Genomic DNA, 115,343 nt, shown 5'->3' with positions numbered 1-115,343 from the left:
AACGACAGTGATCGGGGTGGCAATGCGCGCGAGGTCGGGGCGAAGGTCGGTGGTCATGTCTTCGTAGATAGCCTGGCCGGCAACGCGGGCGTCGGCGGCGGTCGCCCAGCCGCGCATCTTCACGCGGGCGGGCTCGGTCAGGGCGAGGCTGTCGACCCCGGCGGCGATGGCTTCGGGAGTCATCGGCTTGCCATAGCGGGCGGCGGTGGCGGTGCGCATCATTGCGGCCGCGCCCTCGACCTGGGCGGGGGTCGGCATGGCCCCGCCGCGCGCGAGGAGCACCGCGAAATCGGGCAGCGCGTCGACGATCATCAGCCGCGCAAGCTGGGCCGGGTGGGCTTTCGCGAACTTGAGCCCGAGCAGCCCGCCCATCGAGTGGCCGACGAAACGGACGGGTTTGGCATGATCCTTCGCCAGCGCGGCAGACAGGTCGGCGACGATGCCGTCGAGCAGGCCGGGAGCGAGGTTGGCGCCGGGGGCGTCGCCGCCGAAGCCGTTGACCTGGACGAGGTAGACCCGGTGCGAGCGGGAGAGGTTGGTGGCAACCCCGTCCCAGACGCCGCGCGGGCTGGCGAGGCCGGGGACGAGGACGACGGGGCTGCCCTTGCCCAGCGAGACGATCGAGATGTGGGCGAGGCGGGTTTCGGTGGCTGGCCTGGCCAGCACGGGGGTCGCGGTCGCCAGCGCGGCGATGAGGGCGCCGATGACGCAAGGGATACGGATCATTTCGCGGATTCCTTCGACGGCGAGTGGAAGATGGCTTCGATAGAGAGATCGAACAGTTCGGCGATGCGGAAGGCGAGCGGAAGCGAGGGGTCGTATTTGCCGGTCTCGATCGCGTTGACGCTCTGGCGCGAGACGGCGAGGCGGTCGGCAAGGTCGGACTGGCTCCAGTCGCGTTCGGCGCGGAGCACCTTGAGGCGGTTGTTCATCGACAATCCCACCCGGTCGTGCCCAGCGTCAGGCGGTTGACGAGGCCGCCTACGCCAAGGCCGATGAACCACAGTACCGCGACGTAGAAGGCATCGATATGACCGACGAGTCCGAAATTTTCGAGGAAGCCGTAGATGGTGACGATGGCGAGCGTGAAGCCGGTGGCAATGAGCGATTGGCGGACGTGGAGCATCCGCTGATATTCGTCGCTTTCTTCAAGCAACATCTTGCCATAGGCCCAGAACACCCCGGAAACCGCGATGCCCGGGATCAATGCGAGCAACCAGGCGAGCGGGCTATCGTGGGGGACGTGACCCTTGCCGACGAATTGGACGGCGGCGGGGAGAGAAACAAGATAGACCCCCATCGCGAGGCCGACGCGCCATGTGTAGGCGCGCTGAGCGGGGGAGCGGAAACGGATCGACATGACAATGTTCCTTTTCAGTTTGTATATGAGGCTTTACATTTGAGTCGCCCGTAATGTCAAGTATCATTTACATTATGACAAGGATGCTCGCTCACGCCCCGATAATGGGAGGGTCAGGGGCGGGTTGAGGGGGACGCCTCCTCCCGCTAGAGGCTTTCCCCATGTCCAAAATGTACAAGATCGCCCTTCCCGACGGCTCAGTTCGCGAAATGCCCGAAGGGTCGACCCCGGGGGATGTCGCCGCCGCGATCGGGCCGGGGTTGGCGAAAGCGGCGCTGGCGGCGCGGGTAGATGGCGAATTGCGCGATCTCAATCGGCCGTTTGACGGCGATGCCAGCCTGGCGCTGATTACCGCGCGCGACGAGAAGGACGCGCTTGAGCTGTTCCGCCATGATTATGCGCATGTGCTGGCCGAGGCTGCGCAAAATCTGTTCCCGGGGACGCAGATCACCTTCGGGCCGGCGACCGATGACGGTTTCTATTATGACTTCGCTCCCGCGCCGGGGCGGGGGATGTTCACCGAGGAAGAGCTGCCGCTGATCGAGGCCGAGATGCGTCGGGTGATCGCGCGCGACGAGCCGCTGGTGCGCGAGGAATGGGCCCGCGAGGATGTGCGGGCGTTCTTCGTCAAGCAGGGCGAGACGTACAAGGCCGACTGGGTGATGGAGCTGCCCGAGGGCGAGGCGATCACCATGTACCGGTCGGGACAGGGCGACGGCAAGTGGATGGACCTGTGCCGCGGGCCGCATCTGCCGTCGACCGGCAAGCTGGATCCGGCGGCGTTCAAGTTGACGCGCGTGTCGGGGGCCTATTGGCGCGGCGACCAGGCGAATACGATGCTGAGCCGGATTTACGGTACGGCGTGGCTCAACAAGAAGCAGCTCGAGGCGCACCTCGTGCGGCTGGAGGAAGCGGCCAAGCGCGACCATCGGCGGATCGGGCAGGAGATGGACCTGTTCCATTTGCAGGCCGAAGCGCATGGGTCGGTCTTCTGGCACCCCAAGGGGTTCATCCTGTGGCGCGCGCTGGAGGCCTATATGCGGCGGCGGCTGGATGCGGCGGGCTATGACGAGGTCAAGACGCCCCAGCTGATGGATGCGCGCCAGTGGGAGAAATCGGGCCACTGGGGCAAGTATCGCGAGAATATGTTCGTGGTGCCCGACGAGATTCCTAACATCGACGATGACGCGCAGGTGCTGAGCGGCACGGGCGACCTGATGGCCCTGAAGCCGATGAATTGCCCGGCGCATGTGCTGATCTTCAAGCAGGGCATCACTTCGTATCGCGACCTGCCGATCCGCATGGCCGAGTTCGGCTGCTGCCACCGCAACGAGCCGCATGGCGCGCTGCATGGAATCATGCGGGTGCGGCAGTTCACGCAGGACGATGCGCATATTTTCGTGCGCGAGGACCAGCTGATCGACGAAGTGCGCGATTTCTGTGATCTGCTCGACAGCGTATACCAGGACTTGGGGTTCGACAGCTATGCGATCAAGCTGGCGCTGCGGCCCGACAAGAGGTTCGGGTCGGACGCGATGTGGGACTGGTCCGAGCAATCGCTGCGCGACGCGGTGAAGGCGAGCGGGCGCGACACCGAGGCGTATGGCTGGGAGGAATTGCCCGGCGAGGGGGCGTTCTATGCGCCCAAGCTTGAGTTCCACCTGACCGACGCGATCGGGCGGACGTGGCAGGTGGGGACGATCCAGACCGACACGGTGCTGCCCGAGCGGCTGGACGCTAGCTACATCGGCGAGGATGGCGCGCGGCATCGGCCGGTGATGTTGCACCGGGCCATATTGGGGACGTTTGAGCGGTTTATCGGCATTTTGATCGAGCATCACGCCGGGCGCTTCCCGCTGTGGCTGTCGCCGGTCCAGGCGGTGGTTGCGACGATCGTGTCGGATGCCGACGACTATGCCCATGACGTGGTGGCGAAGCTGAAGGCGGCGGGGCTTCGGGTCGAGGGCGACCTGCGCAACGAGAAGATCAACTACAAGGTGCGCGAGCATAGCCTGGCCAAGGTGCCGTTGCTGCTGGTGGTGGGCAAGCGCGAGGCCGAGGAGGGAACGGTCGCGATCCGCCGACTGGGGTCTGACGAGCATCAGAAGGTAATGGGGCTGGACGAGGCAATCGCGATGATGGCGGGGGAAGCAGTGCCACCGGATTTGAGGTAGTTATTGCAGCGTCTGGCCCGCATCTGCGCCGCCGGGGGAGAGCCGCTGGAACTGCATGAGCTGTACGACGAGGTCGGCGCGGTCAGCGAGGGTCAGGGCTTCGAGCAGTGCCTGTTTCGCACCGGGATCGAACGGGGCGACCTGGGCGATAGCGTTGACGAGCATTTCGTCGTCGAGCCGGCCGACGGCTTCCCAGTCGACCATCAGCCCAAGCGCATCGCCAAAGCGCCGCGCCTCGCGCTCGACATCGGCTCGGACGACGGAGGCGAGCGGCGCGGGATCTTCGTCATTGAAGCCGGCGAGATCCACATCGGCCTGGCGGTAGCTGGTGCCGACGTCGGGTTCGGCGATCAGGCGGAAGCGCGACGAACCCTGGAGAACAACGTTAAAGCGGCCATCGTCGAGTTCCTCGACCCCGACGATCTCGCCGATGCAGCCGATGCGATAAAGCGAGGGGTGGTCGCTGTGCTCGGTCGGCTGGATCATGCCGATCTGGGCCTTGCCGGCGAGCGCGTCGCGAATCATTTCGCGATAGCGTTCCTCGAAAATGTGGAGGGGCAGTTGCGCGCGCGGGAAAAGGATCGCCCCGGCAAGCGGGAAGATCGGCAGGCGGACGGGGGCGGGCTTGCTCATGTGAAAAGCAGGGCCGAGAGGCGCCGGCGTTGCGCCTTGCCCCACGGGTCGGCGAACCCGGCTGCTTCGAGCAGTTGCAGCAGGCGAGCGCGCGCGGCGCCGTCATTGGCGGCGGGATCGCGGCCGATCGAATCGAGCAGCGCGTCGGCGGCACCGTCACGGTCGCCCGACGCCATGCGGGCATTGGCAAGGTCGAGCCGGGCGGCGTGATCGTCAGGATCGGCGTCGATCCGCGCCTCGATCTCGCCGGTGTCGGCGGCGGGCAGGGGGACATCGGCGACGTCGAGTGCGGCGCGGGCGCGCTGGATCGCGGGGTCCTTCGCGGCGTCGGGCGAGGCGGCGTCGAGAATCGTTCGCGCCTCGGCAAATTCGCGATTGGCGACGAGCGCGCGAACCAGGCCGCCGATGACCGCAGCGTCAGTGGGGGCCATTTCGTGAAGCTGCGCAAAGAGCGGGATCGCCTGCGCCGGGTCACCGTCGGCGAGCAATTGTTCGGCGGCGGCGATGAGGGGTGCCATCTCGGCCGCGAGGTCCTGTGCGGGGCCCTTGACCGGGAGCTGGGCGAGCAATTGGTCGATCGCCGCCGTGAGCTGCGCCTCGGTGCGATATTGGGTGAGGTCGGCGACCGGCTGGCCGCCGTGGAGCGCGTAGACGGTGGGGATCGACTGGACGCGGAACTGGGCGGCGATGAACTTGTCAGCGTCGACGTCGATCTTTTTCAGGATCACGCCGCGGTCGGCATAATCGGCGGCAATCTTCTCGAGCGTGGGCGACAGCGCCTTGCACGGGCCACACCACTCTGCCCAGAAATCGAGGATGACCAGTGCATCCATCGACGGGGTGATGACATCGGTTTCGAATCGAGCGAGCGCGGCGCGGTCGGCTTCGCTGATGCCAAGGGTTGCCACGCTTACTCGTCTCCGTTTGTCCTGATTGCCATATGTGCGTTCGACGACGGAGCGGCAAGGGGATGGCGGTTTGGCAGCGATACGCGCCGCAATGGCGAGCGACTGGGCCACTAAGGGTTGCAGCGCCCAAACCCCGATGCTAAGCGCCCGCCACCCGACCGAGAGGCTTGCCCTTTCGGTCCGCCAATTCGAGCGGGCGTAGCTCAGGGGTAGAGCACAACCTTGCCAAGGTTGGGGTCGAGGGTTCGAATCCCTTCGCCCGCTCCAGTTGCGGCCTGCCTTCGGCAGGACTGCAGAAGGGCTGAGTGCGGTTTGCGCCTCGCCTTCATTCGGCACGAATCAATGGGCGAACCCTCTGAGTCTTTTGTGAGCTTCGCCGCGAGCGGCGTAGCGTGGTTCGAATCCCTTCGCTGCTAGCTTTCTAGTTCTTCCCCTTGCGCCGCGTAATGGCGGGCGATCACCGCGCAGGCGAGGAGCTGGAGCTGATGGAACAGCATCAGCGGGAGGATTACCATGCCGATCTGCGACGGAGCGAACAGCACGCCGGCCATCGGCACCCCCGAGGCGAGGCTTTTCTTCGAGCCGCAAAACAGCAGCACGATGCGGTCTTCGCGCGAGAAGTGGAGGAGGCGACCGGCGAGCCCGGTGAGCAGCAGGATCGCCGCGAGCAGGATGATGCAGCACAGCGCGATCAGCCCGAGCGAGGCGGGCGAGAGCTGACACCACAGCCCTTCGCGAACCGCCGCGCCGAACGCCGAATAGACGACCAGAAGAATCGCGCCGCGATCGACCATGGTCATCAGCGGCTTGTGCCGCGCGACCCATGCGCCGATCCACGGCCGGATGAGGTGCCCGGCGACGAACGGGAGCAGCAGCTGAACGAGGATCGCCTCGACCGAGTGCCACGAAATCGATCCCTGCCCGCTGGCCCCGATCAGCAGCGCGACGAGCAGTGGAGTAACGACGATCCCGATCAGGTTGGAAGAGGAGGCACTGCACACGGCGGCGGCGACATTGCCGCGCGCGATGGCGGTGAAGGCGATCGACGACTGGACGGTCGAGGGGAGCAAAGTGAGGAACAGGAGGCCGGTGGCAACGGGAGCGATGAGGAAGGGCAGGCTCGATATCGCCAGGCCGAGCAGCGGGAAGACGAGGAAGGTGGCGGCGAATACCGCGGCGTGGAGGCGAAGATTGGCGGCCCCGGCGATGATCGCCTCGCGCGACAGCTTGGCGCCATGGAGGAAGAACAGGGCGAAGATCGCAATGTTGGCGACAGCGCCGACGACCGGTGCGAACGCGCCGCGAGGCGGAAGCAGCGACGCGAGCAGGGCGGTCGCGACGAGCGCGAGCATGAACGGATCGAGCAGGGCGCGAAACCGGTTCATGATCGCGCCTAATTGGCCACTGCGCCCTGCGGAAGGTCGCCGACGGGGGGCTCGGTCCCGCCCAGCGCAGCGTCGAACATGGTGCGGTCGAGGCGGCCTTCCCAGCGGGTGACAACGACCGTGGCGACGGCGTTGCCGATGAAGTTGGTCAGGCTGCGGCACTCGCTCATGAAGCGGTCGACGCCGAGGATCAGCGCCATGCCCGCGACGGGCAGGTCGGGGATGATGGAAAGGGTTGCGGCGAGGGTGATGAAACCCGCCCCGGTGACCCCGGCGGCCCCCTTGGAACTGAGCATCGCGACGCCGAGGAGGAGGAGTTGCTGGCCGACGCTGAGATCGACGTTGAGCGCCTGCGCGATGAACAGGGCGGCGAGCGTCATGTAGATGTTGGTGCCGTCGAGGTTGAACGAATAGCCGGTCGGGACGACGAGCCCGACGATCGTCTTGGGACAGCCGGCGCGCTCCATCTTCTCGATCAGGCTGGGCAGTGCGCTTTCGCTCGACGAAGTGCCGAGCACGAGCAGGAGCTCGGCCTTGAGATAGGAAATGAGGCGCAGGATCGAGAAGCCCGCCAGCCGCGCGACTGCGCCGAGGATGACGAGCACGAACAACAGCGAAGTCGCGTAGAAAGTGCCGACGAGCAAGGCGAGATTGGCGAGCGTGGCGATGCCATATTTGCCGATGGTGAAGGCCATCGCGCCGAACGCGCCCAGGGGAGCGAGCTTCATGATGATCGCGACCAGCTTGAACATCACGATCGAGATTTGCTCGAGCGCGGATTGCACTTTGGCGGCGCGGTCACCGACCAGCGCAAGCGCGACCCCGAAGAGGATCGCGACGAGCAAGGTCTGGAGAATGTTGCCCGCCGTCAGCGCCGAGACGAAGGTGTCGGGAATGACCTCCATGACAAAGCCGGTGACGGTCGAGGCGTGGGCCTTGGTGGCATAGTCCGCGACCTTGGCGGCATCGAGGCTGGCGGGGTCGATATTGAGCCCGACGCCGGGGCGGACGAGATTGCCGACGATCAGCCCGAGGACGAGCGCGAAGGTCGACATGAGGAGGAAATAAGCAAACGCCTTGGCGGCGACGCGCCCCACTGCGCCGAGGTCGCGCATCCCGGCGATACCGGTGACGATGGTCAGGAAGATGACCGGGGCGATGATCATCTTGACCAGCTTGATGAAGGCATCGCCGATCGGCTTCATCGCCTCGGCCGTGGCGGGGGCGAATATGCCGAGCGCAACTCCGAGCGCAATCGCGGCGAGGACCTGGACGTAAAGGTGGCGGTACCAGGGAACGGGCGCTGCAAGCGATGCGCCGTCGTCGATGATCAATCCCGTTTCCCTTCAGCTCAAGGCGCGTGCGAGTGCTCCCGCGACGTCGGCAATGGTGAAGGGTTTGGCGAGCAATTCAACCCCGACGCTGGCGGCATCGTCGGCGACGGCGTCGGCGCGGCCCGAGGCAAGCACGAACGGTACCTCTATGCCGCGGCTGCGCAGCGCATTGACGAGGTCGATCCCGCTGACCCCGCCGGGCATCATCACGTCCGACAGGATGACGTCGACGCCTTTTGCCGCGCCGATCCGTTCGAGCGCGGTGGCGGCGTCGGCGAGATGATCGACCTCATAGCCAAGCTCGCGAATCATGTCGGAGACGAGCATCGCCACCTGGGCGTCATCCTCGATCAGGAGGACACGGCCGCTGCCGCGCTGTTCGTGCAAACGGGGGTCTTGCCCAGCAGTAGCGGGCGTGCCCGACGAGCGCGGCAGGGTGATGGTGAATGTGGCGCCCCGCCCGGGCACGCTGTCGACCGCGACAGCGCCCCCCGACTGAGTCGCGAAGCCATGGACCTGAGCCAAGCCGAGGCCCGAGCCGTGGCCGATTTCCTTGGTCGTGAAAAAGGGTTCGAACACGCGCGCGGCAATCTCGGCAGCGATACCGGTGCCTTCGTCGCAGACCGTGAGGTCAACCGCGTCGGCGGCGCCGTTTCCTCCCGGTCGATTGGCGGCACGAATTCGGATCCGGCCACCGATCGGCATGGCGTCGCGGGCGTTGACGCACAGGTTGAGCAGCGCCAGCTGGAGTTCGCCGGGATCGGCCTCGACCGGCCAAAGCTCGCTGGGGAAGCCGGTCTCGACGCGAATGTCGCCGCGCAGGCTGCGGTCGAGCAGGTCGCGCATTTTTTCGACCATCGGGGCGAGCGCGATGGGCTCGGGGCGAAGCGACTGGCGGCGCGAGAAGGCAAGCAGCTGGCGGGTGAGCCCGGCGCCGCGTTCGACCGCCTGGCGCATACCGTCCATCAGCCGCTGCGTGCGGGCGGGGTCCGTGCTTCGCTCGAGCATCTGCAAGCCCCCCGAAATGACGGTGAGCAAATTGTTGAAGTCGTGCGCGACCCCACCGGTCAGCTGGCCAATCGCCTCCATCTTCTGCGCCTGGCGAAGCTGTTCCTCGGCAGCGCGGCGTTCGGTAACGTCGCGGCCATTGGCGTAGATCTTGTCGCCCTGAGGGTTGGCGACCCAATTGACCCAGTGCGCCGAGCCGTCCTTGTGACGCATTCGAGTTTCGAAGCCGGCCAGCGGATCGTCGGTCGCGGTGGCGAGGGCGATCTCGTTGGCTTCGAAATCCTCCTCGAAGTGAAATTTGAGGTGATGCTCGCCGACGATCTCATCATTTTCCCAGCCAAGCACGCGGGTCCAGGCGCGGTTGGCGGCGCGGATGATGCCGTCGGGGGTGATGACGTGCTGAAGGTCGAGGCTCTGGTCCCAGGCGCGGTCGCGCTCAGCCGTGCGCTCGGCCACCAGTCGCTCGAGATCGGTATTGAAATCGCGCAGCGCTTCCTCGGCGAGCCGCTGGTAAGTGATGTCGCGGTGGACCCCGACCCATTCGACGATGTCGCCACCCGCATCCATCACGGGCACGGCGCGGATTGCGAAATGGGCATAGTCGCCGTCGCGGGTCAGGACACGATGCTCGAAGATGAACGGGCGGCGTTCGGCGACGGCGAGGTTCCACGCGTCGATTGTCGGCTGGGCATCGTCGGGATGGACCGCGGCGGCCCAGCCATAGCCCTGGTAATCGGCGAAGGACTGGCCGGTCAGCGACGCCCAGCCGGGCTGATCCCCCGACATTTGCCCGCTGGCGTCATTGGTCCACAGCACCCCGACCGCAGCGACCGCGGCGGCAAAGCGCGATTCGCTAGTTCGCAATTTCTCATCGAAGCGGTGGCCGTCGTCGGCGTAGCGGCGCTCATCATGCTTGATCGGATAGGCGTCGCCGACGTGTTCCATCGGGCAGGTTTATCGTTGGCTTCGTTAAGCGACAATGACGGGGATCAACCAGAACGGGCCAAGTTGTTGGTCGGGATCGGCGTCAATAAGGCCGCTCTTCCATGTCGTGCTGGTGGATGACCGAGCGGACGACCTCGTTCATCAGCCGCATCCGTACCGGCAGCGGGGTGGTGGTCGACTTGATCATCACGGCAATGGCGTAGCTGCGCCCGTCGGGGGCGGTGATCAAGCCGATATCGTTATACCCCGCCTGAAGCGCGCCGAGGACTTGGCCGGTGCCGGTCTTGTGGCTGAGACTCCACCCCGGGGCGAGCCCGCCATGGAGACGGTTGCGGCCGGTTTTGGTATTGCCCATCGTGTTAAGCAAATGCGCGGTCGAGGAGGGGGAGAGCAATTGGCCCTTCTTGAGCCGGGCGAGCGCCTTCACCACCGACGCGGGGGCGGCGCCGTCATACGGGTCTTCGATATAATGGTTGAGCAGCGAGCGACGGGTCGCCAGCGGGAGCGCGTTACGGGCGCGGTTGAAGCCGTCGCCGACCGCCATCGACTGGTGCCAGGTGACCCCCGCGACCCTGGACTGGAACAAGCGCTCGCCATGATCGAAGCGGATCGAGCCGAGGCCCTTCTTCGCAATCATTTCGCGCACCGCGCCGTCGCCGCCGACCGCGCGCATGAGGCGGTCGTTGCAAGTATTGTCGCTCATCGTGATGGCGTCGTGGAGGAGGCGGCCGAGCGTGGTCGTGACTGCGCCGTTGCGAAGCACCTGCGCGGCGATTGGCTGATGGAACAGGGTCAGGTCGCTGCGGGTCAGGGTAACGGGGTCGCTGAGCCGGACCGCGCCACGATCGATCGCATCCATCGCGGTGATCGCGACCCACAGCTTGCTGACGCTTTGCTGGGGATAAAGTTCTTCGGAATGCCAGCCGGTCTGCCAGCCGTCGTCGACCGAACGGACGGCGATGCCGATGCGGCCGTTGAACCCGGCACCGAGAGCCTGGATCCGATCGCGCAGATAGGCCGGGGTCTGGGGGGCGTAGGCGACGGGCGAAGCGAGTGGCGGAGACTGCTGAATATTGGGTTGCTGATAGGGCAGCCGGGCCATTGCCGCGGGACCGGCGAGCAGCGCGCCGACCAGTCCGAGAGTCACTTTTGCCGTCATGCCCTACGCTACCTCTGCAATGTCGATCGCGGGTCTAGCCCGCCCAAGCTGACCGCCAGATGACCCGTGCCAAAGCGCAGGCGCGGGTTCAAGTCACTGTTTGAGGGTCGCGGCCGGGATCGGTGCGGGCGGCGGCGGTGCCTGAACCTGAGCCGGCACGGCAGTCGGGAGCAGCGCGGCGCTCTCAATCTCGTCGAGGGCGCGGTGGACGGCGACGAAGCGGCGCGCCGATGTGACCCATGGTTCGGCGCGGGCAACCCCGGGGAGGCGCATGGTTTCGGCCAGCGCGCCATCGACTTCGCCGCGGCGCAAGCGTTCCTCGGCGCGGTCGAAGCGGGCCTGGGGGCGGACCGACGGCATGTCGGCGCGCCGGATGCTGACGAGCGCGCCGAGCTCGCGGCGAACCCCAGTCCACCAGCTTTCCTCAGGTCCCGGGCGGCGCAGCGTATCGCCGAGCTGGTCATATTGGTCGATGAGGGCGTCGAGGCGGATCGGCTGGCGCGCCGCCGTGACGATGGTCGCGACGGCCTGTTCGTGGCCCGCGCCGAAGCGTTCGACCAGCAGAGGTTCGAGATAGCCGAGCGCCAGCCCGCGATCGACCGCGCGGCGGGCGGCGAAGGCAACGAGCAAGGCATCGGCGCGGCCGGCGGAGCCCTGTGCCCGCTGAGCGGCGTTCTCCACCGCAGCAAGGCGGCCCTCGACAGCGGCGAGACGCGCGGCCTCCTGCGGAGCTTCGACGATGGTCGCGTCGGCGGCGGGCTCAGGCGCGGCGAGCGCGAGCGGTGTCGCGGCTGGCGCAACCCCGAACAATTGGGCGGCGGGGGCCGAGCGGGCAAGCGCCCAGGTGGCGAGCGCGGCGCCGGCGACCAGCAGCAGCAACGCTGCGGCGATGCGGGCGGTCCAATTGGAAGAGGGCGTCATTGGTCGCTCTCTAAGCACAGCTCGGCGGCGAGGGCCAGCAAGGCGGTGTCGGTCGGGCGCGCGGCGATGGCGAGATGGTGCCAGCCGGGGCCGGTATCAGCGGCGGCGTCTGGACTGAGCGCGACGAGGCTGATGGTCGCGCGATCGGCGACGAGAGAGGCGAGACGCTGACCGGCGCGGCGCGAGTGGAGGGCGATGACGGTGCCCGCCAGGCTGGCGAGCGCAGCGGGATCGGGGGCGAGCGGGGCAGCGCGGTAGACGATGATTGGGGTGATATGCGCGCCATGGGCCTGCGGCGGCGTGCGATCTTCGCCGCCAGGGTGGAGCAGGCGGATGCCGCGGGGAAGCCCGGCGAGGAGCACATCGACCCCTGCCCCGCCGACGCTCGCGACGCTGAACCCGGCGAGGCGTGCGGCCTCAGCCGTGGTGGCGCCGACCACGTGGACGGCAAGGCGGCGGAGGCGGTGAAGATCGGGGCCGCCGTGTCGCACCGTGTTGGCGCTGGTCATGAGGAGCGCGTCGAAGGCGTTCTCGTCTGGCGCGTGCCAACTGACGCGTTCTATCTCGAACAGCGGCATGATGAGCGTCTCGATCCCGAGCGCGGCGGCCTTAATCGCGCTGTCGCTCGCCCCGGGCTCAGGACGCGTCAGGACGAGTCGCTTCATCCCCCCGCAAACAATCGGGCAATTTCGGGGGGCGCTCGCTTCAGCATGGCGCGGGCGAGCGCAGCGGGGGCTTTGTGGTCGGTCTTGGCAAAGCGGGCTTCGTCGGCGAGGCCATGGCGGCCGTCCTCGCTGTAAAGCTCGGCGCGCAGGTGCAGCGTGCCGTCATGCGCAAGCGTCGCGAGTGCGGCGATCGGCGTGTGACAGGTGCCACCGAGCGTGCGGGTAAAGATGCGCTCGGCGGTGACTGCGGCGAAGGTTGCCGGATGGTTGATCGGAGCGATCATCCGGCGGGTTTCCTGGTCGGCGGTGCGGCATTCGATCCCGATCGCGCCCTGCGCCGGGGCGGGGAGAAGCTCGTCGAGCGGAAAGCCGATCTCGCCATGATGGAGCCGGTCGAGCCCGGCGGCGGCAAGCAAGGTGGCGTCGCATTCGCCCGCCGCGAGCTTGGCCAGCCGTGTGTCGACATTGCCGCGAATGGGGATGATGTTGAGGTCGGGGCGGACGCTGAGCAGTTGCGCGGCGCGGCGCGGGGACGAGGTGCCGACGATCGCGCCCTGCTTTAGATCGGCGATCGAGGCGGCGCCGATCAGCCGGTCGCGGGTGTCGGCGCGGCGCAGCATGGCGGCGATGCACATCTCTGGGGGGCGGTCGCTTTCGACATCCTTCATCGAGTGAACCGAAATGTCGGTGTCGCCGGCAAGCAGCGCGGCGTCGAGTTCCTTGGTCCATAACGCCTTGCCGCCAATATCGGCCAGCGGGCGGTCCTGGACGCGGTCGCCGGTGGTCTTCACGACGCGGATTTCGACCGCGCCGGCGGGCCATTCATGGGCGACCTCGAGTCGCGCCGCGACCTGCGACGCCTGAGCGAGGGCGAGCGGGGAGCCGCGAGTGCCAAGAATGATTGGACGCTTCATGGAGCGGCCACACTAGCCCCAATCGGCCACCTAGGGCAAAGGCCAAGCGATGGCGTTGATCCTTGGCCTTGAATCCTCGTGCGACGATAGTGCCGCGGCGCTGGTCACCAGTGATCGCGTGGTGCTGGCGCAGGCGGTCGTCGGGCAGGACGAGGCGCATCGGCCGTTTGGCGGAGTGGTCCCCGAGATTGCAGCGCGGGCGCATGTCGAGCAATTGCCGGGGCTGATCCGGCGGGTGATGGACGAGGCCGGGGTGCGGCCGGCCGACCTCGACGCAGTGGCGGCGACGGCCGGGCCGGGACTGATCGGCGGGGTGATGGTCGCGCTGCTGGCAGGCAAGGGGCTTGCGCTCAGCGCAGGCAAGCCGCTGATTGCGGTCAATCATTTGGAAGGGCATGCGCTATCGCCTCGTCTCGCGGACCCGGGGCTGGACTTTCCGTACCTGCTGCTGCTGGCGTCGGGGGGGCATTGTCAGCTGCTCGAAGTGCGCGGGGTTGGTGACTATCGGCGGTTGGCGACGACGATCGACGATGCTGCGGGGGAAGCGTTTGACAAGTCCGCCAAGCTGCTGGGGCTGGGGTATCCCGGCGGGCCGGCGATCGAGCGACTAGCGCGCGAGGGGGATGCAAGGGCGGTGCCCCTGCCGCGCCCGCTGGTCGGGACGGCTGAGCCGCATTTCTCGTTCGCCGGCCTAAAGAGCGCGGTGCAGCGAGCGGCGGTGGCGGGGATCTATGCCAAGGCGGATATCGCGGCGAGTTTCCAGCAGGCAGTGGTCGATTGCCTGGTAGACCGGACGGCGCGGGCGTTGACGGTGAGTGAAGCGCCAACGCTAGTGGTGGCGGGCGGGGTGGCCGCGAACCAGGCCGTCAGGTCGGCCTTGGCCGATTTGGCGCACAAGCACGGACGGAAGTTTTCGGTGCCGCCGATGTGGCTGTGCACCGACAATGCCGCGATGATCGGCTGGGCCGGGGCCGAGCGGTTTGCCTCCGGGCTGACCGACGGGCTCGAGGCGCCAGCGCGGGCGCGGTGGCCGCTCGACGAGGCGGCGGACAAGGTTCGCGGGGCGGGAGTGAAGGCATGACGATCGAACGCCTTGGAGTGATCGGCGGAGGCGCGTGGGGGACCGCACTGGCGCAGGTCTGTGCAAGCGGCGGGCGCGAGACATTGCTGTGGGCGCGCGAGAAAGATGTGGTGGAGTCGGTCAACACGACCCATGAAAACAAGCTGTTCCTGCCTGGCATCCCGCTCTCGACGGCGATCCGCGCGACGGGGGAGCTGGGCGAGCTGGAAGGATGCGATGCGTGGCTGGTGGTCACCCCAGCGCAGCATATGCGCGGCGTGCTGGCCGGGGCGCCGCAATGTGGCCGGCCGCTGATCTTGTGCGCCAAGGGGATTGAGGAGGGCTCGGGCGAACTGCTCCACACCGTGGCGAAAAAGGTTTGCCCGGAGGCCGGGATCGCGGTGCTGTCGGGGCCGACCTTTGCGCATGAAGTGGCGGCGGGATTGCCGACCGCAGTCACGTTGGCGTGCGAGGACGAGGCACTGGGCGCGGCAATCCGCAAGCGGATCAGCCTGCCCGCGTTTCGGACCTATGCGACCGACGATGTTGCCGGGGCCGAGGTCGGCGGGGCAGTCAAGAATGTGCTGGCGATCGCGTGCGGCGTGGTCGAGGGGCGCGGGCTTGGCCAGAATGCGCGCGCGGCGCTGATCGCGCGGGGTTTTGCCGAGATGACGCGGTTCGGACTGGCGATGGGAGCGCGGCGCGAGACGCTGGCCGGGCTGTCGGGGTTCGGCGATTTGGTGCTGACTTGCTCGTCGACCAGTTCGCGCAATTACTCGCTGGGCAAGGGGCTAGGCGAAGGACGCGCGGCGGGCGAACTGATGGCCGACCGTCATACAGTGGCCGAAGGGGCGTTCACCGCGCCGGTGCTGGACCGGCTGGCGCGGGCCAAGGGTATCGACATGCCGATCGTCGCGGCGGTGGCGGCGCTATTGTCGGGGAGCGCGGGGGTGGACGACGTGCTCGAACAACTTTTGTCGCGACCGACCCGGCCCGAGCATCATTAGAAGTCGATCGCGATGCCCTTTTTGACCCAGTCGCCATAGCGAGTCGGGTCGGGCTTATCCTCTTCGCCCAAGGGCGGGGGCGGTTCGACCGCTTCAGGCGCGGGCACTGGCGGCGAGGGGGCGAGCGTCTTTGGCGGGACGAGATCGGCAGGACGTTTCATAAAGTGTGAAATGGTGCGTAAAGGCGCGCATGCCAAGTCCCACGACCATCGTCGCCGATCCGGCCCGTAACGACCCCGAGGGTCTTCCCGCTCGCGCCGCCGCATTGCGAATGCTCGATGGCGTGCTTCGCCGGGGGCAGACGCTGGAGGCGGCGGCGCAGGGCGGGCCGCATCTGTCGCCGCCCGACCAGGGACTGGCGCTGGCGATTGCCGGCGAGACGCTGCGCTGGCTGCCGGATCTCGACCTGATGATCGACAGCGCGACGCGCTTGCCGCTGGCCGAGGATAGCAAGGCTCGGATGGTGCTGCGGATGGCGCTGGCGCAGAAAATATCGCTCGGAACACCCGACCATGCGCTGGTCACGACTGCGCTGCCGCTGGTCGATGGCGGGCCGCGGCGGCTGGTCCATGGCGTATTGGGGACGTTGTTGCGGCAAGGGGTGAGCAAGCCCGACCGGCCGCGGCTGCCGTCGATCGTCGCTGAGCGCTGGCGCCTGGCGTGGGGAACGCAAGTGGTCGAGGCGGCGCGGCGCGCCATTGCCCAGCGACCGCCGCTTGACCTGAGTTTCAAGGACGATGCGGCAGCGAAGGCGTTCGCAGGCGCGACTTCGCTGGCGGCGAGGCATGCGCGGCTCGACATATCGTCGAATGTCGCCGAATTGCCGGGCTTCGACGAGGGCGGATGGTGGGTCCAGGACCTGGCCGCATCCTTACCCGCGCGACTGATCCCGGCGGGGGCGAACACCGTGCTCGACCTGTGCGCGGCGCCCGGCGGAAAGACGATGCAGCTCAGCGCGGCAGGGCATGCGGTCACCGCGCTCGACCGCAAGCCGAGCCGGATCGCGCGATTGCAGCAGAATCTCGACCGGACGGGGCTCGCCGCCGAACTGGTCGCAGCGGATGCGCTGACGTGGGCGCCGGGACGGACGTTCGATGCGGTACTGGTCGATGCGCCCTGCTCGGCAACGGGGACGCTTCGCCGCCATCCCGAGGTGATTTACCGCGCGCGACCGCAGATCATGGTCGAGACGGCGGAGTTGCAGGGCCTGCTGCTGGCGCAATCGGCGAGCCTTGTTGCACCCGGCGGCGCCATCATCTTCGCGACGTGCAGCCTTGAGCCAGAAGAGGGCGAGGCAATCGTCGAGGCGTTCCTCGCCGCGCACCCGGGGTTTGCGGTCGACCCACCCAGGCCCGGCGAGCTGCCTGACTTCGTAAAGCCGACCAAGGCCGGATATGTGCGGATCCTGCCCGGGCTGATCGAGGAACAGGGCGGGCTCGACGGCTTCTTCATCGCGCGGCTTGTCGCCCCTGCCTGATTGCGTCTAATCGGCAGCATGACCCTCATCGCCCCTTCGATCCTGTCTGCCGATTTCGCCCGCCTTGGCGAGGAGGTCCGCGCGATCGACGCAGCCGGGGCCGACTGGATCCATGTCGATGTGATGGATGGACACTTCGTCCCCAATTTGACGATCGGGCCGATGGTGGTGAAGGCGCTGCGCCCGCATTCGGCCAAGGTCTTCGACGTTCATTTGATGATCGCGCCGGTCGATCATTTCCTGGACGCCTTTGCCGAGGCGGGGGCGGACATCATCACCGTCCATCAAGAAGCGGGGCCGCATCTTCACCGCACGATCCAGCGAATCAAGGCGCTAGGGAAGAAAGCGGGGGTGTCGCTGAACCCGGGGACCCCGGCCAAGACGCTCGACTATGTGCTCGAGGAAATCGACCTGGTGCTGGTGATGAGCGTCAATCCCGGATTTGGCGGGCAGAAGTTCATCCCCAGCCAGCTGCGCAAGATCGAAGCGATCGCCAAACAGGTCCAGATGAAGGGGCTCGACGTGATCATCGAGGTTGATGGCGGGGTCGATGCCGGCAATTGCCAGAGCGTGATCGACGCCGGCGCCACCGCGATCGTTGCCGGGACGGCGGCGTTCAAGGGCGGGCCCGATGCCTATGCCGCCAACATCGCCGCGCTTCGAGGCCGTTGATGGCCGATGACGCCGGCGAGGTCATCGGCAAGCTGGCGCGCGGATCGCTGGTATCGCGATTGTTCACGTCGAAAAAGGAGCCGCTCCGGCTGACCGCGGTGCCGCGCGACCATGTCGCGGGGGATCGGGCACGCGGTGACGCGTTGCTCGCCGGACGCTTCGAGGTCGGTGCCGAGACGATCGACCTGACCGATTTCGACTTTGCTGCGGTGGGCGCAGATTCGGCGGTGGCCGAAGGGCTGCAGGGCTTTTCATGGCTGCGCGACCTTGCCGCCTCGACCGGGCGCGACAAGGGCGCGAAGCTGGCCGAGGCGCTCGTCGGGCGGTGGTTGCTGGCGCACGGCACCAAGGTCGACGAGGCGTGGCGCCCTGCGCTGTGGGGCGAGCGGATCCTGTTCTGGACGGCCTATGCGCCATATATATTGTCGAGCCGCGACGCGGGCTATCGCTCGGCGTTGCTGAACACATTGGCGAGGGGCGCGCGGCATCTCGATTCGACCGCCGAAAAGGCGCCGGTCGGCCTGCCGCGGGTGACTGCGTGGATCGGGGTGATCGTCGCCGGACTGCTGGTCCAGGGCGGAATGAGCCGGGTGGCGCGGGGCGAAGCCGGGCTGGCGCGCGCGCTGGCAGCGGCGCAGGGCGAGGATGGCGGGCTGCTGAGCCGGTCGCCCGCCGAACAGGCATTGTTCGTTGACCGGATGAGCCTGCTGCGCGCGGGGTATTTCGCGGCCAAGCACAGTCTTCCGGATGCGCTGGAATCGGCAGCGGCGGCGGCGCTGGCGGCGCTGCATGGGGTGACGATGGGGGACGGTGGCCTGTCGAGCTGGCAAGGCGGCAATCCCGGGGATGCGGCGCGGCTGGCGGCGCTGGTCGATGGCTGCGGATTGAGGGCACGGCCGCTGCGGCAGGCACGCGGGTGGGGTTACCAGCGATTGTCGGCACTGGGCACGATCGTGGTGATGGACGGTGCGCCGCCGCCGTCGGCCAAGGTCGCGGCGCGCGGCTGCGCATCGACGCTGGCGATCGAAGTCAGCGACGGGGTCCAGCGACTGATCGTCAATTGCGGCGGGCCCGGCGCGCTGCCAACGGTGCTGGCTGACGACCTGGTGGTCGCGCTCAGATCAACCGCGGCGCATTCGACGCTGGTGCTCGACGACACGAATTCGACCGCGATCCTGGTCGATGGGGCGCTTGGCAAGGGGGTCGAGGAGGTCCCGGTGCTACGGTCCGAGGATAATGATTCGACCCGGATCGAGGCGAGCCACGACGGCTATGTGAAGGGCTTTGGCCTCGTCCACAGCCGGACCTTGATCCTGGGTAACGATGGCAAGGAATTGCGCGGGCTCGACAAGCTCGTCTCGAAGGGACGACGCAAGATCAAGGAGGCTGCGCCCTATGCGGTGCGCTTTCACCTGGCGCCGGGAGTCGAGCCGGTGATCACGGCCGATGGCATGGGCGCGATCCTGCGTTCGCCGGGGGCGCCGCCGTGGAATTTCCGCTGTCGAGGCGCGATGCTGACGACCGAGGAAAGCATCCATATCGACGGCCAGGGGACGATGCGCGGATCGATGCAGATCGTCATCGTCGGAGAGATCTCGGGGCTGGGTGGAGAAATCGCCTGGCAGCTGCGCCGTTCAAGCTAGGATTAGATGATGACCGATCTCGTACCCGTGCGCCGCGCGTTGCTGTCGCTGTCCGACAAGAGCGGGCTGGAGCCGCTTGCCGTCGCACTGGTCGCGGCGGGGGTCGAGATGGTCTCGACCGGGGGGACCGCCAAGGCGCTTCGCGACTTGGGTCATGCCGTGCGCGACGTCGCTGAGCTTACGGGCTTTCCCGAGATGATGGACGGGCGGGTCAAGACGCTCCACCCGATGGTCCATGGCGGGCTGCTTGGCGTGCGCGACAACGCCGACCATGTCGAGGCGATGGAGGCGCACGGGATTGGCGCGATCGACCTGGTGGTGGTCAACCTCTACCCGTTCGCGGCAACCGTGGCGAAGGGTGCGAGCCGTGACGAGATTATCGAGAATATCGATATCGGCGGGCCATCGATGGTGCGCTCGGCAGCAAAGAATCACGCGTTCGTCGCGATCGTCACCGATCCGGGCGACTATGCCGAGGTGATTGCTGCGGTCGAGGCCGGGGGGACGACGCTTGGCCTGCGCAAGCGGCTTGCAGCCAAGGCCTATGCAGCGACGGCGGCCTATGATTCGATGATTTCAAACTGGTTCGCCTTTGCCGACCAGGGCGAGCAATTCCCGGCGGCGCTGTCGTTCGCGATGACCAAGGAGGAGGCGCTTCGTTATGGCGAGAATCCGCACCAGCAGGCGGCTTTCTATGCGGCGACCGGGCCGACGGCGCGGGGCATTGGCCAGGCGCGCAAGCTTCAGGGTAAAGCGCTCAGTTACAATAATTACAATGACGCCGACGCCGCGCTTGACCTGATTTCCGAATTTCGCGGCGGGGCGCCGACGTGCGTCATCGTCAAACACGCCAATCCTTGCGGGGTGGCGTCGGGGGCGACGTTGGCCGAGGCCTATGAGGCAGCATACAAGTGCGACAGCGTCTCGGCGTTCGGTGGGATCGTCGCGGTAAACCGGCCGCTCGACCGTGCGACAGCCGAGCAAATCGTAGGAATCTTCACCGAAGTCGTCGTCGCGCCCGATGCTGACGAGGAAGCGCTGGCGCTGTTCGCGGCGAAGAAGAATTTGCGCCTGCTGCTGACCGGCGACCTGCCCGATCCGGCGCGGGCGGGGTTGATGGCCAAGTCGATTGCGGGGGGCTGGTTGCTCCAGTCGCGCGACAATGGGCACGTTGGCGAAGCGGACTTAAAGGTGGTGACCAAGCGCGCGCCGAGCGAGCAGGAAGTGCGCGACCTGCTGTTTGCGTGGACGGTGGCCAAGCATGTGAAATCCAACGCAATTGTCTATGCCAAGGATGGGGCGACCGCTGGCATCGGAGCGGGGCAGATGAACCGCCGCGATTCGGCGCGGATCGCGGCGGCGAAAGCGCGCGAGGCGGCCGAGACGTTCGGGTTCGGCGCGGCGCGGACAATCGGGTCGGCGGTGGCCTCCGATGCGTTTTTCCCCTTTGCCGACGGGTTGCTGTCAGCGATCGAGGCGGGGGCGACTTCGGTCATCCAGCCGGGCGGGTCGATGCGCGACGCCGAGGTGGTCGCGGCGGCGGACGATGCTGGGCTGGCAATGGTGTTTACCGGGATGCGGCATTTTCGGCACTGATGCATGAAAGCCGGCGCCGGCCTTTTCACAAATATTATACCACATCATCCGCGAGCTGGGCCTTGGCCTCATTCTCGTGAAGCTCGTCAATGTCCTTCTTCCTGAGGCGGAAGAGCTCCCGGTCATCGGGGCCGAATCCCTTGGTCCACACGACCACGCCGAATGCCGCGAGGATCAGCGGGATGCCGATGATCAGCTGCCAAAGCTCAGGCAGGTAAAGCCGAATCGGGATGCCGACGATGAGGCCGGCGGCGGTCGCGTAGAGGATATCCATCCGCCAGCCCGAAACCCGAGCGCCGAGGTTGCGCGCCAGCAGCCGCGACTTGGTGATTGAAGCGAAGCCGAGCGCGAGGCACAGCGCAATCGCCGGGCCGGTCGCTTGATGCGCCAGATCCCAGCCGATGTTCCGCATCCCCAGGATCAGCCCGACAGCGAGCCCCGCCTCGAGGGCAAGCATGACCAGCGAGATCGCCATGTTGCGGTGGCGATCGACATAGATCAGCGCGGCCTCGCTGACGACGGCGGAGGCGGCAATGACTTCGGCGGCGAGGAGGAAACCGAGCGTCGCGGTGCCGCCGGTGAAATGCGCCCCGACCAGTCCCATGACGGCGCGCCCGGGCATGGCGAGCGCGAGCGCGATTCCGGCCTGCGCGGCGATGATCCAATAGCTGACCTGACGGACCTGCTTGGCAACTGCAGCCTTGTCCCCTTCCGCAATGTTGCGCGCGATGACCGGGCCGAGCACGGGTTCGAAGCTGGTCTTCAATTTGGCGGGAAGGGTCGCGACCTGCTGGGCGACGTAATAGATGCCCACGAACGCCGGGCTGAGGAACAGCCCGAGGACGGCGAGGTCGATCCGGCGCGAGGCCCACTCAACCGCGTCGGCGGCGGCAAGCGGGGCGTTCTTGCGCGCAGTGCGCCACGACCCGACGAGATCGGGGGCCCAGCCGTGGGGGACGCCATAGCTGCGCGCCAGCGGGACCAGCGCGGCGATCAGCGCGGCGACCATCGAGATGACATAGGCGATGATCAGCCCGTCCTCTAGCGAGATCCATTGCCACGCGAAGGCGACGATGCTGATTGTCCACGGCTCGACCAGCGAGCGCGCGCGGACGGTCGCGCCGACGTCGTTGCGATAGGCCAGGGCTGCAAGCGCAATATCGGTCCAGCTGACCGCAAGAACGGTGATCGGGAGAAGCCAGTCGAGCCCGTGAATCTGGCTGTTGGGGAACATTGCACGCGGGAAGCTCATCAGGATCGCCATGCACAGCGCCGAGCCGAGCAGCGCCAGTAGGAGCGCATCGGCGACGACGCAGGCGTGGGGCTTTTTCGCGTTGGCAAGCAGCTGGGCGAGACCGCGGCGCAGCCCGAAGGTGGCGAGCTGGGCAGCAAATTCGACGATCAGCACGGCATAGGCGAAGCGGCCGAGTGCTTCGGCGCCATAGACCCGGCCCGCGATGAACAGGAACGGCAGGCGCGCGGCGAGGCGGAGAATGAAGCCGAACGCGTTGAGCCGGCCGCCGCGGGCGAGCGTCGCCATATCGGCGTCGGGGGCGCGGTCCGGGTCCGGGCCTGGATCAAACACGGCGGCGGTCAATGTGCCGCGCCCCAATGCGCGCCCGATCCGACTTCGACATCGAGCGGGACGTCGAGGCGAAGCGCGGGTTCAGCAGCGGTCGCCATGACGTCGCGGACGACAGCAGCAGTCACCTCGACCTCGCTTTCAGGGACTTCGAACACGAGTTCGTCGTGGACCTGGAGGAGCATCCGTGCGGCCAGCCCGGCGTCGGCCAGCGCCTCGTCCATGCGGTTCATCGCGCGCTTGATGAGGTCTGCGCTGGTGCCCTGGATCGGGGCGTTGATCGCAGCACGCTCGCTGCCCTGGCGAAGGTTTTGCTGGGGCGAGCGGATGTTCGGAAAATGGGTCTTTCGCCCGAACAATGTCTGGGTGAAACCATGTTCGCGGACGAAGGCGGTGGTCTCGCCGATGTAATTGCGGATGCCGGGGAAACGCTCGAAATAGCGGTCGATAATGAACTGACCCTCGTCGCGCGCCACCCCGAGGCGGCCGGCGAGGCCCCATGATGAGATGCCGTAGAGGATGGCGAAATTGATTGTCTTGGCCTTGTTGCGCGCCTCGCGGTCCGACGCGCCGAACAATTCCTCGGCGGTCATCGAGTGGATGTCGTGGCCGTTGGCAAAAGCGTCCTTCAGCTGGGGAACGTCGGCCATGTATGCGGCAAGGCGAAGCTCGATCTGCGAGTAATCGGCGGACATCAGGACATGGCCGGGCTCGGCGACGAAGGCATCGCGAATCTTGCGGCCAAGCTCGGTGCGGATCGGGATGTTCTGCAAGTTTGGGTCGGTCGAGGATAGTCGCCCAGTCTGCGCCACGGCGAGGCTGAAACTGGTGTGGACCCGGCCGGTGGCGGGGTTGATCTGGGCCTGAAGCGCGTCGGTATAAGTGGTCTTCAGCTTGGTCAGCTGGCGCCAGTCGAGGACGAGCCGCGCGACCGGGACGTCCTCGGCCGCGAGTCGTTCGAGCTCGTTGACGTCGGTCGAATAATTGCCGTTCTTGCCCTTGCGGCCACCCTTGAGGCCAAGGCGATCATAGAGGACCGCCCCCAGTTGCTGCGGCGATCCGATCGTGAACGGGCCTTGTGCGGCTTCGTAGACACGGGCTTCGAGCGCGGTGATCTCGACCGCGAAATCGCCCGAGAGTTTCGCCAGATAGTCGCGGTCGACCTTGATCCCGCGGCGCTCCATCCGGCCAACGGTGGCGACCAGCGGGCGGTCAACCATTTCATAGACGCGGGTGACTTGCTCGGCGGCGAGGCGCGGCTTCAACCGCTGCCACAGGCGAAGCGTGATGTCGGCATCCTCGGCGGCATATTCGGTGGCCTGCGCGAGCGGCACCTTGTCAAACGTAATCTGGTTCCTGCCGACCCCGCACAGCGATTTTAAGGTCAGGCATTCATGGTCGAAGTGGAGCTTCGCCAGCTCGTCCATGCCATGGCCGTTGCGCCCGGCGTCGAGGTTAAACGACATGACCATCGTGTCGTCGACCGGCGCGGGGTCGATGTCGCCCTTGGCGAACATGGTCGCGTCATATTTGAAATTATGGCCAATCTTGAGGACGGCGGGGTCTTCGAGCAGCGGCTTGAGCAGGCCGAGCGCGACCTCGGGCCTCAACTGGTCAGGGGCCTCGCTGAGCAGGTCGCCGCCGCCGTGGCCGACGGGGATATAGCAGGCCTCCCCGGGGGCGACCGCGAGGCTGATCCCGACAAGGCGGGCGACGACGCAATCGATGCAGTCGGTCTCGGTATCGACCGCGACATGACCGACTTCGCGAGCGCGATCGATCCAGCGCTGGAGCGCCTCGACACTTTGCACCGTCTCATAATTGGTGCGGTCGATTTCGATTTTGTCCGGGACGACGGGAGCCGCTGGGGCCGACGTCATGGCGGCACTGATCCGCGGCCCTCCCGACGAGCTCCCTCCCCCGGTCATCCGGTTAGCGAGCGTCTTGAACCCCTGGTCCTCGAGAAAGGCGAGCAACGGTTCGGGCGGGATACCGGTCAGCACGAGTGCGTCCAACGGTTCGGGCAGCGGATTGTCGCAACTCAGCCGGACCAGCTCGCGCGACAGGCGGGCGTTGTCGGCATGGTCGATCAGCGACTGCTTCAGCTTGGGCTTGGTGATCTCGTCGGTGCCCGCCAGCACCGCCTCCAGATTGCCGAACTGCTGGATCAGCTGCGCCGCGGTCTTGGGCCCGATACCGGGTACGCCGGGGACATTGTCGACGCTGTCGCCCATCAGTGCCAGAACGTCGCCGAGCAATTCCGGCCCGACGCCAAATTTCTCGGTGACATAGGCGCGGTCGATGCGACGGTCGTTCATCGTGTCGAGCATGTCGATCTTGTCGTCTTCGATCAGCTGCATCAAATCCTTGTCGGAGCTGACGATGGTTACCTTCCACCCGGCCGCGACCGCAGCCCCGCAATAGCAGGCGATGATGTCGTCGGCCTCGAGCCCCTCGGTTTCGATGCACGGGATCGAGAAGGCGCGCGTCGCGGTGCGGATCAGCGGGAATTGGGGGACTAGGTCGGCGGGGGGAGGCGGGCGGTGCGCCTTGTAGTCGGCGTACATCTCGTTGCGGAACGTGTGCGACGAGGCGTCGAGGATGACCGCCATATGGGTCGGGCCGTCGGCCTTATTTAGGCCGTCAGCGAGTTTCCACAGCATCGCGGTATAGCCATAGACTGCGCCCGCCGGCTGGCCGTGACGATTGGTCAGCGGCGGCAGCCGGTGATAAGCGCGAAAGATGTAGCTCGATCCGTCGACGAGATAGAGATGGGGCTGGGCGTCTGGCATGAGCGTGGCGGTTTAGCAGGGATGGGCAGCGATGCCACCCTTGGAGAAGGATCTCGACGATGGGCGAAAAGTTCGAGCGACACCGCCAGCCGTGGACCAGCGACGAGATCCAGAAACTCCACCGGCTGGCGGCAAAGGGGATGAGTCTGAGGGGAATCGCCAAGGCGATGACTCGGAGCGAGGAATCGATCCAGGCGCGGGCCAAGACCGACGGGCTGAAGGTATCCAAACTGCGCTGAAGGCGACACGGTCGGACACGGTATGGACGATGGGCCGGGCTGCTTATAAGCTGATCATATCGAGGGGGAATTTCGATGCGGTGGCGTACTTCGACCGGGGCTTGCTGGTTCGCTTTGGCGAGCGGTCTTGGCGGCCCTTTGTGGGCCCAGGGCAAGACCGATATGAATCCGCGGATCGAGGTGCCGGTCGCGTCTAAATATGACATTGCGCCGCCGCCGGCGTGGGTGCTCCCCGCAACCATTCCCCCGACCCCGGCCGATGCGCGCGGAGCGGCGACGATCGACCTGCTGGTGGATTCGCAGGTGCGCTTTGCGCCCGAGGGCGATGTCACCTACTCGAATGCGGTCTACAGCATTGAAAATGCACAGGGACTCGACGATGGCGCGATCCAGGTCGGGTGGGATCCGGCGCTCGAGAAGCTGGTGGTCCACCACATTCGCCTGATCCGCGACGGCAAGGCGACCGACCTGCTGGGCGACGGATCGAAGCTGACCGTGGTCCGGCGCGAGAAGAATCTGGAGAAGGCGGCAATCGACGGGCGGCTGACGCTGCTGCTCCAGCCCGACGACCTGCGCGTCGGCGACATCATCGACTATAGTTTCACCCGCACCCGCCGCGACCCGGCGATGGGCGGTCATTCGGAATTTTTCATCGGCCCGCGCGATGGAGCGAGCTTTGGCCGCAGCCGGATCCGGATGCTGTGGCCGACCAGCCGCGCCGTCAAATGGCGCGCGCTGCCGGGCGTGGTCCAGCCGACCTTCCGCAAGATCGGCGACGAGACCGAGCTGTTGTCGGACGTCAGCAACGCCACCACCAAGGATCCGCCGCAAGGCGCGCCGTCGCGCTTTCGAGCGGTTAATTCGGTTCAGGTGAGCGACTTTGCCGACTGGGCAGCGGTGTCGAGCAATCTGGAGCCGCTATATGCCAAGGCTTCCACGCTGGCCCCCGACAGCCCGCTGAAAGCCGAAGTCGCGCGGATCGCGGCGGCGTCGAAGGACCCCAGGGTGCGCGCCGAAATGGCACTGGCGCTGGTCCAGGAGAAGGTCCGCTACCTGTTGATCGAGATGAATGGCGGGGGCTATCGGCCAACCAATGCCGACGTCACCTGGTCGCGGCGCTATGGCGACTGCAAGGCCAAGACGGTGCTGCTGATCGCGCTGCTGCGCGAGCTGGGCGTGGCGGCGCGGCCGGTGCTGGTCAGCACGACGATGGGCGATTCGGTCGCAGTGACGCTGCCGTCGATGGGCGCGTTCGACCATGTCATCGCCGAGGCAAGTATCGCCGGCAAAAGCTATTGGCTCGACGGGACCAGGCTTGGCGACCGCAGCCTGGCCCAAATCAAGGTGCCCAATTTCCGCTATGGCCTGCCGATCATCGCGAGCAACGCGCGGCCGGTGCCGCTGGTCCCCGACCTGCCCAGGGAGCCGACCGAGACGATCGACGTGGCGATCGACGCCAGCGGCGGGCTCGATGCCCCGGCCGCGGTGACCGCGTCGATGCGCTTCCGCGGCGACGGGGCGATCAACAAAAGACTGGAATATTCGACCCTGTCGGCGCGCGACCGGGACGAGGCCTTGCGCAAATTATGGCGCAAGAATTACGACTTCATCACTCCCGACAGCGTAACCGTGAAGGACGATCCGGCGACCGGCGACTATCTGCTGGCGATGACCGGCAAGGCCAAGATGGACTGGACCGGCGAGGCGGGGACACGGTGGTATGAGGTCGACGGGGCGCGGGTCGGGTGGCGGTTCGATATCGTCCGCGACAACCAGCTCAACCCCGACGCGCCGTTCGCGATCGACTATCCCGACTATTGGGCCAAGCGCGAGACGATCAAGCTGCCTTATGGAGCCAGGGATTTCAGGCTCCAGGGGGGCAATGTCGACGAGCAGGTCGGCGGGATTTACGCCTTTCACCGGTCGGTCAAAATCGACGGCGGGGTCATGACGATGGAGGCCAGCACTCGCGCACTGGCCGACGAACTGCCCGCCGCCAAGGCCGCCTCGGCGCGGGCGCGGATGGCCGAGCTTGGCGGGGTCGGGGTGTTCGTTCGCGCGCCCGACAATTATCGCGCGACCGATGCCGACATCATCGCGTTGAAGGACGACCGCCCGGCGCTGGCCAAGGCGCTGCTGGCGCGCGGGGCTCATCGCTTCGACGCGGGCGAGGGGGTGGCAAGCCTGGCCGATATCGATGCCGCGCTGGCGATCGATGACAAGGTCGGGACGGCGCACGCGATCCGCGCAATGCTGCTCGCCGCCAAGGGCGATGTGCGAGCCGATGCCGCCGCCGACCGTGCGCTGGCGATCGATCCCAAGTCGTGGATGGCGCTTTATGCCAAGGGTATGCAGGCGTTCCAGACCAAGCGGTTCGACGAGGCCGAGACCTATTTCAGCAAGTCGATCGAGATCGAGCCCAAATTCTTCCGCTCGCTCGCGGCGCGCGGTGGATTGCGGATGATGAAGGGCAAGATCGCCGAAGGACTGATCGACATCGATGCCGCGCTGGCGATCGAACCGACGATCCCGCTCCAGGGTGCGCGGGGGAGCGCGCTGATGGCGCTCGGGCGGGTCGACGAGGGGCTGGTCGCGATCAATCTGGCGCTGGCCAAGGACCCAGCCAATTTCGAGTTGCGCCGGATGCGCGCACTCGGCCGCTCAGCCACCGGCAAAAGCGCCGAGGCGCTAAAGGATTATGACGCACTGATCGCCGAGAAGCCGTCGGTGGGGCTGTTGCTCGACCGGGCTGCGCTGAATAACGGCGCGGCGCGCGTGAACGATATCGAGGCGGCGGTCAAACTCGACCCGCGATCGGTCCAGGCGCTGATAACCCGGGCTAATGTGGCGATCGACGCCGCGGCGACCGACGCCGGAGCGAACCAGCGGGCCGAGGCCGATCTGGCGGCGATCGACAAGATCGATCCGGGCAATCGCGGGGCAGCGGGGGTGCGAATGCGGCTGCTCGCCAAAGAGGGCAAGGGCGGCGAGGCAATCAAGGTCGGGCAGGCGATGGTCGTCAAATATCATGACGCGATGGCCTATAACGAGCTGTGCTGGAGCAAGGCGACGCTGGACCTGTCGATCGACACCGCGCTGGCCGATTGCAACAAGGGACTGGCGCTGTCGCCCGATGCGCCGGCCATCCTCGACAGCCGCGCCTTCGTGAAGTTGCGCACTGGCGCGATCGACGAGGCGATCGCCGATTATGACGCGGTTCTGAAGAAGGCGCCGACGATGGCCGCGTCGCTGTTCGGGCGGGCGGTTGCGCGGGCAAAGAAGGGGAATATGGCCGGGGCCAAGGCCGATCTTGCCGAAGCGAGGAGGATTTCGCCCGAGATCGAGGCTAGATTCGCGGAATATGGAGTGACGGTGCCGGCGGGGGTTGGGCGGTAGGCCCTTATGGCACCAGCACCGTGTCGACCGCTTCCGCCGCCAGCTCGGGATAGTCGAGCGTGTAGTGGAGGCCGCGGCTTTCGTGTCTTGAAAGCGCGCTGCGGATGATGAGGTCGGCGACCTCGACCAGGTTGCGGAGCTCGATCAGGTTGGGCGTCACGCGGAAGTCGCGGTAGTAGCCGTTCACTTCGCGTTTGAGCAGGTCGATGCGGTTGGCGGCGCGCTCGAGCCGCTTGGTCGTGCGGACGATGCCGACGAAATTCCACATGAAGCGACGGATCTCGCCCCAGCTCTGCTGGATGACGACCTCTTCGTCGAGGTCGGTGACTCGGCTTTCATCCCACGGGCGGATTGCGGGGGGCGGGCCGAGGCTGTCCCAGTGCGCGTCGATATGGTGCGCGGCGGCCTCGCCGAAAACGAGGCATTCGAGGAGCGAGTTGGAGGCGAGACGATTGGCGCCATGGAGCCCCGACTGGGTAACTTCGCCCGCCGCGTAGAGCCCAGGCGCATCGGTCTTGCCGTCCATGTCCACGACCACCCCGCCGCAGGTGTAGTGCTGGGCGGGCACGACCGGGATCGGGTCAGTGGTGATGTCGATGCCGAGCCCGAGCAATTTCTCGTAGATGTTGGGGAAATGCTCGCGGACGAACTCGGGCTCGCGGTGCGAAATGTCGAGATGGACAAAATCGAGCCCAAGCCGCTTGATCTCATGGTCGATGGCGCGGGCGACGATATCGCGCGGGGCAAGCTCGCCGCGCTCGTCGAAGCGCGGCATGAAGCGCTCGCCGGTGGTGGGGATGAGCAGCCGTCCGCCCTCGCCGCGCACCGCCTCGGTGATCAGGAAATTCTTGACCTCGAGATTGTAGAGGCAGGTCGGGTGGAACTGCATGAACTCCATGTTGGAGATGCGGCAGCCGGCGCGCCACGCCATGGCGATACCGTCCCCGGTCGCGCCGCGCGGGGCGGTGGAATAGAGGTAGGTGCGCCCCGCCCCGCCAGTGGCGAGGACGGTGGCGCGGGCGGTGATCGTCTCGACCCGGTCGGTGGCGCGATTAAGCGCATAGAGCCCGTGGACCGCGCCCGACGTGCTGAATTCAATCGCGTGGCGCCCGGTGACGAGGTCGATCGCGACCATGTCGGGGATGAGAGTAATATTGGGGTGGGCGACGGCGGCCTTTTCGAGCGCCTGCTGGACCGCCCAGCCGGTGGCGTCGGCGACATGGACGATGCGGCGGTGGCTGTGCCCGCCCTCGCGGGTCAAATGCCAGCGATCCTCGCCGTCGCCGGTGTTGAAGGGCACGCCGAGTTCGGCCAGTCGCTCGATCGCACGCGGGGCGCCCTCGACGACATGCTCGACCACGGCGAGGTCGTTGAGCCCGGCGCCGGCGATCATCGTGTCGCGGACGTGGGCGTCGAAACTGTCGCCCTCCTCGAGCACCGCGGCGATCCCGCCTTGGGCCCAGCCGGTCGCACCCTCGTCGAGCCGACCCTTGGCAATGACCGCGACCCGCTTGGCTGTGGCGAGGTTGAGCGCGGCGGTCAGCCCGGCGGCGCCCGAACCGACGATGAGGACGTCATAATCGTGGCTCACGCGGCATTGCTTTCGCGGGTCAGGCTCAAGAAGACGTCTTCCAGGTCGGGGTCCCTGGTCGTGACGTCGACAATGCCGAGCCCGTCGGCGGCGAGCGCGGCGAGGACCTGGCCGGCGTTGACCCGGTCCTTGCGGTAGGTGATCGCCAGCTGGCGGTCGCCGGTGATTTCGATCTTGTCGAAGCAGGACGCGGTGGGGGCGACGGTCAGGTCGCGGTCGACAGTGACGACGACGGCCTTGTCCTGCGCCTTGGCGATGAGCTCGCGGGTCGGTTCATTGGCGATGAGTCTGCCATGATTGATGATGGCGATGCGGTCGCACAATTGCTCGGCTTCCTCGAGATAATGGGTGGTGAGGACGACGGTGACGCCCTGCGCATTGAGCGATTTCACATAGGCCCACAGCTGCATCCGAAGCTCGATATCGACCCCGGCGGTCGGCTCGTCGAGGACGAGGATCGGGGGCGAGTGGACCATCGCCTTGGCCACCAGCAGGCGGCGTTTCATGCCGCCCGACAGGGTGCGGGCATAGGCATTGGCCTTCTCAGTCAGATGCATCGCCGCGAGCAGCGCGTCGGAGCGGCGCTCGGCGGGGGGGACGCCATACATGCCAGCCTGGATCTCGAGCGCTTCACGCGGGGTGAAAAAGGGGTCGAACAATATTTCCTGGGGGACGATGCCGATCGATCGCTTGGCGTTGCGCGGGTGCCTGTCGATGTCGAAGCCCCACACGGTCGCGGTGCCGGCGGTCTTCACGACCAGCCCGGCAAGGATATTGATGAGGGTCGATTTGCCCGCGCCATTGGGGCCGAGCAGCCCAAAGATCTGGCCGCGCGGAACGTCAAAGCTCACATTGTCGAGCGCAACCTTGCCGCCCTGGTACGTTTTCGAGAGCGAGTCGATGGCGATGGCGGCGCTGGGAGTGGTCATGGGGGTGGACATAGCGGGGCGATCGAGCGCGCGAAAGCGGGCGCGACCGATCCAGGGTAAAGAGCGCATTAACCTTAATCGGCAAAGTGATCTTCGCATTAACCGTCTAGGCAACGGGCATGCGTTCGCTGTTCCTGCCCATTTTCATTGCTGCCGCCATGCTTGGGATCGCCGCGCCTGCGGGCGCCGTGCCGGTTGGCGCGATCGTGCCGGCGACCGCGCGGGGAATTATTACCGCCCCGGTCAGCATCGTGAAGACTGCCGATCTCGATTTCGGACTACTTAGCGTGACGACCGCAGGGACGATGGTGATCGACCCCAATGCCAACAGCATCGTGGCGACCGGCGGCGTAACCCAGTTGGGCAGCCTGTGGCATGCGGCGGGGTTTGTCGGGGCGGCGGGCGGATCGTCTGTCGTCGTGCTGATCAAGTTGACGAACCAGGCGGTGGTGCTGACCCGCACCGGCGGGACCGAGACGATGACCGTGACGAGCCTGACGCTGCAGGGACAGAATAAGCGCGCGCTGGCGGCGATGGAGAGCTTCAGCTTCCGCGTCGGCGGGACGCTGAATATCGCCGCGAACCAGGTCGAGGGGACGTATCTGGGAACGTTCGACGTCCAGATCCAATATCCCTGACCACTGCTCAAGTCGGCGCGCGTCATTGAAGAGTGGGCCGCATTGAAGAGTGGCCGGCGCGCCGCTAGTTAAGGGGGATGAACATTCCCCCGCCCGAAATCGTCCGCACCACCTCGACCCGCGTGGCGTGCGATGGATCGGGTGCGGTGCCCGCCGCGCTCGGCCACCCGCGCGTGTTCCTCCATATCGAGGATGAGCACGGCTATGTGGAGTGCGGCTATTGTGACCGCAGGTTCGTGCTCGAGGGCGGGCCGGCCGACGAAATACCGATGGCGGGCGGCATGGGCGGCGATACTGCGGACAAGCGCGCGGGCTATCCCGATGACCATGGGCTCGGCGGCCCGCAGGATTCGGTTGGGCCGGCATGAGCGCGGCCGATCCGCGACGCTTCCTCTATTCGGGCGAGCTCGATCCCGATGACGCCAGGCGGCTCGCCGCACGGCACTTGGCGGCGCATGACGATGGCGAGCTATACCTTCAGTACAGCCTGTCCGAAAGCTTCGGGTTCGACGACGGACGGCTGAAGACCGCCGATTATCACAGCGGATCGGGGTTCGGCCTGCGCGGCGTGTCGGGTGAGATGACGGCTTTTTCGCACGCCAATGAGCTCAGCGTCGCGGCGATCGATCGCGCGGCGCAGACGCTCAAATTGCTCGACGTCTCGAAGACGGGGCCGAGTGCGCCGCCGCCACGGACCAATCGCGCCATGTATGCCGCCGATGATCCGCTCGCGCTGATCCCGTTCGCGAAAAAGGTCGCGCTGTGCCAGGAGATTGATGCCGCCGCGCGGGCACGCGATCCCCGCGTCGAGCAAGTCAGCGTCAGCCTGTCGGGCAGCTGGACGGTGGTCGAGATCATCCGTGCCGACGGCTTCGTCGCAACCGATGTGAGACCATTGGTGCGCCTCAACGTGTCGATCGTCGCCAAGTCCGGTGCCAATGGGTCTGAGCGCCGTGAAACCGGCAGTTTCGGCATGGGCGGGCGCTATCTGTACGACCATCTGTTCGAACCGGCGACGTGGAACCGCGCGATCGACGAGGCACTGGCGCAGGCGCTGGTCAACCTCGAATCGGTCGCTGCGCCGGCAGGCGAGATGCAGGTGCTGCTCGGGCCGGGCTGGCCGGGGATCTTGCTCCACGAAGCGATCGGCCACGGGCTGGAGGGAGATTTCAACCGCAAGAAGACCTCGGCTTTTTCGGGGCGACTGGGCGAACGGGTTGCGGCGCCCGGCGTGACGGTGATCGACGAAGGCGCGATCGACGGGCGGCGCGGGTCGCTGACCATCGACGACGAGGGAACGCCGACCCAGCGCACGACGCTGATCGAGGACGGGATCCTCAAGGGTTATCTCCAGGACCGGCTAAATGCGCGGCTGATGGGGATGCAGCCGACCGGCAATGGTCGCCGCGAAAGCTTTGCCCATGCGCCGATGCCGCGGATGACCAACACGTTCATGCTGGGCGGCAAGGACGAACCGGCCGAACTGGTGACGCGGGTCAAGAACGGGATTTTCGCCAAGAGCTTCGGCGGCGGGCAGGTGGATATTACCAGCGGCAAGTTCGTCTTCTCATGCACCGAGGCGTACCGGATCGAGAATGGCCGGATCGGCGCCCCGATCAAGGGCGCGACGCTGATCGGCGACGGGCCGACGGTACTGACCCGGGTATCGGGAATCGGCAACGACATGGCGCTCGACGAGGGCATCGGCGTGTGCGGCAAGGGCGGGCAGTCGGTCCCCGCCGGGGTCGGGCAGCCGACGTTGCTGGTCGACGGGATTACGGTTGGCGGGACGGGGTGAGTCTGGTCGAGCTGGCCCGATATGGATCGCAGCTCGACGCCGATCTCGCGCGCCTGATGCTCGAGGACGAGGGGATCGGCGCGGTCGTGTTCGACGGACAGGCGCACAGCTTCTACGGCGGTTTCGGCCTGATCCCGGTGCGGCTCATGGTGCTCGACGAGGATTATGACGAGGCGTTCGCGCTCCTCATCGCCGACGCTAAAGCAAGTGAGCGACCGGCTCGAGATTGAACCCGGCGCGGTCGGCGGATGCCTCAAGCTCGGCGCGCGGTACGCCGTCGGCCGATTTCGCCACTGCCCACGCCAGCACCGATCGCCCGCCCGAGCGGCAGTAGGCCAGAACCTTGCCGTCGCCCGCTTCGTGGAGCGCCCCCCGCATCGCCTCAATATCGCTCGGCCCCATGCCGCGCGCGATCGGGACATGGGCATAATGGAGCCCGCACGCTTCGGCGGCGATTTCCATTTCGGCGCTGGTCGGCTGGCCGGGATCCTCGTGATCGGGACGGTTGTTGATGATCATCGTCACCCCCTGTGCCTTCAAATCGGGCAGGGTCGCGGGGTCGATCTGCCCCGCAACCATCGTCTGGGCATCAAGCTGGCGTGGCATGGTCGGCCTCCTGCGCCGCATGGAGGGCTTCCAGCAGCCCCTCGCCATAGCGGGCCAGCTTGGTTTCGCCCACGCCTTCGATATGCGCAAGCGCGCTGAGCGATGACGGGCGGTCGGCGGCGACCGCGCGCAGGGTCGAATCGTGGAAGATAACATAGGGTGGAACCCCGGCTTCCTTCGCCGCCTCGCGCCGCCAGACGCGCAATGCCTCGAACAGCGGATCGTGCGGACCGACTTCCGCGCGCCCGCGGCGGGTCTTGCGGGTCCTGGGCGGCGGGACGGCGATGACGACTGCCCGCTCGCCCTTGAGGATCGGTTTGGCGGCTGGGCCGAACGACAGCCCGCCATAATCGTCAGCGCGCAGGGCATCGCGGGCTTGAAGCGCGCGGGCGACGGGTCGGACCATCGCGAGTTCGTCGGCCGTCGCGATCCCGAACACGCTGAGCTTGTCATGGCCGAACTGGCGGACTTTCTCATTATCGTCACCCCCGAGCACTGCCGCCAGGTGCGCGACCCCGAAGCGCATGTCGGTGCGGAACACCGCCGAAAGCAGCTTTCGCGCGACGTCGGTAACGTCGACGGTCTTCGGCGGATCGAGGCAATTGTCGCAATTGCCGCAGGTTTCGGGGGGCTCCTCGCCGAAGTGGCGGAGCAATATCGCGCGGCGACAGGTCGCGGCCTCGACGAAGGCGGCGAGCGTGTTAAGCCGGTCGCGCTCGGCAGGGCGTCGCGCTTCCTCGACCTCGCTTTCGATGCGGCGGCGGGCGCGGGCGAAATCCTCGGCGCCCCAGAACAGCCACGCCTCGGCGGGGTCGCCGTCACGCCCGGCGCGGCCGGTCTCCTGGTAATAGGCCTCGATCGACTTGGGGATTCCGGCATGGGCGACAAAGCGGACGTCGGGCTTGTCGATCCCCATGCCGAAGGCGACCGTCGCGGCCATCACCATCTCTTCCGACGCGACGAAGGCGGCCTGGTTGCGGCGGCGGACGGGGGGTTCGAGCCCGGCGTGATAGGCGAGGGCCTGACGGCCGCCGGAGGACAGTTGCTCGGCGATCTTCTCGGTCCCGTTGCGACTGGGGGCATAGACGATGCCGGGGCCGGGCTGGGCGGCGAGGACGGTCTTGAGCTGCGCGCCCAGCCCGTCGCGCGGGCGGACATGGTAGCGGATGTTGGGGCGGTCGAAGCCGGCAATGATCAGCCCGTCGTCGCCGATGCCGAGCTGGGCAAGGATGTCGGCGCGGGTGCGGGCGTCGGCGGTTGCGGTGAGTGCCAGCCGGGGGACGTCGGGGAAACGGTCGAGCAAGGGACGGAGCAGGCGATAGTCGGGGCGGAAGTCGTGGCCCCACTCCGACACGCAATGCGCCTCGTCGATCGCGAACAGCGCCAGCGGGACCTCGGCCAGCATCCGCGCGAAACCCTCGCCCGACGCGCGCTCCGGGGCGGCGTAGAGCAGGTCGAGATTGCCCCGCGCCAGGGCGTCGCGGATGGCCCCCGGATCCTCGCTGACGCTGGTCAGCGCGGCGGCGCGAAGGCCGTGCGCCTCGGCCGATCGGATCTGGTCTTGCATCAGCGCGATCAATGGCGAGATGACCACTGCGGTCCCGGCGCGGGCGAGCGCGGGGACCTGGTAGCAGAGCGACTTGCCCGCCCCGGTCGGCATGACGGCGAGGCAATGCTGCCCCGCCATCACGCGGCTGATCACCTGGTCCTGGACCCCGCGAAAGCCCGCGTGGCCAAAGACCGAGTGGAGGATGTCGAGGGGGGAACCAGTCACCGCACTCCCGTCGCGGCGGCGCCCACCGGCGTCAAGCCGTGAAAGCGAAGCATCGGCATCACATCGGGCGCTCGGCCGGTGAAGTTGCGGTACATGGTGTTGAGCTCGATCGTGTTGCCGCGCGACAGCACCATGTCGCGGAAGCGCTGGCCGTTGGCGCGGGTCAGCCCGCCGTGGGTCCGGAACCAGTCATAGGCGTCATGGTCGAGCATCTGGGTCCAGATGTAGGCATAATAGCCGGCCGAATAGCCGTTGCTCCAGATGTGGAGGAAGTAGGGCGACTTGTAGCGCGGCGGCACGTCGGCGGCGTCGAACCCGCCCGCCGCCAATGCCTTGGCCTCGAATGCGTCGGCGTCCTGGCGCGGGGCAGTGACGGGCAGCGAGTGCCAGTCGAGATCGAGCTTGGCGGCCTCGACCGTCTCGCCAAAATCGAAGCCCTGGTTGAAGGTCTCGGCTTTCATGAGCTTGTCGACCAGCGCCTGCGGGATTGGCGAGCCGGTGCGATAATCGACCGCATAATGGCGCAGCACGCTCGGCTCGAGCGCCCAGTTCTCGTTGAACTGCGACGGAAATTCGACCCAGTCGCGCGCGGTGTTGGTGCCCGACAAAGTGGGATAGGTCTGCGCCGCGAACAGGCCGTGGAGGGCATGGCCGAATTCGTGGAACATGGTCGTCACATCGTCGAAGCTGACCAGGGCGGGCTTGCCCGGAGCGGGTTTCTGGAAGTTGCCGACGTTGTAGATGACGGGGGTCGTGCCGCGCAGATACGACTGGTTGACGAGGTTCGACATCCACGCCCCGCCCGACTTGTTGTCGCGCTTCCAATAATCGAAATACATCAGCCCAAGGTGCTTGCCGCTCTCCTCGGTCACCTCAAACACGCGCATGTCGGCGTTCCAGGTCGGGATGTCCTTGCGCTCGGAAAAATTGAGCCCGTAGAGTTGGTGTGCGGCATAGAATACGCCGTCGGTGAGCACCTTGTTGACTTCAAAATAGGGCTTGAGCGCATCACCATCGAGGTCGTAGCGCTGCTTGCGGATCTGCTCCGAGTAAAACTGCCAGTCCCACGGCATTGCCTTGAACGAAGGCCGCCCGGCAGCCTTTGCCTGGGCGTCGATCAGCGCCTGGATGTCGGCATATTCCTGGCGCTGGCGGGCTGAGATGGCGGGCGCCAGCCGATCGATGAAGCCAATCGCGGCCTCGGGGGTCTTCGCCATCTGGTCGTATAATGTGTAGGCGGCGAAGTTGGGATAGCCGAGCAGTGCGGCCTGTTTGGCGCGCAACTGGGCAAGTTCGGCGATGATGCCGCGGGTGTCATTGGCGTCGCCGCGGCTGGCGCGATTGATGCTCGCCTTGAACAATGCCTCGCGGGTCGCGCGAACGGTCAGCGACGCCATCGCCGGCTGCTGGGTGGTGTTCTGGAGCGGCAGGACAAAACCTGACAGCTTGCGCGTCTTGGCGGCCTCGGCGGCGGCGGCGATGGCATCGTCGGACAGGCCGGCAAGCGCCGCCTTGTCGTCGACATGCAGCGCACCGGCCTTGGCAGCGGCGAGCAATTTCTGGGTGTAGGACGACTGGAGCGTGCCGAGGCGCAGGTTGAGCATTTTTAGCTCCGCCTGCTTCGCCGGGGACAGCTGGGCGCCCGAGTGGACGAACCGGTCATACTGGACGGTCAGCAGCTTGGCCTGCTCGGGATCGAGGCCGAGGCTGGCCTGCTGGTCGTGGAGCGCCTTCACCCGCGCAAACTGCTTGGCGTTGAGGAAGATATAGTCGTTGTGCGCGGCGAGCAGCGGGGCGGTCTTGGTATCGACCGCCTGCAGCGTGTCGTTGGTGTTGGCGCCGTTGACCGCGCTGAACGCCAGCTGGGTGCGTTCGAGCAAGGTTCCCGAACGCTCCATCGCGGCGATGCTATTGTCGAAGGTCGGCTTGGCGGGGTTGTCCGCGATGACACCGATCTCGGCCTTCTGCTGGGCCATGCCGGCGAGGAAGGCGGGGAGGTAGTCGCCATCCTTGATGCGGGCATAATCGGGCGCCTGGAACGGCAGCGTCGACGGCTTGGCGAAGGGGTTGGACGCGGGCAGGACGACGCTCGTCATATTCGACGTCCGGTGCTTGGGAGTGGCGGCGGACGTCGGTGAGGCGATGGCCATGACCGTCGTGGCGGCCAACAGGGCCGATACGCGAATACGCAACATGTGGTTACTCCAGAAACGATATCTCGTCCCTGTCCAACGCCAGCGCGCCTTTCGCAAGCCTGAATTATCTCGATTATTCCGCTGCTTGCGCCGCTGCCTCTAGCTCGCGTTCGGCTTGCTGGCGGTTCCACAGATCGGCGTAGAGACCGTTTGACGCGAGCAAAGCGGCGTGAGTCCCGCTCTCCGCAACGCGGCCCTGGTCGAGCACGATGATGCGGTCGGCCTCGGCGATGGTCGACAGGCGGTGGGCGATGACGATCGTCGTGCGGTCGCGCATCGCGCCCTGAAGCGTGGCCTGGATCGCTTCCTCGGTGCGGCTGTCGAGCGCCGAAGTCGCCTCGTCGAGGATCAGGATCGGCGGGTTCTTGAGCAGGGTGCGCGCAATGGCGACGCGCTGTTTCTCGCCGCCCGAGAGTTTCAGTCCGCGTTCGCCGACCATCGAGCCGTAGCCGTTGGGAAGCGAGGCGATGAAGGTGTCGATCGCGGCCCCGGCGGCGGCCTTCTCGACCTCGGGCTGGCCGGCATTCTCGCGGCCGTAGGCGATGTTGTAGGCGATGGTATCGTTGAACAGGACGGTGTCCTGAGGGACGATGCCGATCGCCGAGCGGAGGCTTGCCTGCGTCACCCCGGCGATCGGCTGGCCGTCGATCAATATGCTCCCGCCCGAGGGATCGTAGAAACGGTAGAGCAGCCGCGCGAGGGTCGACTTGCCCGCGCCCGAGGATCCGACCACGGCCAGGCTGGTCCCCGGGGGCACGTCGAAGCTGACGCCCTTCAATATCTCGCGGCCATCCTCATACTGGAAATGGACATCGTCGAAGCGCACCGCGCCGCGGGTGACGGCGAGCGCCGGGGCGTTGGGCGCGTCGACGATTTCCTGCGATGTATCGAGCAGTTCGAACATCATCTCCATGTCGATCAGCCCCTGCTTGATCGATCGATAGACCCAGCCGAGCATGTCGAGCGGGCGGAACAGCTGCATGAGCAGGGCATTGACCAGGACCACATCGCCCGGCGTGAAGCGACCCGTCGACCAGCCCCACACGGTAAAGCCCATCGCGCCGGCCATCATCAGGTTGGTGATCAGCGACTGGCCGATGTTGAGCCAGGCGAGCGACACTTCGTTACGCACCGCAGCGCGGGTGAAGGCGCCGACCGCCTCGTCATAGCGACGCGCCTCGCGTTCCTCGGCGCCGAAATATTTGACGGTTTCGTAATTGAGCAGGCTGTCGACGGCGCGGCCGATGGCCTTGTTGTCGACCTCGTTCATCTGGCGCTGGATGCCCGCGCGCCAGTCGGTCACCCAGCGGGTGAAGCCGATGTAAATGGCAACCACGGCGAGCGTTCCGGCGACTAGCCCGCCGCCGAACTTGACGAAGAAGATGATGCAGATCGCGCCCAGCTCGATCACCGTCGGGGCGATGTTGAAGAGGAGAAAGTAGAGCATCATGTCGATGCTCTTGGTTCCGCGCTCGACGATCTTGGTCAGGCTTCCGGTGCGGCGTTCGAGGTGGAAGCGGAGCGACAGCGAGTGGACGTGGCGGAAGACGCGGCTCGACAAGGCGAGCGCGGCGCGCTGGCCGACCTTTTCGAACAGGGCATTGCGAAGATTGTCGGCGAGCACCCCGCCGAAGCGCGCACCGGCATAGGCGAGGACCAGTCCGATAACGAGTGCGAACGCCTGATGCGATGCCATCCGGTCGACGATCGCCTTGTAGGCGAACGGCATCAGCAGGGTCGTCGCCTTGCCGATCAGGACGAGGATCACCGCGACCACGACCCGCGCCTGGATCTCGTGCTCGCCCCGGGGCCACAGCATCGGAAGGAAGCGGAGGAGCGTCTTCAGGCTGCCCTTCTGGGGCTGGTCGGTCGGGGGGGCGTCGCGCATCGGCTCCTAGATAGTGTGGCGCCGGGGCATCACCAAGCGGCGGACGCGAAACGGTGGGAACTTGCGCGATTAATTCGCCGTTTAGTTGACAGTGTGTAGCGTGGAGCAGTGTCATGGGGCCGGGTATGTTTGTCATCGCGATCCTCGGCTGCGCCGACGGCAGTGCGCAGTGCCAGCAGGTCGCAATGCTGCCGACGCGCTACGAGAGTCGGACGAGCTGTGCGGCGGCGACGGGCAGTGCTCTGATGAATGCGACCCGCTACGACTATTCGGAAGTGCAGGCCGAGTGCCGCGCGGTCGCCACTCCCGGATCCGCCCAGAAGGCACGCCCGGTCCGTAATCAGGGATAGTCTGTTGGTGAAATTTCCCAACAGTTGTTGGAAATTTACGCCAGCTTTGCCCTGATAAATTATTTGCCGCACTGATAAACAACGGTTTTTCTCAATTGGCACGCCTCCTGCAATATGGATGGCATGACCCGCCGCGGGTCGCCAAAAAAGGGAAATGACCATGACCAGCAACAGCTTCCGCCAGACCGCCGCCAGCCTTGCCGCTGCCTTTGTGACCGCGATGATCTTCGTCGCCTCCGCCGTCGGCCCCGCCGCACACATCAGCTTCGCCTAATTTCGCGCTGCCCCGTCCTTCCTTTTCGAGGATAAAAAACATGAACGGACGTTTTGCCCTCAACCGCGCCAAGGCTAAGGTGATGGGTGTCGCCGCAGGTCTTGCCGACTGGACCGGGATCGATGTCCTGGCCGTCCGCCTGGGCTTCATCATCGCGACGCTGGTGACCGGCCCGGTCGCCATCCTGCTCTACATATTGACCGGATGGTTGGCGACCGACGAGCGCTAGCGGTCGTCGGCAACAAACGTCCGCGAGCGCTAGCGGTCGTCGGCAACAAACGTCCGCGAGCGCTAGCGGTCGTCGGCAGCAAACGCCCGCGAGCACGAGGCTGGTTGCAGGAAGCGGCTTTCGCTTCATCCCGCATCGGCCTAGCGTCGGCCTTCGACCATTTGGAGACCGACGATGCGCCCGATCCTGCTTGCCTGCACCCTTGCCGCCACGATCGGGCTCGCCGCCCCCGCCACCGCCGCGCTCAAGGTCGGGGCCAAGGCGCCCGATTTCGAGACGACTGGCGCAATTGCCGGCAAGCCGTTCAAGCTCCACCTGGCCGACCAGCTCAAGAAGGGGCCAGTGGTGCTTTACTTCTTCCCCAAGGCGTTCACGTCGGGCTGCACCGCCGAGGCGCATGCCTTCAGCGACGCCAGCGCGGCATTCAAGAAGGCCGGCGCGCAAGTCATCGGGATGAGCGCCGACGACCTTCCCACCTTGCAGAAATTCTCGGTCACCGAGTGCCGCAACAGCTTCCCCGTGGCGAGCGCCAGCAAGGCGACGATCAAGGCCTATGACGTCAAGCTGCCGATGGTCAGCATGACCAACCGCACCAGCTATGTCATCGCCAAGGATGGCCAGATCATGATGGTTCATTCGGACATGAGCTGGAAGGATCATGTCGCGAAGTCGCTGGCGGCGGTGCAGGCGCTCAAGCGCTAGTCGCCTATGCCCGACGCATCGCCCCGCCTCTCGCCCGTCGCCCGGGCGGTCCGCGCCGCGATGCTCGGCTGGTACCGGCGTGCCGGCTGGACGATCGAGGGTAGCCTCCCGCCGGCGCGCAAGTTCGTCCTGATGGGCGCGCCGCATACCAGCAACTGGGATTTCCTGGTATTCCTCGGCACGGTCGAGGCGGCAGGGGTGCGGCCGCGCTTCATTGGCAAGGACAGCCTGTTCCGCTGGCCGATGGGCGGCTTCATGCGCGGGCTGGGCGGGGTGCCAGTCGACCGGTCTGCGCCGGGCGACATGGTCGATCAGATGGCGGCGCAATTTGCCGTGAATGACGAGTTTGCGCTGATCATCGCGGCCGAAGGAACGCGCGATCCGACCACGCGGTGGCGGACCGGTTACTATCGGATTGCGCAGGCGGCGGGGGTGCCGATCGTCTGTGCCGGGCCGGATTATGAGCGCAAGGTCGGGATCTTCGGGCCGACGATTGTGCCTACCGGAGATTATGAGGCCGACATGAAACCCGCCTGGGCCTTCTTCAAGACGCTCAGGCCCAGACATCCCGAGCGGGTGCTGTTCCCCGATGGCAGCGGGCTTCACGGCCAGCCACCGGCCTGAGCGAACAGGGTCCTCGCTTTGGCCTCTAGCGCGGTGGCGCACTGGGGCCAGGGCGGATCGAGCCGCGAATTCGGAAAGACTATATATTGAAAGGGGCCGGGCGGAATGCCCTGGCCATCGCGCGGGTTGGGGTGAACGCCGCCAAGCGCCTCGCACAATGCCAGCGAGACTTCGCCGAGCGGATGCGGCGCGGGGCCTTGGTCGGCGACCACCGCCCAGGCCTGTTTGCCGGTCGCCAGGCTGCGCGCCATCGCAACATCGCCGAACCCGCCGACGCCCTCGATCGCCAGGAAGTTGGCGGGGAAGACGAGGTAGGGGATCGCCTCGCTGTCGACGTAACTGGCGGGATCGGTCGCGTCCCCGAACGGATTGCGCAGCGTGGTCATCGAGAGGAAATAGCCCGCCGCGGGGCCGTGGCGCTGGATCCAGGGGCGCAACGGATCGGCGGGATCGGCGACCAGGATCCAGCGCCAGTCCTCATCCCCCGACGGCCAGCTGGCGAACCCCAGATCGTCGCGGCCCCTGTTGTCGGGGTGATAGGCGAAGAGCGAGCCGTCGGCGTCGAGCGCCATATGGTCGGTGGTGTAGGTGTAGGCGCCCGAGCCCGTGTCGCGGAGCAGGGGGACGTCGACATAATCGGTCCAGGGTGCGAACGGCATGATGTTTCTCCCGTCGAAGAAAGCGAGTGGCGAAGCGCGAAGTTGCGGGTAGGATGCGCTTAATTCACCACTTCAGGGAGAGCGAGCATGGCCAAGGGACAGGCAAAGTCGAACAAGGAAACCCGCAAGCCCAAGGCGGAGAAGAAGAAGACCATCGCCGCCAATCCGTCGACCAAGACCGGGGTCGTCAAAGGCTTGGATAATCTGAAGAATTAGGCCCGCTCGGCCTTTTCCAGCGGGTAGCGCATCGCGACATTGCAGCGATCATAGGTGGCGCCATAGCGGGCGATGATGTCGGCATCATGGGTGAAACCGACCTTCTCGTAGAGGTGGATCGCCGCCTCGGCCGCCGAGTGGGTCAGCAGAAACAGCGTGTCGAGGTCGGGCTTGGCTTCGGCCCGGGCGATCATCTGACGCAGCAGAAACTCGCCCGCCTTCAGCCCGCGCACCGCCGGGCGAACCCCCATCTTGGTCAGTTCATAGACCCCCGGTTCGGCCTTCATCAGCGCCGCGGTGCCGATGATCGCGCCGTCATGGGCGACGAACAGGATGAGCCCGCCGGGGTCGATGATGTGGCCCTGCGGATCGGTCAGCACCGCGCGGTCATGTGGCTCGACGACGAACATCTCCTCGATCCACTCGATGTTGATGTCGTGGAAATGGGCCGCGAGGGCGGGATCATAGTCGACGATCGAAAGGCTGGTCATGTCGCGAACATGGCGGAGGCAGGCCGGCGCGACAATGGCCGTGATTGCGGTGGTGGCGAAGATCGGAAGTTCACGAAGTTCGCACTACTTCTCTCTCGTGCTGCGCGAGGGCGGCGGAGGGGTGGCCTGAGGCGGATCGGGATCGAAATCATGCGCCGCCGCGACGACGGCGTGGAGCGAACGGCCGAGCGAAATGCCGATGGAGTCGCGGTGGACGGCGGGCTGATCGCGCTCGGGCCCTTCGCCGAACCGCGCCGGATCGCGCGTGCGCAGCAGGAACATGGTCAGCCGCTCGTCGAAAAAGCGCTGCTCGCCGACCTGCTCGCCGTTGAAGAAGAGCGCGAACAGCGAGTGCGTTATCGCGAAATTGACGCCGCCGTGGATCGTTTCCGAATGAAGCTCTTTGAGGGAGTTGCCGCAAAGAAGGGCGCCACTTTAAAAGTTAAGCCCTCTCTCAAGACCTAGCGCCTTCCTCGCTCGGGCATATTGGCTTAAACAAAGTCTTCAGCTCGGTTACTGGTTGAACTCAGTAGACAAGCGCCCCCCTACCCCATCACTGCCTTCACGTTCATGAACTCCCGCAGCCCCCACTCGCCGAGCTCGCGCCCGTGGCCCGATGTCTTGATGCCGCCGAAGGGGGCTTGGGGGGTGGAGGCGAGCACCTGGTTGACGGCGATCATGCCGGCTTCAAGGTCGGCGATGAAGCGGGCCTGGTCGGCGGGGTCGGTGGTCCACACCGACGAGCCGAGGCCGAACGGGATGTCGTTGGCGATGGCGATGGCGTCGTCGAGGTCGGCGGCGCGGAACAGCATGGCGACGGGGCCGAACAATTCTTCCCTCGCCAGCGCGCTGTCGCGCGGAAGGTCGGTGATGACTCCGGCGGTAACGTAGGCTCCTTTCCCTCCGACGAGTTCGCCGCCGACGAGGGTCGCGCCCGCCGCCCTGGCCTCGGCCAATTGCGCCATCAGCGTGTCGCGCTGCTCGATGCTCGACAGCGGGCCCATGACGTTGGCCGGGTCGGTCGGGTCGCCCAGCGTGACGGCGAGCATTGCGGCGGTGAAGCGGTCGGCGAAGGCGTCGTAGATGTCGGCGTGGACGATCATCCGCTTGGCGCAGACGCACGACTGGCCATTGTTCTGGACCCGGCCCGTGACGGCCGCAGCGACGGCGGCGTCGAGATCGGCCGAGGGCATGACGATGAACGGGTCCGATCCGCCAAGTTCGAGCACGACCTTCTTGAGCGCGGCGCCTGCTGCGGTGGCGACCGAGCGGCCAGCGCCCTCGCTGCCGGTGAGGGTGACGGCGGCGATGCGCGGGTCGGCGATAAGACCGGCGACGGCGTCGGACTTGATCGCGAGGTTCTGGAACAGGCCGTCGGGGGCGCCGGCGGAGATCGCCATTTCCTCGAGCAGCTGGCCGCAGCCCTGGACGAGGCTGGCGTGCTTGAGCAGCCCGACATTGCCCGCGAGGATGGTCGGCGCCATGAAGCGGACGACCTGCCAATAAGGGAAGTTCCACGGCATGACGGCGAGAATGGGGCCGAGCGGGCGGTAGTGGACGGTGGCCTTGGTGCCTTCGATGGGGCGCGGGGCGAGGAGGGCGGGGCCTTCCTGCGCATAATAGCGGAAAGCGGCGGCGCATTTGGCGACTTCGGCGCGGGCGGCGACGAGGGTCTTGCCCATTTCGGCGGTGGCCATGGCGGCGAGGCGCTCGGCATGGGCGTCGAACTGGTCGGCGATGGCGGACAGCAAGGCGGTGCGAGTTTCGACCGGGGAGGAGCGCCATTGCGCCCAGGTGGCGGCGGCCTTGGCGACCTTGGCCTCGAGGCCGGGGGTGGTCAGCGCGGGGTGATCGGCAATGATCTCGCCAGTGGCGGGGTTGGTCGAGCGGAGCATGGCTGTGCTTTCTATTGGGTGACGGCGGAACGCGGGGTGCGCGGGGGCCGTTCCTTGAGTTAGGGCGATTGGCGGTAGGCCGATTGGGCACGAAGGAGAGCGACATGGTTCAGGCACGATGGAACGGGCGAGTGATTGCCGACAGTGACGCGACAGTGGTGGTCGAGGGCAATCATTATTTCCCGGCGGACTCGGTCGACGCCGCGCTGCTGCGCCCGAGCGCGACGACCAGCGGCTGCCCGTGGAAGGGAACCGCTCATTATCATTCGCTGATCGTCGACGGGCAGGAGAACCGCGACGCGGCGTGGTATTACCCCGAGCCCAAGGACGCCGCCGCCCAGATCAAGGGGCGGATCGCCTTCTGGAAGGGCGTCGTCGTCGGGTGAGCCGGATCCTGGTCGATGCCGATGCCTGCCCGGTCAAGGACGAAGTGTATCGGGTGGCGTATCGGCGCGGCGTGGCGGTCAAGGTGGTCAGCAATGCGCGGCTGCGGGTGCCCGATCATGCGCTGGTCGAACGGGTGGTGGTGTCGGACGCCTTCGACGCGGCGGACGACTGGATCGCCGAGACGGCGGGGCCGGGCGACGTGGTGGTGACGGGGGATATTTTGCTCGCCGAACGCTGCCTGACGGCGGGGGCGCAGGTCATCGGTCACCATGGCAAGCCGTTCACCGCAGGGTCGATCGGCAGCGCCGTGGCGATGCGGGCAATCATGGCGGATTTGCGGGTTGGCGGCGATGTGATCGGCGGGGCGACGCCGTTCGGGAAGGCGGACCGGTCGCGGTTTTTGCAGGCGCTGGATGAGGCGCTGGTGCAGGCTGCAAGGGGGTGAGGGGGGCGTGTTTGCGTCCGCCGGGATCCTGCCCGCCCGGTATCCGCCGCTTCGACCCCTGATGGCCAACTCCTCCGAAGGAGCCTATCCTCCCCATCCCACACGAGAGGACTGGCCATGGAACGCATTGGCGACGAGGTTCATCTGAGCGAGCAGGAAGCGAGTGGCGGTGAGCGGCCGCATATCGTGCGCTGGGTGCTGGGGATTTCACTGACGCTGGCGGTTGGCCTGTTGTCGGCGGTGTGGATCTTCGGTGCGTTGACGCGCTAGCCGACGGGTGCGCCGGGCGACTCTGCGCCGGAAGCGGCGGCGGGGGAAGGGGCGCGGGGCAGTTGTCGTCCCCGCGCCTGAAGGGGAAGGGTTCAGTCGTGCTCGCGGTCGCCTGCGCCCATGTAGAGTTCGCTGCCGGTCTCGCGGAAGACTTCGCTCATCCGGGCCATGCCGGCTTCAGCTTCCTCGACCGCGATGCTCTGCTCAAGGGGGGCGTTCTGCTTGGCGGCGAAGTCGCGGACTTCCTGGCTGATCTTCATCGAGCAGAATTTGGGGCCGCACATCGAGCAGAAGTGGGCGGTTTTCGCGCCTTCCGCCGGCAAGGTCTGGTCGTGGTAGTTCTCGGCGGTGTCGGGATCGAGCGACAGGTGGAACTGGTCACGCCAGCGGAATTCGAAGCGAGCGCGGGACAAGGCGTCGTCGCGCAGGCGGGCGGCGGGGTGGCCCTTGGCGAGGTCGGCGGCGTGGGCGGCGAGCTTGTAGGTCACGACCCCGACCTTGACGTCGTCGCGGTCGGGCAGGCCGAGATGTTCCTTGGGGGTGACGTAGCAAAGCATCGCGGTGCCGTACCAGCCGATCATCGCCGCGCCGATGCCGCTGGTGATATGGTCATAGCCGGGCGCGATGTCGGTCGTCAGCGGCCCGAGCGTATAGAAGGGCGCTTCGCCGCAGACCTCGAGCTGCTTGTCCATATTCTCCTTGATCTTGTGCATCGGGACATGGCCGGGGCCCTCGATCATGACCTGGACGTCCTGCGCCCAGGCGCGCTTGGTCAGCTCGCCCAGTGTGTAGAGCTCGGCAAACTGCGCCTCGTCATTGGCGTCGGCGATGCTTCCGGGGCGAAGCCCGTCGCCGAGGCTGTAGGCGACGTCATAGGCCTTCATGATCTCGGTGATCTCGTCGAACCGCTCGTAGAGGAAGCTCTCGCGGTGGTGAGCGAGGCACCATTTGGCCATGATCGATCCGCCGCGGCTGACGATGCCGGTGACCCGCTTGGCGGCCATCGGCACGAACGGCAGGCGGACCCCGGCGTGGATGGTGAAATAGTCGACCCCCTGCTCGGCCTGCTCGATCAGCGTGTCGCGGAAGATTTCCCAGTTGAGGTCTTCGGCGACCCCGCCGACCTTTTCGAGCGCCTGGTAGATGGGGACGGTGCCGATCGGCACGGGCGAGTTGCGGATGATCCACTCGCGCGTGTCGTGGATGTTGCGCCCGGTCGACAGGTCCATGACGGTGTCGGCGCCCCAGCGGATCGACCACACCATCTTGTCGACTTCGGCCGCGACGTCTGACGCGACCGCCGAGTTGCCGATGTTGGCGTTGATCTTGACGAGGAAGTTGCGGCCGATCGCCATTGGTTCGGATTCAGGGTGGTTGATGTTGTTGGGGATGATCGCGCGGCCGCGGGCGACCTCGTCGCGGACGAATTCGGGGGTGACGAAATCGGGGATGGCGGCGCCGAAGCTCTCGCCGTCGCGGATGGTCTTCATCGCGGCGTCGCGGCCGAGATTCTCGCGGTGGGCGACATACTCCATTTCGGCGGTGATTATCCCGCGACGGGCATAGGCCATCTGGCTGACGTTGTGGCCGGCCTTGGCGCGGAGGACGCGGCGGCGGACATTCGGGAAGGGCGCGACCCCGCCCGAGCGATCGGGGCCGAGCTGGCCATTATCCTCGGGGCGAGTCTCGCGGGCGACGACTTCTTCCACGTCCCCCCGCGCGCGGATCCAGTCGCGACGAAGCTCGGCGAGGCCGGCGTTGATGTCGATCGTGACGGCGGGGTCGGTGTAGGGGCCCGACGTGTCGTAGAGGGTGACGGGGGGCTCGCCCGACGAGGCTTCGAGCACGACCTGGCGCATGGCGACGCGCATGTCCGGGTTATTGGGCGGACTGACATGATGCTTGCGGCTGCCGCGGATCGGGCCGGTGGTGACGACGGGCGCGCCAGCATTTGTTTCGGGGAGGGCACCGCCGCTGCGGCTGATCTTGGGGTCGAGGTCGGCCATGTCGTCACGCTCCAGTCGTCCCGCCACCGGACGGAGGATGGAGCGCATTCGGGTCGCGACGGACCGCTTGCTCGCCCACTTCCTACGCCCGCGCTAACGGGATCAGGTTCAGCGGGTCGGGCGGATTTGCACCGCCCCTCTCAGCCGTTTTTGATGCTTGCCTACAAAATTCAGGCAAGCACGGCTCCCCGGGGATGAGCGTGTGATAGGCGGTCGCGCGGAGTCGGTCCAGCGCGAACCAGCGGGGACAGCCTAACCTGTCCCACGCCAACGTCGCCCTAGCGCGCGCGTTCCTCGTCGGGGGTGACCACCCCGTCGCGATTCCTGTCGGCGCGGTCAAAGCGGGTGAGGGCGCGGGCGCGAAACTCGGCGAGGCTGAGCTTGCGGTCATGGTCGCTGTCGAGCCCGGCGACGATCGCGGCAGGATCGGCGGCGGCGGGGCGCGGCATCGCGGCCACTGCGGCGTCGAACTCGGCCTGGCTGAGCTTGCCGTCATGGTTGGCGTCGAGCCGGGCGAATGCCTCGCGGCGGCGGGCGAGCAAGGCGGCTTCGGTGGCGGCGCGGGCGCGGGTTTCGCCGGCGGCAATCTCGTCGGCGGTGACGACCCCGTCATGGTTGGTGTCGAGCGCGCGATAGCTGTTGTCGATCCGCGCGACAAAGGCGGCACGGGTGACCGCTGCCGGGGCGGTGCGCGCCGGGCTGGCCGGGATCGAGGGCGCAGTGACGAGGGCAAGTGCGCCAAGCGCGAGGGTCAGGTTGGTCATCAATATACTCCTGTCGAAGGTCGCTGGAACAGCGCGAGGCCGAGCAAGCCGGGCGAGGCCACCGCTGCGGCGGAGTGCCCTTCGCCCCTTCATGCCCTCTTGCGATCCAGATGGGGGAGAAGATGGAACCGTTTTGGTGGTCCAGCCTTGCCTGTACCGCCTCAAGACAGCGCGCGGGTATTGCAGTCGGCTCTTGCTGAAATTGCCTGTTAAACTGGAGCAAGTTCCGGACCCGGTCCGATTGTGTTCGTAACCCGACCCCCATAACCAGCACGCATCAAGTGACACCGCCCGAACCGGGCTGGGTGCCGAATGTCCGACGTCCGTGACCACTGGTCTGGGCGAACGAACAGTCGTGCCCGGACGGGAGGCGTCGCGAGCGTCCACAGCGCGGTGCTTACCGGCCGCGAGAACACAGGGGTTCGACATGACCAACAGCATCCGCACCGACGTCCAGAGCAACCGCATGTCGTCCGGCAGTGACATCGTCACCGGTCGGGGGCGTCATGGTCGCACTGCCTTGTTCATGACGGGCGTGTCGCTGGTCGCGGTCGGGATGTCGGCTCCGCTCGAGGCGCAAACGGTGCCGGGAACGGCCAGCGTCATGATCGCGCCCAATGTCACCGACGTCGTCCTGATCAGCAACATTGCGGGCACGTCGGCGAGCGGGGATAACCAGGTCGGTACAGGCACGGTCAACGCCACGGTCAATTCAGTCCCGACCGGCCAGAATATCCAGGTCGGGATCGCCACGGGGATCCTGCCCAACGGTAATGCCGACCTGGCGATGGTCAATCTGGGCAGCGACATGGTCGAAGCCCATGCGCTGGCAGTCGCCACCCCGATTGGAAGCGCGACGGCGGGATCGGCCGTAGCCAACGCCACCCTGTTCGACGGCCTCTATCAATATGCATCGGGCGCGGGCGTGATCAGCGCGGCGATCGCCAACCCCGGCGACCTCGCCGTCACCGGCGTCGCGCAAGCATTTGGCAGCGGCAATGCGACCGCCAATGCCAATGTCGCGCAGGTGCTTGATCAACAGGCGCTGGGCGGGATGAGCGGCGGCGTCACCCTGGCCAATGCCGGATCGCTGACCAGCGGCGCCGGGGCCCAGGCGGGGGCCAGCGGGACGGCCAATGCTCATGCCTCGGCGAGCCAGCTGATCCTCCAGCAGGCCAGCGGCACGACTGCGGGCACTATGTTGTCCAACTCGGGCAGCCTCGACCTCGTATCGATCACGCTCGCCGATGGCGGGGGCAATGCCAACGCTTTGTCCGGCCTGTTCAACGCTATCGACCAGCAGGCCAGTGGCACGACCGCGACCGACGATATCCTCAACAGCGGCGATGCCTCGATCCGGGCGACCGCCGATTCCAATGCTGGCCTGTCTGGCGTCGCCGCGGCGACGCTCATCCGCTCGATCAACCAGTCGGCGACGGGGGCAACCACCGCCAGCGCTACCGTTGCCAATGCTGCCAATGCCGCGCTTGCACTGAGCGCGAGCGCGAGCGCCAGTGCCGACGGCCAGGGGGCCAGCGCCGACGCGATGATCCGGTCAGCGATCATCCAGGACGTCAACGGCGGCACCGGAGGCGCGACCGCGACGGTCACCAACGCCGGGTCCATGGATTTTGCCGTCCATGCCGGGGCGGCCGCGACCAGTGGCTTTGCCAATGCCAGCGCGCGGTTCGAGGGGCTATACCAGATCGCCGACGCCATCGATGGCGACGCGCTGACCGCCCTGTCGAACAGCGGCGACCTGTCGATCGACGTGTCGGCCACTGCGAGCGGCCCGCTGTCGGCGATTGCCAATGCGATTGTCTACACGGGCATCTCGCAAACCGCGACCGCCAGCGGTGCGGGTGATGCCGCCAACACGCTCACCAACGCCGGCACGCTGGCGTTCGACGCCGCCGCAATCGCCAGCGGGTCCTATGCCAATGCGGTCGGATCGATCGACACGGCGATTGACCAGAGCGCCTTCGCCAGTGGCAGCGGACGGGCCGATTCGTCGGTCAACAACAGCGGCACGCTGACCTTCGATGCGGCCGCGACGGCAATCGCGGCGGGGCTTGGCGAAGGCCCGTCGGCAGTGGCCTATGCGCTGGCATCGGACCTGATCGACCAGAATGACAGTGGCGCTGCCGGCGCTTCGGCGACGATCAGCAACAGCGCCACGCTGACTAGCAGTGCAATCGCCACCGCGACCAACTCGCTTGGCGGGGCGCGCGCCGAGGCCGCTATCGATTCGGCGTTCGACCAATATGCCAGTGCTTCGGCCGGGGATGCGGTCGCGACCTTCACCAACAGCGGAATGGTGACGCTGGCGGGGCTGGCGACGGCCAATGCTGCAGGTTACGCCAGCGCCTCGGCCTCGCTCTCCGACATTTTTAACCAGGAAGCCTATGCCACCGGTGGAAATGCGTCGGCCACGCTGACCAACGGCGGGACGATGGCATGGAGCGCACAGGCCAATGCGACCGGCGGGACGGGCGCCTACGCGTCGGCATCGATGGAAACGGGCATCAGCCAGACCGCCAGCGCGAATGCCGTCGCGGGCGTAGGTGGCGACGCCACGGCCGCGATCGTCAACAGCGGGTCGCTGACGATGGCGCTTGGCGCGAACGCGCACGCACTGGCCGGCAATGCCCGGGCCTATGCCAGCGGATCCTATGCCATCTCGCAGGAAGCGACAGCTCATGGCGGCAACGCCGTCGCCGCGCTGACCAATAGCGGGCCCTTGTCGGTCGGGCTTCTCGCCGTCGCGCGGGCCGACGTCGGCAATGCAACAGCCAGCGCCTCGCTGAGCGATGCGATCGGCCAATCAGCAAGCGCCTATGGCGGCGGCGATGCGTCGGCGCTGATCGCCAACAGTGCGGCCCTGTCGCTGACCGCAACCGCATCGGCGCTGGCCAACAATGGCCGTGCCGCCGCGACCGCCAGCGTTTCGGGCGGACTCTCGCAGAACGCCAATGCGCAGAACGGCAATGCGCTGGCCTCGCTGACGACCAGCGGCGCGCTGACGATCGACGCGATGGCGCAGGCGACGGGGCTTACGGCGGTTGCCAGTGCCGACAATGATTATGGCATCGACCAGAATGCGACGGCCTCGCGGACCAGTGCAGGCGCGGCGCAGAATGCGACTGCGGCTATTGACCTCACCTCAACCGGATCGATCGGCATCGGCGCGACCGCCGAAGCAATCGCCTCGGGGCAGGCGGCCGCTGCCACGGCGTCGGTGTATGAAGCCATTTCGCAATATGCCACGTCCGATGGCGGCGCGGCGCTGGCGTCGATCACCAATGCCGGCAACCTCACCCTAAGCGCCGATGCCCACGCCGATGCGCGCAGCGAGGGCCTCAACGGCGGCGCTGCCAATGCCGCGGCCTCGGTCGAATATGGCGTCTCGCAGGATGCCTTTGCCGATCGCGGCGGCGCGGCTTCGGCGGTCATTGCCAACAGCGGGACCTTCACCATCCGGGCCAGCGCGCTCGCCGAAAGCGATCATTTCGCCAATGCGGTCGCGACCGTATCGGGCGGAGTCTATGAGTCGGCGACAGCCTCTGGCGGGGGTGATGCCAGCGCCTCGCTGACCAACAGCGCGGGCTTGTTCATCAGCGCCGACGCGACCGCGCGCGGGGCCGGCGCCTATGCCGCCGCCTCGGCGGTGAGCGCGATCAGCCAGACGGTCAACGCCTATACCAGTGAAGTACCGTCGGGGCTGGCCAGCGCGTTGCTGACCAACTCGACCGGATTCCTTGGCATCGGCGCGTTTGGCAATGCCGTTGCCGACCAGGGCACAGCGACAGGCAATGCCGACGCCAGCAATCTGGTCGCGCAAAATGCCTACAGCGCCAGCGACACGGCGTCGGCATCGCTCGTCAATGGCGGGACATTGGTCACCGTTGCCGAAGCCACGGCTTCGAGCGTCGGGCGCGCCGAAACGGGCAATGCGCATGCCGGCGCCCATCTGACCGACGCGATCGATCAATATGCCAGCGGGGTCGGGGCGACCGTCGCGATCGATAACAGCGGGGGCATGATCGCGGTTGCGAGTGCCCAGGCGGATGCACTCGATTTCGCCGAGGCGATCGCCCGGGTGCAGAGCGCGATCAGCCAGAGCGCGGTCGTCTATGGGACTGGCGACGCCGCGGCGACGCTGGCCAATTCGGGCACGCTGACCGTCGAGGCGCTGTCCTCGGCCACTGGCAACAGCGCCAATGCCACCGCGACGGTCGACACCGGAATCGCGCAAAGCGCATATGCCTATGGCTCGGGGATCATCCCGTCGGGCAATGCCGCCGTCGTGCTGACCAACAGTGCCGGCACCCTCGACGTCACTGCGCAGGCCAGCGCCGACGCGATCCTGTATGATGCCAATGCCCATGCGCTCAACAATTACGCCGTCTCGCAATCGGCCTATTCAGACAATGGCACGGCAAGCATTTCGCTGACCAATGCCGCGACGCTGTCGGTCCTCGCCGACGCGCTCGCCACGGCGCACAACAGCGTCGACACCGCCGGGAACGCGGCGGCGACCGCGACGATGAAATATGGCATCGACCAAAGCGCTTCGACCAACGGCGCGGGCGACGCGACGATCACGCTTGTGAACAGCGGCACGATGACGATGGATGCGCGCGCAGTGGCGCTGGCGGATATGAACGCGGCGGCCTCGGCGCTGCTGCATGTCGCGGTCTCGCAATCGGCGAGCAGCCATGGCGGCGACGTCACGGTGTCGCTGGCCAATTCAGGCACGCTGGCGGCATTGTCGTCGGCCTCCGCCGAGGGCGCTATCGCCGATGCGACAGCGGTGCTTGAATTTGGGATCGAGCAGATTGCGAGTGCTTTTGGCACGGGCGAGGGTCCGTCGGGAGTGGCCCTGGCCACGCTGACCAACAGCGCGGGCACGCTGAGCCTGGCGGCGCAGGCCGACGCAGTGGCGCACTCCGGCAATGCCAACGCTATCGCAACATTGTCGGACGGGGTCGACCAGACGGCGACTGCGGTCGGCAACGCCGCCACGGCCGCGCTGACCAACGCCGCCGCCTTGACCATTACCGCGAGCGCTGCGGCCGATGCCGGCAACGGCAATGCCAATGCCGATGCGAACCTTTCTTATGGGCTGTACCAGTTGGCTTATGCGACACTGGGTGGCGACGCGGCCGCGGACATCAGCAACGGCGGGATGCTCACGATCCGCGCGCTGGCCGAGGCAACCGCTAACGGGCGGGCGCAGGCAAGTGCCCTGGTTGGCTCGGCAGTATCCCAGACCGCGACGGCAACGACCGGCGCGGCCGAAGCGTCGCTAAGCAATGCGGGGACGCTGACGATCCTTGCCGACGCAACCGCCGAGGGATCGGCGGCAGACGCGCGGGCGACCAACAATTATGCCGTCACTCAAACGGCGGAAGCGGGCGACGGTCCGGCCAGCGCGACGCTGACCAACGGCGGGACGCTGATGATTGCGGCGCAGGCGAATGCCATCGCGACCTCGGGATCGGCCAACGCCGATGCGACCGTCTATCGCGGCGTGTACCAGAGCGCGATCGCGACCGGCGGCACGGCCGCGGCAATGCTGAGCAATAGCGGTGAACTGGACATCATGGCGCATGCCGCGGGCTATGCAGCCAGTTCTTCGGGCGCCTACGGATATGCCCAGGTCGACCAGGCCGTCCGCCAGATTGCAACGGGCAATGGCGGGAGCGATGCGAGCGCGACGATCGCCAACAGCGGATCGCTGCTGGTGTCGGCGATGGGTTCGGCGACGGGTGACGGCTATGCCAACGGGCGGGGCCAAATCAACGACGCGATTGATCAGCAGGCGGTGGCCGTCGCCGGTGGCGATGCGCTGGCCGACCTGACCAACAGCGCCACGCTGACGCTCTTGGCGGTGGGGATTGCCGACGGCACCCACGCCCATGCCTATGCCGATATTTATGGCGGGATCGACCAGCATGCGTCGGGCCAGGGGACGACGACCAGCGCGACCAGCGGGGCCGCGACTGCCCACCTGGCCAATGCCTCGACCGGGGCAATCGTGCTGAGCGCAAGCGCCGACGCGCGCGGCCAGTCGAGCCATGGCCCGGCCAACGCCTATATCTCGGACGCGCTGGTTCAGTCGGCGCGGGCCCGGGGCGATGCCGCTACGCTGATGTCCAATGCCGGGTCGATCCTGATCGACGCCTATGCCATGGGCTTTGCGACCAACGCTGCCGGCCAAGGCTATGCCGTCGTCGATACGGCGGTGTCGCAGCAGGCCAGCGCCCGCTTCGGCGGCGATGCGACGGCCAGCCTCGACAATAGTGGCTCGCTGATCGTTCAGTCGCGCAGCTCGGGGGATGGCACGTCGGGCTATGCCCGTGCCTATCTCTATAACCTGGTCGAGCAGCATGCGGTCGCAAGCTCGGTGGTGGTCGGCGGGTCGACCCCGGTGACGATCCCGAGCGGGGATGCATCGGCCAGCATCGCCAACGCCTCGACCGGGGTGATCCGGCTGACCGCCGACGCCTCGGCAACGGGCGCCAACTGTGCCTATGCCGACGCCTTGATGGAGAGCGGCATCGACCAGGGCGCGCGCAGTTCGGGGGGCGCGGCGAGCGTGGCGTTAGCCAATGCCGGAACGCTGGTGGTCCGCACCGACGCCTCGGCCCGGGCGCTAGCGGGTGGCCAGTCGAGCGCGGCACCCGGCGGCAATGCCAATGCCTATGCATCGATCAGCCAGGCGGTGGTGCAGAGCGCCGATGCGACGGCAGGGCCGGCGAGCGTGTCGCTGACCAACAGCGGTCCCTTGTCGATCGTTGCCAATGCCAGTGCGGCGGGCAACAATGCCTATGCCAGCGCCAGCGTGTCGACAGGAATTTCGCAACAGGCGCATGCCGCGGGCGCAGGCAACGACGCCAGCGCTAGCCTGACCAACGCGTCGAGCGGGGTGATGACGATTGCCGCGCTAGCAGCCGCGACGGCCACGATGGGCCGGGCCGACGCCAGTGCCGAAATCGACACGGGGATCAGCCAGTCGGCCAGTGCGAATGGCGGCAATGCCACCGTCTCGCTGACCAATGCCGGGACGCTGACGATCGCCGCCGACGCTCATGCCAAGGGCGGCACCTTCGCCAGCGCGAGCGGCTCGCTGTCGAGCGCGATCGCTCAATCTGCGTTCGCCGATGTCGGCAATGCGAGCGTCGACCTGACCAATAGCGGGACGATGCTGATCCGCGCGATGGCGGTTGCCACCGGGGCTGCGGCCAGTGCCTCGGCGACAATCTATTCGGGGGTCTCCCAAGATGCCCAGAGCAATGTCGGCGATGCCAGCGTTGCCCTCACCTCGAGCGGCAGCCTCACCATGGCCGCCCTTGCCACGGCCCAGGCCACAGCCGGGGCCGCCTCGGCCAGCGCGTCGATCGAGAGCGGGATCGATCAGCGTGCCACGGCCTATGACGGCACGGCGAGCGCCCTGCTGACCAACAGCGGAACGATGTTGTTCGACGCCTCGGCGAATGCGGTCGCGGTCGGCGGCGCTGCCACGGCCTATGCCACCAATTACGACGCCCTCTATCAATATGCCTACGCGGCGGTGGGCGACGCCTCGGTGTCGGTCACCAACAACGGGCCCTTGACGGTCCAGGCGCTGGCGGCGGCGACCGGCACTGCGGCAAATGCGCAGGCCAGCGTCGAATATGCCATCTCGCAATATGCCTATTCGGACGCGGGCAATGCCACCGCGAGCGTCACCAACTCGGCGGCGTTGTCGATGATTGCCGATGCCTCGGCCAAGGCCAGCGATGGTCCGGCGAGCGCCTCGGCATCGGTTTACGAAGGCATTTCCCAGTCGACCTATGCCGCCAATGGGGTGGCGTCGGACATGCTGACCAACTCGGCTGCGCTGACGATCCGCGCGGCGGCACTGGCGAGCGGGACCGCCGCGTCGGCGTCGGCGACAATCGAAAGCGGGATTGCGCAATATGCCAACAGTCCGGCGGGAGCGGCCAGCGCGTCGCTCAGCAACAGCTCGACTGGAACGATCAGCGTTGCCGCGCTGGCCGATGCCGCTGCGACCAGCGGGGCGGCCGACGCTTACGCCTATCTCAGTGATGCCCTGCGCCAAGGGGTCTATGCCGGTGACGGCGATGCCACCGCCAGCCTGACCAATGCCGGCGCGATCCGCGTCTCGGCGATGGCCAACGCCAACGGTGCCACCCTGGCCAGTGCCTATGCCAGCGTTTCGACCGGCATTTCTCAATATGCGCAGATTACCGGCGGGACTGGCGAGGCCTCGGTCAGCATCGCCAATTCGGGGTCGCTGACCTTCATCGCCAGCGCCAATGCAGTGTCGACCGGGGCCGCGAACGCCTACGCCTATGTCGACCCGGCGATCCGCCAATATTCCAGCGGATCATCGGCAACGCTGGTCAACAACGGAGCGATCGTCGTCACCGACACCGCCGTTGCCAATGGCGCGACCGCCGCCAATGCCAATGCCTCGGCGACGGGGATCGTCCAGACGGTGTATGGGACGGTGCCGGTAGCAACCTTCACCAACTCGGGTACGGTCGATGTCGTCGCCAATGCGACGGCGCACATCACCGGCAGCGGAATGGCCGATGCCTCGGCCTATGCCGGCGGCTATTTCGCCCGCGGCGATGCCTTTGACGTCGCGATCAGCAACAGCAACCGTATCACCGTCGCGGCGACTGCCGTCGCCGACAATAGTGCGACGGCCTATGCCTCGGGGTTGGGGATCCTCGGCATCTATGGCTCTCAGCAGGCGCTTGGCGGGACGTTCAGCAACAGCGGGACGATCAATGTCTCGGCCAAAGCAAATGGCGGGACGGCCAGTTCGGCGAGCGCGACCGGGGTGTTCGCGGTCTCGGCGTCGAACAATATGACGCTGACCAACAGCGGCACGCTCAACGTCGACGCAGTCACCGCCAATGGCGGGGATGTCTCGGCCAATGGCATCATGATCTACAGCTCGGGCACCTCGACCAACCCCGCCGACCTCGTCACGATCATCAACAATGGCGGGGCGATCCGGGTGAGGCAAAGCCAGGACAATGGCGCGACGTGGCAACATGGCACCGCGATCTCGACCCGTGATACGCCCAATGCCGCGGTGATCAACCTGCTGGGCAATGGGTCAATCTATGGCGACATCAATGTGGCGGCGGGGGATACGATCACTGTCGGCCCGGGCAGCGTCGCGGGCAGCCAGACGACATTCGACGGCAAGATCAATGCCGACGGCCTGCTCAACGGGTCGCTGGCGATCGATGCAGGGGGCACGCTGTTCCTCGTCGACCAACCGCATAACAACCCGAGCTACGACGGCCCCGCGGTGGTCAATGTCGACAGCTTCACCGTCACCCCGACGGGAACGCTGGCAGTCCAGTTGCCGAGCTGGTCGATCGCGGCGCAGGCGCAGTCCGCCTACCCGCATATCACTGCCAACACGGCGACGCTGGCGGGGGCATTGGTGGTCCGCCCGAACAGCCAGAACGGCCTCTATGCGAACAATTATTTCTTCGACAATGTGATCGATGCGACGACCCGCACGGGGACGTTCAACACCTGCCGCATTGAAGGGGTCGCCAACACCGCGCTGCTCAATCTCCAGTGCCTGTACGACAATGCCAACAACGTCGACCTCTCGATCGCCCGGGTCGCGTTCGGCGCGGTCCCGGGGCTGACGGTCAACCAGGCCGCGGCGGGTGGCGGGCTCGAGCAACTCTACGGGCCCAATGCCAGCCCGGCCCAAATCGCGCTGTTCACCGACCTGTTCGCCATCCCGACCGGCAATTATGCCGCCGCGCTCGACCAGCTGACGGGAGCGACCTACGCCTCCTATCTCCAGTCGTTCCGATCACTCGGCGAGCGCAGCAACCGGCTGCTGGCCCAGGCCAGCGACTGCCCCGGCTGGATCGGCCGCGACAGCGCACTGACCTGCCGCCGCGAAGGCGTCAGGCTGTGGGGCCAGGCGTCCTATGGCAACCATGCGTCGAAGGGCGACACGCTGGCGTCGACCTATGATGCAGACCAGTGGAGCGGGACCGTCGGGGTCGACGCGCTGATCGGCGGATCGGCACTGATCGGGGCGAGCATCGGCAAGATCACGAACCGGCTGGGCGGCCACGACGGCAGCCATGTGAAGGGCGACGGGCTGCAGGTCGGGGGCACCCTCGTCTATGATCCAGGGCCCTTCTACATCAAGGCGCTGGGGACCTGGGCCAAGCTCGACGGCAAGTCCGATCGGACGATCGACTTCCGCCCGCTCGGCGGGACGATCCATGGCATGGTGACGGGCAGCCCCGATGCGACCATGACCAGCTTCGGGATCCACGCCGGCGCGCGCTTCGGGATGGGATCGTCGGTGCTGACGCCTTATGCCGATCTCGACTGGACCGAGACCAGGCTCAAGGCGTTCACCGAGACCGGGATGCCCGCGGCGAACCTGACCGTGTCGGGCAAGGAACATCGCAAGACGCTGACCGGCGGGCTCAAGTTCGCGACCCAGCTTGGCGGCGGGTTCGTCCCCGAGCTCACGCTGGGCTGGCGGCATCGCTTCGGCGCGACGCGATCGGCGATCGACGCCGCCTTCCTTGGCGATGCGACCAGCTTCCGCATCGTCAGCCAGGAAGAAAAGCGCGACGCGGCGCTGGTTGGCCTGAGCCTTGGTGGGCGGGTCGGCGCGGTCGATGTCCGGATCGGATACGAAGGAGTCTTCGCGGGCCGCCAGACCGATCATGTCGGTTCATTCCGGATCGTTCTGCCGCTGGGCGGAGGGCGCCGATAGGAACAGATTGACGAGGTTCGACGGGGGGCGAGACCCACGCCTCCCGTCGACGCCAACCTGAAGGGGAAAGGTTCTCGTCATGACCAAGCGCAATTCTACCGACACACTTGCTCCCGCCGCCCGCCGGTCCGCCGCGACCGATCATGGCGCGACCATGACCATCGATTGTAACGCTGATCGGGCACCCAGCGATCGGGCAATCAGTGATCGGGCGGGCGCCTTCACTGCCGATGGCGGCCTTGAGCGCGGCCCGGGCTCGTCCCCATCGGCGGATGCCGGCGCGATGCTTGCCGCGGACCCTGCTGCGTCGGCGACACAGGCCATGATCACCCCTTCCACGATGGATCCGCGCCCCGCGGCACCGGCCGTTTCCGATACCGGGGATCCTGCGCCGCCGACCGCCAGCCTGCCGACCCGCGACGCGCGCACCGCAACCAGCGCCGCGCCGGGCGCAATGCCCGCTGCCTCGCGCCAGCTTCGCCCCGCCCCCGGGGCCAGCGCGGGCGCTCTCGTCGCGGGCGCGGGCAACAGCATCGATGGCGCCATCGCCAAGGCGCAGGACGGCCAGGTCAGCGTGCCTCCCGCCAAGGCGATCGACATGGCCGGACGGCTTTATTCGCTCGGTCGCTTCGACCAGGCCGAGCGCGTCTGCCGCCAGCTGATCGCGGCGCGCCCCAATCACGCCGACGGGCACAACATCCTCGGCGTCACGCTCCATGCGCTGGGCCGATCGAAGGAAGCCGTCGCGGCGATCAAGCGCGCCGTGCGGCTGGCGCCCAACGCGGCGTCCTACCTCGCCAATCTCGGCGAAATCCTCCGCCAGCGCGAGCAGCTCGAGGAAGCCGAGGCTGCACTGACCGCCGCCGTGTCGCGCGACCCGGCCAATGCCCAGGCGCTCAACAACCTCGGCATCGTCCATTATGAGCGCAAGGATTATGACGCCGCGATCGCGCTCTACCGCCGCGCGCTCGACGCCAGCCCGGCAATGGCCGAGGCGCTCAACAATCTCGGCAATGCGCTCCGCCTGGCGGGCGACAATGACGGCGCGTCGGCGGCTTATCAGGATGCGCTGATGGCGCGCGAGGATTATGCCGAGGCCTATAACAACCTCGGCACCTTGCTCCACCAGGACGGCAAGCCCGACGAGGCCGAACACGCCCTCAAGAAGGCGATTGCGCTGCACCCGCGCTATGTCGAGGCGCATGACAATCTCGCCAACCTGCTCTTCTCGCAAGGGCGCGAGGTCGATGCATTGCGCGTGCTTGGCGAGGCGCTCGCCTTTGCCCCGCGCCATGCCCAGACGTTGCTGATCACGTCGCGCATCCAGTGCAAGCGCGGCAGCTACGACGCCGCCGAACAGGCCGCACGGATGGTCATTGCCGACGACCGCGACAACGCCGACGCCTATGTCGCGCTTGGCCAGTTGCTCCACGAAACCGATCGCTTCGACGAAGCGGTGACCTGCCTAGAGGCCGCCGTCGCGCGCAAGCCCGACCATGCCGATGCGCGCAACTTCCTCGGCATTGCCTTGAAGTCGACCGGGCGGCTCGAAGAGGCCCGCGGCCACATCCTCGCCGCGCTCGATTTGAACGACAAGATGTACGGCGCCTATGCCAACCTGAACGACCTCGTCGATTTTGCCAAGGAGCCCGCGCTGGGCGAGCGGATCGAGGCGATCTTGACCGCAGCCGAGGATCCGGGGCACGATAAATATCTCCCGCTCCATTACGCCTATGCCAAGGTGCTCGAGGATCGTGGGCAACATGCCGCCGCGCTCGACCATTATATCGTCGGCGGGCGGATGAAGCGCGCCACGCTGAGCTATGACGAGGGCGAGAATCGGGCCTTCTTCAGCGCGATCAAGGACGCATTCCCGGTCGGCATCTTCGACGCGTGGCGCGCGCGCGGATTGGCGGGTAATCCCGACGACCGGCCCTTGTTCATTGTCGGCATGCCGCGGTCGGGATCGACGCTTGTCGAGCAAATCCTCTCGAGCCATGCCGCGGTCCATGGCGCGGGGGAGGTCAAATATCTCAGCCGGGCGATGGGCAGCTTGCGCGATCGATTCCCGATGCTGCCCAAATTCCCGGCGATGCTCGACAAGGCGCTACCCGCGCAATTGATGATGATCGCCGACAATTACCTCGGCCACGTGACCACCGGCATGGCGGCGGGCAGCGGGCCGCAGGCGGCGGCGGGGGCGACCATCGCGCGGATCAGCGACAAGCTGCTGACCAACTTCTTCTTTGTCGGGCTGATCCACCTGATCCTGCCCAATGCGCGGATCATCCACACGCGGCGCGACCCGGTCGACACCTGCCTGTCGGCCTTCACCAAGTTGTTCAAGGACGACATGCCGCACAGTTATGATCTGGGCGAACTGGGGCGCTATTATGCGCAATATCAGGCGCTGATGGCGCATTGGGGGGCGGTGCTTCCGGCGGGTGTGATGACCACGGTCGACTATGAACAGGTCGTTGCCGACACCGAGGGCGAGGCCAGAAGGCTGATCGAGTTCATCGGGCTCGACTGGGACCCGGCCTGCCTCGACTTCCACAATTCCAAGCGCGCGGTGAAGACCGCCAGCGTCGCGCAGGTCCGTCGGCCGATCTACTCGAGCGCGGTCAAGCGGTCGAAGAAATATGGCAAGGGATTGAAGCCGCTGAGCCAGGCGATTGCGCAGCCGATCGACGCGGCGATCAAGGGCTGATGCAGGACGACGGGGACGTGAGGCGTTGACGCGCCTTTGATACAATGTATCATCAACACTCGAGAGTCACGCCAGGAGATTGCCGATGACCCGCCCGCCCCGCTGCCTGCCCCTTGCCCTACTTGCCCTTGCGACATTTGCGTTGACCGCGTGCGGCGGCGGGGGCCGCGACGATCACCGGCTTGGGCGAGGCGAGACATTGCTGACCGTCGTCGGCAGCGGCCATGCCGACGCCGCGCCCGACGAGGCGGCGTTCGTCATCGGGGTCACCGCGATCGGCGCCAATGCCGCCGAGGCGAGCCGGCTCGACAATGAGAAGATGCAAAAGGTGATGGCCTCGCTGCGAGGCCTCGGCGTCGCGCAGGACAAGATCCAGACGCGGACGCTGACGCTCGAGCGGATCGACTATGGTGCCGATCGCGGCAAGTTTCGCGCCAACAACAGCGTTTCGGCAACCATGAAGGCCAGCGGGAAGGTCGGCGAAGTGGTCGTCGCCGCGACCCAGGCGGGGGCAAACCTGCTGTCGGGGCCGACGCTGACCGTATCGGACCCGGCGCGCGCCGGGGCGGCCTCGACCGCTGCGGCGTACAAGGCGGCGCGGGCGCGGGCCGATGCCTATGCAGCCGCGGCGGGGCTTCGGGTCGAACGGGTCCTCGCCATCCGCGACGGCGGGCAGCAATCGATCATCGACGTCGCCGAGACGCGGATGATGGCCCAGGCCGCGCCGGTCTCGGCCCCTCCCCCGCCGCCGCCGTTCAGCCCCGGCATGAACCGTAGCGACGCGAGCGTGACGGTCGATTACGCGCTGGCCAGATAGGCGCGACAAGCGGGATTGCCGATTTTCCTGTCCTACAGGGCGGCGTTGCTGTCATGGCTGCGGCGCGCGATTCGTTGCGCCGCTCTTTCAACCGCCGCTTGCGACATGACCGCGAAAAGCGCGACACGAAAAACATCGTCACGAGTGGGAAGATGTGTGAACATTCGCGACCCAAGGGGAGTGTTTTCGGCGCAGATCAGCCGAACAGGAAAGCGTTGATCGTCAGTCTCCCGCGCCCCGGGTCGGGGGAGAAATCGAGCCCCGTCGGGATCCGCGCGCAATGGAGCAAGTGACTTCGGTAGACGACCGCGCGATTGGGCCGCGCCGTCACTTCGCCGACCTGTTCGTAGAGCGCGGTGCTGCCCGCGATATAGTTGGCGCCTGGAAGCCCATGCTCGGCGACCCCGGCGTGAAGCGCGCGCTCGAACGCAGGAAAGCGTTCGGTATCGACCGTCTCATAGCCCGTCGCACGCTGGCGGAAGAAGGCGGTGCCGCCCTGCTCCTCGCCCGAGAGGTAGAGCAGGACCGCCAGCCGGTCGGGCTCGAGCCCGTCGACATGGGGAAGGCGCTGGATCGGGGCGAGCGCGGCGGGCGGGGTCGTCACGATCGAGTAGAAGCATTCGTGGAGCGCCGGGACCGGGTCGAGTCCGAAGGCGTCGGCAATCGCCGGGGCGAGTTCGGCACGGAGCCGCGCTGCCCAGTCGGCCGCGACATGGGCGCGGACCCCGGGGTAATGGCGACCGATCGGGGCGAAGGTTTCGCCCGCCGCCGCCGCTCGCCAGGCTTGCGGATCGGCGAGGCAGTCGTCGATGATCAGCAGCGGCTGGCGCTCGGCCCCGATCGCCTCGACGCGGACCGTGCGGTCTGGGTTGAGCAGCGGCCCGCTCACGCGAAGGCGCGCGAGGATTTGAGCAATGTATAAGCCTCGATCACCGCACCCAGCGCACGTTCGTGGCTGCGGTCACCGCCATTGCGGTCGGGGTGATAGCGGCGGACAAGCTCGGAATAGCGTTTGCGCAACGTCAGGCGGTCGGCATCGTCGCCCAGCTGGAGCAGTTTGAGCGCCTTGCGTTCGCCCGGGGTGAAACGGTCGGGGCCGGCGGAACTGGCCCGCGCGCCGGGCCTGAACCGCGTCGCGATTGCATCGAGCGGATCATGGAAATCGCTCCACGCCGGGGGAGGGTCGCCGACATGCGCGAACGGGCGTGAGGTTCGCTCCCATGCCGCTATCGGCGACTGCGCTTCCTGGATCTCGTCGGGACTCATCCCGTTGAAATAATTGTAGGACGAATTGTGCGCGCGGACATGGTCGAGGCACAAATAGCGCCACTGGCCCGGCCCGTCGAAATCGCCCGGAGTGACGGGCGCGCGAAACTCGCCCGGTTCGCGGCAGCCGGCGATTCCGCACGGGTCATCGACCCCTTCGACCCGTCCGTGAAATTTCTGGCTCCGTGACGCCACCGCCGCTCGTTTCCGTCTCTATCTGCGTTGCCCAAGCCGCCCTATATAGGCGCGATGACCCAGACTTCTACCGAACGTACCACCGGACCCGTCGCGACCGAAATGCTGGCCCGGCTCGACGCGGCGCTTGTACCGACCGTCTTGTCGCTGGTCGATGAAAGCGACCATCACCGCGGCCATGCCGGGCATGACGGGCGCGGCGAATCGCACTTTGCGCTGACCATCGAAAGCGCGGCTTTCGCCGGCCAGACGCGGGTTGCGCGCCAGCGGCTGGTCTATGCCGCGCTCGGCGACCTGATGACCGAACGGGTCCATGCCCTGACCATCCGCGCCTCGGCGCCGGGGGAATAGCGCTCGCCAGTCCGGTTGCGGCGCGATAGGCTGCGCTCGCCGAACGGGGAGGGTATATGCGATATCTGGTGATGGTCGCCGCGACAGCATTGTTGCTGACATCGGGTTGTTCGAAGCGGGCCGAGGAGCCGCGCTCCCCCGATCTCAAGTCGTTCGACGTGAGCGAAAGTAGGGACTCGGCCGCGGCGAGCGGATCTGGCGACGCGAGGGCAGAGCCGTCAGGAATGGTCCCGCCATCGATCGGGCCAACCGCCGCACCTGGGGTCGCATTCAACTATAAATATGACTTCCAGCTGGCCGACGAGAAGATCAGCGCGGTGCAGGAAGCCCATGCCGCGCGGTGCGAGGCGCTGGGCGTCGCGCGCTGCCGGATCACCGGGCTCAACTACACGATTGGCGCGCACGACACGGTCTCGGCGACGCTCGAGGTTAAGCTCGCGCCGGACATCGCGCGAAGCTTTGGCCGCGAGGCGAGCGGCGCGGTGATTCAGGCCGGCGGAAGGCTGAGCCACACTGAATTCACCGGAACAGATACCGCGCCGTCAACCGGCAATGCGATCAGCGCCCAGGGCGAGGCCCAGGCGCGGATCGCCGAAATCGAGCAGCGCCTTTCCGCCAACCCCAAGGATGCCGAGCGCGCGCAATTGCAGGCCGAACTGGCCCAGCTTCGCCAGACGGTCAGCGGCGCCAAGGCCCAGCTGGCCGACAATCGCGCCGCGCTCGCCTCGACCCCGATGAGCTTCAACTACTATGGCAAGGGCGGGATCAGTGGCTTTGCCGGCCGCAACCCGCTGGTCGATGCGGGGCAAAGCTTTGTCGAAAGCATGGTCGCGATGATCACAGTCGTGCTGCAGCTGCTTGCCTATGTGCTGCCGTGGCTGTTGCTGCTGGGATTGCTGGTGCTGGTGTGGCGGCTGCCCCCGTTCCGCCGGCTGTCACGCTGGTGGAAGGGCAAGTCGATGGAGAGCCAGGATGTCGTCGCCGATTGAAACGATCATCACCCCGGTCACGCATGACCTTGGCGCATTCAAGGTGCGTCGCTCGCTGCCGGCGAAGGCGCGGACGATGGTCGGGCCGTTCATCTTTGTCGACCAGTTCGGCCCGGCGCGGCTGGCCCCCGGCGAGGGGATGGACGTGCGGCCGCACCCGCATATCAACTTGGCCACGGTAACCTATTTGTTCGACGGGGCGATCGACCATCGCGACAGCCTTGGCACTTTCCAGCGGATCGATCCGGGGGCGATCAACCTGATGACGGCGGGGCACGGCATCGTCCACTCGGAGCGATCGCCGGGCGACACGCGCGCCGCGGGGCCGGGGTTTTACGGGATGCAGACGTGGCTGGCGCTACCCGACGGCAAGGAGGAGATCGACCCGGCGTTCGAGCATGTCGCGGCGGGGACGCTGCCGGTGGTCGAGGGCGAGGGCGTGCGCGCGACGGTGCTGATGGGCGAACTATGGGGGGTCACCGCGCCGACGACGTGTCACTCGCCGACCATCTATGCCGACCTTGTGCTGGCCGAGGGCGCAAGCGTAGCGATCGACGCCGAGGCCGACGAGCGGGCGGTGCTGGTGACCGAAGGGGCGGCGACGCTGGACGGCCAGCCGCTCTCCCAATTCGACCTCGTCATCCTCGCGCCGGGGCATCGCGCGCTGCTCAAGGCGACCAGTCCGGCGCGGGCGATGCTGCTTGGCGGCGGCGCTTTCGCGACTCCGCGCCATGTATTCTGGAACTTCGTCAGCTCCTCGCGCGACCGGATCAACCAGGCCAAGGAGGATTGGCGGGGGGGCAAATTCCCGACCATCCCCGGCGACGACAAGGAGTATATCCCCATTCCGGAAGTGCCCAAGACCGTAAGCTATCCATGACCGAGCTGCGCCAGATCAGGCTGTCCACCGGCATCACGCTCAAGGTCGCGCTGGCCGGGCCAGCGGACGCGCCGCCCGTGATCCTGCTCCACGGCTTCCCCGAATCGCATCGTACGTGGCGCGGTGTCGTGCCGCTGCTCGAGGATCGCTTTCGGCTGGTGATGCCCGACCAGCGCGGCTTCGGCGGATCCGATGCGCCGGCCGACCCTGCCGATTATCGCATCGACAAGATTCTGGCCGACCTGTTCGCGCTGGCCGACGCACTGGGCATCGGCGAGTTTGCGCTCGTCGGGCATGACTGGGGCGGGGCGGCGGCATGGGCGGCGGCGATCAGGGGGAATTCGCGGATTACGCGCCTCGCGATCATCAACGCGCCGCACCCGGTGATCTTCCAGAAAAGCCTGATCGAGAACGCCGACCAGCGCGCCGCCTCGCAATATATCAACGCCTTCCGCGCGCCGGAGTTCGAGGCGACGGTCCAGGCGATGGGGTTCGGCACCTTCTTCGACAAAAGCTTCCGCCGTCATGTCGATCCTCGCGATATCCCGGCCGAGGAACGTGACCGCTACATCGCCGAGTGGAGCCGCCCGGGGACGCTGACGGGAATGCTCAACTGGTATCGCGCCTCGCCGATCCTCGTCCCGCCCCAGGGGGTGGACGCCCCCCTGCCCGACTGGCTGTCCGGCGCCTTCCCCAGGATACATATCCCCGTGCGGGTGATCTGGGGAATGAACGACGTGGCGTTGCTGCCGATGCAGCTCGACGGACTCGAGGCGTTGATCGACGAGGTCGAGATCGTCCGCCTGCCGGGGGCCGGCCATTTCGCGCCGTGGGAGGCGCCCGATCAGGTCGCCGATGCGCTCGGCGAGTTTCTTGGCGCCCCCTTCCTCGCGGCAAGCTGAGCGGCTAAGCGGCGCGACCATGACCAGCCGCTCCCAGTCTCGCTCCGCCGCCCGGCTCGCCGCCGTGCAGGCGCTCTATCAGCTCGAGATGGAAGGCAGCGCGGTGGCGCCCCTGCTCCACCAGTTCCACCAACATCGGCTCGGCGCGACGATCGAGGGGGCGACCTATGTCGAGGCCGAGCAGGGCTTCTTCGACGATGTGGTCAAGGGCGTCGACGCGCGTCGCGGCGAGATCGACACGTTGATCGTCGGCAAGCTGGCCGAAGGCTGGGCGCTCGAGCGGCTCGACCGGCCGATGCGCGCGATCCTGCGCGCCGGGACTTACGAACTCATCGCCCGCCCCGATGTCCCGATGGCGAGCGTGATCAGCGAATATGTCGACGTCGCCAAAGCCTTTTACGACAAGAAGGAAAGCGGCTTCGTCAACGGGTTGCTCGATGCGGTCGCCAAAGATGCGCGGAGCTAGCCGATGGATCATGCCACCCCGAACCTGCCGTCGCGAGACTTTGCTGAAACATCGCGCTTCTACGCGGCATTGGGGTTCGTCGAAGGGTGGCGCGACACGGGGTGGATGATCCTCAAGCGCGGCGACCTCACGCTCGAATTCTTCCCTTTCCCTGAACTCGACTCGCTCAACAATTCGTTCGGCTCGTGCCTGCGGCTGGACGATCTCGCCTCATTCTACGCCCAGTGCCGCAGCGCCGGCTTGCCCGAGACCACCACCGGTCAGCCGCGCATCAGCCCGCCGAAACAGGAGGCCAGCGGGCTGACGATTGCCTATCTGATCGATCCCGAGGGCAGCTTGCTGCGCTTGATCCAGAACTGAGGTTCAGGGAGCCTTCGCGTCGAGGAAGGCGAGCGGGATGTCGATGCGCTCACGCCAGGCCGTCTCGTTATGCTCGGCACCGGTGAAGGTGCGGAACATGAAATTGGGCCCGTCAGTCCAGCCGCGGCGGTGGAGCATCGGGACCAGCGCGTCGCTGTAGGGGGCATAGCTGCCATCGAGCGTCTTGCTGCCATGGTCGATGTAAAGCCGGTTATGGCCAGGGCGCATCGCCGAGGTCGCGAGGTAGCGGTCGAAAGCGGTCGCGACTTCGGCGCCGAGCGCCGCATGATCGGCGCCCTTCTCGGTCGGGCTGGCCAGGGCGATGTGCATCGACACGCACGCCGCCTGGCCAAAGACGTCGGGATATTCGGCCATCGCATAGAAGGCCATAAGCCCGCCCATTGACGACCCCATGACGGCGGTGTCGGTGCGGCCGGGGAGCGTGCGGAAACTCCTGTCGACGCGCCGCTTCACCTGGTGGACGAGGAAATCGAGGTAGGCGGCGCTGGCGAAGCTGCCTTTGGGATCGCCGCTGTCGAGGGTGCGGACCCGGTTCTGGAAGGCGGGACCGAGCAGCGGCAGCATCTTCGCCGGGAACAGGGTCTGGTAGCGCGATCGTGGGGACTGCACTCCGACGACGATCCATTCGCGAATTTCGCGCTGGGCGACCATGCGCGGGATGGCTTCGTCGAGGCCCCATTCCTGATCGAACTTGGTGAGCGCGCGATCGAAGAGGTTCTGGCCGTCGTGCATGTAGAGCACAGGGAAGCGTTGGCGCTTTGCCGCGTCATAGCCGGGCGGGAGCCAAACCCAGACGCTCATCCGCCCGGCCGCGCCGCCGTCGAGCGAGGGCCAGGCGACGACGCGGCCGGCGCTGACATGGGGGATCATCCGGGTCGGGTCGTCGGTGGTAGCCAGCGACGGCGTGGCGAGCAGGATCAGAAGCAGGGCGAGGAAGCGCAGCATGGGCGTGAGCGTGCCGCGGGTTGCGCTCGGGTGCAAGCGCTAGGATGAGGGGACGATGACGAGCGAACTGGAATTCATTGCGGCGCTTCGGGCGATTGCGGTCGGCCCCGAGGCGCGCGGGCTGGAGGATGATGCTGCGCTGCTCGACGAGCTGGTGATCACCCACGACATGATCGCCGAGGGGGTGCACTACCTTGCCCATGACCCGGCCGCGAGTGTGGCAGCGAAGCTGGTGGCGGTGACGCTGTCCGATCTTGCTGCCAAGGGGGCGACACCGGTGGCGGTGCTGATGGGCTATTGCCTTGGCGACGGGAATTGGGACCGGGCGTTCCTGGCCGGACTGGGCGAAGCGTTGGCGAGCTATGACTGCGCCTTGATTGGGGGGGACACGATTGCGCTTCCTGGAGGCGCGCCGCGGGTGCTCGGGCTGACCGCGATCGGCCGCGCGGGGGTGCGGGTGCCGAGCCGGTCGGGGGGCAAGGCGGGCGACGGACTGTGGCTGGTCGGGGCGCTTGGCGACAGTGCGGCGGGGCTCCGGCAGTTGCTGGCTGACCCGCAAGCGGAGGGCCCGCTGGTCGAGGCGTACCGGCGGCCCCGGGCGCTGATCGCGGAGGGCCGCGCCCTTGCCGCCCATGCGAGCGCGATGATGGACGTGTCCGACGGGCTGCTGATCGACGCCGACCGGATGGCCCGGGCGAGCGGCGTGGCGATCGAGATCGACCTTGCCGCGCTGCCCGTTTCGGGGGCCTTTGGCGACACGCTCGGACACGGTCAAGCGGCCCGGCTGTTCGCCGCGACGGGGGGCGATGACTATGCCCTGCTGGCCGCGCTCCCGCCGGGAGTGGAGGCGGTAGTAACGAAGTCTTTACCAGGCGGTGCGCATCTGGTGCGGATCGGCAGCCTGGTCGCGGGCGAAGGGATAAGCCTTCACGAAGCGGGGCAACCGGTCATATTGCCGGAGCACCTTGGCCATGAGCATCGTCACTGACCTTCGCCGCCTCACCATTGCGCTGGGTGGACTGTTGTGCGGGATGGCGTCGGCACTCTACCTGCTGCGCTGAGCGAGCCGCCTCACAACCCCCCTTGCGGCGAGCGCCTAGCCCGCTAGTGTCCGCCCCCAGAATGAGACGGTCGCGTTCGCTGGCCGGAGGATCCTCAGGGGGAATATAAGCGTCATGAACCTGCTCTACGTCGCCATCGGCTGTGGCCTGCTGGCCCTGCTTTATGGCCTGCTGACCAGCCAGCAAGTCCTTCGCGAACCCGCCGGCAACGAGCGCATGCGCGAAGTCGCCGCCGCCATCCAGGAAGGCGCATCGGCCTATCTTCGCCGCCAGTACACCGCCATCGCGGTCGTCGGCGTCGTCGTCGCTATCCTGGTCTTCGTCTTCCTCCACACCCTGCCCGCGATCGCTTTCGTGATTGGCGCAGTGCTGTCGGGCGTGGCCGGGTTCATCGGGATGAACATCTCGGTCCGCGCCAATGTCCGTACCGCCGAAGCGGCGCGGACATCGTTGCAGAAGGGGCTGACCGTCGCCTTCCGTTCGGGCGCGATCACCGGGATGCTCGTCGCCGGGCTGGCCCTGCTCGCGATCGCCGGACTCTTCTGGTATCTCGTCGAGGTGCGCCAGATGGCGCCCGAATCGCGCGAAGTGGTCAATGCGCTGACCGCACTGGCGCTGGGTGCGAGCCTGGTGTCGATCTTCGCCAGGCTGGGCGGGGGCATCTTCACCAAGGCCGCCGACGTCGGCGCCGACCTGGTCGGCAAGGTCGAGGCCGGAATCCCCGAGGACGACCCCCGCAACCCCGCAGTCATCGCCGACAACGTCGGGGACAATGTCGGCGACTGCGCCGGCATGGCGGCCGACCTGTTTGAAACCTATGTCGTCACCGTCGGCATCACGATGGTCACCATCGCGCTGGCGCTGAAGGGCAACGCGCTGCTGCTGCCGATGATGATCCTGCCGCTGCTGATCGGTGGGGTGTGCATCATCACGTCGATCATCGGCACCTACATGGTGAAACTGGGCAAGAAAGAATCGATCATGGGAGCCCTCTACAAGGGCTTCTGGACGACCACCTTGCTCGCCGTTCCCGCCATCCTGGGGGCCTTCTGGTTCACGCTCAATGGCCAACTCGATACCCCGATCACGACCGGGGCCGGGTTAACCTTTTCGTCGATGAACCTGTTCTGGGCCAGCATGGTCGGGCTGGTCGTGACCGCGCTGATCGTGTGGATCACCGAATATTACACCGGCACCAACTATCGACCGGTGAAGTCGATCGCCGCCGCATCCCAGGCGGGGCATGGCACCAACGTCATCCAGGGGTTGGCAATCAGCCTTGAGTCGACCGCGCTGCCGACCCTCGTCATCGTCACCGGGGTGATCGTCAGCTTCAAGCTGGCGGGGCCGCTGGGAGTTGCCTTCGCGGCCTCGGCGATGCTCGCGCTGGCGGGCATGGTCGTTGCGCTCGACGCTTATGGACCGGTCACCGACAATGCCGGCGGGATCGCCGAAATGTCGGGACTGGAAGAAGGCGTGCGGGTTCGTACCGATGCGCTCGACGCGGTCGGCAACACCACCAAGGCGGTGACCAAGGGCTACGCAATCGGATCGGCCGGCCTCGCCGCGCTGGTCTTGTTCGGGGCCTATACCGCCGACTTGAAGGAGTTTGCCGGGCCGCTCGGCATTACCACCGACGCCGACAAGATGTTCAGCCTGTCCAACCCCTATGTCATCGTCGGGCTGCTGCTCGGCGCGCTGCTGCCCTATCTGTTCGGGGCAATGGGGATGACCGCGGTCGGGCGTGCGGCCGGCGCAGTGGTCGAGGAAGTGCGCGAGCAGTTCCGCAACAATCCGGGCATCATGGATGGTACTTCGCGGCCCGACTATGCCCGCACCGTCGACCTGGTAACCAAGGCGGCGATCAAGGAAATGATCATTCCGTCGCTGCTGCCGGTGCTCGCGCCGATCGTGGTGTTCTTCGTGATCGGTGCGGTCGGCGGACGCGACAATGGCTTTGCGGCGCTGGGCGCATTGCTGCTGGGCGTGATCGTGTCGGGCCTGTTCGTCGCCATCTCGATGACCTCGGGCGGCGGCGCGTGGGACAATGCCAAGAAATATATTGAGGACGGCAATTACGGCGGCAAGGGCAGCGAGGCGCACAAGGCCGCGGTGACCGGCGACACCGTCGGCGACCCGTACAAGGATACGGCGGGCCCGGCGGTCAACCCAATGATCAAGATCACCAACATCGTCGCGCTGCTGCTGCTGGCAGCGCTGGCGGGGGGCGCGGCGCCGGGAATGTAACCCAAGGGACGCGTTGATGGTTTGGAAGGCCCGTCCGAGGTTATGCTCGGGCGGGCTTTTCTTTGATCAAAATCGAGCTACTCTTGCAATCGCTCGGACAAATGGGGGATGAGATGGGCGTGTTTCGCGTAATCGCGGCGAGCGTTGCCGTGTTGTTTTTGGCGGGCCCGGGGAGCGCGGGTCCGGTCGCCAATGCACCTTCGGTCGAAGTGTTCGCCGCGCCGCCGCTGCTCGACGGCCCGAGGCTATCGCCCGACGGCACCAAGATTGCCGCCAAGATGCTGATCAGGGGCGAGCAGACGTTGGTGGTCTATCCGTTGCTCGCCAATGCAAAACCGGCGCGGGTCAACCTGACCGGCGACAGTGAACTCAACTGGTGGCGCTGGGTCAATGACGACTGGCTGATCGCCGGAGTTGGGGCACAGACCAGCATTTACGGCACCGATGTCTATATCACCCGGCTGGTCGGGTTGAAGGCGGACATGACCAAGACGGTCCCGATTGACTGGGGAAATTCGGGATTGTCGGCCGATGGCCTGCTGTGGACCGCACGCGACGGCTCACCAAAAATCCTGTTCCAGAAAGAAACCGGGATCGAGCGCAGCGAAGAATGGAACCCGGCGGTATTCGAAGCCGATGTATCGACCGGGCGGATCCACCGGATCATCAACGGGCGCGACGACATCAGCGAATGGTATGCCGACGGGCAGGGCAATGTCCGGCTTGGCACCGGGCATAGCGACCGCAAGTGGACGCTTGTCTATCGGGCCGACAACAAGGCCGGCTTCAGCCCGGTGCGCAACACATACACTGCCGAGCATGGTCCGCCGATCCCATGGGCCTATCGCCCCGATGGAAGTGCGATCGTGATCGACAATTCGAGCGGTTTCAGCGCGGTCCACACCATGGCACTGCCGAGCTTCGCGATCGGCGAGCGGCTTTATAATGTCCCGGGCTATGACGTGTCATCGATCATCCCGACGCCACTGGAAGATGGGCTGATCGGAGTTGGCTTCACTGACCAGACCGAGAAGGTGGCATGGCTCGATCCTGAGCTGAAGGAATTGCAGGACGGGCTCGATCATACGCTGGGGCTCGGCAATTCCCGGATCGTCAGCTTGAGCCGCGACCGCCACCAGCTGCTGGTCGAAGTCGGCAATGCGGGACAGGCCGGAGGAAATTATTTTTGGGATACCGGCGGCGCCAAGATGCAGCTGATCGGCTTCAACAATCCGGTACTCAAGAACCGCCAGCTGTCGTCGGTCAGGAGCATTCACTACAAGGCACATGACGGGCAGAGCATCGAGGCGATCCTGACCCTGCCCGACGGGATTGCACCGAAAAGTCTGCCGCTGATCGTCATGCCGCACGGCGGACCCTATGCCCGCGACAGCGAGCAATATGACTGGTGGGTGCAGTATCTCGCAGCGCAAGGCTACGCTGTGATCCAGCCCAATTATCGCGGATCAACCGGATATGGCACGGCCTTCGAGACGCTCGGCGAGGGGCAGTGGGGCACGGGCATGCAGGACGACCTCAACGATGCGTTGGACTATCTCGCGAGGGAAGGGATCGCCGATCCCAAGCGGGTGTGCATCATCGGCGCCTCCTACGGCGGCTATGCGGCGATGCGCGGGGCGCAGCGCGACGGCAACCGGTATCGCTGTGCGGTGTCGTTCGCCGGGGTATCCGACCTGTCGGCGATGATGCGCTACGATCGCAAATTCCTGTCGAGCGAGAAATCGGCCAAGGATTATTGGAAGAAGCAGGCGCCCGATTTCACCGCCGTCTCGCCACGCTTCCATGCTGCCGACTTCGCTGCGCCGATTCTGCTGGTCCACGGCAACAAGGACAAGCGCGTGCCGGTGGCCCAGTCGCGCTGGATGGCCGAGGAATTGAAGAAGGCGGGCAAACAAGTCGACTATATCGAGCAGCCGCTCGGCGATCACCACTTCACCCGCGAGGCTGACCGGCTCCAGTTCCTGAAAACGATGAAGTCGTTCCTCGATCGCTATAATCCCGCCTAAGGAGTTGTCCGGGGCGAACCGGAGGATTGAACCGATGACCAACGCGATCCGTATTTCCCGTGTCGGCGGGCCCGAGGTGATGGAGTGGGGCCCGGTCGAGGTCGGCGCGCCGGGAGCGGGCGAGGTGCTCCTGGCCCAGCATGCGGTGGGGCTCAACTATATCGACGTCTATCATCGCACGGGGATGTACCCGGTGCCGCTGCCGTTCGTGCCGGGGCTGGAGGGTGCGGGCGTGGTCGAAGCGGTCGGACCGGGGGTGGACGGCGTCGCGGTCGGGGATCGGGTGGCCTATTGCGGGCCGATCGGTGGCTATGCCGAGCGGCGGCTGATCGCGGCCGAGCGGCTGGTCGCGCTGCCCGATGCGATCAGTTTCGACGTGGCGGCGGCGGCGATGCTCAAGGGGCTGACCGCGCACATGCTGCTGTGCCAGGTCAAACAGGTCGAGGCGGGGGACATGATTTTGGTCCATGCGGCGGCGGGCGGGGTCGGGCTGTTGCTGTGCCAATGGGCGGCGGCGCTGGGCGCGACGGTGATCGGGACGGTGTCGACACGCGAGAAAGCCGAGCTCGCCGCGGCCAATGGCTGTCACCATCCGATCGTCACGAGCGAGGCGGATTTCGTCGCCGAGGTGGCGCGGCTGAGCGGGGGCGCGAAGCTGCCGGTGGTCTATGATTCGGTCGGACGCGACACGTTCATGGCATCGATGGATTGCCTGGCGAAACGCGGGATGCTGGTCAGTTTCGGCCAGTCGTCGGGCGGGGTCGAGCCGTTTGCGCCGGGCGTGCTGGCGGCCAAGGGATCGTTGTTCCTGACCCGCCCGACGCTGTTCGACTATATCGCCAAACGCGAGGAATATAGCCAATCCGCAGCTGCGCTGTTCGCGATGATCGACAGCGGCAAGGTCAAGGTCGAGATCGGCCAGCGGTACAAGCTGGCCGACGCCGCAACGGCGCATCGCGACCTCGAGGCGCGGCGGACGACAGGGTCGACCGTGCTGACGGTCGAGGCGCGATAAGGCCCCGCCTTCCATTTTCGCCTCTCTCTCGCTAAGGAGCGCGCGACTTCATTCAAACATCAGGAATTGCATGGCCAAGGAAGAACTTCTCGAAATGCGCGGCAAGATTGCCGAGCTGCTGCCCAACGCGATGTTCCGCGTCACGCTCGAGAATGGCCATGAGGTGCTCGGCCACACCGCCGGCAAGATGCGCAAGAACCGTATTCGCGTGCTAACCGGCGACGAAGTACTGGTCGAACTGACCCCCTATGATTTGACCAAGGGCCGAATCACCTATCGCTTCATGCCTGGCCGCGAGCGCCCGCCGGGCTATTGATGAAGCCCGCGGGCTTGCAGCTGGTTCTCGCTTCGGCGAGCCCGCGCCGTCTCGACTTGCTGGCCCGCATCGGGGTCATTCCCGACGCGATCGATCCTGCTGACCTCAACGAAGATGTGCTGAAGGGCGAATTGCCGCGGCCGCATGCCTTGCGGCTGGCGTGCGAGAAGGCGGCGGCGGTGGCGGCGCGGCATCCGGGCGCACTCGTGCTTGGCGCCGATACGGTGGTCGCGGTCGGGCGGCGGATATTGCCCAAGGTCGAGGATGAAGCGACCGAGCGCGCGTGCCTGGCGCTGCTGTCGGGACGGCGGCACCGGGTGTTCACGGCGATTGCGCTGGCAATCCCGGGCGAGGCGACGAGAACGAGAGTCGTCGAGACGATGATCGCGCTCAAGCGGCTGAGCCATGACGAGATCGAGCTGTACGTCGCCAACGGCGAGTGGCGCGGCAAGGCCGGGGGCTATGCGCTGCAGGGCTTTGGCGAAGTGTTTGTGAAGACGATGAGCGGGAGCCATTCGGCAGTGGTCGGGCTGCCGCTGGCCGAGACGCGGGCGCTGCTCAAGAGCGCGGGTTATCGGCTTGGCTGAGTGGATCATCGAGGTCGGTATCGGCGAGACGCGCGCGGTGCTGGTCGAGGATGGCCATATCGTCGAGGCGCTGGTCGAGCTGGAGGACGTGGTCCCGGCGGGCAGCGTGATCCGGGCGCGGTTGGCGAATGTCGGCACGGCAGGGCGCAATGCGGTGGCGCGCGACGAGAGCGGGCAGGAATTTCTGCTTCCCGCAGGTGCGCCGGGGGTCAGTGAAGGCGCGACGCTGGCGATCGAAGTGACGCGATCGGCCTTCCCCGGAAGCGAGCCGTGGAAGCGTCCGCTGGCGCGCGTGACGGCGATGGTCCCTGCAACCTTGCCCAGTCTCGCCAAACGGCTCGGCGCACGTTTGCCAGTGATTGGCGGGGGCGATGAACTGGCGCAAGCGGGCTGGCTGGACCTGATCGAGGACACACGCTCGGACACGGTCAACTTCGCTGGTGGAGCCCTCAGGATTTCGCCGACGCCGGCGATGACGCTGATCGATGTCGACGGGTCCTTGCCGCCCGAGGAGCTGGCCTTGCGGGGGGTGACGGCGGCGGCGCAGGCGATCCGGCGGATGGGGATTTCGGGGTCGATCGGGATCGACTTGCCGACGGTGCGGAGCAAGGCGGCGCGGGCGGCGCAGGATGCGGCGATCGATACCGTCCTGCCGCGGCCGTTTGAGCGGACCGGGGTCAATGGTTTTGGATTCGTCCAGATCGTGCGGCCGCGGCGGGGGCCGTCGCTGGTCGAGCTGGCGCAGGATCGGGCGGGGTTTGAAGCGCGCGCGCTGATGCGGGTGGCGGGGCGAGCTGTCGGGGCGATCAGGCTGGTCGCGCATCCGGCAGTGATCGCGGCGATCCGGCCCGAGTGGACCGAACGCCTGTCCCGAGCCGTCGGCGGGACGGCAAGCTTGCGCGGCGACGCGGCGCTGGGCATGGCGGGGGGCCATGTCGAACCCGCCTAGAACCAAGAAATGCCCGATGTGCAAGAAACCGGCGCAGGCGGAGTTCACCCCTTTCTGCTCGCGCGGGTGCAAGGATCGCGACCTGCTGCAGTGGTTTGGTGACGGCTATCATATCCCCGGACCGCCGTCCGATCCCAACGATGAAGCGATGGACTAGGCTGGACAGTGGCGAGGTCGCCGTTTAGGGAGCCGCTTCGCCCGCGCGGACCCGTTCGCATCAGGCCGTGCCCAGGTAGCTCAGTTGGTAGAGCATGCGACTGAAAATCGCAGTGTCGGCGGTTCGACCCCGTCCCTGGGCACCATTTTTCCTAAGTAAACCATGCACTTAAAGCGCTGGTTGCGAAGAGCATTGCGCTAGCGTACGTTAGCACAGTGCTAGCACAGTCAAATTTGTGCTTCCAAGGATCTCAATGACCTGCGCAAAACGGGCGTGTCGCCGAAGGGACAATCTAGCACAGACCTAGCACAGCTAGCGCACTCCGCGCATCGCTGCGCGCTATGATCGGCAAGGGAGGACGATTGCCCGACTCGGACGAAAATAAATTTCAGCTTTTCCAGCGTTTAGGATCATCAAATTGGTCCGTGCGCTTCAGCATCCGCGGCGAAGGCCAGGTCCGGAAAAGCCTCGGGACCGCCGACGAAGCTGATGCGCGACGAAAAGCGGACAAGCTGTGGCGTGATGCCACTTACCGCTCTGAGCATGGCTTACGCGCCGTTCAGCGCACGTTTGAGCAAGTGGCCGAGGAGTTTATCGAGCAGCAGGTTCGCGAAGTTGCGCGTGGCGAGCGTCGGATCGGCCTCGATCGGCGGATCGGGTCGTTAGTTCGCCGGTTCTTCATCCCTTTCTTCGGCAAGAAGCCCATCGATGCGGTCGGAGATGCCGACATCGGCCGATACCAGGAATGGCGAAAAACGTATTGGACCGAGGGACCGGGCGTCGAGCAGACCCACATCGAGTACGAGCGTGGCGGGAAGAAGCTTCGCCGGCCAGCAACCGACATGCGTCGAGCCAACAGCTTAAGCAGTCAGCGCGGGGAGGCCGTCGTTCTGCGCCAAGTTTTTCGGCAAGCGGCAAAATGGGGCTATATCAACCACGCCCAAATCCCCGACGTCATGACGCCCCGCGTGCCACCCTCACCTCGCCCTAGCTTTTCCATCAGCGAGATGAATAAGCTGCTGAAGCTGGCCCAAAAGCGGATGGACGACAAAACAGTCAATGCGGAAATTCGCCGTGATCGTCAGGTGCTCTTCGCGTACATCACGATCGCCGCGACGACCGGAATGAGGCCGACGGAGATGCGGAATCTCAACTGGGGCGACGTGCTTCGCTATCGGGACGGCCTGGGCGAGCGCGTTGGTGACCGCGACATACGCATTCGAGCCCGCGGCAAAGGCAAGTTTCGCGAGTTTATTCCACTTGAGGGCGCTCTTCCGGAGTTCGATCGGCTCTGGCGCATGTGGAAAGCTGGGCATGAGGATGCTGAGCCCAATGATGACCACCCGGTGTTCGCTGCGCATAGCGGCAAGCGGCTAACTTCGCTCAACAAGAGCCTGACGACGTTGCTCGATGCCGCGAAGTTGAAAGTTGATCACCGCGGCCGAGCGCGAGACAGCTACAGCTTTCGGCATTTTTACATCAGTCAGCAGCTTATCGCAGGCGTTGACGTGTTCGCGCTTGCGCGGAACTGCGGCACCTCGCCGGACATGATCGACAAATTCTATGGTCAGGTTTCGGTGGAGCAGCTTCGGGATCAGCTTCGACCACGGTGGGGAAAGTGATACTGGCGCGAGTTAGCCGATAGCTGCCTGACGGCTGTCAGGCGCTTACCACACCGAGATGCAGGCCGCCACACTTGCGATGCCGTTGGGCGTGGCGCAGGGCTTAGAGGGCACGCATTCTCCCCTTTAGTTGTCGACGGTCGACGACGCTTTCCCCGCCGGAAGCGTCCGTGTAACAAGGTCACTCAAAAAAAGGGGTTCCGAATGCCTGAGCGTTGCGTGGGCTTCGTCGTTGTTGGCGACGCGGTAACGGTTGTTGATGCCGAAGTGCCGGGCGATGCCGACGCGCCAGTGACTGTTATCGCCGACGACACTTGGAAGCTTCAAAAGGGTGACCGAGCAGAAGCTTATGATGTCATGTACCGGCGGTGCACCAACTTCCTTAAGGAGAATGGGGTGGCGAAGGTCGTGGTGAAGGCCAGCGCCCTTACCATGGGTTCGACCAAACTCGGCCACATGACCAGCGCGGAGCTCCGGGGTGTCATCATCGCCGCCTCTGCTTCTGTGGCGTCTGTCCGAACGATTGCCAAGGCGCTCATTAGCCGGACTTACGGTGACCGAAAGATGGACGAGTACCTCCAAGACGACGACTTTTGGGACGAAAAGACCACGGGCGGGCGGCTGCGAAAGAATAGCCGTGAGGCGGCTATGATCCTGATCGCCGCGAGAAACGGCTGATGACTAACCTCCTCTCTGGTCTGCAAGTCGGCAAGAAGCTGGGCGGAGGCGCCTTCGGGGAGGTTTACCTCGGACAAGACGATGCGCACGGACAAGTCGCCGTCAAGAAGCTAAGCCGCAAGGTCGAGTGGACCGACGGCAAGTGGGACGCGTGGAAGGCGGCGTTTCTAGCGGAAGCGCAGAACCTATCCCGGGCGGCGCACGACCACGTTGTGAAGGTCCACCACATCGTTGCGGCCGAAGACAATGAGAGCGTTCTGATCTGCATGGCATTTTGCCCTGGCGGCTCCTTACAGGGACCATACGAGCGAGCCCCCCTGCCAACACCAGCGGTGCGGAAGATCGGCACGGATATCTTGATTGGCCTGTCTGCTCTCCACGCTCGCGGAATGATCCACCGAGACATCAAACCCGCCAACATCCTTCTGGACGCTCGTGGCAATGCCCTGATTGGCGACTTCGGCCTCGTTACCGACGACCTTGCGTTTGGGTACGCCTCCGGTGCCGGATACTACGATCACCTTGCTTATGAGTTTTGGCATGGCCGCGGGACGAGCGTGAAAACCGACATTTGGGCGATCGGCGCCACGCTCTACCGTCTCCTGCACGGCAAACAATGGTACGAAGAGGCACCAAGCCCAAAGGACCTCATCCCTTATGGCGGGTTCGCCGACGGACTTAACTGGCTGCCTCATGTGCCGAAGCGGTGGCGGCGCGTGATCCGGCAACTGATGGAAGATGACACGAGCAAGCGCTATCAAACGGCCGATCAGGCGCTCGGCGCGATCAGCAGCTTGCCGATAGCTCCTGCCTGGCTGGCGACGGTCGCTCCCGATCAGGTACGCTGGGAAGCAAATTCGGGTAAGCGGTTGAACGTAGTCGAGTGGAAACGCGTACCCCGTAAAAACGAGTGGATTGCCTGGAGCGAGCCACTTTGCGGTGCAAGCGGACGCAAGAAGACGCTGGGCGGATCTGGTGGCGCCGTTTCCGCTAAAGAGGCCATCGCCGGTTTAGAGAGGTTCCTCGGGGCTTAGTGGTCCCGGAGGGCGCGAGGTAGCAAATAGGCTCCACCGAGGCCGCCAGCTGGGATGGGAGTTAGATCGAACCTTTCGGTGGCGGCAGCACGACGTTGCTTTGCGCACTTTGAGCAGCAGCTTCTTGACGCGACCACGCCCTGCTTCGGTCGCCAGTAACGACCGCAGTTGCCACATCGGGGCAGGCTTAGCGTCAGGTTGGGCGAGTTACGGCTCATGGGGGCATCGTCACTAACTATCGATGGACGGTGAACAAAACGTGAATCATATATGGGCCGCTGTCAAGTGTTCGGTCAAACTGCGTGGTGGATCATCGTTCGATCAAGCGCGAACGCGGGCCGATAGAAGTGCCGACGATGGCATACCAGTCAATTTTGGCCGCTGACTTGAAGATAACGGTAAACGCTCGCGCGGCCGATGTTCAGCTGCCGCGCGATATCAACGGGGCGCGCTCCTGAGGCGTGCAACTCCCTTACTCGCGTCGCATCGATCTCGGGCCTCCGGCCTTTGTAGATCCCTTTCTCCTTGGCCTTAGCAATCCCGTCGCGCTGGCGTTCCTTGCGTATCTCTGTTTCGAACTCGGCAACGGCCGCAAGTACTGCCAGGGTGAGCTTGCCAGTACTCGTGGTAGTGTCGATGCCCGCCTGCTGCGTAACCCGCAGGCCGCAGCCTTTTTCCGCTAGCCGCTCGATAAGCTGATGAAGGTCCACAACAGATCGGGCCAGCCGATCCAACCGCGTTACCACCAACGTGTCGCCCTCACGGACGAAATCCATTGCCGCAGCCAATGCTGCACGGCCTCGGGTGGACGCGCCACTCTGCTTCTCTGAAAAAAGCTTGTTGCAACCCGCTGCCCTGAGCAGCTCCTCTTGAACCTCCAAGCTTTGGCCTAAGCTGCTAACCCTGGCGTAACCTACGATCACTTGGCCTCCTGTCTTATTTGCCTCGAGACCATGGCTACGATGTGTCTTATTGACCCTGCGTCAACCTAAAGGAGACGCGCAAAGCGTCTGCCGTGCCCATCTTATGCAAGTATACCTTAAAGCGACGGCAGCTGTTCGTCTTCCGAACGTCCTTGCGCAGCGCCGCACTGAGCCGGCCCACCGCCGCAATAATTAGCTGCATATGGCCGCTGCGAAGGTAGCGACGCACCGAAATCGACGCGAGCGACGAATCACTTGCGACGATGCAAAGCCCCGACTATTGCGCAAAAATCCAGAAGCGCGCGTCGACGTTGGAACGCACGTTAGGGAGCAGGCCCTATTTTGCCGCCGGTCGCCTAGCGACCTATTGCGCGGCACGTTTGGTCCTGAGGCGTTTAGCGCCCCCTGCGGAGGAGGCTAGTCAGCTCTCCGCTCTATCGTCCCGTCTGGATCGGGCGCCAACTGCGAAAGCGGTGGTGCTCTCTCGTGCCTGGGCCACCCTTATCGCCTTTGTACCAAGGCGTTAAATCATGTCGACTCCCATTATCGCTTCAGTTTTGTGTGATGATCACACAAAGAACTCCCCTGCTTCGACCGAACAACTCTTCTCCGAAAGAGAGCGGGCGCAACTTGTGCGACTGCGGGCACAGTATTTTTCGGCCGACAGGGCCGTGAGCATAAGCCGGCGGGAACGACTTCTAACAATTATTGCCTTCTTTTTCATGGTGACGGCGCACGGAGGCGCCTCAGGGGCTGCTCTCGTGGAGGAGTACAGTGCTGCCGGGATTAAAAGCCGGATGAACGACTGGCGGAAGGCGGCGATTCTCTTCCTCGACTTGAATCCTAGGAACCTTGCGGACGGTGCCGAGCGAAATACTGCCTACGGCCGTGTCAAGACGGTTGGTCGAGTTCTGGAAGCAATCGATAACGACTTCGAAGATTGTTCTTTCGAGTTGGGAGAGACGACTGCCGAAGACATCGCAGAGTTCATCGAGTCTGAAGGTGGGTGGGTAAAATATGCCGACATATTCCTGAACGTTGGTGCCGCGGACGAACCGGACGACGACGATGAAGAAGGGGTTGGGTCAAACGACCCTCACAGCGCCGAACCGGCAAATGATCCCAAGGTGGATGACGACGGCGCTGACCTCAACCGCGACGACGGCGAGGATGATGATCCCGATGACAAAGACTACGACGACCAAAATAAAGTCGGTGCTAATGTTGACATCGGCTGCGGTGATGACCGTTCGAATGATTTGACCGGCGTTGGCTACGTTGCCCAATCTGGTGAAACGAAGCCATCAAATAACGTTTCCTCAGCGGGCGGGCCGGCGCTGACTGTTTTAGACTCGGCACTTTTCCGCTCGCGAATTCTTTCCGTAGGAATTCCCGTTACAACCAAAACCGTTATTTCCGCGACTGAGCCGCAAGTTAGCCTCATCTGCAGCCGCGATAACGGTCAATTGCTAATTCTGCCACTAGCGGTGTCAGACGATCTTCTTGCCAAGTTGATCCCTTTTCTCCCGGGAGAGCCCGTCAACGGGCACGCAAAAGCGTGGGGCATCATATGCACAGCAATCGAGTTTTTCGGCTGTACTGATAGCTCACTGCCTGTCGATCCATCTGACGAGCCGTACGACGGGCAAGCTATGCTGGAAAGTTGCCCTACGATCCTGTTTGCCTCGGGCCGATCGATGTCGATCGCCCCTTCGCGCACGCCTGTCAGCATCATAATAAAAGTGGAGCTTGCGCAAGAATACCGCTTGGACGGGTGGCACGACTCAATGTTTTTCGTGGACGGCACGGGGACGACAAGGCTTATCAAAAATCTGGCCAACCAAGAAGACCGAGAATTGGTTGAGGCCCCAATGTTGAGTGGAGATGGGAAGCTAACATTTCGATTTCGTAAGCTGAGCGGCAAAAAGCCTTTTAGTGTCCGGCTGGACCGAAGGGGCGGAATTCCCGCTAAGGCAGGCCGCGATTATTGGGTGCTCAGGGAGAAGGGTTTTCAGGCGGCCGTTACGGCCAAGTTCGAAGGGACCCCGGAAGGCTTGCCTGCCGAATTGATTAAATGGGCCGGCTCGGCCGGAATTAAACGCAAGGCCGTGAAGGTCTCCCTGAGCCACAGCGCGGTAACTCTGTCGGTCGGTTCCTCGGTTGCAACAAACTTTGCGGCAGTAGGAACAGGCACAATTTCGACAGAGGTACATCAAAACGATTTTGCTAAGGCGATTAGATTTGCCGGGTCGGTAGGCTCGCAGAACTGCGTCATCGGAATTGATCCCAACGGATTGCTGAGCCTGCAGCTTGCTACGCCCTTTGCAACAGTAACGGTTCTAGTTCCGACACTTTTTGAAGGCGCGCGCGAACGCAAACTTCTTGAGGAAGTTCGTCAGGCTTGAAGTGAAGTTCCCGGCGGCCCGCAAGCCGCCGGGCCTCAATGTTCGGACAAAATATGCCATTTTATGATTTCACCGGCCAAGGAAACTTAGCCCGCGCAGTTTACGTTTGCGCTGTCCAGCTGGGCCATTTCGATCGGATAATCGCTAGACTTCCACGCGCATTACCATGGCTTTCCAAATCAACCGACCTTGATTTCTTGGATCCGTCGAATCCTTTTTTTCTTGTCGATCGCTTTTTGATTTCGCCTGGCAGCTTTCTCCATCGAGCTGTCCCACCGCTCGGCCCCTTCTGTAAGCGCCCCGGGGTTACAGTCTTGGCGGACAGCGGTGGCTTTCAATTCATCGGGGATGCCAAAAAATGGCGAGCAGATAAAACGCGCGAGTGGGTGCTTCGCTTTCACGAAAACTACTGTGACGAAGCGATTACCCTCGATATCCCGACTGCTGCAATCCGTCCCCACAGTCCGTGGCCGGACTTCGCCGCCGCCCTTCAAGACACGCGTGACAATCTGGACTACTGCGCACGAAATAGGCCCTCGGGTTCAAAAGTTCGATATTTGAATGCATTGCAGGGCCGCACGGCGCAGGAAGCGAACGAATGGTTTGACGCCGTCAAGGATTTCCCAGGCGGCGGCTGGGCTTTTGGCGGAGCCATGCGGGGCGATTTCCAGTATCTCGTGGTCCGCCTGCGGCAAATGGCGAAGCTGAATCTGTTAGGTCCCAGCCAAAATCGTGTCCACATTTTAGGTAAATCGGACTTAACTACCGCCGTCGCCTTGTCGGCAATTCAGCGCGGAATGAGAAAGTTCTTAAACGACTCGCATTTCTTGATCAGCTTCGACACCAGTACCCCATTTTTCATGGTTAAGAACGGGCGTGCCTTTGGAGCCCCAGAGCTCAGGCCCGGCAAAAATCCGACCATGTCTGTGTTCCAACCGCCTTTTCAGTACGATCCTAAGCGCTTGAACACTCGCTGGCCCATTAGCATCAGCGGCGTTGGGCGCAGTATGACCCTGGGCGATCTAAACGTTTTAAAGGGACACGGGAATACAGCTCAGAGCGCGTTTGACAGCCTGTCGTACGCGCTAATGATCCATCACAACTTAAATATGCTCCTTATCGGCATCGATATGGCGAATGCGGCTTCGGAAATGGCTTGGGCGGATGCGCAGCGGCTGCTTAGCGCGGAAGTGCATACTTCCTGCGTTGCTCTGGAGAAAGCCGCATCAAAAGGATACTGCAAACGGATTTTGGAAGAGCCGAAGCATGCGACTGCTCTGATTTCGATTCAAGCTCAGTCCGAAAACAATGAGCTGAACACAGAGCGTGAATAGCTCGACACTAAAAATCATCGGTCGCTCTTTGATGTGGCAAGCATATCGATCCGTGACCGGAATTCTCCGGAATGGAGATCGTCAATGTCGCTCAAATCTTTGAAGCTTGCCGCTGCCGCGCCGGCGGTGGGGATAGATCCGCAACAGCGTGGTCGTGACAAGCTTATCGCTTATCTGGAAGATCAGAAGCAGCTCGCAGCCGCAAAATCTGACGGGGGTCAGTACACCCCGACCCGTTTTGTGCGGCGTAAAAACGAAGCGGGTGACACGATCGAAGTCGAAGCTCCCCGGCACGTAAAAAGGGGTTGGTATCGTGGCGTAGACGGTAATTTGTATTTCCAGATTAAGTACGGTTCTAAGCCTCTGGAGTTAGGCAAGGGCGTTAACGCTGTTGTCCTTCAAAGCATTGCTGAAGTTCCGGCGGCTGCAGAAGCTCTTATCAATGCCGTCAGCGCTGGCGAGCTTGATAACCAACTGCGCGTTGCTTCTGAGGCAAGACGAGCAGCCTTTGCTAGCCGGACGAAGAAGGGTGCGGCCAAGCCCGATTAACGCGCACTAGGCGACCACCTTCTTTTAGGTGGTCGCCTTAAATAATTCCCTCAATGCCACCGCGCTTGGGATGCAATTCTGCGCGACTGAACATTCCGCTATTTTATCTCATTGTATTTGTTGTGTCGTATTTTTTGCGGAGCCCCGTAAGTCGGAAAATTCCGTTAGCTCTAAAATAGCTTCGTAGGAGCCCGTAAAGGGTTCACGGAAGGGAGGCGAACTACCGCATTACGTCGCGCGACCTCTCGCCAAACGGCCTCACATAGCCCCTGAATCAATTTAGCTTCTGCGTCCCAGGTGCCTGCACTGTCCATCGCGACTGCTACAGCGCGGAGCCTTGCCGCCAGGTACGTCAGGGTCTCCATGCTTGCGGGCGATCTGGTGCATCGCAGATAGTCATAGTGCCGCTGGCCGCGCCCCAGGAACCGCGTTGAAAATTCACCGTGGCTGCGAACACAGCCTATTTCCTTTAGCTCGTCATATAATCCATTCAGCACGATCGTCGCCCTCCGCATTAGGTCCAGTATTTAGCGTGCCGAGCGGCCCAACGGCGGCGGCATAAATACGAGAAAACTCGTATTTGGAGGTGCGATATGAACGAGATGCAGAAGCTTAGGGCCGCAATTGTTCGGCAGATGTCAGCTACCGAACGCCGGCAAATCCGGTGGCTATCATTTGGTATGGAAGAGCAGCGGCAGAAGGTGCTGGATTCGTTGCCGACAGGGTCGACACCCTACAGCCGGATGTTGGACTGCGGCATGCTCGATGAATGGCAGAACGTGCGCTACTGCGCCGTGCCGCTATGCCCCCGCTGCTTTCTGCGTCGCCGATCGCGTGAGACTGCTCAGAGTATCCAGAAAACATTCGCAGAAATTCCAAACAAAGGCCTGGCCTTCCTAACACTCCTGCTGCCGGTAACTACCGACATCGATGACGTAAGCAGTATAATCCGCGCCGCCAAAACAAGGCTCAACAACATCGTGGCGCGCTATCGACGGCATGACCCCCGCTGGAACGACGTTCAGCTTACAGGCTGGTGGGAAATGGATTGTTCGACAGATACCGACCGAGAGGAGTTTGGCCGTAATCGAAAGCTCGCATTTGATGAACTTAACTGGCCGCTCTTCGGCACAGGTCGAACAGTCTGGCAGCCCCACTTCCACGCGATTGTCGCGACAGGGGCAGTCTCGCTTGACGAGATCAAACAGGCCTTGCGGGGCAAGGCATTCGACGCGCCTTACCAGGTCGACCTCAAGCCGTTCGATCCCAATCGCCATGTCACTCGAAATATCAAGGATGTGGTTCGCTATTCGCTCAAGTTTCGGGTCGAACGTCAGTATAAGGAGGTTCGGTCCGAAGGCCGCAAGTGGTGGTCGAAGGAAGACATCAGCACCTACGGGGTGTGGCTTTCTCGGAGACGAGGTGGCTTTCAAGCTCTTCGCTTCTCAATCGGTCCGCTGGGTCCACTTACCCAATCAGCTGTGGCTTCCCCCATGATTGGTAAGGATGCTGGTATTAAGAACCGTAACATGATGCCAACTGGTTGCCCGTCAACAGATTCGGTGGACAGGTCGTTTGGCAATGAGCTTGAAACCACCGATCCGCACGGCGCCTGCGCGGATGACAGTCCCGTCATCGGGTGTACGGTCGGCCTATCGGGAGCGCTAGGTCCCGAACTAGCGGTGATCACAGGGGGTGCGCATGGCAATTTCGACAGCCGTAAACCGAGGCAGCATGGTGCAGGTTTACAACGAGCGGGGTTCACCGATCTTCGTTAGATCCGGTGAACTCCACGGATACACAGGTACAACCCTAAGCGTCCGGCGTGGCCGGTATATCTACACTTACGATGAGCGCGGCCGACAAATCAGTGCCCGCACGCATTCTTAAGTCCGCTGAAGCCACTGGCCACGCCGGGTTGGCGCGCTAGTATCGGTCCATGGGGACGAACATGATCACAGCGGCGGAATTATACGCCCACGTCGCATGTCCGCATCGAGTACACCTAGATCGGTTCGGCGATCCGTCGAAGCGGGACGAAGTCAATCCGTTCGTTCAGCTGCTATGGGATCGTGGCTCGTCGTACGAACAGCAGGTGATCGGTGACCTCGGTGAAGGCGTCGTCGCACTTCGTGATCTCTCGCCGAGTGAGCGCATCGACCGAACGCTTGCGGCAATGCGTGAGGGGGCCACGCTTATATACGGGGGCCGCATCACCGCTGATGACTTACTCGGCGAACCCGATCTGCTCATCAGGCGCGATGGCCATTACATCGCCGCCGACATCAAGTCGGGTCGTGGCGAAACCGGCGGTGATGAAGATGAGGACGATGGCAAGTTAAAGCCGCATTACGCCGTCCAGGTCGCACTTTACGCGGACGTCCTAAACAGACTGGGCTTCGGAGCCGGGCATGTCGCGGAAATCTGGGACGTCAAGGGCCGCCATGTTACCTACGACCTTGATCGCCCACGGCACACCCGGACCGAGGAGACATGGTGGGACTTCTACCTTGATGCGTTGGCGAAGGTTCGTACGACATGCGACGGTGCGCATGTAACCCGTGGCGCCCTCGCCTCGATTTGCAAACTATGTCATTGGCACAGCCATTGCCGGGGCGAGATGATTGCCGCCGGCGACTTGTCATTAATCCCGCAGTTGGGCCGCGCAATCCGCGACGGGATGGTTGATGAGATCTCGTGTGTTGCGGATTTCGCCGGGTGCAATCCTGAGGGATATGTCAGCGGCAAAAAGACGATCTTTCCGAAGCTGGGCATCGACCGGATGCGGCTATTTCATCAACGCGCCCGACTCCTATCGGACCCCGATGCAAAGCCTTTTTTGCGCGAGGTAGTCGTGCTGCCTTCAACCGAAACTGAGGTCTTCTTCGACATCGAAGCGGATCCGATGAACGACATCGTTTATCTCCATGGCTTCGTCGAGCGGCACGGCGGAAATCCCGCCACGGACAACTTTACGGCCTTTTTCGCTGACGGCACCTCGATGGAGGCGGAGAGGGAGGCATTTGCCGGGGCCGTGAATTGGCTTGGGGACCGGCCGGACGCCGCCGTGTATTTTTATTCGAAATACGAGCGCACGATGTATCGCAAACTATGCCAGAAACATCCCGGCGTATGCGATGCCGGCGTGATTGAGGCGCTCTTCACCCCGCCGAGGTCAACCGACCTATATTACGATGTCGTTTTCCGCGCGACGGAATGGCCGACATACGATCATTCGATCAAGACGCTGGCCAAATATCTCGGCTTTGCCTGGCGCGACACCGATCCGAGCGGGGCGGCGTCGATCGAGTGGTATCAACGATGGCTGGAAACCGGCGATGATGCCATTAAGCAGCGGATTCTCGATTACAACGAAGATGATTGCCGCGCCACGGCGGTGGTTTTGGCGGGCATTAGGGCGCTAGTCTGATCGATCCTATCCTGGCGCAGCGCTGCGGCAGCTTCGAGTACTTCTTGATATCTCATGTTACCTCCTGTTTCGGATATTTAGCGCCGATGATGATAGGTGCACACGCCTCTCGCACGGTCGCGCTTGGCCCGCCCGCCCGGGCGTCAATGAGCGTCGTGCAGGGCCAAGAACGAAGGAAAGCACCCGGGAGGTTGTTGCGACACGCCATAAGTGCGCGCGTGTCGTTTTCGGTGTGATAAAGTTAACTTCTGCTGTCGCCCCAATAGCACTCTTTTGCCTCAGGCCGAAAAACGAGGAAGTTCCATTGTAATACTGGAATTTGCCGCCGCTTACGAGATAGTCGGCGAAAGATGCGCATGGCCCGTATGTTCGTGATCATGAACATGCTCGTGCCGGTCGCCGGGATCGACTCCGATCAAGTTGAGCAGCAATGATCGAACGCCCCGTTCGGCCTGCACGCTATCGGCAAACTCTCGCAGCGCCTTGGTCGGGCCCTTGAGCATCACGCTTTCCAGGCTGCTGCTATGATCTAGCGGGAACGATGTGGCCGAAGCGATGAGATCATGATGGGCATGCTGCATTTCGGACAGGCGGCTCGCTAACCGGCGCACCCGGCGGTCGTAAATGTACGACAGGCTGGCGACGCTGTGCTGGTGCGCAACCACGTCATTATTGTGTCGCCCCATCGCGTCGCGAACAATGTCCCGCACGCCTTCGGAGCGGCTGCGATAACCCGTTGCCTCCAGAAAACCATCAAGCGCCCCGGCCAGGGGATCGTCGAGCGATATGGTGATGCGTTGCATGTCCTTCGAAACCTCACTGGCGAACAAGATATATTCGCCATTTCATACTTGCCCCGCCACCCGTGGGCTACAGCAAACCGGGCGTAGCGAACCTGCCACGCGTGCGGGCGGCACCATCGTTTCAATTTCATAACATCTATAAGAAAGTTACGCATTGACGCGTCCATGACTGGATCTGGCGCGTAGGGCGTTCGTGGTAACGGCATCGTGCGGCGGCCGCATCAAAGGGGACGTCGATGACCAACCATGCCTGGCTCTTGTCGCTTACCGCTGTGACGGCTCCTGCCCTGTCTCGGACGACCCCACCCCCACCACCCAATGTCGAGCTGGCCGAGCGCTCGACCTCTGGCCAGCCGGCGGCGATCATCGTCACCGGGTCACGCATCAGCCAGCTCGGCATCGCCGACAGTGCGAACGCGGGCGTTGTCACGGGCAAGCAGCTGGCCGCAAGAACCGTCTATCGACCCGGTGAGCTGCTGGAGGTCACCCCCGGCTTGATCGTCAGCCAGCACAGCGGTGAGGGCAAGGCCAACCAGTTTTACCTGCGTGGCTTCAACCTCGATCATGGCACCGACCTGCGCACCACGATCGACGGAATGCTGGTCAATCAGCGAAGCCATAGTCACGGCCAGGGCTGGTCCGACGTCAATTGGCTCATTCCCGAACTCGCCGGCACCCTGGACTATCGCAAAGGACCCTATTCAGCCGAAGACGGGGACTTTGCGGCCGCGGGCTCGGTCAGCGTCCATTACGTCGACACCTTGCCCAAGACGCTGGTCAGCCTGGGGGTCGGCGAAAATGGCTATCGCCGCGGACTGGTGGCCGGCTCGACGACCGTGCCGGGCGGCAAGCTGCTCTACGCCCTTGAACTGTTCCACAACGATGGGCCCTTCACCAGGGGCGATAATTTTCGCAAGATCAACGGCGTCCTGCGCTATTCGCGGGGGACCGATGCGGCGGGCTTCAACCTCACCGCCATGGCCTATAACGCGACCTACAATGCGACCGATCAGATCCCCAAACGAGCGGTCGACGACGGGACGCTCAACCGGTTCAGCTCAATCGATCCGACCGACGGCGGCAAGGTCCATCGCTACAGCCTGTCGGCTGCGTGGCATCAAAACACCGAGAGCACGACAACCAAAGTCAACGCCTACATCATCAACAACCGGCTCCGCATCTACTCGAATTTCACCTACTTCCTTGATGATCCGGTCAACGGCGATCAGTTCGCGCAGCCCGACAATCGCACCGACATGACGGTCAACGCCAGTCACGCGTGGAAGGGGAGCCTGTTCGGACGCCCGTCCGAAACCACCGTCGGCATCCAGGTCCAGCGTGACGCCATTCGCAACGGCTTGCTCAATACAAAGGCAAGGCAGGAAATTTCCGAAACGCGCCGAGACCGGATCAAGGAAACCAGTGTCGGCATCTACGTCGAGAACACGACCCGCTGGGCTGAAAAATTTCGGACCGTGGTCGGGCTCCGCGAGGACTATTATAAGTTCAACGTCCACAGCTCCCTCGACGCGAACTCCGGCAAAACGCATGCCTCGCTCGTGAGTCCCAAGCTAAGCCTGATCTTCGGTCCCTGGGCCAAGACCGAATTTTACCTGAACGCCGGCACCGGCTTTCACAGCAATGACGCGCGCGGAACGGTGATTGCGATCGACCCAAAGTCGGGCGACCCGGCCGACCGCGTGCCGGGTCTGGTCCGCGCAAAGGGCGCAGAAGCCGGCATCCGGACGGAAATCCTTTCTCGGCTGCAAAGCACGCTGTCCGTCTATGGGCTCGACTTTGACTCCGAGCTCATCTTCGAAGGCGATGCTGGCACCACGTCCGCAGGTCGCCCGAGCAGGCGCGTGGGATTTGAAGTCTCGAACTATTACAAGCCAACGGACTGGCTGACGATCGATGCCGACATTGCTTACGCCAGGGCGCGGTTCCGCGACATCGACCCGGCGGGTCGTCGTATTCCCGGCGCCGTGGAAGGGGTCGCGTCACTGGCCGCAGCGGTTGATAATCTCGGGCCCTATTTCGGCGCCTTGCAATTTCGATATTTCGGCCCGCGCCCGCTGATCGAGGATAATAGCGTTCGATCGAAGTCGACGACGACGCTCAACGGTCGCATGGGCTACAAAATCCAGCCTGACCTCACGGTCGAGCTGGAGGCATTCAACTTGCTCAATTCGAAAAGCTCGGCGATCGATTATTATTACCAGTCGCGCTTACCGAACGAAGGGCCCGACGGACAAAATGACATTCATTTCCATCCTATCGAATCTCGGTCGGCGCGCGTGACGCTCAACGCGCGTTTTTAAATTGACTAGTCCCTAATGTTGAAGAGCCGCCCTATTAAAACAGAGTCACCAGACCTTTCCATTGTCCACCAACAGCGATCAAAGCGTTTTTGTCATTTTCGTCGGATCACCACCGGCTGCGGACGCCGCAAGCACCCAGGAAGCAATAGCAACTTACCTAGAAGTCGAGGTGAAGCCGCGTCGCGAGTGCATCCCCCTTCGTCTTAGCGCCAATCGGGTCGAGCGGCGTGTTGTCGCCGCTAAAGTGGATCAGGTTGACCATTAGTTTGGCGAACGGGTTGAAATACCAGTTGAGACCCAGCGTGACGCTCTTTGCCTCGTTACCAGCGCGAGCGAGGATCGGGGTGGAGCCGAGATCGAGCTGGTCGTAGCGCAACGCCACTTCGAATGCTCCCAGGCCGTCCTTGCCGAGCTCGTGGAACGGACGCAGGCGGTCGAAGTTACCGCCCTTGAAGCCCCGCGTCTCGCCGGTCAGGGCATAAGCGGCATAACCGTAGAAGCCGGTGAAGTGCCGATCGCCGAGTGGCCGGTCGAGCCACAGACGACCCACTTCGCCCGCTAGGGTCAGCGGGCCATGCACTACCGCCGCTTCGGCGCCAGCATAGCGCAGCGAATGAACGCCCGTGATGACCCCGCTGTCCGAGATATTGCCGTTGTCCACGCGAACGTTGGGGCGGTCGGTCAGACGGACCGCCTCGGCAACGTCGCCGACCTTGAGGTTGGTGCGATAATATCCTGCAAGGCCGAGGTGGACGACTTTGCCAGTGTCGAAGATTGGCTCCCACGTCGCGCGAGCATTGATGCCGCGACTTTCGCTTGGCGTGTTGGTGACGACGGTGCCGGTCGAGCGGGTGACGCTTTCATTGTCACCGAACACGCCGGCGGAGACGTTGATCGTCTCTCGCGGCGTCCAGGTGGCGGACAGACCGATACGGCGCTCGGCGCCGGCATTGCCGAAGGCGTTGGTGAACATGCCGCGTTCCAGGAACACATTGTAATTGTCGCTGTTGTTAGACTCGAGCCCGAACGGCGCCTTGTGCTGGCCAAGCGTGATCAGGAACTTGTGCAGCTTCGTGTACTGAAGATAGGCGTCGGTAATGCCGACGACATTCCCGGCAAAGTCGATCTCGAAGCGGTAGTTGAACGCATTGAAGGCAGTGCCCTCGACCCCGAGACGGGCGCGTCGGAATGCCGTGCCATTATTATAGTCATAGCCGCCGCGGCGCTCATGGAAGGCGGCCGCATCGACGTCGACCACGCCGCGCGGCTTGAACGTGAAGGCCCCGGTTGGCTCGGAGATGGTCGGGACCCAACCGAACTGGACCGCCTTCGACGATCGGACCTCGACCGACTGGAGACGCGTCTGGTTGAGCGCCGCCTGTTCCTCGAGCTGGGCGTTGCGCGCCTCGAGCTGCCGCACCCGCGCGTCGAGCGCATTGAGCCGGTCGAGCACCGGATCACCCGTTGGCGCCGGAACGGCCGCGATCAGCGGCGCGCTGTCATCCGGCACCCGAGTGTCGATCGGCGTCTCCTCGACCGGTGTCGAAGGAGGCGTATTCTGGGCATGGAGCGGAGCGGCGAAGGCAAGCAGTGACGCCCCCGCGAGCAGCAGGTTTCGCATTTGGTGTCCCCTTTATTGAATAAACATCGAGCCTAGCGGTGGATCGATTCCATGATCTGGTCGAACACGCCGCCGTCGTTGAAGTAGGCCGCCTGCGCCTTTGCCCAGCCGCCGAAATTCCGGTCGATGGTGAACAGCGGTAAATGCGCGAAGCGGCCGGCGTATTTTGCGGCGACGGCAGGATTGCGCGGACGATAATAATTCTGCGCGATGATCTCCTGCGCCTCGGGCGTGTAGAGATAGTTCAGATAGGCTTCGGCGACCTTTCGGGTGCCCTTCTTGTCGACGACCTTGTCGACCACGGCCACGGGCGGCTCGGCGAGGATCGAGACCGACGGCGAGACGATTTCATATTGGCCCCGGCCAAGCTTGTTGACCGCGAGATAGGCCTCATTCTCCCACGCGATCAGGACATCGCCCTGTCCGCGCTCGACGAAGGTGGTCGTGGCCGCGCGTGCCCCGCTGTCGAGCACCGGCACGTTGGCATAAAGCTTCGTTACGAACTCACGCGCCTTCACCGCGCTGTGGTCGCGCCGCGTTGCGTAACCCCAAGCAGCCAGGTAATTCCAGCGAGCGCCACCGCTCGTCTTGGGGTTCGGCGTGATCACCTGGACGCCCGGCCTCACCAGATCGTCCCAGTCGCGGATGTGCTTGGGGTTGCCCTTGCGGACGAGGAATACGATCGTCGAATAATAGGGCGTGCTGTTGTTCGGCAGGCGCGATTGCCAATTGGCCGGCAGCAGCTTCGCCTTCGAGGCAATCGCGTCGATGTCATAGGCGAGCGCCAGCGTGACCACATCGGCTCTGAGGCCGTCTATGACCGAACGCGCCTGTTTGCCCGAGCCGCCGTGGCTTTGGCGGATAGTCACCGCCTGCCCGGTCTGGGCCTGCCACTTGCGAGCGAAGCTGGCGTTGATCGCCTGGTAGAGTTCGCGCGTCGGGTCGTAGGACACGTTCAGCAACTCCGCCGGCAGAGGCGCCGCGAATGCGGGCATGGCGATGCTTGCAGCAAGCGAGATGGCAAGTACTAGGCGGCGAGAGAATCGCATATAAGAACCCCTGTCTGAACGGACCCCTCAATAATCTCTAGTACTATAGTCGACAATAGGGATACGGCTCAGACTGGCGCTTGTTCGATGCCATTCGTCGCGGGCATGCGCTGTTCGAACACTGCTCCTTCGGCAAGCGAGATGCCGTCGAGAATCTCTGTGCTCCGGTCACGCAACTCGGCGAAGGCGCGGCGGATGGCGCAAGTCGCCTCGTCATGACAATCGCCGCACGGCGCGTAGAAATTGACGCTCGCGCAGGGGATCAGCGCGATTGGTCCCTCCATGGCGCGGACGATCTGGCCAAAGCTTATGTCCGTAGCGGGACGATTTAGCACATAACCGCCCTTGGGCCCGCGTTGACTGGTGATAAGCCCGGCCTTCTTCAGGTCGAGCATGATCAGTTCGAGATATTTGGATGGGACGTTCTGGGTCGAGGCGATACGCGCAAGCTGGACCGGGGCGCCGCCGGTCTGCTCTGCGAGGAACAATAGTGCGCGGAGCGCATAGCGGGTCTTCTGCGAGATCATTTCAAGCCCGTAGCGCAAAACCCGAGCGAATCCAGTCAGACGGCCCGAGGCCTCAGGCAAGTTTACACCAAATCCGGTCTTCCAACGTCTTCGACGCGCTGGCGGAATTTGGCAGTCGGCTAGCGCCCCAAATGACGTCGTCAAATGTCTTTCGCTGGCCTTACTTGAAGCGGACAGCCCAGCCATGCCGTGCGTGGAAGTCAGCAAAAGCCCGCTTGCGAACGAACGATCGATCGCAGGTCAGTGCCGGACATACTGCTGCAAGCTTACCCTGATTCCGATGCGACCCTCATCGACACTGCGGCGGTCGGTAACGATGGCGTCAGGTCCCGCGATCATGCTGTGACCATATTCGACGTGTAGGCTGGCAAGCTTGTTCGCGTAAGGCAGGTTGTAATTGAAGCCGGTTCGAATGGCCTGTTGCGTCGCGCGCCGAGCAATCTGGTCAGCCCCAAGGCTAACTATATCGTAGCGAACAAACAGATCGAGATCTCCCGTCTCGGGACCGTCGAACAATGACATCTGCCCCATGACATACCCGCCATAGACATCACTGCGACTTTCCGAAAAGCGCGAGACTATGCCCTCGGCCTCGATGGTCGCCTCATGGCCAGCGATCGGAAAGGTATAGGCTATGTCGGCCTCGCCGCTCGTCTTGGTACCGGTCGCAGCCACGCCGCCGATTGGGGCGAGTGCAACGGCCGTTGCTAGATTGAAGCTGCGATCACGAATGCCGGTCGTGCGATCGACGGCAAAGCCTGCCGTGAGCTTGCGCCCGCCCTTGTCGTCGCTGATCACCGTCAGCACGAGCTTTGCGGCGATGGCGCGACCGAACGAGAATTTGACCTGTTGGGCGTTGAGGCCGCCCCGGTTGTCCCCGATCGAGCCGAGCAGCGTCACCTTGGGCGACAGCATCTTTTGCACTTGAACGCCAAGCTGAGCGCCGAACGTATTCGTCGAGCCGTGTTCCTCGAGGATCAGCGAGCGGTTGATGGTCGGCAGATTGCCTGACGACAGATTATCATCGCGCGACAGGATGCTCGTGTTGTGGCCGAACAAAAGGCGGAACCTCGCCGGATCGTCGGCATCCTGCACGGCGACGAACAGGTTTTCGAAATCGTGGCTGTTGAGGGGGCCGGCAGGTCCGGGATTGATGCCAAAGGCGTTCGTGTCGGTCAGGTCGATCTCATAGACGCCGGCAATGCGCAGATGATCGCCAATGCGCGGCAAGTCGATCTCCGCGCCCTGCCGCACGCGCCGGAAAGTGTCGGGTCCGTCGGGATCGATCAGCCGTTCGGCAAAGCCCCACGCGGTCAGGCGGAATTCACCCGACTGATAGACGATCCCCGCATCGAGTTTGAAATAGAGACCCTGTCGCGTCGGCGCAGGAACCTTGGGCTGCGGGGTAGCATCACCCGCAGTGCCGGTGGTCTGCGCGTGCCCTGGTGTTGCAGCAATCAGCGCTGCGAGGACGGCTAGCGGAAAGGCCTTCACCAGAAATACCGTCGCCAGCCGGTCAACTGTGATGCCGAACCCTTCTGCCGAGCGCGATACATTTTGATGTAAATCCACACGCCGGTCAGCGTCATTGCCACTAGCCCAAGTCCCCATAGCAGGCCGAGGAACTTGCCGCCGTCACCGATGATCTCGCCCGAATGGAGCCGGATCAGCCAATCCTCACCGTCGGGCTGGTCGGAAAGGATCGCGCCGCTCGCCACGCCGACCGCCACCTTGCGCGGGTCAGCCCCGTCGAGGTGGAACACAAACGCCGGTGTCGGTGCTTTGATCAGCCAGTCTATCCCTGCAACCGGACGGTTGCCGTAGCGAGCGAGAAGCGTGGTGCGCGCACGGTCGAGCGCGGCTGGGTCAAGGCCGGTGGGCTTGGCGAGCGTCAACGGCGAGACGATGGAAGCTGCGGCCTCCTTCGCTGCTTCCTCGGACCCGAAAATCTGCTGATACTGAAGCGCAACGCCGGTGCCCGACACGAGCAGGAACAGCACCGCCGCGCCGATCCCCAGCCAGCGATGGAACTGGCGCGAGGTCAACCGACGCGATTTTGTCGATGGGGGCACGCAATTCTCCGATCACTTGACGCAACAGCTTAACCATAACACATCTCGACTGCCGTCCGCTTCAGCGTTCATACGTCCCGATACCGGCCCGACGGGTTTCCACCCAATCCCGGTCATTCGGCTAACAATCGAGAAGGGTACCAAGTGTCAGATTTTGACCATTAGCCTGCCCTACCGCGCGGGCTCACTGTTACGCGGCGAACCGAAAGCGCCTGTTGCAGAATTGCAGATTTAGGGCGCTTTAGAGCCCTGGTAGGGCTTGTGAAGGGCCTACAGGCGCCACGCGCTACAACACTGGCGCCGGACGCGCGCTTACCTTCAGCTACCCTCGATGAATTGCGGTTGCGCCCTTGCACGGACCGAAATCCGAGCTAGCAGCTATGAATGGATTTAGACGATCTGCTCCAGCGCTATTTCGGCACATCAAACCTGTCGGCGGCTTCGCCAGCGGTACAAGCGGCCGGCATAGACCGGCTTCGCGTCGATTTCGGTCTTGAAACCGACCGTGCGCGGCGATTTGCGCTGTGGTCGCTCCTGTATATGCTCGGACAGGCTCCGGAGCTCAATGTAGCCTTTAAGGAAGAAGGCGATCGGGATGCGGCACGAAACCTGATGGATATGCTTGCCGTTGCTGGCGAGGCGTGACGATTAGGCGGCGGCTCCGGGGCTAACTTCATCCTTCCCCTCGGTCCTGCCCAGGCCGCGCGCAGAAGGCTCGATTAAAACGTGCAGCCAGCCATCGGTCAGCGATTATGATCACAACCTCGCCTCGATGAACACCTAGGTCCCGGTATTTGAAGGGCATGATCCCGTAGTCGCCGCAGGGCCAACCGTCGAACTGGTCCATGCCCTCGCCTTCTAGGCCGTCCTCCACGTCAGCGCTGCCGTCTAGGAAAGAATGGCAGAAGGCATCTATGGCATTGAGGACGCGGTAATGTTGACGCTGGCTATCGAGAGAGTCGCTTCGGTCTGCCAACTCGACGCGAACGCTGAAGACTGCTCCGCCGGGGCCAGTCTCGCTGTGGGTGGCGCTAAGCCTTAGGTTTGATGCGAAACATTTGGGCATCAGCTTCCAATGAGGACATCCGCCTGCTGCCCAAGACTAGCACGGTTCTAGCACGTGCCCACCAGATTTTGTTGTATTACAGAGAGTTATTACATGCACATTGCAGCTGAAAATCGCAGTGTCGGCGGTTCGACCCCGTCCCTGGGCACCACTTCTCTCCTATCTCCAGAGCGCCGTGGGTAGCGCAGGGCTTGCAGTCGCCATGCGAAGCCAGGTTCGTCAATGAGCGGAAGCGTGGTTCGGAACCTTCTGACTTCGCGAAACATTCATTTCAGCGATGCCTAAGCCGATGGCCATAATCGCCATTGGGGCGTCAGCGGGAGGGGTCGACGCTCTTCGCGAGGTTGTGGCCGGATTGCCGGCCGACCTTAACGCCGCCGTCTTCGTCACGCTTCATATCGGCGCTCACCGGAGCGACCTGCCCTGGCTGCTGAGCCGTGCCGGCCTCCTGCCGGCCACCCACCCGGTCGATGGCGAAGCGATCCGTGCCGGCCATATCTACGTGGCGCCGCCAGATCATCACATGCTGGTCGAAGCGGGTCTTGTCCGCCTGACCAAGGGCCCGCGCGAGAACTGGGCTCGCCCGGCGATTGATCCTCTATTCCGAAGCGCTGCACGGGCGTACGGGGCCAATGTCATCGGCGTCATCCAAACCGGCGGGCTGAATGACGGCACCGCCGGCATGTACGAGGTCAAAGCCAGAGGCGGGACAGCCGTGGTCCAGGACCCCGCCGAAGCCGTGACGCCCAACATGCCGCAGAGCGTGATTGACAATGTCGCCGTCGATCATATCGTCAAGCTCGCTCAAATGGCCGCCCTGCTCACCGGCCTGGTTGATGATCAGAAGTCGACTCGTCCCCGTATTGTTCATCCAACGGGAGACGCGCAGGAGAAGGGCATGACGGCCGAGTTCACGCTCAATCGACCAGTCGCCGTGACCTGTCCGGATTGCGGCGGTGCCCTGCGGCGCAGCGAGCTTGGCAAATTGACCCAGTATAGCTGTCACATCGGCCATGTTTATACTGCCGAGGTAATGATGTCGGTGCAGTTTCTGACCATGGAACGGGCGTTGGAGACAGCGCTGCGTTCGTTGGGCGAACGAGCAGAGCTTTGTCGGGAAATGTCGGTCAAGCTGGCCGATGATCCCGACGGCGAGGCGGCATACAAGCATTGGGCCGCAGCCAAGGACGAAGCGCTGGACCAGACCGAACCGCTACGCGCACTACTGACCAGGCCGTGGCTTCATCCCGCCGAAACATCTTCGAGAGAGCGACACGACTGCTGATCAATAAACGTGTAGGATGCGATATCTGTCATACGAGAACTGGGGGCTCCGCTAGATGACCGCTTTGTGACCGAACCGGACGAATTTCCGCAGGGCCGAGACGGGATGACCGCGCCGGCCCGGGATGAGTCGAGCGTGGCCGACGCTCCTCACGGCGGACATCTCGTCGTCGGCATCGGAGCCTCTGCGGGAGGGCTGGCGGCCTACCAGGCCTTTTTCAAGGCGATGCCCGACGATAGCGGAATGGCCTTCGTGCTGGTCCAGCATCTCGATCCAAACTACGACAGCGCGCTTGCTGCCATCCTCGGCGAATGCACTGCCATGCCGGTAACCAAGGCGGTCGATGGCACCGTTGCGGCGCCCAACACCGTATCGGTCATCCCACCCAACGCCATTTTGAAGATCGTCGATGGCGTGCTGCGCGTTGCCAGGCCCGAGACACCGACCGCGCGACGATCGTCGGTGGATACCTTTCTGGTCTCGCTGGCGGACGACCAGCACGAGAAGGCCGTGGGGATCATCCTGGCCGGATACGGCAGCGACGGCACGATCGGCATTGCCGCCATCAAGGAGAACGGCGGCCTGACGCTAAGCGAAGCGGCGTTCGACCACCATGCCAAGATGGGCATGCCGCAAAGTGCCGTCTCGGGTGGCTTCGTCGACAATATCCTGCCGGTCGAGGGAATGCCGGCGGCGCTCATCGAATATCGCGACTACCAAAATCGGGTCGGCAGTCGGCTTGATCCGGACAGCGGGGGCGTGGACCTTGCTTCGCAACTGGTGACGATCTGCTCGATCCTTCACAGTCGGCTTGGTCGCGATTTCGGGCAATATAAAACCAGTACGATGATGCGGCGGATCAGGCGCCGGATGCAGGTCCTCAGGATCGAGGATCCGGCGCAATACGCCGAGCAGCTGCGGGTATTGCCAGAGGAGCCGCAGTTGCTGTTCCGCGAGATATTGATCGGCGTCACCCGCTTCTTTCGCGACCCGGCCTGTTTCGAGGCCATTGCCGCTACGGTCATCCCCGCCCTGATCGCCGAGGGCGACAGCGATGCGCCGATCCGGCTCTGGGTGGCCGGCTGCGCGACCGGAGAGGAAGCCTATTCCCTCGCCATCCTGTTCAAGGAAGCCTGCCTGCGCGCCGAATGTACGCGCGTCCTGACGCTGTTCGCCACCGATGTCGACGACCGCGCAATTGCCTTTGCACGTGCCGGATTGTTCAGCGACGTGATCGAGGCGGATATTTCCAAAGAACGGCTCGAACATCATTTCGTCAAGGAAGGGAATCGCTACCGGGTCGCCAAGCACATCCGCGACATATGCGTGTTTTCGACCCACGATCTGGTCAAGGATCCACCCTTTTCCAAGATCGACCTTATTTCGTGCCGCAACCTGCTGATCTATTTCGAAGTCGGTCTTCAGCAACGCGTGCTGACGACTTTCCACTATGGCCTCAAGCCTCACGGCACGCTGTGGCTCGGTCCCTCCGAAACGATCGCGAGCAGTACGAAATTATTCAAGCCGGTCGACAAGCGAAGCCGGATCTACGAGCGGATCGACACGACAGCGCATGTTCCCCGGCCCGTATCGAACCGCAAGCGTCAGTCCGTCGACGTCAAGAGTTCGTCCGCACCGAGCACCGAGGTCGATGCCCAGGCCGGAAAGATCCTCGCTCGCTACGCGCCGGCCTATATCATCGTTGATGGCCAGAACGAGGTTCAACGCTATTCGGGGCCGATCGCCAAATTTCTCGAACCGGTCAGTGGCGGCGCCAGCTTCAACCTCTTCCGCCTGCTTCATGCCGACCTGCGGGCCCCCGCGCGGTCGCTGGTCAAGAAGGCCGACGAACGCGGCCTGGCCGTGCAGGAACAGGTCAGCTTCAAGGTCGAGGGCCGCCCCGAGACGATCAACCTGATCATCGAACCAATGGCCGAGACGAGCAATGGCCAGCGCAGCCTGCTGCTCGCTTTCCAGGAAGTCGTCCAGCCAGTGCACGGCGTTGCCGTTTCCGCTGACGGCTCAGCCAGTGCCCCCGATCATGCCGAACTGATCGCCGCACGTGAAAAGCTTCAAACCGTGACGGAGGAGCTCGAAACCGCGAATGAGGAACTGCAAAGTTCGAACGAGGAGTTTCAGTCGGTCAACGAGGAACTGCATTCGACGGTGGAGGAGCTCGAAACCTCAAAGGAAGAATTGCAGTCGATCAACGAGGAACTTCAGACGGTCAACGCCGAACTGAACAACCGCGCCGACAGTCTGGTGCGCTCGAACAGCGATCTTGCCAACCTGTTCGACAGCACGTCGATCGCGACACTGTTTCTCGACAATGATTTCTGCATCCGGCGGTTCACTCCAGCGATCTCGGATATATTCAATGTGCGGGAAGGCGACGAGGGGCGACCGATTGCGGACTTTGCATCGCGGCTCGCGTACGATGCCCTGACGGACGACGCAAAGCTCGTCCTGCGCGACCTCAAATCAATCGAGCGCGAAGTTGATTCCGAGGACGGAATCTCCACTTTCCTGTTGCGCGTGCGGCCTTATCGATCGCTGAATAATGTCATCGACGGGGTTTCGATCACCCTGGTCGACATCACCGAACGGCGTAACCTCGACCGCGCCCGTGCGCGCCTGGCGGCGATTGTCGAATCGTCGGAGGATGCAATCATCGGTCATGACCTCGACGGGATGATCACCAGCTGGAACGCCGGCGCGCAGAAAATTTACGGCTACACGGCCAGCGAGATCATCGGCGAGCCGATGTCGACGCTGTTGGCTGACGACCAGATCGACGAATGGCCGGCGAACCTCGCCAAGCTCCGTAGGGGCATACCGATCACGAATTTCGATATCAGCCGGACGACAAAGGATGATCGGGAAATCCATTTGTCCCTGATGATCTCGCCGATCCGCGACGAGAAAGGCAAGATTGTCGGCGCGTCGGCGGTCGCGCGGGATATCGCGGAGCGCAAAGCGGCCGAGAAGCGCGCATCGCTGCTGATGGCCGAGCTCGATCATCGGGTGAAGAACATTCTCGCCGTGGTCTCGTCCGTCGTATCCCAGACCTTGCGTTCCGGTGGGCCGCAGGAGTCTTTCATTCCGGAAATCGAAGGTCGCATCATGGCGATCGCGCGGGCCCATAATCTTCTGTCCGATCAAGGTGGCACAGAGGGCTCGCTGCGCGACCTCATCGCGACCGAAGTGCATCCCTACGAACAGCATGAGAACATCAGCTTTTCGGGCCCCAATGTCGTCCTGACCTCAAGGGCCAGCCTCACGATTGCGCTCGCCATCCATGAATTGGCGACCAATGCTGCCAAATATGGCAGCCTGTCGAATTCGGCCGGAAAGCTCGATGTCTCGTGGCGGGTCGTCGGTGACGGCACCCCTCAGCAACTTGAGATTGTCTGGCGCGAGTCCGGCGGGCCTCCGGTTACCGCGCCAAAGCGGCGCGGTTTCGGAACCAAATTGATCGAGGCCAGTCTGGTCCGCGGCTTGAAGGCGACTGTCGACAGGAGTTTTGAGGAAACGGGCGTCCGCTGCGCAATCTCGCTGCCTTTGGTGGCCGATGTTGGCATCATTCGTACCGAAAGTGCGCCAATCGGGCCTGACGCCTGATGGAACCGACACCGGCTTTCAGGGTGCTTGTCGTGGAGGACGAGCCCCTGATCGCCATGGTCGTCGAGGATTCGATCGAAATGCTTGGCTATGAAGTGATCGGCCCCGTCGCCCAGCATGATGAAGCGCTGGCCGTCGCTGCCGCTGGTGGTTTCGATTGTGCGATATTGGACGTCAATATTTGCGGTGGGAACAGCTATGACGTTGCGGATCTGCTGCTTTCTCGCGGGTGTCCGTTCATCTTGGCGACGGGCTACAGCGACTGGTCGATTCCGCGCCATCTGGTCGGGGAGAAGAGGCTGACGAAGCCTTATTCTTCGAAACAGCTCGAGGAACAACTTCGCCTGATGCACGATCGCGTCGTCGCGCTGAAAGCGTCCCGATAGCTAGTGGACCCCAAAGCTGTTGGCCGTTCGCCGGAACAATGGCTCATGGCCGCCCGCAACTTCTCCTGGCGGCTGCGGCGTTCGGGGTAGCGCCGATGGCTGGATGCGGTCCGCTCTGGCTCTCGCTCGCCAGCCCGCGCCACAGCGCCGCGTTGAATGCGGCGCTGTCGAGACGATCCTCGGATCGAAAGTCCTGGCCTTTCATGGCATTGGCCCAGTAGCCTGCATCATGGTCGGCGCGCGCTGCCGGGGAAGTGGCGGCAAAGCGGGTGGCGGGGATCGGTAGCTGGGTCGAGCGTAGCACGTCGGACGCGACTGCGGTGAAATCCCAGCTGGTCTGAGCAAGATCGAACACGTCGGCCATCGGCGCTGCCAGGCCGTCGTTGAGGCCAAGCGCCGGCAGGCCGAGCACTGCGCCAATCGTGCGGACCATCGACACTGTCGTATAGTGTGTCGAGACCAGCGCATTGTGCCTGACAAATGGGCCGACGACGAAGGCGATGCTGCGCCGCGCGTCGACATGATCCGCCCCATTTTGCGCATCATCCTCAATGACGAAGACCAGCGTATCGTCCTTGAATCGGCTGTGCGCGATCCGTTCCAGGACGAGGCCAACGGCATAGTCATTGTCGGCCATCTGCGTCTCGACCGTATCGACTCCGTCGATCGCTTTGTCGAAATCGCCAAAATGATCATGGCTGAGGCGCAAAAGGGTGAGGTTGGGCATGACGCCAGCGCGCTCCTGCTCGGCGAACTCGCGCTCCCATTCGCGCTCGCGCCAATAGTCGGGCATCTTCTGATCGAAGCCGCGGAAATAGGGGTCGCTGAGACCCACCAGTGCGCGGTCGGCAGTGACGTGAACCGCCTTTCCCTCCCGGTGCGGCTCGCGAATCTGCGGCACTTCGCCGGGCAGGCCACTATCGTAGACCGAGGCGTCGGCGAAACCGTAATTACGTACGGTCAGCCCGGCCTTGAGCGCCGCGTTCCACAGGAAACCGCGCCCCGCCTCGTCGTCGCCATCGCCGTCGGGGGCAGTCAGCAGCGCGGGTCCGGGCAGCACGTCGTCGTCGTCGGGTGCCGCGGGGTTGACCCGCCGCCGTTCGTCCTTGTTGAGCGCGGTCGCGATATTGCGATCGAGCTGCTCGGCTTCGTAGGCGAGCCCGCGATCGGCGTAATTGACCGGCGCGGTCTTCTCGAGGAGGTCGGGGACTCGCGCCGCAGTCGTCCAGGTCCAGCCGGTGCTCGACTGCTCGCCACTGTCATAGAAATTGTCGAGCGTGACGAACTCGCTGGCCATCTTGTGGTGGTTGGGGGACAGGCGCTGGCCGAGGATTGCCAGGTGCGGATCGCCATTGCCCACGGGAAGGTCGCCGAGCACCTGATCGTAGGTCCGGTTCTCCTTGACGATATAGACGACGTGACGAATTTTCGAGCGAAGCTGCGCCATGGTCGCATCGGCGGCAGTGCGCCCCGGGTCGGCCAGACCGATATTGCGCAAGACCTGCGCAGTTGCCGCGCTTAGCAACGTCGGCGTGGGGCGGGGCAGTTCGAGCAGCCCGGCTTTCTCGAGCTGAAAGATATATTGGTTCGCCGATCCGCACGCGGTCGGCTGTGCCTTGACCGTTGCCAGCTTCGGTGGGCAGCCAAGCGGATTAGCACCGGCGGGACTCTTGCGGTTGATCACGAACAAGCGGCCGTCCCGCGGCGATTCTGCCACGCCACTTGGATACCAGCCCGTCGGCATAAGCCCTTCTATGCGCGCCTCGGCACCCGACACCGAGACTTGTGCCACCGCGTTGATGCCCCCGAGAGTGATAAACAATTTGCCGTTTTTGGCCAGGGCCAATGCGTTCGGGTTGAGCCCCTTGCCGAGCGCTGCGTCGCCGAAGCGCGGGGGGAGTGACAGTCGCGGTTCGCCAACGAGCGTCAAGCGTGTCGTGTCGACGATCGCCAGCCGATCGTCGTTGTCCCCGGTAGCATAAAGTCGGTGCGCGGCCGGGTCGAGCAGCAGGGCGGTCGGTTCGGCCTTGACCGCTATGCGCGGCCCGAGCGTCACGCTGGCGGCGCCGATGTCGAGGGCGATGATCTCGCGGTCGCGCGGCGACGATACGAACGCATGGCCGCCGCTGTCCCAAGCGATCGCAAAGGGAAACTCGCCGCCGGGAACGCCGTGCTTCGCCGGGTCATTGCGACCGGGTCGCAGGTCACGCTCTGCGATCACCCGCCCCGCGACCAGATCGACCAGGCTGACCGAGTCGTTGTAATAGTTGGCGATGAGCGCGCGCCGGCCGTTTCCACTGACCGCGATCCCGGCCGCCTGCGGTTTGACTGCGGATCCGATTCCGGCACTGTGGCCGAGCGCGATCGGCGGCGCCGTTTCGACGAACACCCCGCCACGCGCTCGCCTAAACAGGTGGACATTGTCGTCGACCCCGCCGGTCACGACAAGCCCGTCGCCCAACGGTAGCCAGGCCAACCCGGAAAAACTGTTGGGCAGGCTTAGCGTCTGCGCCCACCGCGCGCGCCCGGCGATGATGTCATACAGGAAGACATATTGTCCCGACTGAGCCGCGACGAGCTTACCGTCGGGGCCGTTGGTCCGATTATAGCCGCTGGTGAGGATTGCCAGCCTGGCCCCGTCGGGGCTCGTCACGATCGACGCCGCGCCGTCGGCAATCGTCGAGGGAAGCGGCCCAACGCGCGTCGTCAGTGGCGAGAAGCGGGCTCCGGGGACGCCAAGCGGGGTCAATAACTGGCCGGTCGGAAGCCGGGTCTCTGCGCCCAACGCCGAGCCTGCCATCAGCGCTACAAGCGCAATCGTCATTGTCGTCGAATGCATCATCGGTCCCCGCTTCGTTCGCGCACAAGCGCTATGCGCGGCGCGTGACAGCGCCGTGACGGTCGTGGCCGCCGCCAACCGTCGCATAAAACGGTCATAAATCCGACGCCGGTTTGACGCGCAAGGACAGTAGCGCTCGCCGCGACGTAGCCGGAGTCGTTTCGGCGTCATCGATATTCTTTTGGGGGAAACCATGCTTGGGACACTGAAAGCCTTTCTGCTGGGCGGCACCTTGCTGTCGACAACGACTGCCTTCGCCGCGCAACCGGTCGCGACCGCTGCTGCGGCGCCCGTCATCACCGCGGTTCCGGCCGCCGACAGCACGACGAACGCTCCGGCGGTGTCCGCCGACATCATCGTCACCGGCCGCGGCGCGACCCGCCAGGTGCAGGAGATCTCGCAGCGGGACATCGCCATTCTCGCCCCCGGCACGAGCGCGCTCAAGGCATTGTCAAAGCTGCCGAGTGTCAACTTTCAATCGGCCGATCCGTTCGGTGCCTATGAATGGTCCGAGCGGATCACGGTGCGCGGATTCGACCAAAGCCGACTGGGCTTCACGCTCGACGGCATCCCCCTGGGCAATCAGAATTACGGCAACAACAACGGTCTTCACTTGAGCCGCGCGCTGAGTCCCGAGAATGTCTCGATCACCCGCCTGACCCAGGGCGCGGGTGCGCTCGGGACGCAAGCAACCAACAATCTCGGCGGCACCATCGAGGTCTTCTCGCGTGATCCGTCGACCAGCTTCGGGGTCGAAGCCGACGGCTCCTACGGCAATCATTCGACCAAGCGCGGCTTCGTGCGAGTCGATACTGGCGGCAACACCGCGCGCGCCTATCTCTCGTACGGCTATCTTGACCTCGACAAATGGAAGGGCTTCGGCCGCCAGTATCAGCACCAGGTCAATGCCAAAGGCGTCGTCGACGTCGGCGCGGCCAAGCTGACCGGCTTCTTCAACTTCTCCGATCGGCACGAGCAGGATTACCAGGATCTCAGCCTCGACCAGATCCGCCGGCTCGGCCGTCGGCTCGACAATGTCGCAAACAACTTCCCGCTTGCCGTGCTGCTCGCAGACATTGGCGCCAATCGCGGGGAGACGGGCGCGCCCATGCTCAATCCGGCAGCGGGCACGGTCTATCCCGCGCCCTATGGTGCGGGCGGCACGGTCGACGATTCTTATTATGATGCGTCCGGACTGCGCCGGGACTATCTCGGCTCGCTTGGCGTCGAGGCGCCGCTCGGCGAGCATGTGAAAGCCGAGATCAAGGGCTATTACCACGACAATCATGGCCAGGGGACATGGTTTACCCCGTACGTCCCATCGCCGACCGGCGTGCCGATCTCAGTCCGGACCACTGAATATGATATTAAGCGCAAGGGCGTGTTCGGCGACATCAAGGCCGAACTCGGCTGGAGCGACCTGACCGTCGGCGCGTGGTACGAGCGCAACGATTTCCATCAGGCGCGGCGCTTCTACGCACTCACCAATCGCACGGTCGCCAGCCGTTCGGCGCTCGATTTCCAGAAGGATCCCTTCTTCACCCAGTGGGAATTCCAATACACCACCGACATCCTGCAATATTATGTCCAAGACCGGATCAAGGCAGGCGACCTGACCATCGACCTTGGCTGGAAGGGATTCGAGGTCAAGAATAAGGCTGATCCGGTCATTCAGGCCGGGCGTGCCGCGGGCTCGATCAAGGCAACCGACTGGTTCCAGCCGAGCGTCGGGGTCAACTACAAAGTGACCCCCGAAGCGGAAGTCTACGCCAGCTTCAGCCAGTCGACCGAAGCCTTCGTCGCCGCTTTCACTGCCGGCCCCTTTTCGACAACACAGGCCGGCTTCGACGCGATCAAGGGCAAGCTTCGCCCCGAGGCATCCGACACCTATGAAATTGGTGTGCGGTTCAAGAGTGGCGGGCTGAGCGCGTCGCTCGGCGCTTATCGCGTCGACTTCCGCAATCGGCTGCTCGGCATCACCACCGGCGCCGGGATCGTCGGCAATCCGGTTGTGCTCCAGAACGTCGGCGGGGTGCGATCGAAGGGTATCGAAGCGGCAGCGAGCTATCGCTTGGGCAATGGCTTCAACGCCTATGCGTCCTACAGCTACAACGACGCTACCTATCGGGACGATGTCATCATTCCGCCCGCCGTCGTCGGCGGCCTTGCGACCGTGGTCCCGCTTCGGGGCAAGACCGCGGTCGACGCGCCGAGGCATCTCGCCAAGGCTGAAATCGGCTATGACCGGGGCGCGTTCTTCGGCCGGGTCGGAGTCGACTATCTGAGCAGGCGTTTCTTCACCTACACCAACGACCAGTCGGTGCCAGGGAGGGCACTGGTCGATGCGGCGGTCGGCTATCGCTTCATCTTCGCCGGGCTGCGCAAGGCCGAGATCCAGCTCAACGCCAGCAATTTATTCGACAAGAAATATATATCCACGATTGGCTCGAACGGGTTCGGCAACAAGGGAGATAACCAGACCCTGCTGGCTGGCGCGCCGACCCAGGTCATGGCCTCGCTCAAGCTTGGCTTCTAGGCTTCGCGCGCCGGAGGATCGAAATCCTTCGGCGCGCCGTCACACCGTTGACGCCCATTCGTCATACCTGTTGCTCGCGCGACGCGCAGGAGGTCGCCACCATGGGGCAGCGGGGGCGAACCATGACCAAACCCAGCAGGGAATCGCGGAGGCGCGTGATCGTCAGCGCTGCTTCAAGCGGCTCAAACGCTGGCAGCGTGGGGCTCTCGCTCCTCGGCTGTTCGGGATCTGTCGGGTCCGTCAGTCGCTCAGCTTCGTAAGCGCCGAGCCTTTGTGGGCGGCGATATGGTCGGTTTTGCTGCTCTTTATCTCATATTGCGGCGACTCTGGCTTCGCGCGGTGAGTGTGGCCTTTATAGTCGAAGTCGCTGGTATGAATCTTGATGATCGTGCCGCTGACGTGCCCGGCCTCGGAGTTCCACCCGACCCGTTGGCCGACCTTGAAACGCTCAGACATTTGCGTTCTCCCAATGGGCGTTGTCTGCCGGTCATGTTCAAGCGGAACCAAACACCCCATCTATAACGCATGAAGTCACTCGATTCCCTGCTGACAGAGATTCGCGTGTGCCGAGCTTGTGCCGACGTGCTCCCGCTCGGCCCGCGGCCGATTGTCCAGCTATCGCCGACGGCGCGCATCTTGATCGCGAGCCAAGCGCCGGGGACCAAAGTCCATGATAGCGGCATCCCTTTTTCCGATGCATCGGGAGATCGCCTGCGCGAGTGGATGCGGGTGTCAGCGGAAGAATTCTACGATGAGCGCAGGATCGCGATTGTGCCGATGGGGTTGTGCTATCCCGGACGCCTGCCAGGCAGCGGCGACGCGCCCCCTCGTCCCGAATGTGCGCCGCTCTGGCGCGACCGGCTGCTGGCGCACGTGCCCGACGTGCGGTTGACGTTGCTGGTCGGTAGCTATGCTCAGGCCGACGCGCTTGGGCCGGGCAAGATGACCGAGCGGGTGATGGGCTTTCGCGATTATCTGCCAGCGATTTTTCCACTGCCGCATCCATCGTGGCGCTCGCGACATTGGGCCGCAAGGAATCCGTGGTTCGGCGCGGACGTGTTGCCGGTACTGCGCGACGCGGTTCGGCGGGCGCTCGCATGAGGCCGAGCGCGCGCCTTCCGGTCTACACGGTTGGCCATTCGACGCGGAGCATCGGCGAGTTCGTTGCGCTTTTGAAGGTGGGGAGGGTGGAAATCGTCGTCGATATCCGCAGCACGCCGCGATCGCGGACTAATCCTCAGTTCAACCTCGATGCTTTGCCCGAAGCTCTCGCCGGCGGGCAGGTCAGCCATACGCGGATCGAGGAACTCGGGGGGCGGCGAAACAAATCGAAGACCGTACCACCCGAGGTCAACGGCTTTTGGATCAACCAGAGCTTCCACAACTACGCGGATTACGCGCTGTCCGACGAGTTTCGTTTCGGCCTCTCGCGCTTGACCGAATTGAGCCTTGGGCGGCGGTGCGCAATCATGTGTTCGGAAGCGGTCTGGTGGCGCTGCCATCGGCGGTTCGTCGCCGATTACCTCCTTCATGATGGAAGGGATGTCTTCCACTTGATGGGAGCCGCGCGGGTCGACGTCGCTAAGATGAACATAGCGGCGCACACGGAAGGCGCCTCTCTCGTATATCCCGCACTCGAAGCGGCTCAATTACAGATCGGGTAAGTAGTCGTAAAATTTAACCTGCATTCGGGAGGCCGATTTCCCTGACCGTTCATCGCGCGAGCGCTTCCCGAGCACCCGCCGCGCAAGCGCATCATGACGGCAGCAGCTTAACCACGTCAATCTTGTTAGGCGTTTACGAGCGACAGGCAAAGGTCTGCGATGGGAAGAAAAGCTAGCGCGACGCGAGCGATTGGTCCGCACGTACTGGTACCGGTCGCAACGCGGCGGCCCAATCTTTGTTAATTGCCAGGGCGGCGAGCGTGCACAGCGCTCCCGATAAAAGGTAGGCACCGACCGACCACAGGCCAAACCGGCTTGCGAGAAATAGCGCCACCAAGGGTGCGAACCCGGCACCAAGGAACCATGCCGAATTCGCGACGATCGCCGCGCCAGTATAGCGGCGATAGGTCGGGAAATTGCCGTTGACCGCGCCCGACGACTGTCCAAAGGCGAGCCCAAGCAGGGCGAAGCCAGCGATCATATAGATTGTTTCGCCGATGCCGCCGGCGCCCAGCAGTTGCGGCGCGAATCCGCTATAAACCGCGATCAGTGCCGCCGACACGCCGAGCACCGAGCGGCGCCCGACGCGGTCGGCAATCAGCCCTGAGACGAGGATCGCGATGATGAACACCACCGACCCGACCAGTTCGATGATCAGAAAGCGCAGCGGTGGCTCCCCACTCAACAGCGTTACCCACGACAGCGGGAACACGGTGACGAGGTGGAATAGCGCGAAGCTGGCCAGCGGGGCGAAGGCGCCGAGCAGGATCGTGCGCCATTCGACTCGCAGTGTCTCGAATGCCGGCGCCGGCTGCAGCTCGCGGCTTTCGAACAAGCGCTCGAATTCGGGCGTGGCGACAAGGCGCAGACGGGCAAACAGCGCGACGACATTGATCGCGAAGGCAACGAAGAAAGGATAGCGCCAGCCCCACGACAGGAAATCCTCTGGTGACAGCATCGCGACGAAGAAAGCGAACAGCGCAAGCGCCACCATCAGTCCCAGCGGCGCACCGAGTTGGGGTATCATCGAATACCAGCCGCGCCTTTCGGGCGGAGCGTTCAGGGACAAAAGCGTCGGCAGCCCGTCCCAGGCACCGCCGAGCGCGACCCCCTGACCGATGCGGAACAGCGCCAGCAACCAGATCGAGGCAGCGCCAATTTCGGCATAGCCAGGCAAGAAGGCGAGCGCCATGGTCGATCCGCCAAGCAGAAAGAGCGCGATGGTCAGCTTGACCCCGCGGCCATGCTCGCGGTCCATCCACATGAACAGCAGGGTCCCGAACGGCCGCGCGATGAAGGCCAGCGCGAACAGGCCGAATGAGTATAAGGTGCCGGTCAGCGGATCGGTGAACGGGAACATCAGCTTCGGGAAAACCAGCACCGAGGCGAGCGCGTAGACAAAGAAGTCGAAGAATTCGCTCGTCCGCCCGACGATCACGCCAATTGCGATGTCGCCGGGACGGATCTCGTGATCACGTGCGCTGACCAGCCGCGCATCGCGCTCAAGTTCGGTGGAATTGGCCGCATTGGTCATAAAGCCGGGGTTCCGCTAATGCTCCGTGGACCCTATGGACCCATTCACGCGCTAAGCACAGAGGACAAAATGTCCAATGGGAATCCCCATCCGCGGGCGCAAAAGGGACGTCGAAATGAACCGACTAGTGCCCGTCCATCGCAAGCTCGCCAGGGTATTGCCACTGTTTGCCGTCCCCATGCTGGCGGGATGCAATATGGTTGTGCTGAACCCTGCCGGCGATATCGCGCTGCAGCAGCGCAACATCATCTATATTTCGACCGCGCTGATGCTGGTGATCGTTATCCCGGTGCTGGTGCTGATCATTTTGTTCGCATGGCGGTATCGAAGCGGCAACGACGCCACCTACGATCCCGAGTTCGATCATTCGACCAGCCTCGAGCTGGTCATCTGGTCAGCGCCGCTCTTGATCATCATTGCGCTTGGCGGGCTGACCTGGTGGAGCACCCACAAGCTCGATCCATTTCGCCCGCTCGAACGGATTTCAGCCGGACGTCCGGTCGATCCTACGGTCAAGCCGCTCCATATCCAGGTCGTATCGCTCGATTGGAAATGGCTGTTCATCTATCCCGAGCAGGGAATCGCCACGGTCAACGAGCTGGCGCTTCCGGTCGATCGCCCGGTGCGCTTTGACCTTACCTCGACCAACATGATGAACACCTTTTACGCGCCGACGCTTGCGGGAATGATTTACACGATGCCCGGCATGCGCAGCACCATGCACGCGGTCCTCAACAAGCCCGGAAATTACGAGGGGTTCTCAGGCAATTATAGTGGTGCCGGCTTTTCGGACATGCGCTTCCGCCTGCGTGGCTTGCCGGCAGCTGACTTCGAGCGCTGGGCGGCGGGGGTCAAGAGCGGCAGAGTGCCGCTCAATACGTCAAATTACCGCATCCTTGTCCGCCCTAGCGAAAAGGTCGCGCCGATTCATTTTGGCACGGTCGACCCCGACTTGTTCCGCCGCATCCTCGAACGATGTGTCGAGCCAGGAACATCGTGCATGAGCGACGTCATGCGTCACGACCAAGCCGCAGGCGCGCCAGGTAGTATGCTTCGGGGACATGGCTCGATGCCCCAAAATGGCAAAGCCAAGGGCGCGATCTTCAAGTCGCCCGAGGAGAAAGGTACGGGTCCCAATGTTACCAAACCTGGCGGCCCGCCGCCTGGACAGAACGCACCGGGCGACAAGCGCAACCGCGACATGTCGATGATCAATCCCCTTGCCGTGCCGGGCGATCCCGACACGGCGCGCGGCTAGAGCCGCCGGAGCCCCAATGTTCGATCCCGCCCTTCTCAAGACGATCTTCGGCCGACTCACCTTCGAGTCGTTTCCGGTTCACGAGCCGATCCTGGCGATCACCTTCGCGGTGGTGGTGCTGCTCGGCGGTGG

The 115,343-nt window shown here is 64.6% G+C and carries 97 protein-coding genes, 2 tRNA genes and 1 riboswitch (2 of these 100 only partly in view); of the genes, 59 read left to right on the top strand and 40 right to left on the bottom strand.

Annotation, left to right across the window (positions count from 1 at the left end; translation table 11 throughout):
* The 3 genes in view from U1700_RS05520 to U1700_RS05510 are tightly spaced (each overlapping or abutting the next) and all read right to left on the bottom strand, a layout consistent with a single transcriptional unit that may run on beyond the window.
* Positions 1-726: the 5' portion of an alpha/beta fold hydrolase gene (locus U1700_RS05520; RefSeq protein WP_332750843.1), read on the bottom strand. It extends 174 nt beyond the left edge of the window; only the first 726 of its 900 coding nucleotides appear in the window; its start codon is at positions 724-726; its stop codon lies off the left edge, out of view.
* A complete protein-coding gene (locus U1700_RS05515; RefSeq protein ID WP_332750841.1) occupies positions 723-932 on the bottom strand; it encodes a helix-turn-helix transcriptional regulator in 210 nt (69 codons plus the stop codon). Before U1700_RS05515 ends, U1700_RS05520 begins: the two co-directional genes overlap by 4 nt.
* A complete protein-coding gene (locus tag U1700_RS05510) occupies positions 929-1,360 on the bottom strand; it encodes a hypothetical protein (RefSeq protein ID WP_332750840.1) in 432 nt (143 codons plus the stop codon). The genes U1700_RS05515 and U1700_RS05510 overlap by 4 nt, the downstream gene beginning before the upstream one ends.
* 161 nt (positions 1,361-1,521) lie before the next feature.
* Here U1700_RS05510 and thrS point away from each other — a divergent pair, with 161 nt between their 5' ends.
* Positions 1,522-3,534 carry a threonine--tRNA ligase gene (thrS, locus tag U1700_RS05505; protein ID WP_332750837.1) on the top strand — a complete coding sequence of 671 codons (2,013 nt, stop codon included), beginning with the start codon at positions 1,522-1,524 and terminating at the stop codon, positions 3,532-3,534.
* On the opposite strand, the gene U1700_RS05500 is transcribed toward thrS, so the two are convergent.
* Together U1700_RS05500 and U1700_RS05495 are read right to left on the bottom strand one after the other, a co-directional pair.
* Positions 3,535-4,167, bottom strand: coding sequence for an LON peptidase substrate-binding domain-containing protein (locus U1700_RS05500; protein WP_332750835.1), 633 nt, complete (start codon positions 4,165-4,167; stop codon positions 3,535-3,537). It abuts the gene before it with no gap.
* Positions 4,164-5,075: a tetratricopeptide repeat protein gene (locus U1700_RS05495; protein ID WP_332750833.1), complete on the bottom strand. Its 912-nt coding sequence runs from the start codon at positions 5,073-5,075 to the stop codon at positions 4,164-4,166. Before U1700_RS05495 ends, U1700_RS05500 begins: the two co-directional genes overlap by 4 nt.
* Before the next feature lie 192 nt (positions 5,076-5,267).
* On the opposite strand from U1700_RS05495, the gene U1700_RS05490 reads away from it, so the two are divergent.
* Positions 5,268-5,342, top strand: a tRNA-Gly gene (locus U1700_RS05490).
* A 146-nt stretch (positions 5,343-5,488) separates the two neighbouring features.
* Here the strand turns inward: U1700_RS05490 and U1700_RS05485 are convergent.
* From U1700_RS05485 to hemC, 7 genes are all read right to left on the bottom strand, one after another.
* A complete protein-coding gene (locus U1700_RS05485) occupies positions 5,489-6,460 on the bottom strand; it encodes a bile acid:sodium symporter family protein (RefSeq protein WP_332750831.1) in 972 nt (323 codons plus the stop codon).
* Positions 6,461-6,468: 8 nt separating this feature from the next.
* Positions 6,469-7,794 carry a dicarboxylate/amino acid:cation symporter gene (locus U1700_RS05480; RefSeq protein ID WP_332750829.1) on the bottom strand — a complete coding sequence of 442 codons (1,326 nt, stop codon included), beginning with the start codon at positions 7,792-7,794 and terminating at the stop codon, positions 6,469-6,471.
* A 12-nt stretch (positions 7,795-7,806) separates the two neighbouring features.
* Positions 7,807-9,747 (bottom strand): hybrid sensor histidine kinase/response regulator, encoded by a 1,941-nt coding sequence (locus U1700_RS05475; protein ID WP_332750828.1) that lies wholly within the window; start codon positions 9,745-9,747, stop codon positions 7,807-7,809.
* 82 nt (positions 9,748-9,829) lie between these two features.
* Positions 9,830-10,906: a serine hydrolase gene (locus tag U1700_RS05470; RefSeq protein WP_332750826.1), complete on the bottom strand. Its 1,077-nt coding sequence runs from the start codon at positions 10,904-10,906 to the stop codon at positions 9,830-9,832.
* A 93-nt stretch (positions 10,907-10,999) separates the two neighbouring features.
* Entirely contained in the window at positions 11,000-11,827 is an 828-nt protein-coding gene (locus U1700_RS05465; RefSeq protein ID WP_332750824.1) for a hypothetical protein, read from the bottom strand.
* On the bottom strand, positions 11,824-12,492 hold the full coding sequence (locus U1700_RS05460) for a uroporphyrinogen-III synthase (protein WP_332750822.1): 669 nt from the start codon (positions 12,490-12,492) through the stop codon (positions 11,824-11,826). The genes U1700_RS05465 and U1700_RS05460 overlap by 4 nt, the downstream gene beginning before the upstream one ends.
* A complete protein-coding gene (hemC, locus tag U1700_RS05455) occupies positions 12,489-13,406 on the bottom strand; it encodes a hydroxymethylbilane synthase (protein ID WP_332750820.1) in 918 nt (305 codons plus the stop codon). Before hemC ends, U1700_RS05460 begins: the two co-directional genes overlap by 4 nt.
* A gap of 49 nt (positions 13,407-13,455) precedes the next feature.
* Between hemC and tsaD the strand changes: the two genes are divergently transcribed.
* Positions 13,456-14,487: a tRNA (adenosine(37)-N6)-threonylcarbamoyltransferase complex transferase subunit TsaD gene (tsaD, locus tag U1700_RS05450; RefSeq protein ID WP_332750818.1), complete on the top strand. Its 1,032-nt coding sequence runs from the start codon at positions 13,456-13,458 to the stop codon at positions 14,485-14,487.
* Complete coding sequence (locus tag U1700_RS05445) at positions 14,484-15,473, top strand: NAD(P)H-dependent glycerol-3-phosphate dehydrogenase (RefSeq protein WP_332750816.1); 990 nt, start codon at positions 14,484-14,486, stop codon at positions 15,471-15,473. Before tsaD ends, U1700_RS05445 begins: the two co-directional genes overlap by 4 nt.
* On the opposite strand, the gene U1700_RS05440 is transcribed toward U1700_RS05445, so the two are convergent.
* Positions 15,470-15,634, bottom strand: coding sequence for a DUF1674 domain-containing protein (locus U1700_RS05440; RefSeq protein ID WP_332750814.1), 165 nt, complete (start codon positions 15,632-15,634; stop codon positions 15,470-15,472). The genes U1700_RS05445 and U1700_RS05440 overlap by 4 nt on opposite strands.
* Before the next feature lie 29 nt (positions 15,635-15,663).
* Between U1700_RS05440 and U1700_RS05435 the strand changes: the two genes are divergently transcribed.
* From U1700_RS05435 to purH, 4 genes are read left to right on the top strand one after another with little or no spacing between them, the layout of a single operon-like run.
* On the top strand, positions 15,664-16,950 hold the full coding sequence (locus tag U1700_RS05435; RefSeq protein WP_332750812.1) for an RsmB/NOP family class I SAM-dependent RNA methyltransferase: 1,287 nt from the start codon (positions 15,664-15,666) through the stop codon (positions 16,948-16,950).
* Between the two features lie 18 nt (positions 16,951-16,968).
* Entirely contained in the window at positions 16,969-17,622 is a 654-nt protein-coding gene (gene rpe / locus U1700_RS05430; RefSeq protein WP_332750810.1) for a ribulose-phosphate 3-epimerase, read from the top strand.
* Positions 17,622-19,265, top strand: coding sequence for a heparinase II/III family protein (locus tag U1700_RS05425; RefSeq protein ID WP_332750808.1), 1,644 nt, complete (start codon positions 17,622-17,624; stop codon positions 19,263-19,265). The genes rpe and U1700_RS05425 overlap by 1 nt, the downstream gene beginning before the upstream one ends.
* A gap of 9 nt (positions 19,266-19,274) precedes the next feature.
* Complete coding sequence (gene purH, locus U1700_RS05420) at positions 19,275-20,861, top strand: bifunctional phosphoribosylaminoimidazolecarboxamide formyltransferase/IMP cyclohydrolase (RefSeq protein ID WP_332750806.1); 1,587 nt, start codon at positions 19,275-19,277, stop codon at positions 20,859-20,861.
* Between the two features lie 34 nt (positions 20,862-20,895).
* Here purH and U1700_RS05415 read toward each other — a convergent pair whose 3' ends face one another.
* Positions 20,896-22,401, bottom strand: coding sequence for a lipopolysaccharide biosynthesis protein (locus tag U1700_RS05415; protein WP_332751143.1), 1,506 nt, complete (start codon positions 22,399-22,401; stop codon positions 20,896-20,898).
* Positions 22,402-22,454: 53 nt separating this feature from the next.
* Complete coding sequence (polA, locus tag U1700_RS05410) at positions 22,455-25,235, bottom strand: DNA polymerase I (RefSeq protein ID WP_332750804.1); 2,781 nt, start codon at positions 25,233-25,235, stop codon at positions 22,455-22,457.
* 59 nt (positions 25,236-25,294) lie between these two features.
* Here polA and U1700_RS05405 point away from each other — a divergent pair, with 59 nt between their 5' ends.
* Entirely contained in the window at positions 25,295-25,474 is a 180-nt protein-coding gene (locus U1700_RS05405) for a hypothetical protein (protein WP_332750803.1), read from the top strand.
* Between the two features lie 75 nt (positions 25,475-25,549).
* Entirely contained in the window at positions 25,550-28,870 is a 3,321-nt protein-coding gene (locus U1700_RS05400) for a DUF3857 domain-containing protein (protein WP_332750802.1), read from the top strand.
* A 4-nt stretch (positions 28,871-28,874) separates the two neighbouring features.
* Here U1700_RS05400 and nadB read toward each other — a convergent pair whose 3' ends face one another.
* Both nadB and U1700_RS05390 read right to left on the bottom strand, forming a co-directional pair.
* Complete coding sequence (gene nadB, locus U1700_RS05395) at positions 28,875-30,461, bottom strand: L-aspartate oxidase (protein WP_332750801.1); 1,587 nt, start codon at positions 30,459-30,461, stop codon at positions 28,875-28,877.
* A complete protein-coding gene (locus U1700_RS05390; protein WP_332750800.1) occupies positions 30,458-31,390 on the bottom strand; it encodes an ABC transporter ATP-binding protein in 933 nt (310 codons plus the stop codon). The genes nadB and U1700_RS05390 overlap by 4 nt, the downstream gene beginning before the upstream one ends.
* Positions 31,391-31,509: 119 nt before the next feature.
* Here U1700_RS05390 and U1700_RS05385 point away from each other — a divergent pair, with 119 nt between their 5' ends.
* The 4 genes from U1700_RS05385 (at position 31,510) to U1700_RS05370 (ending at position 34,056) form a co-directional block, all read left to right on the top strand.
* Entirely contained in the window at positions 31,510-32,028 is a 519-nt protein-coding gene (locus tag U1700_RS05385; RefSeq protein ID WP_332750798.1) for a DUF4402 domain-containing protein, read from the top strand.
* Positions 32,029-32,105: 77 nt separating this feature from the next.
* A complete protein-coding gene (locus U1700_RS05380) occupies positions 32,106-32,396 on the top strand; it encodes a zinc-finger domain-containing protein (RefSeq protein ID WP_332750796.1) in 291 nt (96 codons plus the stop codon).
* Positions 32,393-33,826 (top strand): metalloprotease TldD, encoded by a 1,434-nt coding sequence (gene tldD, locus U1700_RS05375; RefSeq protein WP_332750794.1) that lies wholly within the window; start codon positions 32,393-32,395, stop codon positions 33,824-33,826. Before U1700_RS05380 ends, tldD begins: the two co-directional genes overlap by 4 nt.
* A complete protein-coding gene (locus tag U1700_RS05370) occupies positions 33,823-34,056 on the top strand; it encodes a putative signal transducing protein (RefSeq protein WP_332750792.1) in 234 nt (77 codons plus the stop codon). The genes tldD and U1700_RS05370 overlap by 4 nt, the downstream gene beginning before the upstream one ends.
* Here U1700_RS05370 and U1700_RS05365 read toward each other — a convergent pair.
* From U1700_RS05365 to U1700_RS05350, 4 genes are all read right to left on the bottom strand, one after another.
* A complete protein-coding gene (locus U1700_RS05365) occupies positions 34,025-34,432 on the bottom strand; it encodes a TIGR01244 family sulfur transferase (protein ID WP_332750791.1) in 408 nt (135 codons plus the stop codon). The genes U1700_RS05370 and U1700_RS05365 overlap by 32 nt on opposite strands.
* Positions 34,416-36,206, bottom strand: coding sequence for a DNA helicase RecQ (recQ, locus tag U1700_RS05360; protein WP_332750790.1), 1,791 nt, complete (start codon positions 36,204-36,206; stop codon positions 34,416-34,418). Before recQ ends, U1700_RS05365 begins: the two co-directional genes overlap by 17 nt.
* Positions 36,203-38,401, bottom strand: coding sequence for a M3 family metallopeptidase (locus U1700_RS05355; RefSeq protein ID WP_332750788.1), 2,199 nt, complete (start codon positions 38,399-38,401; stop codon positions 36,203-36,205). The genes recQ and U1700_RS05355 overlap by 4 nt, the downstream gene beginning before the upstream one ends.
* 73 nt (positions 38,402-38,474) lie before the next feature.
* Positions 38,475-40,289 (bottom strand): ABCB family ABC transporter ATP-binding protein/permease, encoded by a 1,815-nt coding sequence (locus tag U1700_RS05350; RefSeq protein WP_332750786.1) that lies wholly within the window; start codon positions 40,287-40,289, stop codon positions 38,475-38,477.
* 113 nt (positions 40,290-40,402) lie between these two features.
* Here U1700_RS05350 and U1700_RS05345 point away from each other — a divergent pair, with 113 nt between their 5' ends.
* The 4 genes from U1700_RS05345 (at position 40,403) to U1700_RS05330 (ending at position 42,468) form a co-directional block, all read left to right on the top strand.
* Complete coding sequence (locus tag U1700_RS05345) at positions 40,403-40,639, top strand: hypothetical protein (protein ID WP_332750784.1); 237 nt, start codon at positions 40,403-40,405, stop codon at positions 40,637-40,639.
* A 314-nt stretch (positions 40,640-40,953) separates the two neighbouring features.
* Positions 40,954-41,142, top strand: coding sequence for a PspC domain-containing protein (locus U1700_RS05340; RefSeq protein ID WP_332750782.1), 189 nt, complete (start codon positions 40,954-40,956; stop codon positions 41,140-41,142).
* Positions 41,143-41,316: 174 nt separating this feature from the next.
* Complete coding sequence (locus U1700_RS05335) at positions 41,317-41,844, top strand: peroxiredoxin (protein WP_332750781.1); 528 nt, start codon at positions 41,317-41,319, stop codon at positions 41,842-41,844.
* Between the two features lie 6 nt (positions 41,845-41,850).
* Positions 41,851-42,468 carry a lysophospholipid acyltransferase family protein gene (locus U1700_RS05330; RefSeq protein ID WP_332750780.1) on the top strand — a complete coding sequence of 206 codons (618 nt, stop codon included), beginning with the start codon at positions 41,851-41,853 and terminating at the stop codon, positions 42,466-42,468.
* On the opposite strand, the gene U1700_RS05325 is transcribed toward U1700_RS05330, so the two are convergent.
* Positions 42,447-43,127, bottom strand: coding sequence for a hypothetical protein (locus U1700_RS05325; protein WP_332750778.1), 681 nt, complete (start codon positions 43,125-43,127; stop codon positions 42,447-42,449). The two genes, U1700_RS05330 and U1700_RS05325, sit on opposite strands and share 22 nt — an antisense overlap.
* Positions 43,128-43,214: 87 nt before the next feature.
* Between U1700_RS05325 and U1700_RS05320 the strand changes: the two genes are divergently transcribed.
* Complete coding sequence (locus U1700_RS05320; protein ID WP_332750776.1) at positions 43,215-43,343, top strand: hypothetical protein; 129 nt, start codon at positions 43,215-43,217, stop codon at positions 43,341-43,343.
* Here U1700_RS05320 and U1700_RS05315 read toward each other — a convergent pair.
* Entirely contained in the window at positions 43,340-43,834 is a 495-nt protein-coding gene (locus U1700_RS05315) for a GNAT family N-acetyltransferase (RefSeq protein ID WP_332750775.1), read from the bottom strand. The two genes, U1700_RS05320 and U1700_RS05315, sit on opposite strands and share 4 nt — an antisense overlap.
* Before the next feature lie 150 nt (positions 43,835-43,984).
* Here U1700_RS05315 and U1700_RS05310 point away from each other — a divergent pair, with 150 nt between their 5' ends.
* Positions 43,985-44,299, top strand: coding sequence for a hypothetical protein (locus U1700_RS05310; RefSeq protein WP_332750773.1), 315 nt, complete (start codon positions 43,985-43,987; stop codon positions 44,297-44,299).
* Positions 44,300-44,379: 80 nt separating this feature from the next.
* Here U1700_RS05310 and U1700_RS05305 read toward each other — a convergent pair whose 3' ends face one another.
* Positions 44,380-45,729: an NAD-dependent succinate-semialdehyde dehydrogenase gene (locus tag U1700_RS05305; protein WP_332750772.1), complete on the bottom strand. Its 1,350-nt coding sequence runs from the start codon at positions 45,727-45,729 to the stop codon at positions 44,380-44,382.
* A gap of 104 nt (positions 45,730-45,833) precedes the next feature.
* Between U1700_RS05305 and U1700_RS05300 the strand changes: the two genes are divergently transcribed.
* From U1700_RS05300 to U1700_RS05290, 3 genes are all read left to right on the top strand, one after another.
* Entirely contained in the window at positions 45,834-46,115 is a 282-nt protein-coding gene (locus U1700_RS05300; RefSeq protein ID WP_332750771.1) for a DUF427 domain-containing protein, read from the top strand.
* Positions 46,112-46,561 (top strand): YaiI/YqxD family protein, encoded by a 450-nt coding sequence (locus U1700_RS05295; protein ID WP_332750769.1) that lies wholly within the window; start codon positions 46,112-46,114, stop codon positions 46,559-46,561. The genes U1700_RS05300 and U1700_RS05295 overlap by 4 nt, the downstream gene beginning before the upstream one ends.
* 117 nt (positions 46,562-46,678) lie before the next feature.
* Positions 46,679-46,831, top strand: a complete 153-nt coding sequence (locus U1700_RS05290) for a hypothetical protein (protein WP_332750767.1) — start codon at positions 46,679-46,681, stop codon at positions 46,829-46,831.
* 92 nt (positions 46,832-46,923) lie between these two features.
* Here U1700_RS05290 and thiC read toward each other — a convergent pair whose 3' ends face one another.
* A complete protein-coding gene (gene thiC, locus U1700_RS05285; RefSeq protein ID WP_443025902.1) occupies positions 46,924-48,837 on the bottom strand; it encodes a phosphomethylpyrimidine synthase ThiC in 1,914 nt (637 codons plus the stop codon).
* 62 nt (positions 48,838-48,899) lie between these two features.
* Positions 48,900-49,038, bottom strand: a riboswitch (TPP riboswitch).
* Positions 49,039-49,115: 77 nt separating this feature from the next.
* Positions 49,116-49,601, bottom strand: a complete 486-nt coding sequence (locus tag U1700_RS05280; protein WP_332750764.1) for an EF-hand domain-containing protein — start codon at positions 49,599-49,601, stop codon at positions 49,116-49,118.
* Between the two features lie 427 nt (positions 49,602-50,028).
* Here U1700_RS05280 and U1700_RS05275 point away from each other — a divergent pair, with 427 nt between their 5' ends.
* From U1700_RS05275 to U1700_RS05265, 3 genes are all read left to right on the top strand, one after another.
* The gene (locus tag U1700_RS05275; RefSeq protein WP_332750762.1) at positions 50,029-60,393 is read left to right on the top strand and encodes an autotransporter outer membrane beta-barrel domain-containing protein; all 10,365 of its coding nucleotides are present in this window, start codon (positions 50,029-50,031) and stop codon (positions 60,391-60,393) included.
* A 79-nt stretch (positions 60,394-60,472) separates the two neighbouring features.
* Positions 60,473-63,103: a sulfotransferase gene (locus U1700_RS05270; RefSeq protein WP_332750760.1), complete on the top strand. Its 2,631-nt coding sequence runs from the start codon at positions 60,473-60,475 to the stop codon at positions 63,101-63,103.
* Positions 63,104-63,188: 85 nt separating this feature from the next.
* A complete protein-coding gene (locus U1700_RS05265; RefSeq protein WP_332750758.1) occupies positions 63,189-63,920 on the top strand; it encodes an SIMPL domain-containing protein in 732 nt (243 codons plus the stop codon).
* Between the two features lie 196 nt (positions 63,921-64,116).
* On the opposite strand, the gene U1700_RS05260 is transcribed toward U1700_RS05265, so the two are convergent.
* Both U1700_RS05260 and U1700_RS05255 read right to left on the bottom strand, forming a co-directional pair.
* Positions 64,117-64,809: a DUF6445 family protein gene (locus U1700_RS05260; RefSeq protein ID WP_332750756.1), complete on the bottom strand. Its 693-nt coding sequence runs from the start codon at positions 64,807-64,809 to the stop codon at positions 64,117-64,119.
* Complete coding sequence (locus tag U1700_RS05255; protein ID WP_332750755.1) at positions 64,806-65,381, bottom strand: J domain-containing protein; 576 nt, start codon at positions 65,379-65,381, stop codon at positions 64,806-64,808. The genes U1700_RS05260 and U1700_RS05255 overlap by 4 nt, the downstream gene beginning before the upstream one ends.
* Before the next feature lie 54 nt (positions 65,382-65,435).
* Between U1700_RS05255 and U1700_RS05250 the strand changes: the two genes are divergently transcribed.
* Genes U1700_RS05250 through U1700_RS05225 form a run of 6 tightly spaced genes read left to right on the top strand, consistent with a single transcriptional unit; the run spans position 65,436 to position 69,329 of the window.
* The gene (locus U1700_RS05250) at positions 65,436-65,732 is read left to right on the top strand and encodes a BolA family protein (protein WP_332750753.1); all 297 of its coding nucleotides are present in this window, start codon (positions 65,436-65,438) and stop codon (positions 65,730-65,732) included.
* Positions 65,733-65,788: 56 nt separating this feature from the next.
* Positions 65,789-66,721, top strand: a complete 933-nt coding sequence (locus U1700_RS05245; protein ID WP_332750751.1) for a DUF4349 domain-containing protein — start codon at positions 65,789-65,791, stop codon at positions 66,719-66,721.
* Positions 66,705-67,601: a pirin family protein gene (locus U1700_RS05240; RefSeq protein WP_332750750.1), complete on the top strand. Its 897-nt coding sequence runs from the start codon at positions 66,705-66,707 to the stop codon at positions 67,599-67,601. The genes U1700_RS05245 and U1700_RS05240 overlap by 17 nt, the downstream gene beginning before the upstream one ends.
* Positions 67,598-68,503 (top strand): alpha/beta fold hydrolase, encoded by a 906-nt coding sequence (locus tag U1700_RS05235; protein WP_332750749.1) that lies wholly within the window; start codon positions 67,598-67,600, stop codon positions 68,501-68,503. Before U1700_RS05240 ends, U1700_RS05235 begins: the two co-directional genes overlap by 4 nt.
* 19 nt (positions 68,504-68,522) lie before the next feature.
* On the top strand, positions 68,523-68,969 hold the full coding sequence (gene nusB, locus U1700_RS05230) for a transcription antitermination factor NusB (protein ID WP_332750748.1): 447 nt from the start codon (positions 68,523-68,525) through the stop codon (positions 68,967-68,969).
* A gap of 3 nt (positions 68,970-68,972) precedes the next feature.
* Positions 68,973-69,329 carry a bleomycin resistance protein gene (locus U1700_RS05225; RefSeq protein ID WP_332750746.1) on the top strand — a complete coding sequence of 119 codons (357 nt, stop codon included), beginning with the start codon at positions 68,973-68,975 and terminating at the stop codon, positions 69,327-69,329.
* A gap of 3 nt (positions 69,330-69,332) precedes the next feature.
* Here U1700_RS05225 and U1700_RS05220 read toward each other — a convergent pair whose 3' ends face one another.
* Positions 69,333-70,295 carry an alpha/beta hydrolase gene (locus U1700_RS05220; protein WP_332750745.1) on the bottom strand — a complete coding sequence of 321 codons (963 nt, stop codon included), beginning with the start codon at positions 70,293-70,295 and terminating at the stop codon, positions 69,333-69,335.
* A 55-nt stretch (positions 70,296-70,350) separates the two neighbouring features.
* On the opposite strand from U1700_RS05220, the gene thiL reads away from it, so the two are divergent.
* The 12 genes from thiL (at position 70,351) to U1700_RS05160 (ending at position 81,988) form a co-directional block, all read left to right on the top strand.
* Complete coding sequence (thiL, locus tag U1700_RS05215) at positions 70,351-71,283, top strand: thiamine-phosphate kinase (RefSeq protein ID WP_332750744.1); 933 nt, start codon at positions 70,351-70,353, stop codon at positions 71,281-71,283.
* Positions 71,284-71,470: 187 nt separating this feature from the next.
* Positions 71,471-73,603 carry a sodium-translocating pyrophosphatase gene (locus tag U1700_RS05210; protein WP_332750742.1) on the top strand — a complete coding sequence of 711 codons (2,133 nt, stop codon included), beginning with the start codon at positions 71,471-71,473 and terminating at the stop codon, positions 73,601-73,603.
* Between the two features lie 113 nt (positions 73,604-73,716).
* Positions 73,717-75,630 carry an alpha/beta hydrolase family protein gene (locus U1700_RS05205; RefSeq protein ID WP_332750741.1) on the top strand — a complete coding sequence of 638 codons (1,914 nt, stop codon included), beginning with the start codon at positions 73,717-73,719 and terminating at the stop codon, positions 75,628-75,630.
* A 34-nt stretch (positions 75,631-75,664) separates the two neighbouring features.
* Positions 75,665-76,645: a quinone oxidoreductase family protein gene (locus U1700_RS05200; RefSeq protein ID WP_332750740.1), complete on the top strand. Its 981-nt coding sequence runs from the start codon at positions 75,665-75,667 to the stop codon at positions 76,643-76,645.
* Between the two features lie 70 nt (positions 76,646-76,715).
* Entirely contained in the window at positions 76,716-76,961 is a 246-nt protein-coding gene (infA, locus tag U1700_RS05195; protein WP_332750738.1) for a translation initiation factor IF-1, read from the top strand.
* On the top strand, positions 76,961-77,548 hold the full coding sequence (locus tag U1700_RS05190; protein WP_332750736.1) for a Maf family protein: 588 nt from the start codon (positions 76,961-76,963) through the stop codon (positions 77,546-77,548). Before infA ends, U1700_RS05190 begins: the two co-directional genes overlap by 1 nt.
* On the top strand, positions 77,541-78,497 hold the full coding sequence (locus tag U1700_RS05185; protein WP_332750735.1) for a ribonuclease: 957 nt from the start codon (positions 77,541-77,543) through the stop codon (positions 78,495-78,497). Before U1700_RS05190 ends, U1700_RS05185 begins: the two co-directional genes overlap by 8 nt.
* Positions 78,481-78,654 (top strand): DNA gyrase inhibitor YacG, encoded by a 174-nt coding sequence (locus U1700_RS05180; RefSeq protein ID WP_332750733.1) that lies wholly within the window; start codon positions 78,481-78,483, stop codon positions 78,652-78,654. The genes U1700_RS05185 and U1700_RS05180 overlap by 17 nt, the downstream gene beginning before the upstream one ends.
* A 69-nt stretch (positions 78,655-78,723) precedes the next feature.
* Positions 78,724-78,799, top strand: a tRNA-Phe gene (locus U1700_RS05175).
* A gap of 196 nt (positions 78,800-78,995) precedes the next feature.
* Positions 78,996-80,276, top strand: coding sequence for a tyrosine-type recombinase/integrase (locus U1700_RS05170; RefSeq protein ID WP_332750732.1), 1,281 nt, complete (start codon positions 78,996-78,998; stop codon positions 80,274-80,276).
* A 204-nt stretch (positions 80,277-80,480) separates the two neighbouring features.
* The gene (locus tag U1700_RS05165) at positions 80,481-80,954 is read left to right on the top strand and encodes a hypothetical protein (RefSeq protein ID WP_332750731.1); all 474 of its coding nucleotides are present in this window, start codon (positions 80,481-80,483) and stop codon (positions 80,952-80,954) included.
* The gene (locus U1700_RS05160; protein WP_332750729.1) at positions 80,954-81,988 is read left to right on the top strand and encodes a serine/threonine-protein kinase; all 1,035 of its coding nucleotides are present in this window, start codon (positions 80,954-80,956) and stop codon (positions 81,986-81,988) included. The genes U1700_RS05165 and U1700_RS05160 overlap by 1 nt, the downstream gene beginning before the upstream one ends.
* Before the next feature lie 368 nt (positions 81,989-82,356).
* On the opposite strand, the gene U1700_RS05155 is transcribed toward U1700_RS05160, so the two are convergent.
* A complete protein-coding gene (locus U1700_RS05155; protein ID WP_332750727.1) occupies positions 82,357-82,911 on the bottom strand; it encodes a recombinase family protein in 555 nt (184 codons plus the stop codon).
* 530 nt (positions 82,912-83,441) lie between these two features.
* Here U1700_RS05155 and U1700_RS05150 point away from each other — a divergent pair.
* From U1700_RS05150 to U1700_RS05140, 3 genes are all read left to right on the top strand, one after another.
* Positions 83,442-85,316 carry a hypothetical protein gene (locus U1700_RS05150; protein WP_332750726.1) on the top strand — a complete coding sequence of 625 codons (1,875 nt, stop codon included), beginning with the start codon at positions 83,442-83,444 and terminating at the stop codon, positions 85,314-85,316.
* A gap of 53 nt (positions 85,317-85,369) precedes the next feature.
* The gene (locus U1700_RS05145; protein ID WP_332750724.1) at positions 85,370-86,650 is read left to right on the top strand and encodes a hypothetical protein; all 1,281 of its coding nucleotides are present in this window, start codon (positions 85,370-85,372) and stop codon (positions 86,648-86,650) included.
* Positions 86,651-86,734: 84 nt separating this feature from the next.
* Positions 86,735-87,199: a DUF6641 family protein gene (locus U1700_RS05140; RefSeq protein ID WP_332750722.1), complete on the top strand. Its 465-nt coding sequence runs from the start codon at positions 86,735-86,737 to the stop codon at positions 87,197-87,199.
* A gap of 170 nt (positions 87,200-87,369) precedes the next feature.
* On the opposite strand, the gene U1700_RS15585 is transcribed toward U1700_RS05140, so the two are convergent.
* Positions 87,370-87,714, bottom strand: a complete 345-nt coding sequence (locus tag U1700_RS15585; RefSeq protein ID WP_443025878.1) for a DUF6626 family protein — start codon at positions 87,712-87,714, stop codon at positions 87,370-87,372.
* 78 nt (positions 87,715-87,792) lie between these two features.
* On the opposite strand from U1700_RS15585, the gene U1700_RS05135 reads away from it, so the two are divergent.
* A complete protein-coding gene (locus U1700_RS05135; RefSeq protein ID WP_332750720.1) occupies positions 87,793-88,977 on the top strand; it encodes a hypothetical protein in 1,185 nt (394 codons plus the stop codon).
* A 173-nt stretch (positions 88,978-89,150) separates the two neighbouring features.
* Complete coding sequence (locus U1700_RS05130) at positions 89,151-90,629, top strand: TM0106 family RecB-like putative nuclease (RefSeq protein WP_332750718.1); 1,479 nt, start codon at positions 89,151-89,153, stop codon at positions 90,627-90,629.
* A 329-nt stretch (positions 90,630-90,958) separates the two neighbouring features.
* On the opposite strand, the gene nikR is transcribed toward U1700_RS05130, so the two are convergent.
* A complete protein-coding gene (gene nikR / locus U1700_RS05125; protein WP_332750716.1) occupies positions 90,959-91,432 on the bottom strand; it encodes a nickel-responsive transcriptional regulator NikR in 474 nt (157 codons plus the stop codon).
* 236 nt (positions 91,433-91,668) lie between these two features.
* Here nikR and U1700_RS05120 point away from each other — a divergent pair, with 236 nt between their 5' ends.
* The gene (locus tag U1700_RS05120) at positions 91,669-93,753 is read left to right on the top strand and encodes a TonB-dependent receptor (protein WP_332750715.1); all 2,085 of its coding nucleotides are present in this window, start codon (positions 91,669-91,671) and stop codon (positions 93,751-93,753) included.
* Positions 93,754-93,910: 157 nt separating this feature from the next.
* Here U1700_RS05120 and U1700_RS05115 read toward each other — a convergent pair whose 3' ends face one another.
* The 5 genes from U1700_RS05115 to U1700_RS05095 form a co-directional block, all read right to left on the bottom strand.
* Positions 93,911-95,374: an OprO/OprP family phosphate-selective porin gene (locus tag U1700_RS05115; protein WP_332750714.1), complete on the bottom strand. Its 1,464-nt coding sequence runs from the start codon at positions 95,372-95,374 to the stop codon at positions 93,911-93,913.
* Positions 95,375-95,406: 32 nt separating this feature from the next.
* The gene (locus U1700_RS05110) at positions 95,407-96,369 is read right to left on the bottom strand and encodes a sulfate ABC transporter substrate-binding protein (RefSeq protein WP_332750712.1); all 963 of its coding nucleotides are present in this window, start codon (positions 96,367-96,369) and stop codon (positions 95,407-95,409) included.
* Positions 96,370-96,491: 122 nt separating this feature from the next.
* Positions 96,492-96,950 (bottom strand): RrF2 family transcriptional regulator, encoded by a 459-nt coding sequence (locus U1700_RS05105; RefSeq protein WP_332750711.1) that lies wholly within the window; start codon positions 96,948-96,950, stop codon positions 96,492-96,494.
* Between the two features lie 240 nt (positions 96,951-97,190).
* On the bottom strand, positions 97,191-98,444 hold the full coding sequence (locus U1700_RS05100) for a hypothetical protein (RefSeq protein ID WP_332750710.1): 1,254 nt from the start codon (positions 98,442-98,444) through the stop codon (positions 97,191-97,193).
* Positions 98,441-99,022, bottom strand: a complete 582-nt coding sequence (locus U1700_RS05095; RefSeq protein ID WP_332750708.1) for a PepSY domain-containing protein — start codon at positions 99,020-99,022, stop codon at positions 98,441-98,443. The genes U1700_RS05100 and U1700_RS05095 overlap by 4 nt, the downstream gene beginning before the upstream one ends.
* 384 nt (positions 99,023-99,406) lie before the next feature.
* Here U1700_RS05095 and U1700_RS05090 point away from each other — a divergent pair, with 384 nt between their 5' ends.
* The 4 genes from U1700_RS05090 to U1700_RS05075 all read left to right on the top strand — a co-directional run bounded on the left by U1700_RS05090 (position 99,407) and on the right by U1700_RS05075 (position 105,380).
* The gene (locus U1700_RS05090; protein ID WP_332750706.1) at positions 99,407-99,667 is read left to right on the top strand and encodes a hypothetical protein; all 261 of its coding nucleotides are present in this window, start codon (positions 99,407-99,409) and stop codon (positions 99,665-99,667) included.
* A 710-nt stretch (positions 99,668-100,377) separates the two neighbouring features.
* Positions 100,378-101,373, top strand: a complete 996-nt coding sequence (locus U1700_RS05085) for a chemotaxis protein CheB (protein WP_332750704.1) — start codon at positions 100,378-100,380, stop codon at positions 101,371-101,373.
* Positions 101,374-101,439: 66 nt separating this feature from the next.
* Positions 101,440-104,994, top strand: a complete 3,555-nt coding sequence (locus U1700_RS05080) for a CheR family methyltransferase (RefSeq protein WP_332750702.1) — start codon at positions 101,440-101,442, stop codon at positions 104,992-104,994.
* A gap of 32 nt (positions 104,995-105,026) precedes the next feature.
* On the top strand, positions 105,027-105,380 hold the full coding sequence (locus U1700_RS05075; protein WP_332750700.1) for a response regulator: 354 nt from the start codon (positions 105,027-105,029) through the stop codon (positions 105,378-105,380).
* A 43-nt stretch (positions 105,381-105,423) separates the two neighbouring features.
* Here the strand turns inward: U1700_RS05075 and U1700_RS05070 are convergent, their stop codons facing one another.
* Entirely contained in the window at positions 105,424-108,204 is a 2,781-nt protein-coding gene (locus U1700_RS05070) for a bifunctional YncE family protein/alkaline phosphatase family protein (RefSeq protein ID WP_332750697.1), read from the bottom strand.
* Between the two features lie 208 nt (positions 108,205-108,412).
* Between U1700_RS05070 and U1700_RS05065 the strand changes: the two genes are divergently transcribed.
* Positions 108,413-110,755: a TonB-dependent receptor gene (locus U1700_RS05065; RefSeq protein WP_332750695.1), complete on the top strand. Its 2,343-nt coding sequence runs from the start codon at positions 108,413-108,415 to the stop codon at positions 110,753-110,755.
* A 240-nt stretch (positions 110,756-110,995) separates the two neighbouring features.
* Here the strand turns inward: U1700_RS05065 and U1700_RS05060 are convergent, their stop codons facing one another.
* The gene (locus tag U1700_RS05060; protein ID WP_332750693.1) at positions 110,996-111,211 is read right to left on the bottom strand and encodes a DUF2945 domain-containing protein; all 216 of its coding nucleotides are present in this window, start codon (positions 111,209-111,211) and stop codon (positions 110,996-110,998) included.
* A gap of 69 nt (positions 111,212-111,280) precedes the next feature.
* Here U1700_RS05060 and U1700_RS05055 point away from each other — a divergent pair, with 69 nt between their 5' ends.
* Together U1700_RS05055 and U1700_RS05050 are read left to right on the top strand one after the other, a co-directional pair.
* On the top strand, positions 111,281-111,856 hold the full coding sequence (locus U1700_RS05055; protein WP_332750691.1) for a uracil-DNA glycosylase family protein: 576 nt from the start codon (positions 111,281-111,283) through the stop codon (positions 111,854-111,856).
* Complete coding sequence (locus U1700_RS05050) at positions 111,853-112,419, top strand: DUF488 domain-containing protein (protein ID WP_332751141.1); 567 nt, start codon at positions 111,853-111,855, stop codon at positions 112,417-112,419. Before U1700_RS05055 ends, U1700_RS05050 begins: the two co-directional genes overlap by 4 nt.
* Before the next feature lie 172 nt (positions 112,420-112,591).
* Here U1700_RS05050 and U1700_RS05045 read toward each other — a convergent pair whose 3' ends face one another.
* Positions 112,592-113,953: an MFS transporter gene (locus tag U1700_RS05045; protein ID WP_332750689.1), complete on the bottom strand. Its 1,362-nt coding sequence runs from the start codon at positions 113,951-113,953 to the stop codon at positions 112,592-112,594.
* Between the two features lie 115 nt (positions 113,954-114,068).
* Between U1700_RS05045 and cyoA the strand changes: the two genes are divergently transcribed.
* Positions 114,069-115,211: a ubiquinol oxidase subunit II gene (gene cyoA / locus U1700_RS05040; RefSeq protein ID WP_332750687.1), complete on the top strand. Its 1,143-nt coding sequence runs from the start codon at positions 114,069-114,071 to the stop codon at positions 115,209-115,211.
* Positions 115,212-115,227: 16 nt separating this feature from the next.
* Positions 115,228-115,343: the 5' portion of a cytochrome o ubiquinol oxidase subunit I gene (gene cyoB / locus U1700_RS05035; RefSeq protein WP_332750685.1), read on the top strand. Its footprint extends 1,888 nt past the window's final position; 116 of the gene's 2,004 nt are visible here — the first part of the coding sequence; it begins with the start codon at positions 115,228-115,230; its stop codon lies beyond the right edge, outside the window.

This window comes from Sphingomonas sp. RB1R13, assembly GCF_036663775.1.
Taxonomy (GTDB): Bacteria; Pseudomonadota; Alphaproteobacteria; order Sphingomonadales; family Sphingomonadaceae; genus Sphingomicrobium.
This window is presented reverse-complemented; position numbering and strand designations above follow the sequence as displayed.

Excerpts from the sequence above, each read along its gene's own strand:
- U1700_RS05365 (WP_332750791.1), bottom strand. The coding sequence starts at position 34,432 with ATGCCACGCCAGCTTGATGCCCAGACGATGGTTGCGGGGCAGATCGAC.
- U1700_RS05240 (WP_332750750.1), top strand. The coding sequence starts at position 66,705 with ATGTCGTCGCCGATTGAAACGATCATCACCCCGGTCACGCATGACCTT.
- U1700_RS05190 (WP_332750736.1), top strand. The coding sequence starts at position 76,961 with ATGAAGCCCGCGGGCTTGCAGCTGGTTCTCGCTTCGGCGAGCCCGCGC.
- U1700_RS05345 (WP_332750784.1), top strand. The coding sequence starts at position 40,403 with ATGGGGCCGGGTATGTTTGTCATCGCGATCCTCGGCTGCGCCGACGGC.
- U1700_RS05460 (WP_332750822.1), bottom strand. The coding sequence starts at position 12,492 with ATGAAGCGACTCGTCCTGACGCGTCCTGAGCCCGGGGCGAGCGACAGC.
- purH (WP_332750806.1), top strand. The coding sequence starts at position 19,275 with ATGACCGATCTCGTACCCGTGCGCCGCGCGTTGCTGTCGCTGTCCGAC.
- U1700_RS05245 (WP_332750751.1), top strand. The coding sequence starts at position 65,789 with ATGCGATATCTGGTGATGGTCGCCGCGACAGCATTGTTGCTGACATCG.
- U1700_RS05170 (WP_332750732.1), top strand. The coding sequence starts at position 78,996 with ATGATCGGCAAGGGAGGACGATTGCCCGACTCGGACGAAAATAAATTT.
- thrS (WP_332750837.1), top strand. The coding sequence starts at position 1,522 with ATGTCCAAAATGTACAAGATCGCCCTTCCCGACGGCTCAGTTCGCGAA.
- U1700_RS05105 (WP_332750711.1), bottom strand. The coding sequence starts at position 96,950 with ATGATCTCGCAGAAGACCCGCTATGCGCTCCGCGCACTATTGTTCCTC.
- hemC (WP_332750820.1), bottom strand. The coding sequence starts at position 13,406 with ATGAAGCGTCCAATCATTCTTGGCACTCGCGGCTCCCCGCTCGCCCTC.
- U1700_RS05130 (WP_332750718.1), top strand. The coding sequence starts at position 89,151 with ATGATCACAGCGGCGGAATTATACGCCCACGTCGCATGTCCGCATCGA.
- U1700_RS05115 (WP_332750714.1), bottom strand. The coding sequence starts at position 95,374 with ATGCGAAACCTGCTGCTCGCGGGGGCGTCACTGCTTGCCTTCGCCGCT.
- U1700_RS05290 (WP_332750767.1), top strand. The coding sequence starts at position 46,679 with ATGGAACGCATTGGCGACGAGGTTCATCTGAGCGAGCAGGAAGCGAGT.
- nikR (WP_332750716.1), bottom strand. The coding sequence starts at position 91,432 with ATGCAACGCATCACCATATCGCTCGACGATCCCCTGGCCGGGGCGCTT.
- U1700_RS05465 (WP_332750824.1), bottom strand. The coding sequence starts at position 11,827 with ATGACGCCCTCTTCCAATTGGACCGCCCGCATCGCCGCAGCGTTGCTG.
- U1700_RS05145 (WP_332750724.1), top strand. The coding sequence starts at position 85,370 with ATGCCATTTTATGATTTCACCGGCCAAGGAAACTTAGCCCGCGCAGTT.
- U1700_RS05340 (WP_332750782.1), top strand. The coding sequence starts at position 40,954 with ATGAACGGACGTTTTGCCCTCAACCGCGCCAAGGCTAAGGTGATGGGT.
- U1700_RS05425 (WP_332750808.1), top strand. The coding sequence starts at position 17,622 with ATGGCCGATGACGCCGGCGAGGTCATCGGCAAGCTGGCGCGCGGATCG.
- U1700_RS05500 (WP_332750835.1), bottom strand. The coding sequence starts at position 4,167 with ATGAGCAAGCCCGCCCCCGTCCGCCTGCCGATCTTCCCGCTTGCCGGG.
- U1700_RS05065 (WP_332750695.1), top strand. The coding sequence starts at position 108,413 with ATGCTTGGGACACTGAAAGCCTTTCTGCTGGGCGGCACCTTGCTGTCG.
- U1700_RS05200 (WP_332750740.1), top strand. The coding sequence starts at position 75,665 with ATGACCAACGCGATCCGTATTTCCCGTGTCGGCGGGCCCGAGGTGATG.
- U1700_RS05330 (WP_332750780.1), top strand. The coding sequence starts at position 41,851 with ATGCCCGACGCATCGCCCCGCCTCTCGCCCGTCGCCCGGGCGGTCCGC.
- thiC (WP_443025902.1), bottom strand. The coding sequence starts at position 48,837 with ATGGCCGACCTCGACCCCAAGATCAGCCGCAGCGGCGGTGCCCTCCCC.
- infA (WP_332750738.1), top strand. The coding sequence starts at position 76,716 with ATGGCCAAGGAAGAACTTCTCGAAATGCGCGGCAAGATTGCCGAGCTG.
- U1700_RS05315 (WP_332750775.1), bottom strand. The coding sequence starts at position 43,834 with ATGACCAGCCTTTCGATCGTCGACTATGATCCCGCCCTCGCGGCCCAT.
- U1700_RS05515 (WP_332750841.1), bottom strand. The coding sequence starts at position 932 with ATGAACAACCGCCTCAAGGTGCTCCGCGCCGAACGCGACTGGAGCCAG.
- U1700_RS05390 (WP_332750800.1), bottom strand. The coding sequence starts at position 31,390 with ATGACCACTCCCAGCGCCGCCATCGCCATCGACTCGCTCTCGAAAACG.
- U1700_RS15585 (WP_443025878.1), bottom strand. The coding sequence starts at position 87,714 with ATGCGGAGGGCGACGATCGTGCTGAATGGATTATATGACGAGCTAAAG.
- U1700_RS05150 (WP_332750726.1), top strand. The coding sequence starts at position 83,442 with ATGTCGACTCCCATTATCGCTTCAGTTTTGTGTGATGATCACACAAAG.
- U1700_RS05405 (WP_332750803.1), top strand. The coding sequence starts at position 25,295 with ATGGGCGAAAAGTTCGAGCGACACCGCCAGCCGTGGACCAGCGACGAG.
- U1700_RS05300 (WP_332750771.1), top strand. The coding sequence starts at position 45,834 with ATGGTTCAGGCACGATGGAACGGGCGAGTGATTGCCGACAGTGACGCG.
- U1700_RS05110 (WP_332750712.1), bottom strand. The coding sequence starts at position 96,369 with ATGCCCGCATTCGCGGCGCCTCTGCCGGCGGAGTTGCTGAACGTGTCC.
- U1700_RS05475 (WP_332750828.1), bottom strand. The coding sequence starts at position 9,747 with ATGGAACACGTCGGCGACGCCTATCCGATCAAGCATGATGAGCGCCGC.
- U1700_RS05210 (WP_332750742.1), top strand. The coding sequence starts at position 71,471 with ATGAACCTGCTCTACGTCGCCATCGGCTGTGGCCTGCTGGCCCTGCTT.
- U1700_RS05400 (WP_332750802.1), top strand. The coding sequence starts at position 25,550 with ATGCGGTGGCGTACTTCGACCGGGGCTTGCTGGTTCGCTTTGGCGAGC.
- U1700_RS05235 (WP_332750749.1), top strand. The coding sequence starts at position 67,598 with ATGACCGAGCTGCGCCAGATCAGGCTGTCCACCGGCATCACGCTCAAG.
- U1700_RS05050 (WP_332751141.1), top strand. The coding sequence starts at position 111,853 with ATGAGGCCGAGCGCGCGCCTTCCGGTCTACACGGTTGGCCATTCGACG.
- U1700_RS05045 (WP_332750689.1), bottom strand. The coding sequence starts at position 113,953 with ATGACCAATGCGGCCAATTCCACCGAACTTGAGCGCGATGCGCGGCTG.
- tldD (WP_332750794.1), top strand. The coding sequence starts at position 32,393 with ATGAGCGCGGCCGATCCGCGACGCTTCCTCTATTCGGGCGAGCTCGAT.
- U1700_RS05220 (WP_332750745.1), bottom strand. The coding sequence starts at position 70,295 with ATGCTGCGCTTCCTCGCCCTGCTTCTGATCCTGCTCGCCACGCCGTCG.
- U1700_RS05380 (WP_332750796.1), top strand. The coding sequence starts at position 32,106 with ATGAACATTCCCCCGCCCGAAATCGTCCGCACCACCTCGACCCGCGTG.
- U1700_RS05180 (WP_332750733.1), top strand. The coding sequence starts at position 78,481 with ATGTCGAACCCGCCTAGAACCAAGAAATGCCCGATGTGCAAGAAACCG.
- U1700_RS05205 (WP_332750741.1), top strand. The coding sequence starts at position 73,717 with ATGGGCGTGTTTCGCGTAATCGCGGCGAGCGTTGCCGTGTTGTTTTTG.
- U1700_RS05270 (WP_332750760.1), top strand. The coding sequence starts at position 60,473 with ATGACCAAGCGCAATTCTACCGACACACTTGCTCCCGCCGCCCGCCGG.
- U1700_RS05265 (WP_332750758.1), top strand. The coding sequence starts at position 63,189 with ATGACCCGCCCGCCCCGCTGCCTGCCCCTTGCCCTACTTGCCCTTGCG.
- U1700_RS05350 (WP_332750786.1), bottom strand. The coding sequence starts at position 40,289 with ATGCGCGACGCCCCCCCGACCGACCAGCCCCAGAAGGGCAGCCTGAAG.
- U1700_RS05070 (WP_332750697.1), bottom strand. The coding sequence starts at position 108,204 with ATGACGATTGCGCTTGTAGCGCTGATGGCAGGCTCGGCGTTGGGCGCA.
- U1700_RS05055 (WP_332750691.1), top strand. The coding sequence starts at position 111,281 with ATGAAGTCACTCGATTCCCTGCTGACAGAGATTCGCGTGTGCCGAGCT.
- U1700_RS05335 (WP_332750781.1), top strand. The coding sequence starts at position 41,317 with ATGCGCCCGATCCTGCTTGCCTGCACCCTTGCCGCCACGATCGGGCTC.
- U1700_RS05085 (WP_332750704.1), top strand. The coding sequence starts at position 100,378 with ATGGCCATAATCGCCATTGGGGCGTCAGCGGGAGGGGTCGACGCTCTT.
- U1700_RS05135 (WP_332750720.1), top strand. The coding sequence starts at position 87,793 with ATGAACGAGATGCAGAAGCTTAGGGCCGCAATTGTTCGGCAGATGTCA.
- U1700_RS05485 (WP_332750831.1), bottom strand. The coding sequence starts at position 6,460 with ATGAACCGGTTTCGCGCCCTGCTCGATCCGTTCATGCTCGCGCTCGTC.
- U1700_RS05355 (WP_332750788.1), bottom strand. The coding sequence starts at position 38,401 with ATGTTGCGTATTCGCGTATCGGCCCTGTTGGCCGCCACGACGGTCATG.
- U1700_RS05435 (WP_332750812.1), top strand. The coding sequence starts at position 15,664 with ATGCCAAGTCCCACGACCATCGTCGCCGATCCGGCCCGTAACGACCCC.
- nusB (WP_332750748.1), top strand. The coding sequence starts at position 68,523 with ATGACCAGCCGCTCCCAGTCTCGCTCCGCCGCCCGGCTCGCCGCCGTG.
- U1700_RS05225 (WP_332750746.1), top strand. The coding sequence starts at position 68,973 with ATGGATCATGCCACCCCGAACCTGCCGTCGCGAGACTTTGCTGAAACA.
- U1700_RS05320 (WP_332750776.1), top strand. The coding sequence starts at position 43,215 with ATGGCCAAGGGACAGGCAAAGTCGAACAAGGAAACCCGCAAGCCCAAG.
- polA (WP_332750804.1), bottom strand. The coding sequence starts at position 25,235 with ATGCCAGACGCCCAGCCCCATCTCTATCTCGTCGACGGATCGAGCTAC.
- U1700_RS05060 (WP_332750693.1), bottom strand. The coding sequence starts at position 111,211 with ATGTCTGAGCGTTTCAAGGTCGGCCAACGGGTCGGGTGGAACTCCGAG.
- U1700_RS05090 (WP_332750706.1), top strand. The coding sequence starts at position 99,407 with ATGGATTTAGACGATCTGCTCCAGCGCTATTTCGGCACATCAAACCTG.
- U1700_RS05160 (WP_332750729.1), top strand. The coding sequence starts at position 80,954 with ATGACTAACCTCCTCTCTGGTCTGCAAGTCGGCAAGAAGCTGGGCGGA.
- U1700_RS05440 (WP_332750814.1), bottom strand. The coding sequence starts at position 15,634 with ATGAAACGTCCTGCCGATCTCGTCCCGCCAAAGACGCTCGCCCCCTCG.
- U1700_RS05120 (WP_332750715.1), top strand. The coding sequence starts at position 91,669 with ATGACCAACCATGCCTGGCTCTTGTCGCTTACCGCTGTGACGGCTCCT.
- thiL (WP_332750744.1), top strand. The coding sequence starts at position 70,351 with ATGACGAGCGAACTGGAATTCATTGCGGCGCTTCGGGCGATTGCGGTC.
- U1700_RS05510 (WP_332750840.1), bottom strand. The coding sequence starts at position 1,360 with ATGTCGATCCGTTTCCGCTCCCCCGCTCAGCGCGCCTACACATGGCGC.
- tsaD (WP_332750818.1), top strand. The coding sequence starts at position 13,456 with ATGGCGTTGATCCTTGGCCTTGAATCCTCGTGCGACGATAGTGCCGCG.
- U1700_RS05385 (WP_332750798.1), top strand. The coding sequence starts at position 31,510 with ATGCGTTCGCTGTTCCTGCCCATTTTCATTGCTGCCGCCATGCTTGGG.
- U1700_RS05165 (WP_332750731.1), top strand. The coding sequence starts at position 80,481 with ATGCCTGAGCGTTGCGTGGGCTTCGTCGTTGTTGGCGACGCGGTAACG.
- U1700_RS05280 (WP_332750764.1), bottom strand. The coding sequence starts at position 49,601 with ATGACCAACCTGACCCTCGCGCTTGGCGCACTTGCCCTCGTCACTGCG.
- U1700_RS05415 (WP_332751143.1), bottom strand. The coding sequence starts at position 22,401 with ATGGCGACGCTCGCCCGCGGCGGCCGGCTCAACGCGTTCGGCTTCATT.
- U1700_RS05140 (WP_332750722.1), top strand. The coding sequence starts at position 86,735 with ATGTCGCTCAAATCTTTGAAGCTTGCCGCTGCCGCGCCGGCGGTGGGG.
- U1700_RS05250 (WP_332750753.1), top strand. The coding sequence starts at position 65,436 with ATGACCCAGACTTCTACCGAACGTACCACCGGACCCGTCGCGACCGAA.
- U1700_RS05470 (WP_332750826.1), bottom strand. The coding sequence starts at position 10,906 with ATGACGGCAAAAGTGACTCTCGGACTGGTCGGCGCGCTGCTCGCCGGT.
- U1700_RS05305 (WP_332750772.1), bottom strand. The coding sequence starts at position 45,729 with ATGCTCCGCTCGACCAACCCCGCCACTGGCGAGATCATTGCCGATCAC.
- cyoA (WP_332750687.1), top strand. The coding sequence starts at position 114,069 with ATGAACCGACTAGTGCCCGTCCATCGCAAGCTCGCCAGGGTATTGCCA.
- U1700_RS05310 (WP_332750773.1), top strand. The coding sequence starts at position 43,985 with ATGCGCCGCCGCGACGACGGCGTGGAGCGAACGGCCGAGCGAAATGCC.
- U1700_RS05325 (WP_332750778.1), bottom strand. The coding sequence starts at position 43,127 with ATGCCGTTCGCACCCTGGACCGATTATGTCGACGTCCCCCTGCTCCGC.
- U1700_RS05275 (WP_332750762.1), top strand. The coding sequence starts at position 50,029 with ATGACCAACAGCATCCGCACCGACGTCCAGAGCAACCGCATGTCGTCC.
- rpe (WP_332750810.1), top strand. The coding sequence starts at position 16,969 with ATGACCCTCATCGCCCCTTCGATCCTGTCTGCCGATTTCGCCCGCCTT.
- U1700_RS05445 (WP_332750816.1), top strand. The coding sequence starts at position 14,484 with ATGACGATCGAACGCCTTGGAGTGATCGGCGGAGGCGCGTGGGGGACC.